The organism is Staphylococcus sp. FSL K6-3157 (assembly GCF_038005145.1).
Lineage (GTDB): Bacteria > Bacillota > Bacilli > Staphylococcales > Staphylococcaceae > Staphylococcus > Staphylococcus equorum.
In genome coordinates this window covers 1,499,460-1,614,802 of record NZ_JBBOSM010000001.1, presented here as the reverse complement: position 1 = coordinate 1,614,802, position 115,343 = coordinate 1,499,460, and the positions used below count along the sequence as shown (strand labels likewise).

Genomic DNA, 115,343 nt, shown 5'->3' with positions numbered 1-115,343 from the left:
ACAACTGGAGAATGCAGGCATATTTTACCAGGTAAAGGTTCATTATTATCTTTTAAATAGTGTGTCATAGTTAATGCTAGGGCAGCACCTGCAGATTCTCCTAAAAGATAGATGTTTTCTGGTTTGTATCCCATTTCTATAAGCCCTTTATAAACTTTAATACATTCCGTCATAGCCGTTGGATGTTGTACTTCAGGATATTGACTATATTCTATTGAAAATCCATCCATATTGGCATAATACAATGCGGTCGTGCATAAATATCTTCTAGAAGCAACTGAAGCAGTTGCAAAGCCACCACCATGAATAAATAATACGATTTTATTATTTAAGCTTTCATTTCTTTCACTCGTGAATTTATAAAATTCACCCGAAATCCCATTAATTTCATGTTCATAATACTCAATATCTTTTGGAGTTGGAATATCGCCTAACATTTCATTCGTTTTATCTCTTGCTTGTAGAATTAATTCAGGAGTTAATTCTATACCTTTAGTAGATTCTTTTGTTTGTCTATTAAATTTTATATATTTTTCCATTTCATTACTGAACATATTTAATATCCTCTCTAATTTATTGAATTTTTGAATAAAATCATACTGTAATTCACAACTAGTAATCTATTTAATTCTTTATCTATATATTATTCAAGGAAATTTATAATCAATTTAATTCTTGTAAAAAACCATTTCTTTTTTTAATGAATTGTATCGTTGCATCTGATTTAACATTAGCAATATAGCCATGTCCTTCTTTGCTCTTATTAATATCTGGAATGTATAATTCAGATTTAACATTATGTTTTTTTAGCTCATCATAATATTCTTTTGATTGAACTTTGAATGAGCCCTCATTTCCATCTGTTATAAATGTTGGAGGGAAATCTTTATTAACATACTTTATTAAGTTCATTTGATCTTCGGTAGATTGATTATATGAAATAATTGGATCGCCAATATACGCCCCCATGGCTTGACCAAATAAATAATCATTCATTTTATTTTCTTCTTTAGTACTATGTACTTTTGAAGGCTTTAAAGATGGAACTTCTAGAACTTGAGCACGAATATTTTTTACATTCATAACGGGTTTTACATTTATACTCTTTGCGTATTTTTCATTAGACTGAATTGTTACAAATTCAGCTGCTATTTGACCGCCTGCGCTTCCCCCAGAAATGACCATGTCTTTGGTATTTATGCCATATTTATACCCATTTTTTTGTAAAAATTGGATAGCATTAGATATTTGTTTTACTTGAGTAGGGTGATCATACTCTGGTGCAAAAGCATAATTGACTGCTACAACGTTATAACCATTATCTATCATTTTTTTATAATGATATGGTAGATAGCTTTCATTACTATCAGAGTTTGGATCACCACCCATTTTATCTCCAGCTACAAAACCACCACCATGAATATAAAAGAAAGTTGGTCTATTCGGATCAAGATTTCCTTTCTTAGTCATGACGTCTAAAAAGCCTCTAGGATATTCTGAATCATATTTAACATTACTGTACAATTTATACTTATCGTCGAGTATAGATGTTTTTTGTTCAGATTTAGTGTAGTTTTCAACTCCCATAACTGACTGGAGTGTTTTATTAAATGAAGTTGAGCTGATACTAAACACAAATAGAAGAACTGAGATAACGATAACCAAAACTAAAATTAACATTTTTATTATGTTAAGAATTATCGAAATAACACTGCCATGTTTCCTTGATATAATGAAAAATCCATAAACAGCTAAATTAATAAAAATAATAATTAAGGTTAGTTGAGAAATATACCAAAATATAACTTGCTCACTGAATAACCAACAAATTTCAGTAACAGAGAAGATTACTATAGAAAAAATAAATAGTTTTTTTAATTTTGATGAAAGGTCATTTTTCACTAAAAATAAAACTGCAAATAATGTGAGTATTATTGCTATCCCTATTGCTAAATGATAGTTGATTAAAACCATTTGACCCCAAGATAAAAGCATAAATACTAAGGAAGAAACTAGAAATTTAATTTTCTTTCTCATTTGAAATGATGTTCTCCTTTGTACTTTGTAAACATTTATTAATCGAGTTTAAAGAATTAAATAATTCTTTAAGTTGATTAGAAGATAGTGATTTTAATGCAGGACTTACTTCTTTAATTAGTATTTGTCTAGCTTGATTTAATTTAAGTTCGCCTTGATTAGTAAGGTTTAAATAAATAGTTCTTCTATCTTTATCACTTGTAGAGCGTGTTAGATTTCCTTTATCCACTAATTTATTAATAATTGATGTAACGGAACTTTTTTTTACATTAGTAACTTGAGCAATTTTGCTTGATGTAGAAATTTGATGATGACCTATTAAATTTAAGATATTGAATTGGTCAGGTGTTAAATCATATTGCTTTAATAAATTAAGTTGAATAGAGTATATTGCGTTACTCATCTGTTGAAATTCCTGAGAAAAGTCATCGAATATTGTCTGTTCCATAAAAAACCGCCTTTTAGTTTCTCTTTCTAATAGTTAGACTATAAAACTAAAATGCTGTATAAATATGGAATTGTCAATTAAAAAAGAGAATTTAAAATGTAATTAATTTCGTATGTTCAAAAATCCAACACTATACCTATGTTCATAAAAGGCCTTGTGTTTAAGTTATGGTACATTGAATTTGTAATATTGAAGGTTTATATTTTGAAAATAGGTTATACAAGAGTTTCAACTGGATTACAAAAATTGAATTTACAGTAAGATCAATTGAATATAGTTGTGAAAAAATATTTAGCGACCATATTAATGGATCAAAAAGTAAACCACTTGGGTTGGATAAAGTAATTGAATTTGTGAAATATGGAGATATGATTGTTGTTTGGAGACATGACATACTAGGGCGTAATTTGGAGGACTTAATCACATAAGTTAATGAACTAAATTAGAGTGTTGTAAGTTTCTATAGTTCAGTTATAGGAATTCTATAATAAAAAGACAACGTACATTTTTAAATAGTACGTTGTCTTTCTCATTTATTACGTGAAGTGAGGGCGTAAAGTCTCTGATTTTGTCGGAATTTTTTATTCGCGTTATTCATGGACGCTTCTTAAGTTCGTAGTAGTAATCTAGCGACTTTTTAGCTGTGGTCAGACAAAGTCAATACCATATAAAAGGGCTAGTATTAGAGGAATATGCATATAAAAAAACAAACCAATACCTTATAGCATTTGGTTTGTCTATGTTTTGAAGCTATAATAACTAAATTGATATCGAATGCAAACTTAATAAGATTGTGGAATATCATAGAATCTTTAAATTATAATAATGCTTCAATTTCTGATTCGATTTGATTAGGTTTTTTCTGTGGAGAAAAACGTTTTACAACTTTACCATCTTTATCTACTAGGAATTTAGTGAAGTTCCATTTGATTTTTTCATTGAAGACACCATTTTGTTCTTTAGTTAAAAATTCAAATAGTGGGTGTTGATTTTCACCTTTGACATCAACTTTTTCATGCATTGGGAAAGTAACACCGTAGTTAATTTTACAGTTTTGTGTAGCTTCTTCACCAGTGCCAGGCTCTTGACCTCCAAATTGATTACAAGGGAAACCTAATACTATAAAATCTTGATCTTTATATTTATCATATAAACTTTGAAGTCCTTCGAACTGTGGTGTAAAACCACATTCACTAGCCGTGTTAACAATTAACATGGGTTGTCCTTGGTACGTATCTAATTTGTACGATTCTCCATTTGGTTTCTGAACTTCTATGTCATATATAGTCATTTTAATTCACCTCTTATAAGTAATCTAACATAATTTGGCGCTGTAGTCTTTATATATACACTATGATAGAATAGCTAAGAAAAGAGGTGCATGTTATGACCCAACAACAAACTTATAATACAAAAAAAGAATTAGAAACAGCTATTTTAGTTGGAGTACATGCTCAAAATGATGATGAATTTGATTTTGAGTCGACAATGGAAGAATTAGCATCATTGTCAGAAACGTGTCAACTAAATGTTCAAGAACAGTTTACTCAAAACAGAACACATTTTGATAGAAAATATTATGTTGGTAAAGGGAAATTAGAAGATATTCGAGCTTATATTGAATATAATGATATCGATGTTGTTGTTGCTAATGATGAATTAACAACAGCACAATCAAAAGCGCTAAATGGAAATTTAAATGTGAAAATTATCGACAGAACGCAATTAATATTAGAGATTTTTGCATTAAGAGCAAGCAGTAAAGATGGTAAATTACAAGTTGAATTAGCGCAACTTGATTATTTAATGCCTAGATTGCAAGGACATGGACGTAGTTTGTCACGTTTAGGTGGCGGTATTGGGACAAGAGGCCCTGGTGAAACGAAACTAGAAATGGACCGTCGTCATATTAGAACGAGAATGAACGAAATTAAACACCAATTAGAAACAGTGGTTGAACATCGTGAACGTTATCGTAATAAACGTGAACAGAACCATGTTTTCCAAGTTGCACTCATAGGTTATACGAATGCAGGTAAATCATCTTGGTTTAACATGCTTGCCAATGAAACAACATATGAGAAGAACTTATTATTCGCAACACTTGATCCTAAAACACGACAAATTCAGATAAATGATGGGTTTAACTTAATTATTTCTGATACAGTTGGTTTTATTCAAAAGCTACCAACGACATTAATTGCAGCTTTTAAATCAACGCTTGAAGAAGCAAAAAATGCGGACCTATTATTACATGTTGTTGATAGTAGTCATCCTGAGTATAGAGCACAATATGATACTGTGAATGGAATTGTTGCAGATTTAGATATGGCACAAATTCCGCAAGCAATTATATTTAATAAGAAAGATTTGCATGAAGGTGCGACGCCGACAACGAATAAGCCATCAGTATTTGTTTCTAGTCGGGATGAAGCAGATATAGACAAAGTAAAACAATTACTATTTGATCAAGTCCAAAAAACACTCACATATTATGAAGAAACCATTCCAGGTGCGAATGCGGATAGATTATACTTTCTCAAACAGCATACACTTGTGTCAGAATTAATATTTAATGAAGATGATGCGACTTACGAAATTAAAGGATATAAAAAAGAATAGAAGGAAGTAATGATTAATGGAAGATATGAAACAGCTGATTGCTAATACAGAAGAAACGTTAGCACCATATTTTAGAAACATTGAGGCAACAGCATATGTTAATCAAGAAAAAGTATTAGATGCATTTCATGCGGTAAGAGCAACTGAAAATGATTTACAAGGCACTACTGGTTATGGCTATGATGATTTTGGTAGAGACCATTTAGAAGAAATTTATGCCCATGTTTTTAAAGCAGAAGATGCTATTGTCAGACCACAAATTATTTCAGGTACTCACGCAATAACGATTGCTTTACAAAGCACATTAAAGTATGGTGATGAGCTGTTATATATAACAGGAAATCCTTATGATACTTTATTAGAGGTTATTGGCATAAATGGAAATGGTATTGAAAGTTTGAAAGAATATGGCGTGAGTTATAATAAAGTTGATTTAAAAGAAGATGATATAGATATAGAAGAAGTAATGAATCAAATCAAACCACAAACTAAAGTTATTGCAATTCAACGTTCTAAAGGGTATGACCAACGACCATCTCTTAATTTAGAAGTAATTGAGAGTGCAATTCAAACAATAAAAGCACAGCATCCAGACGTGATTATTTTTGTAGATAATTGTTATGGTGAATTCGTTGAAACGCATGAACCAATAGAATGTGGTGCGGATTTAATTGCTGGATCATTAATTAAAAATCCAGGTGGTGGTTTAGCTAAAATTGGTGGTTATATTGCTGGCAAAGAATCCTTGGTTGCGAGATGTGGATACCGTTTAACTGCACCTGGTATAGGTAAAGAAGCGGGCGCTTCTCTTAACTCATTACAAGAAATGTACCAAGGCTTTTTCTTAGCACCTCATGTCGTTAGCCAAAGTTTAAAAGGTGCATTATTTACAAGTCTTTTATTAGAAAAAATGAACATGCGTACAAAACCAAGATACGATGTTCCTAGAACCGATCTTATACAAACGGTTGAATTCGATACTAAAGAGCAAATGATTCAATTTTGCCAAAGTATTCAACAAGCTTCACCAATCAATGCGCACTTTAAGCCAGAACCTGCTTCTATGCCAGGCTATGAAGATGATGTTATTATGGCTGCTGGTACATTTATCCAGGGTTCGTCTATTGAATTATCAGCTGATGGCCCCATTCGCCCCCCTTATGAAGCCTATGTACAGGGTGGCTTAACCTACGAACATGTGAAATTGGCAGTAACAAGAGCTGCAGCAAATCTTAAATCACAGCAACTGATATAAAAAGAAGTTGAAATCCATGTATTCTATCAAACACACATTTTGAAGTAATATACTTGTTAATGATGTGAATTTTGATAAAATATATGGATTTTTTTGAACAAATTAAAGGAATTTTCTAAAAATTAATATGATTTACGAGTGTTAATAAGACGTACACTAGTGATACCAAGGGTTCAAAGGATATGTAAGGAAACCTTACATATTTTTGAAATTATTGAAAAATTGTGCTAAATTTAGAACAAGTTCAAAAATAGAGGTGAAGGAATTGAAGTCAAACGATACATTAAGACGCAATATGCCTGTATTCTCTATCAGTGTTGTAACTAAATTGAGCGAATTAACCGCAAGGCAAATTCGCTACTATGAAACACATGAACTGATTAAACCACAACGTTCAGAAGGCAATAAGAGGCTCTTTTCATTAAATGATTTGGAACGACTTTTAGAAATTAAAAAACTGATTGAAAAAGGATTTAATATCAAGGGTATTAAGCAAATTCTTAATGAAGAGCAAAGTCATCTTTCTGATGATGAACAAGAAACAAGAAAACAAATGATAGTTGAAGCTACCCAGAAACCACAGCGAGAAGCAATACCGATAAATCGTGGTGACTTATCACGTTTTATCAAATAATATTAACGGGGGACATTTACAATGCCAAAACGTACATTTACTAAAGAAGACATTCATAAGTTTGCTAAAGAAGAAAACGTAAGATATTTACGCTTACAATTTACTGATATTTTAGGCGTAATTAAAAACGTAGAAGTACCAGTTAGCCAACTAGAAAAAGTATTAAATAATGAAATGATGTTTGATGGTTCTTCAATTGAAGGTTTTGTTCGAATTGAAGAGTCAGATATGTATTTATACCCAGATTTAGATACATGGGTTATCTTCCCATGGACGGCAGGACAAGGAAAAGTTGCACGACTTATCTGTGATGTTTATAAAACAGATCATACACCATTTGAAGGTGACCCACGTTCAAACTTAAAACGTGTCTTAGAAAATATGAGAGAATTAGGATTCACAGATTTGAATTTAGGGCCTGAGCCAGAATTCTTCTTATTTAAATTAGATGAAAAAGGTGAACCAACATTAGAATTAAATGATAATGGTGGATACTTTGACCTTGCACCAACAGATTTAGGTGAAAATTGTCGTCGTGATATTGTATTAGAACTTGAGGACATGGGCTTTGATATTGAAGCGAGTCACCATGAAGTAGCACCAGGTCAACACGAAATAGATTTTAAATATGCAGATGCAATTACAGCTTGTGATAACATTCAAACATTTAAACTTGTTGTAAAAACAATTGCACGTCAACATAATCTACATGCGACGTTCATGCCGAAACCTTTATTCGGTGTTAATGGTAGTGGAATGCACTTTAACATGTCATTATTCAAAGGCAAAGAGAACGCATTCTATGATCCAGATGGCGATATGCAAATGACGAAAGATGCTTATCATTTCATAGCAGGTACTTTAAAAAACGCACGTGGTTTCACAGCTGTATGTAATCCTTTAGTAAACTCATACAAACGTTTAGTTCCAGGTTATGAAGCACCATGTTATATCGCTTGGAGTGGTAAGAACCGTTCACCATTAATCCGTGTACCAACTTCTCGTGGATTATCTACACGCGTTGAAGTACGTTCAGTAGATCCAGCTGCCAATCCATATTTAGCATTAGCAGCACTTTTAGAAGCAGGTTTAGATGGTATTAAAAATAAACTAGAAGTACCAGAACCAGTTAACCAAAACATTTATGAAATGAATCGTGAAGAACGTGAAGCTGTTGGTATCGAAGATTTACCTTCAACTTTATACACTGCTGTTAAAGCAATGAAAAATAACGCACCAATTAAAGAAGCTTTAGGCAATCATATTTATAATCAATTTATTAACTCTAAATCAATTGAGTGGGATTATTATAGAACACAAGTTTCTGAATGGGAAAGAGAACAATACCTTAAAGAATACTAGGTGCTAAGCAAGAGGGATAATATTAGTAATATCAACAACTCGGGTCATTCTGAATGATTTCGAGTTGTTTTTTGGTATAAAAAAAGCGCAAAAAATCTCTATAATTTAAATATCCGACCAAATAAATTAAGGAGAGATTATGCGCCTATGAATCATTTTATATCAAAAACACTGTTAACTTTTGTTTATCTAGGGTATCGTTAAAATATATTAAGGTGAAAATTGTGTGAATAGATGAAGAGGAGACTAAAAGATGGAGTTAAGTCCTTATTTGCAATTAATGGAAATGCTAGAGAAGCGATTGAGTTTTATGAAAATACTTTTGGAGCTAAGAATTTAGGGATTATGACATATGGGGATCTTCCGGAGGACCCAGGTTTTTCACTTCCTGAAAATACAAAAGATTTAATTTCTCACTCAGCGTTGGAAATAGAGAATTCGAAAATTATGATTGTAGATACGTTCCCAGGTTATCCGTCTCAAGAGGGTAATGTAGTTATAATCTGTATTACTTTAAATAATAAAAATAAAGCAAGCCAAATTTTTGAAGCTTTAGGAAAAGAAGGTCAAATTGAAATGCCATTATCTGAAACAGGTTTTAGTCCGGCATTTGGAGTAGTTAAAGATAAATTTGGGGTAAGATTTCAAATTTATACCGAAGTGAACGAATGATTTTTGTGAATTTAAAAGAATATTCTATGCTAAATTATTTTTATTAAAAAACAGGTTCAAATCGCTCAACCTATTGAGTGATTTGAACCTGTTTGTTTGTTGAGATAATATAATTGCAATGATACGACTATATTAACCGAATATCGCGTGCACGAAAGGTAATAAATATAATGTTAATAATGTAAGACATATTCCAAAGTATATAATAAATGCACGCGCTTCTTTTGATTTGAAGAAAATAATCACCTCAATCATTATAAACTGAAACTTAATTTTAAGATAAAAAGATTATAAGAGTCAACAAAGAGCATTTAAATCCACGTTAATATTTGATGCTATTGTATTATTAATTGTATGTATGATGTATAAGTAGTAATATGTAACTAATAAATATTATTTATCTTGATAAGGGGATGGTTAGATGAACAAGATTAAACTAAGTACATTGAGAGCGGCATCATTAAAAGAATTAGAGAGTAGTATTAATGCATTTTTAGAAGATGATGAAGTTGCAGGTTATCAGTTACTAAATGCTACAGTGCGAGAAGTTGAGGAACGCACATACTCATCGAATGAAGAAGAGTTTAATGCTATATTGACATTCGTAAAAAATGATTAAAATAAAAAGTCGTGTATGAAGTTATAAAACTTTTTACACGACTTTTTTATTTAGTGAAAGCAACGTATAGAGTAATGAAACTAATTAAAAAGCTTTAAAAGGAATTCATCCAACTATAATATAATTATGTAAACTAAAGAAGACATTTCATCCTTTCTCATCCTATAGTTAATACGTATTCAAATGATACATAAAAAAACTGCCTGCATTTTGATATGCGGCAGTAAAGATTATTTCTTTTTATATTTCGTTACGATTGTTTGGATAACAAAAACAATGAACCCAATAAGGATACCTAAACAAACCGCTACGACTGCTGATACCATTAATGGTAATTGAAATTGATTTTGTAATATGAGTCCCACAATTACCGCAATAATCACTGCGATGATTGTAATCATATTCTCTTTAAATATACTCAATTTGTTCACTCCTATCTAATGTATTATAGCACGAGTTTATCAGTGATATGAAATAAAATATTATTATTCGTCATTATATTTACGTTGGATATTATAACAGAATTTTGTCATTTGAATTAAAGTAAAAAATATTGTGGACTACGCTAACTTGACGACTTAATTGATTTTCTATATGATAATTTGGACAATTCAAAAGAAGTAGGTGCAACTGTGAAATCGACTAAAAAAATGACAATATTAGTTGTTAGTATGATTGTGTTAGGTGTACTTGCGTTTCAATTTATAAATGAAACAGGGCCTTTTCAAAATAATGGATCAAAATCAGAATCTGGGTCTAAAGAAACTGAGGAAGTGCACATTGAACGTGTTGTTGATGGTGATACATTGGTTGCCAAAAATGACAATAATAAAGAACTGAAGGTTAGACTTATCGGAGTGGACACACCAGAAACAGTTAAACCTGATACACCAGTTCAAGCATATGGTAAAGAAGCTTCAGATTATACTAAAGCACAATTAACGAACAAAGACGTTTTTTTGGAATATGATGAAGAGCAAGAAGATCAATACGGAAGAACATTAGCTTATTTATGGTTAGATAAGGATACAATGTTTAATGAAGAATTAATAAAAAAAGGTTTAGCTAAAGAAAAATATTATGCACCTAATGGTAAATACAGAGATGTATTTGAAAAAGCTGAACAACAAGCAAAAAATAACAATGAGAATATTTGGAGTTAAAGTAATTAACTGAACATCGTTGTACAAGGTATGAACATAAATGCTAAAAGAAATCATGTAACTTTGTGCACAAAATAAAAGGTAGCTTCCCATTTTAGGAAGCTACCTTTTATTTTTGCTACTATTCTTTCTAGTAATATCGATTATGAAATGACATTTGTTGTAATTCGATTAATGCATATGATTCACTAATTTATTATATTGTTCTTCAGTTAATGATTCGTTAGAAGATGCTAGTGTTTCACCAATGACTTCTTTTAAAGATGATTTTGAAGAGACGGTTTCTGCGTAATTTCCTCTAATTGCTGGTCCATCTATGATATTCACACTACCATCTGTAAAATAAACAAGACCTATACTCTTGATTTGATGTTTGAGATATTCATTTATTTTATCTTCTAATACTTTGGCATTTTGCGAAGATTGTTCGTATGGATCATAATTATAAAATTCAAAAATCACTGAATTATTTTTGATACGTTCTATAAATGTATAATTTGTTTTTCGCGTTGTTTGAAATTGTGAATGGTATTGATTCGCAATGTAGCGACCGACAGTTTGATTTACTGTGTCGTCATTATTAGATAAAGTTTCTAAGTTAGAGTCAGCATTAAAATGGTAGAACGTTTTTTGTTTCCAATTTTTAACATTAATGTTGAAGAGCCCTTTATCAGTTATGACGATATAATCGAATGTTCTTGCATATTCAAATAACGGATGTTTTACCGCAATATTACTCGTAGCAATGATGTCATAAAACTTAATCTGAGCATCTGTTTTGTATTGTGATAAAATTTCATTTAAAACTTGTTTGGCTTTTCTTAATCCATGATGATATGTATCGTTATTTGCGTCAATATCTAACATCTGATTTTTTAAGTGTGTGTTTTCACTCGTAACCATACTGATTTTATTAACTAATTGATTCTTAGAATATATTTCAGTATCAAGCTTATGTTTCATAAGGTGATGATTTATAAATACAATAATAATTAATAGAACAATTATTATGAGTAAAATAGAAATTAAAAACATGTGTACCATCCTAATCTTAATTTAATTTTTAACAAGTTTTATTTTACGCCTTTCTTTAAAGTAGTACAAATTGTATTTATTAAATTGTTATAAAAAATACAATAAAATAATTATTAATAATGATTGTTACGATTAATTCTATAATAAAAGTTAACAAAACGAACGTTTGAACAATGATTTATAGTTTTATTTATGACCATAAATAGATATAATAAATTATGCGCAATATAAATAGTGTAGATGGAGGACAACAATTTGAGTGCAATTAAAAGTTATCTCGAACAAATTACTGAGAAAATCAATGAAAATGAAATTATTGCATTTGATAATCATCCTGCTGCTTATAAAATAATTGATCAATTATTTTATAATGGGATTAAAATCTCAGTGATTAGTTATTCTACGGATATTATTAAATATGTAGCTAAATATACAAACTTTAACATTATATTATCAAATGGCGTGGTAAGTAGTGAATATCATATTATAGTAGGCACAGATGTTGCTCAAACATTTTCAAAATATCGTATTAATCGGTATTTTGCTGCAATGCCTTATATGGCAGATAATTCATTGTATCAGACTATACCTGAAGTAGCTGAAATTCAAATTGCACTAAAACAAAGTGCTGAGCAGTTTTTGGTTATAAATAGACCTGAATTTCTAAATACCAGATTAGCACATGATTTTATACATATAGGAGATTTTTAAAATTAAATGTGTTTTATTTCACATTTTCATGTTTTATACATTGAAAAACGCTTCTACAAATTATATAATGAATATTATTGGAAACGCTTACTTTGAATAGGAGGTGCTCATTTGCCAGATACTAAAAATAAAAATATTAAACAAATTGTAGAGACGTTAAACGAAAATGTAGCTAGTTTATTTAAATATAATGGTGAAGTTGCTAAACAATTATTTTTGCATGATGAATTTAATTTAAATGGAAAAGTAGATATCAGTGTTGAAAGGAAATTTTTAGGGGAAGTTTTAAAATATATACCAAAAACATTTAAATCTGTGCTTTATGATGGCACATCCTCAACGTCAGATTTCACGAAAATTGATTTTCCTAAAGTGACACATGCCAATATCTTCGATAATGAAGAAATCATCATGACGATTATTGTTTATGATGTAGAAGATGAAGATTGGATGTTTAGATGGAATCATAATATCAGGATGCCTGAGAAACATATTTATTTCCATTCAATCAAATGGGATGTAGATTATGTTAAACCAGAGATTGTCTTGATGTATGAATTGTTAGATCCTATCGATTATCATCAAATTCCTAATTACAGGAGCGTTATTGATTCATTAAGTTATTATCAATTTGTTATTTTACGCTTAGTTGTAGGAGATGAACGTATTAACCAAGCATTAATTTCAGAAAAGAAAGCAATATAAAATCCTTCAAATCATAATGTCAGTCTTTTAACTTAAGAACCATTTGATTTGAAGGATTTTTATTATCTAATATTTATGAATAAAGCATGTTATATCTTTAAACATTGACCATTATAGCAGTATTCATATGTTGATTTAACCGCTTTTTCTGCATCTGATACATCTATTCCGAACATGATTGATATTTCCGAAGCACCTTGGTTCATCATTTTTAAATTTATATTAGCCTCAGCAAGCGCATGCGTTATTGTATTGGCTGTGCCGATAATTCTATGCATGCCTTCTCCTACAATCATGAGTACAGCTAAATCGTGCTCTACACTCAACTCATCAACATCACAACGTTCGCGAATATCGTTCAAGACTTGTTCTTCTCGATGTTGAATTTCTTTTGAACGCATAATGATACTGATACTGTCTATACCTGAAGGCATATGATCGAATGAAATCTCATAATCTTCAAGTACACCTAATATTTTACGTGTAAAACCTACTTGTCTATTCATTAAATACTTTTTGATGTTCAGTACTGTGAAATCTTTGTCACAACTAATACCACTGATAACATTATTAGAGTTGATTTCTCTATCATGACGAATATATGTCCCTATATCATTGGGTCTGTTCGTATTTTTAATAACGACAGGAATTCTATCTTTATGCAATGGCTGCAATGCTTCATCATGGAACACACCAAAGCCGGCGTATGAAAGTTCACGCATTTCTCTATAAGTAATTTCATCAATCACTTCAGGATCTTTTACTATAGAAGGATTGGCTCTAAAAATACCAGATACATCTGTGAAGTTTTCATATATATCTGCTCTAACGCCTCTAGCGACAATTGCTCCAGTAATATCAGATCCGCCACGAGGAAATGTAACAATGTAATTTTGTCTTGAAAGACCAAAGAAACCTGGGATGATTAATTTTTCATCATATTCTCTTAATTTATATAACGCTTCATAAGATTGATCTAAGATTTGGGCATTTTGAGGTAAATCTGTAACAGTTATGCCAGCATCTCCGGGCGAAATATAACGGGTAGGGATTCCTTGGCTGTTATTATACTCAGCGATCAATTGAGCATTAAAGTTTTCTCCACAAGATAATAACGCATCTAACAAACGAGAAGGTTTGTCTTTTAATGTAGCAATGTAAGACTCTAGAGTTTGATCAATCGTAGATAGTAATGTATCACTCATATGTAATTCATGAATAATATCGGCATAACGTTGAATGATTTCTTCTTTTTTAGAAATATAGTCTAAATGATCGATTACTTTTTCGTATAGACGAATTAATAAGTCAGTTGTTTTCACATCTTCTTTATGTCGTTTACCTGGTGCAGAAACAATAGTGATCTTTCTATCTTCATCCGAATTGATAATATTTAATACTTTTTTAATTTGTTCTGCATTGGAAACAGAACTTCCTCCAAATTTTGAAACTTTCATAGTGACATACAACCTTTCTAAAAAATCAGAAAATTTTGTTTAGTTTTTATCACGAGAGTGATAGGATAGATATACGATTTAGATTTTCAAGCTTTACAAAAATAATGAATGAATTTATACTATACCATATTCAAGTATTTTTCAACTGTACAATTGTATTTTTTAGAAGAACAATCGGAGGAATGAATTTATGAAGGAATTAAATGTAGCCCTGCTCGGTTTAGGTACTGTAGGTTCAGGTGTAGTAAAAATTATTGAAGAGAATAGAGAACAAATTAAAGAAACAATGAACAAAGATATTAATATTAGACATATCTTGGTACGCGACAAGAGTCGTTCAAGACCTATAAATGTTTCGAAGTATCATTTGACGGAAGATATTGATGAAATATTAAAGGATGATTCAATTGATATCGTCGTAGAAGTCATGGGTGGTATTGAACCAACAGTAGATTGGTTGAAAAGTGCTTTAAGCGAGAAAAAACATGTTATTACAGCAAATAAGGATTTATTGGCAGTTCACTTGAATGTATTAGAAGAATTAGCGCAAAAAAATGATGTAGCTTTAAAATATGAAGCTAGTGTTGCAGGCGGTATACCAATCGTCAATGCGATAAATAACGGTTTGAATGCAAATAATATCAGTAAATTCATGGGTATTTTAAATGGAACATCAAACTTTATTTTAAGTAAAATGACTCAAGAAGAAACATCATTTAAAGATGCTTTAGACGAAGCACAAAGATTAGGTTTTGCAGAAGCAGACCCTACTGATGATGTGGAAGGTATCGATGCAGCAAGAAAAGTAGTAATCACGTCTTATTTATCATTTAATCAAGTTATCAATTTAGCTGATGTAGATAGACATGGTATTAGTGACGTTGAACTTTCAGATATTAAAGTAGCCGATGAATTAGGCTATAAAATCAAATTAATTGGTAAAGGTACATATGAAAATAGCCAAGTACAAGCTTCTGTTGCGCCAACACTAATTAATAAAGCACATCAATTAGCTTCAGTTGAAGATGAATTCAATGCAATTTATGTTATTGGTGATGCTGTCGGTGAAACGATGTTCTATGGTAAAGGTGCGGGTAGTTTAGCTACAGGTAGTGCTGTAGTAAGTGACTTATTAAATGTCACATTAAATTTCGAAACGAATTTGCATACATTACCACCACACTTTGAATTGAAAACTGCAGAAACAAAAGAAATGATGGATGACGATGATACAATTTCTCTTAAAGATAAAGAAAGTTATTACTTAGTAGTCCAAACAGATGGTGAAGAAATAAACAAAGTTGAAACTCAAATTAAAAGTAAATTACCTTTCCATAAATCATTATCAGTATCAGAGCGCGATGCACATACTGTAGGTATAGTCATTGTGGGTATTGATGAAGCACCAGAGACCTCTATTACAGAGTCAGGTTATATTGTTAAGAAAATTTATCCAGTAGAAGGGGTTTAATATTTATGAAAAGATGGCTAGGATTAGTTGAAGAATTTAAAACATATTTACCAGTAAATGAAGAGACACCACAGTTAACATTAAACGAAGGTCATACTCCATTAATATACTGTGAGAACATGTCAGAAATGCTTGGTATTGAATTACATGTGAAGTATGAAGGTGCAAACCCAACAGGTTCGTTTAAAGATAGAGGCATGGTTATGGCTATGGCTAAAGCAAAAGAAGAAGGCAAAAAGATAGTGATTTGTGCATCTACAGGTAATACATCAGCATCAGCTGCAGCATACGCTGCACGTGCTGGTTTAAAAGCAATCGTAGTAATACCTGAAGGGAAAATTGCTTTAGGCAAATTATCTCAAGCAGTTATGTATGGTGCTGAAATTGTTTCAATAGAAGGCAATTTCGATGAAGCTTTAGAGATTGTTCAGGAAGTTGCTGAAAACGGTGAAATTGCACTTGTAAATTCAGTGAATCCATACCGTATTGAAGGTCAAAAAACAGGTGCCTTTGAAGTAATTCAACAATTAGACGGTGTTGCACCTGATATTCTATCTATACCAGTAGGTAATGCTGGAAATATTTCAGCTTATTGGAAAGGTTTTAAAGAATATCACGACAAACATGATACGCAATTACCTAACATGTATGGATTCCAAGCTGAAGGTGCTTCACCAATTGTACAAAATAAAGTAGTAAAGGATCCTGATACAGTTGCAACAGCAATTAGAATAGGAAACCCTGCAAGTTGGGATAAAGCGACAAATGCATTGAATGAATCTAATGGATTAGTCGACAGTGTGACTGATGAAGAAATCTTAGAAGCATATCAACTTATGGCACGAAAAGAAGGCGTCTTTAGTGAACCTGCAAGTAATGCTTCAATCGCGGGATTAATTAAATTACACCGTTCTGGAAAATTACCAAAAGATAAAAAAGTAGTGGCCGTATTAACAGGTAATGGCTTAAAAGATCCTGACACTGCAATTTCTTTATTAGATAACCCTATTAAACCTTTACCAAATGATAGAAAGAGTATTCTAGACTACATCAAAGGAGCACTATAGCATGAGCGATAGGTTATATTTAAAAATTCCGGCATCTACTGCAAATTTAGGTGTCGGTTTTGATTCTATAGGAATGGCTTTAAATAAATTTTTATATTTAGATGTGAAAGTAAGTGAAAGTAATGTTTGGACATTTAACCATATTGGTCCCAATGTTGAAGGATTACCAACTGATAACAGTCACTATATTTATCAAGTTGCTCAAAAGGTTGCGCGTAAATATAACGTTATGTTACCCAACCTAGAGATAGAAATGAGAAGTGAAATTCCATTGGCGAGAGGGTTAGGCTCTTCAGCGTCTGCTTTGGTAGGTGCGCTTTATATTGCTAATTATTTTGGTGATATAGAGCTGTCTAAGTATGAATTGCTACAACTTGCTACAGAATTTGAAGGACACCCTGATAACGTAGCACCGACGATATATGGTGGTTTAGTACTCGGATATTATAATCCAGATACAAAAGTTACAGATGTGTCTTATATTGATACACCTAAGGTAGATATCATTATCACAATTCCGTCGTATGAATTGAAGACAACTGACTCAAGAAATGCATTACCTGATACTTTTTCACACAAAAAGGCGGTTCAAAACAGTGCAATAAGTAATACAATGATTAGTGCACTTATACAGCACAATTATGAACTCGCTGGCAAGATGATGGAGCAAGATGGCTTCCACGAACCATATAGACAGCATTTAATACCTGAATTCCAATCGATTAAAGCGATTGCTAAACAATACCAAGCTTATGCGACAGTAATAAGTGGTGCAGGGCCTACGGTATTAAATTTAATCGCACCTGAACGAAGTGGGGAGCTAGTAAGGGAATTGAAGCATAAATTTGAAAATTGCCGATCTGAACTTGTTACAATCAACGAATCTGGTGTAGAATCTAAAGTATTGTACCAACATCTTTAATTTGGTGTAGTATAGATTGAAGATGTTGAAAGGAGATAGGCAACATGAGTAAATTTAAAGTTATAGTAATGGATATGGACGATACTTTGATGAATGCTGAAAATAAAGTCAGCCCTGAAACAGAATCTTATTTAACTGAGATACAAAAACAAGGGTATAAAGTTATTTTAGCTTCAGGTCGTCCAACTGAAGGTATGCTACCCACTGCGAAATTATTAGAGTTAGATCAACATAATAGTTATGTGATTAGTTATAATGGTGGTCAAACAATCAATGTTCGTGATGAAGCGGTTGAAGTGAGCCGTGCAATAACAAAAGAAAATTTTGATTTAATTGTAGATTTTTGTAGAAAACATGAGTTATTTGTATTAACTTATCAAGATGGTCACATCATTTATGAAGGTGAACACGAATATATGAACATTGAATCAGAACTTACTGGTTTACCAATGAAACATGTAGATGATATGAAGGCGTATATTCAAACAGATGTGCCTAAAATTATGGGTGTTGATTATGTTTCTAAGGTGTCAGCTATTAACACTGAATTAGATGGTAGTTTCAATGATGCTGTTGATGTTACAACGAGCAAACCTTATTTTTTAGAATTCATGACTAAAGACGTATCTAAAGGAAATGCAATTATTGCTCTATGTGAGAAATTGGATATAGATATAGCACAAGTTATCGCATTTGGTGATAGTTCTAACGATATATCAATGCTTGAAGTTGTAGGCTATGCAGTAGCCATGGACAATGCAAATGATGCTGTGAAAGCTGTAGCTGATGAAATTACTTTAAGTAATATTGATAATGGTATTCCACACACTTTACAAAAAATAATAAAATAGAAATAGGCTTGGATTTAAGTCCAGTTTATATTCGTGGTATTTAAAAATCACCAATTCATCGGCATATTAAGCCGTTGAATTGGTGATTTGTTTTATGAATAGAGCATTAAGTATGTTTTCGTATTTATTTTGCTGTATGTGTCCATTCATTTTTACCACGATGTCGTTTAACATGTGCGTATACTTGGTCGGCTGCATAATCTAAATTTGTGTAGACTGTAATAGAAAATGCAGATTGATTTTCTTCGAAATCTTCCTCGAGAAATAAATCTTTAAGATGGTTAAAAAGACTTTCCATTTGTGAATGGTCTAAACTACTATACTCCCTTAATGTGCGTTTTATTAAGCGGTTATGTCTATCTTCAAGTGATTGCACAACAATAACGAAGCGTTCCTCAGTTTCTAAAATATCGTCAAATAAATTCGTTTGTCCAATCATAGTTTCCACCTCTAAGTTACGTTTATTATTATAATTTATTATACTATATTTTCCCTTCAACTGAAAATATCAATGCTTTATAGATTTGAAATTGTATTGAATTAAATAAACACTATTTATTATAAAAGAAAAAGCATTGATCCAAGAAACAAATAATTGCTTCTGTGTATCAATGCTGAAACACTAACTATAATCGTGGCTCTTTAAATCCAATTCTTCAAGTTTAACAATTTTAGTTTTTTTGAAATACTTATGTGCAAAATAAATAATAGCTAAAATAATCATAGGGAAAATATTTCGGAATAATGCTCCAAAATCACCAGCCATAACAGCGCCAAATGAATTTCCCACAAATAAGAATAGTAAGGCAAGAATTACAATGATAGGTCCTAATGGATAAAATGGTGCTTTATAAGGAAGTACATCATCAGGATTTTTATTTTGTTTTTTAATTGCTGACCGTAATCTTATTTGTGATAAAATACTGGATCCCCAAATTACAATGACTAAAGAACCAATGATATTAAGTAATGTGAAAATAATGTCTGATTTAAATTGAGCGATAATAATTATTGCTAATACAATGATAAAAGTAGTGAAAAGTGCAGCCATCGGTAATTTTGTAGTTTTATTTAATTTACCTAAGAATCTTGGTGCCTGCTTATCTTCAGCCATTGAGAATAGCATACGACTCGTTGTATAGATACCAGAATTCGCTGCAGATAATAATGCAGTTAAAATTACAGCATTAATTACAGATGCTGCAAATGCAATTCCTACACGGTCAAATACAATTGTAAATGGACTTTGTGCTACTGATTCACTTTGGTTCAATAACATTGGATCAGTATAAGGAATAATTGCTGATATGACAGCTATTGATAATACATAGAATAATAAAATTCTCCAAAATACTTGTTTAATTGCTTTAGGCATTGATCGATGTGGATTGGATGATTCACCAGCTGTTACAGCAACAACTTCAGTACCACCAACAGAGAAACCTGCGACCAGTAATACGCCTAAAAAGCCTGAAAATCCACCCACAAACGGTGCTTCTCCGCTTGTGAAATTGCTTAAGCCATATGTTTTGCCGCCTAAGATACCAACAATAGTTAATACCCCGATTACGATGAATACAACAATTGTTATTACTTTGATTAGAGATAACCAAAATTCTGTTTCACCAAAAGCTTTAACTGAAAAAATGTTCAGTAAAAAGAGTAAACATAAAAAGATAATACTCCACGTCATTGGTGAAAAGAATTGAAATACATCCCAATAATAAAGTACACTTGCAGATATAATAATATCAACACTCGTTACGAGTAACCATATTGCCCAATATAACCAACCCATCGTAAAGCCTAATGAACTATCCACGAAACGGGTAGAGTATGAACTGAACGATCCCGAAACAGGATAAAACGTAGCTAATTCACCGATAGACGACATTAAGAAATATAGCATTACGCCAATAATCAAGTAAGCCAATATTGCGCCGCCTGGACCAGCTTGAGATATAACATTCCCAGTTGCTACAAATAACCCGGTACCGATGGCGCCACCAATTGCTATCATTGAAATATGTCGAGAGTTAAGACCACGATTCATATTATTTTGTGCCATAAAAAATCTCCTATAATCTATTGAATTTTATATATACAATCCATTTTAATGCTTTTAAGTGATACAAGCAATGCCTTTTGTGACTTAAAATTCATAAAATATTTAAATATTTAGAAAACTTTCACATATTTCAATGAGACTTTGTTGCTTTTAAAGTTATATTACATTAAAATAAGTGCTAGATAATAATTATTATTATTTAGAAAATCGAGGGGGAATTTTTATGAGTAATGATAAAAAATTGACAAGCCTTTTTGGTGCGCCAGTCTCGGACAGAGAAAATAGTATGACGGCAGGACCTAGAGGGCCATTATTAATGCAAGATTGGTACTTTTTAGAGCAAATGGCTCACTTTGATAGAGAAGTTATTCCTGAACGACGCATGCATGCGAAAGGTTCGGGTGCATTTGGTACGTTCACAGTTACAAATGATATTACAAAGTATACTTCTGCAAGTATTTTTTCAGAAGTTGGAAAACAAACAGAAATGTTTGCACGTTTTTCTACAGTAGCTGGGGAACGTGGGGCAGCAGACGCTGAACGTGATATCCGTGGATTTGCTTTGAAATTTTATACGGATGAAGGTAACTGGGATTTAGTAGGTAATAACACACCAGTATTCTTCTTTAGAGATCCTAAATTATTTGCGAGTCTTAATCACGCAGTAAAACGTGATCCAAGAACGAATATGCGTAGTTCACAAAACAATTGGGATTTTTGGACTTCGTTACCTGAAGCATTGCATCAAGTAACAATCTTGATGTCAGATCGAGGGATTCCAAAAGGTTTTAGAAATATGCACGGTTTTGGTTCTCATACTTATTCAATGTACAATGACAAGGGTGAACGTGTATGGGTGAAATTCCATCACAGAACTCAACAAGGCATTGAAAACTTACAACCTGAGGAAGCAGCAAGTGTTATTGCTAACGATAGAGAATCATCACAGCGTGATTTATTCGAAGCAATTGAAAATAAAGATTATCCAAAATGGAAATTATATATTCAAGTGATGACTGAAGAGCAAGCAAGAAATCATAAAGATAATCCGTTTGATTTAACTAAAGTCTGGTATAAAGGTGATTACCCACTAATTGAAGTTGGTGAATGGGAACTTAACCGCAACCCTGATAATTACTTCCAAGATGTTGAACAAGCTGCATTTGCGCCAACAAACATTGTTCCAGGATTAGATTTTTCACCGGATAAAATGTTACAAGGTCGTTTATTCTCATATGGTGATACACAAAGATATCGTTTAGGTGCTAACCATTGGCAAATTCCAGTAAACCAACCTAAAGGTGTAGGTGTTGAAAATATTTGTCCATTCAGTAGAGATGGTCAAATGAGAATTTTAGATAATAATCAAGGCGGTGGCACACACTATTATCCAAATAGTGATGGTTCTTTTGAGGATCAACCACAATTTAAAAAACCTGGATTACCAATTGAAGGCGAAGCATATGAATATGATTATAGACAAGATGATGATAACTACTTCGAACAACCAGGTCGCTTATTTAGATTACAATCTAAAGAGCAACAAGAGCGTATATTTGTAAATACTGCAAACGAAATGCAAGGTACTACATTAGAAGTTCAACATCGTCATATCCGTCATTGTTATAAAGCTGACAGTGAATATGGTAAAGGTGTGGCAAATGCATTAGGCATTGATATCAATGATGTAGACTTAGAAGTAGCAGACTAAGTTAATATGATGGGTATTAACTTTTAAGATTTTTAAAACTTTCAAGCAGAATTTATAATTAAAGGTAGCTTCCAATATAATGGAAGCTACCTTTTTATGTTATCTCGTTTTAATACCTAAAAAGTTTTGTGAGTAAAAATGAAGTTTACCACAATTATTGCACATCAGTGCAATTAATGGAGTTGCATCATTTCCTAATGAAGCTGTTAATAGGGGTGCGAAATAATGACCATTTAAAATTTCGATTTTAGGGTGTTCACAATTACAAATACTTTTGTTTTTCGTTTTTGTCGTTATTGAATTAATGATATGACTTTTCTGCTCGTCTGACATGTGGCGATTTTCCATAAAATTCTCCTCCAATAATAGATGATTCTACTATTATAAGATGTTTCACGGTTGATTAGAAGACTGTGCAAAAATTTAAAAGTGACAATTAAGTTGTAAAATGTTAATTAACACTTATTAATGAAAAATAAGATTTGAAAGTTATAAAAAGCGTAGCAAAAGGGTTTATTTATTTGTGATAATCTAATAAAATTTAAAGTTTTAAATTAAAATGAAGGCCTCTTTATTATGAAAAGCCTTATATAATAGAATAGACAAAAAGATACTCTCAATAAAAATACTTAAAAAAATAAACCAAATGCTTTTATAGCAATTGGTTTATCTAAATTCTTAGATGTCTCCATAATGGAAACATCTTTATCTCTGGAACTTAACAAATAATTTAAGTTCAGTATTACTTTTAAATATGTCGTATTCAAAAGATAAGGTCTAACATCATATTATTTTGTTTCACGATGTAACGTATATTTATTTAATCTTGGGCAGAACTTTTTAAGTTCTATACGCTCAGGATTATTACGTTTATTTTTAGTAGTAATATAGTTACGCTCGCCAGACTCAGTACAAGCCAATGTAATATTTACGCGCAAAGTTAACACCTCTTTCTTAACAGGAATGATTACGCTTTAAAATTCTACCATATAAATTATGCAATTTCAATTACTTTTCTATAAATATATATCTAATAATGAAGAAACAAATGATGTCATTCAAAAAATTGCAATAAAAATTTGAATATGGAACTTTCTGTTTGATTAATGAAAAGGATGTGTTATGATTTAAAGCGAAATGATTACGATTTAAAAGGAGAGATATATTATGGCAAAAAAATCAAAAATAGTAAAAGAACAAAAAAGAGAACGCTTAGTCGCTCAGTATTATGAATTACGTCAAGAATTAAAAGCTAAAGGAGATTATGAAGCTTTAAGAAAATTACCGAGAGATGCATCACCGACAAGATTGACACGTCGTTGTAAGGTTACTGGAAGACCCAGAGGTGTTTATAGAAAATTTGGAATGTCTAGAATTGCTTTTCGTGAATATGCGCATAAAGGACAAATTCCAGGGGTTAAAAAATCAAGTTGGTAAATACGACCCAAGTTCGTTTACATTTGTAGTAAAACAATGTATATTATCAATTGGTTAAGATAAATCAAAAAGTTATTGTTCGGAATTTGCTGTAAATATATGTATTTTCCTTGTACAATATTTGAAATCATCATGAAAATCTTACGATTATATTATTGTTTTATTAAAAATGTTAGGGGTTTGTTAAATTATGAAAATTTTTGATTATGAAGATATCCAATTGATACCAAATAAATGTATTGTTGATAGTCGCTCTGAATGTGATACAACTGTTAAATTTGGTTCAAGAAACTTTAAGTTGCCTGTAGTACCAGCAAATATGCAAACAGTTATGAATGAAGAATTAGCAGAATGGTTTGCGGAAAATAATTATTTTTATATTATGCATAGATTTGATGAAGAAGCTCGTATTCCTTTTACTAAAAAGATGCAAGATAAAGGTTGGTTCGCTTCTATTTCTGTAGGAGTAAAAGAACGTGAATTCGGTTTTGTTGAAAAATTGGCAGCAGAAAATATAATCCCTGACTATATTACAATTGATATTGCACATGGTCATTCAGATTCAGTCATTAATATGATTAAACATATAAAAGCACATATTCCAGAGACATTTGTAATTGCTGGTAATGTGGGTACACCTGAAGGCGTTCGTGAACTTGAAAATGCAGGCGCGGATGCAACGAAAGTAGGTATAGGGCCTGGTCGAGTTTGTATTACTAAAATTAAAACTGGTTTTGGTACTGGCGGCTGGCAGTTATCGGCACTCAACCATTGTAGTAAAGCAGCACGCAAACCAATCATTGCTGATGGTGGTATCAGAACGCATGGAGATATCGCTAAATCAATTCGCTTTGGGGCATCAATGGTAATGGTGGGCTCATTATTTGCAGCTCATGAAGAATCTCCTGGCGAAACTGTTGAATTAGATGGTAAAATGTATAAAGAATATTTTGGTAGTGCTTCTGAATTCCAAAAAGGCGAACACAAAAATGTTGAAGGTAAAAAAATGTTTGTTGAACACAAAGGTTCTTTACTTAATACTCTAATAGAAATGCAACAAGATTTACAAAGTTCAATTTCGTATTCAGGTGGCAAAGATTTGAAATCGTTAAGAAAAGTGGATTATGTAATCGTTAGAAACTCTATTTTTAATGGTGATAGAGATTAGTTTTATAGTGGGTGTATAAAATCAGAAAAATTTTATTATATATAGTAGTTTTTTTAATAATAGTATTAGTCGTTCCAATCCAAGAAACTACACCTCTGACATCATTACAACAACAGTTTAAATCAAAAGTGGACGGTTGGACATCAGAACAATCTACATCTGATGATGCGCTAAAAGTGCCAAGTGAACAAGAATTTGCTGTAAATAATGTTCAAATGAATATGACTAAGGATGAAGTTGACAAAAAGTTAGGAGACGCACAACGTGTGACTTCTAATGAGTATGGCACAAATTGGCATACTTACTATTCTGGTGATTATAGATCATTTGTGATGGTGAGTTACATTGATGATAAAGTAAACGCACTTTATAGTAATCAGAATGTAATCTCATCAAAATCAAAAATTAAATATGGAACACCGAAAGAAGTCGTTAGAGATAGATTAGGTGAACCTATTACTGAAAAACAAAAAGGTCATGTAAAATTTGATGTGCAAGATGATGAATTTGACAATTTTCATGATGATCAAATTTATACAACAGCTTTTTATGACAAACATGAAAACAATAACTTAACTGCACTTCTACAAGTTAGCGAAAAAATGGAAAACCGCTTACAACAACAATATGCTGCACCATCAGAAGGATTGGCGCAAAGTTTTGAATTACAAAACTTTGATTTAGTAAACGCTGAGAGAGTCCAACGTGATTTAGCATCGTTAAATTATTCGGCTAGTATTTCTGATACTGCGAGAAAACATAGTATAGATATGGCAGAGCATGACTATTTTAATCATGATAATTTATCAGGCGAATCACCGTTCGACAGATTAGAAGCAGACGGTCATGATTTTAATGCAGCAGGTGAAAATCTAGCTTATGGTCAAACAAGTAGCATTTATGCGCACCAAGGTTTAATGAATTCATTAGGACATAGAAAGAACATACTAAAAAAAGAATTCAAAACATTAGGTGTAGGTGTGGACTTTAATGAGGAAAGACAACCTTATTGGACTGAAAATTACAGTGGATAGTGTTTATTGATTGTTATAAGAGGGTATCTTACTATTTGTGAGGATGAATAAGTTATGACAACAAATAAAAAAGATAAAACAGAAGATATACTTGAAAAAGTAAAAGAAGTCTTAGATAAAAAAGACAAAAAATAAGAGGTTGAGCTCATAGCTCAACCTCTTATTTTTTGTGAGAGTGTTTTTAAAGGGTTGAATTTATAATTACATTTCTCTAAATAGTCCTACAACTTTACCTAATACAGTTACATGTTCTAAATAGATAGGGTCCATTGTACTATTCTCAGGTTGCAAGCGATAACGTGTCTTTTCTTTATAGAATCGTTTAACAGTAGCTTCATTATCTTCAGTCATAGCAACGATAATATCACCATTTTCAGCGATTGTCTGGCTTCTAACGATTACTTTATCGCCATCTAAGATACCTGCTTCGACCATACTGTCACCAACTACATTGAGAATGAAAATATCACTATTATGAGTTGAAGTGAAGTGTTCGGGTAATGGGAAATACTCCTCAACGTTTTCTACAGCAGTAATAGGTATGCCCGCTGTTACTTTACCGATTACAGGAACATGTATAGTTTCTTCCATATTTAAAGTATCACCTAATTGTTCTGATACAATTTCAATTGCCCGAGGTTTAGTAGGATCCCTTTTTATATAACCCTTTTCTTCTAACCTTGATAAATGACCGTGAACTGTAGAACTTGATGCTAGTCCAACGGCTTCACCAATCTCTCTTACACTTGGCGGATATCCTTTTGAATGAACTGTTTGTTTTATATATTCGAAAATTTCACTTTGTCGCTTTGTTAACTCTCTCATAGTAGGCACTCCCTAGATTAATTTGTTTTTATTATAGCATGCATATATAGATATTACAAACGTTTGTTCGTTTCTTGTTGACTCGGAACACGTGTTCTGGTAAGGTATAAATACAAACAAACGTTCTAGGAGTGACTATTAATGATAAAAATATATAAACACCAAATAAAAGCATATATAACAGTGTTATTTGTTACGATGTTATTAAGCGCATTATTTATTATAAGTGCGCATAACAACGCAGAATCAGAACAGACGTACGAAATGACCGATCATCAATTAACGAGTGAACCGGTACAAAGCGAACAATATAACGTGAAAACTGAAGGTAATAGCGAACACGAACACCAACCGGTTATAGCAGCAGTTAAATAACGATCTAAATAGAAGTGATTTGGGAAAGCAAGCATGTTAATAGTAAATAGGGATAAAGTGAGCGAAACGATTTAGTTTCGCTCGCTTTTTTGTTATATTTTTTCTAGATTATAAATTACGGAGGTTTACTATGGCTAACAAGGGTGGCGTAGATTTAGAACGTATTAATGAATTAGCAAAGAAGAAAAAGGAACAAGGACTTACTCAAACTGAAGCTAAAGAACAATCTAAGTTGCGCAAAGCTTATTTAGATGAATTTAGAGGCAAGTTCAAACAACAAATTGAAAGTACGAGAGTTATTGATTCAGAAGGTAACGATGTTACACCTAATAAAGTGAAAAAAATATTAGATTCTAAAGATAAAGAAGATAAAAACTAAATCAATTTTTTGTTAAATAGAAGAAAAGTAATGTATAATGATATTGAATCTTGCTAGAAGAAAGGAAGTCATATTAGATGAATATAGAAAAAGATCAATTAGCGATAGATACGATTAGAGCGTTAAGTATCGACGCTATTGAAAAAGCAAACTCAGGTCACCCTGGATTACCAATGGGCGCTGCTCCTATGGCCTATACTTTATGGACGCGTCATTTAAACTTTAACCCCCAATCAAAAGATTTCTTTGATAGAGATCGCTTTGTATTATCTGCGGGACATGGTTCTGCGTTATTATACAGTTTATTACATGTTTCAGGTAGTTTAGAATTAGAAGAACTTAAACAATTTAGACAATGGGATTCTAAAACGCCTGGTCATCCTGAATTTAGACATACGGATGGCATTGAAGTAACAACAGGTCCACTTGGACAAGGTTTCGCTATGTCAGTTGGTATGGCAATGGCAGAAAAACACTTAGCTGGCAAGTTTAATAAAGATGATGCACAAGTTGTAGATCATTATACTTATGTACTTGCTTCTGATGGTGACTTAATGGAAGGTATTTCACATGAAGCTGCTTCATTAGCAGGTCATAGTCAATTAGATAAGCTTATTGTTTTATATGATTCTAATGATATTTCTTTAGATGGTGATTTAGATAAAGCATTTTCTGAAGATGTAAAAGGTCGTTTCGAAGCATATGGTTGGAAACATATTTTAGTTGAAGACGGTAATGATATCGAAGCAATTGATAAAGCAATTGAAGAGGCGAAGTCTAATGATGTACCTACAATAATCGAAGTTAAAACAATTATTGGTTATGGTGCACCAAACAAACAAGCTTCTCATGGCGTGCACGGTGCACCATTAGGTGAAGACGAAAGAAAATTAGCTTTCGAAAATTATGGTCTAGACCCTGAAAAACGTTTCAATGTGCCTGAAGAAGTATATGAAATTTTCCAACAAAGTATGCTAAAACGTGCTAACGAAAAAGAAGAAGCATGGAATAAACTTGTTGAAGAATATAGCAGTAAGTACTCAGATTTAGCTGAGGAATTCAAACTAGCTATTAGCGGTAAATTACCAGTAAATTATAAAGATGAATTACCACACTTTGAAGCTGGTCACAGCGGTGCTTCTCGTGCTGATTCAGGTGAAGTGATACAAGCATTAAGTAAAACAGTACCTTCATTCTTTGGTGGGTCAGCTGACTTAGCTGGTTCTAACAAATCAAATGTGAAAGAGGCAGCTGATTTTGACAAAGATACACCAGAAGGCAAAAACATTTGGTTTGGTGTGCGTGAATTCGCAATGGGAGCTGCAGTAAATGGTATGGCTGCACATGGAGGATTACATCCATACGGTGCAACATTCTTCGTATTCAGTGACTATTTAAAACCAGCTCTTCGTTTATCATCAATCATGGGCTTAAATTCAACATTCATCTTTACGCATGATTCAATTGCTGTTGGTGAAGATGGTCCAACACATGAACCAATCGAACAATTAGCTGGTTTACGTGCGATTCCTAATATGAACGTGATTCGTCCTGCAGATGGTAACGAAACACGTGTGGCTTGGGAAGTAGCACTAGAATCAGAAAGTACACCGACATCATTAGTATTAACACGTCAAAACCTTACAACAATGGACTTACCAAAAGAGACAGTTGAAGAAGGCGTACGTAAAGGTGCTTATGTAGTGTTTGAATCTGATAAAGAAGCAGAATTCTTATTATTAGCAACTGGATCAGAAGTTAATCTTGCTGTAGATGCAGCAAAAGATTTAGAAGCACAAGGTAAAGGCGTTCGTGTTGTATCAATGCCTAACTGGAATGCATTCGATCAACAATCTGCCGAGTATAAAGAATCAGTACTACCATCATCAATTACAAAACGTGTAGCTATTGAAATGGCTTCACCACTTGGTTGGCATAAATATGTTGGCACGCAAGGCAAAGTCATCGCAATTGATGGATTTGGTGCAAGTGCGCCTGGTGATTTAGTAATTGAAAAATATGGTTTCACTAAAGAAAACGTATTGAATCAAATACAAACATTCTAATTAATATAATTAATTATTTAAATTGTTGGTATGAGAGCGAAAGTTCTCATACCAATTTTTATTATTAGATATAAAGCATAGCTTATATTTACAAATTGATTTTGTAATTGATATAATACATAAGGTTGAAAAAATATATTAATTGAGTTGCTCTTGAAAAGGAGCACCAATTTTAGTAAAATTCATTAGGATAGGAAAGTGGGTGAAACAATGGCAACTTGGTTAGCAATTTTATTAATCGTGTTAGCACTAATTCTAGGACTAGTCGGTGGATTTTTCCTTGCAAGAAAATATATGATGGATTATCTTAAAAAGAACCCACCAATTAACGAAGAGATGCTACGTATGATGATGATGCAAATGGGTCAAAAACCATCTCAAAAGAAAATAAATCAAATGATGACAATGATGAACAAAAATCAACAAGATCAAATGAAAAAAACAAAATAAGGTTCTATAAAAGGTTCGAGCCAATAAGTGAATTGGTTTGAACCTTTATTTTTTAGCAATAAAGTTAAAGTATTAAATACTTAGACATATTAAAAATTTTTCAAAGTGAATAATAGTATTATAAAAGGTTTTAAGTCGCGAACTCTAGAGTATTTAATGAGTAAAATGGAAATATTATATTTCAAATATTCAGAAAATATTTGATTGTGATATGATTTTTGTTATAATTGTTTATATATAAGGGAGGTATCGATAAGTGAAGGATGCTTATGACATGGAAGACAGAGAAGTATTAGATCGTCTAGCTAATATGCACATTAACTTTCCGAACGATGAAGCTTTTAAGAAATATCATAATGCAATGCAAACTCATGATATGAATTATCTTAGATATACACTAAATGATGCATTATCAGCATGTGTTAATTCGCATGTGTAATAGAGCAAAAATGATAGAATAAACCTTTACCAAGGTTCATTCACATTGTCGACAAAGTCTTAACGACTTTGTTGGCATTTTTTATGGTGTATGTTTTAGATTTTTTAGTTTCACAAAGCTTTAGTCACAGCACTTCACTTTTCCCAAGAATAAAAAAGGAACAATAGTATAAATTTATATTCTTCGCATATATGTTAGTATAAGAAATTTATTATTTATAGAAGGAAAAGATATTGATAGTTGTTATTTACTTAATTAAAAAATGCTAATATATACTATGTAATGTTAGAAACGATAAAATAGTTGAAAACGAATTAAAAATGCTGATTAATATTTTGTTAAGTGATATACTATCGAAAGTAAATATCATCTTATAGAAATTTAAAGAAGGTGTAAGTGTGTTATATTTAGTAATTTCTATAATTTTCGCTTTTATAATGGGACTAGGTGCTATCTTTGTGCGAATGAAAGCGCAAAATTTTCCAGTTAATGAAAAGAAAATTATATTACCACCATTTTTTATGGCAACAGGTGCTTTAATGTATGTTGTTCCATATTTTAGATTAACTGGTCTTGAAATTGTAGAATGTATTATTTTAGGTATAGCGTTTTCTACAATTTTAATATGGACATCTAAATTTGAAACTCAGGGCAGTGAAATATATATGAAGCGCTCTAAAGCTTTTCCTATCATTCTTATTTCACTACTGTTAATACGTACATTACTTAAAATATTTATTAGCAATAAAATAGATCCAGGAGAAATTGGTGGCATGTTTTTCTTACTTGGTTTTTCTATGATTGTTCCTTGGCGCTTAGCAATGTTATATAAATATAAAAAGCTTAAAAGCACATTAATTCAATAGTTTGGAGAGGCTGGGGCATACATACATGTCTCAGCCTCAATTGTTTTATTAGCAGTAGTTGAAGAAAAGCAAAAACGGTTTAATACCATTATGTTTATACTTGTCTTAGTGGTAAAAATATTATATTATATAAATACGAACAAACGTTCTATTAGAGGTGTAAAAATGAAAGTAATACATACAGCCGATTGGCATTTAGGCAGAATTTTAAATGGTAAATCATTATTAGAAGACCAAGCATATATTTTAAATCGTTTTATAGAAGCGATGGACAATGAACAACCGGATGTCCTAGTAATTGCGGGTGATTTATATGATACGAGTTATCCGAATAAAGATGCCATCCAATTATTAGAAAGTACAATTGATACTTTGAATCTAGAGATGGGCATTCCGATCATTATGATAAGCGGTAATCATGATAGTAAAGAACGATTGAACTATGGTTCCAAGTGGTTTGAAAAATCAAATTTATATATACGTACAAAACTTGAAGACATAAATATACCTATTTCAATTGGAAATGTAGATTTTTATACGTTACCGTTTGTAACAATTAATGAAACTCAACACTTTTTAAAAGATAATACGATAGAAACTTACCAACAAGCTTTAAGTAAATCTATTGAATATATGAGTAATAATATAAATAAGAATAATACCAATATTCTTATCGGTCACTTAACTGTACAAGGTGGTGTGCGTTCAGAATCAGAGAGACCTTTATCTATAGGGACAGTCGAATCTGTAGAAGCTGACTCGTTTCAACAGTTTGATAGAGTTATGCTGGGTCATCTACACCATCCGTTTAGCATAGATTCTGATTTTATAAGCTATAGTGGGTCAATACTTCAGTATTCTTTTTCTGAAGTGAATCAACCTAAAGGATATAGAATCATTGAAATTAAGGAAGATACAATCAAAGAGAAGTTCATACCGATTGCGCCTTTAAGACAATTAGAAGTTATAGAAGGCGATTACGAAGATGCGATACAAGAAAAATTAAAGGTAAAGGGTAAAGATAATTATTTACATTTCAAATTAAAGCATATGTCTCATGTCAGTGATCCAATGGTACATTTAAAACAAATTTATCCTAATACATTAGCACTTACAAATCAGACTTTTGATTTTAGCGCACATATTCATCAAGATAACTATGAAATTCAAAAATTAGATGATGAAACGATAATTGATAAATTCTATAAAAATATTACTGATGAAGAACTAACACAAACTCAAAGTAAAACTGTAGCTAAGGTGCTAAATGATTTACTAGAAGGAGGGTCTGAATAAATGAGACCTTTAACATTAAATTTAAATAATTTCGGACCTTTCTTAAAAGAAATGATAGATTTTAATAACGTAAAAGATAATCAACTTTTTTTAATCAGTGGTAAAACTGGATCAGGTAAGACAATGGTTTTTGACGCAATTGTGTATGCGCTTTTTGGTGAAGCGTCTACTAAAGATAGAAAAGAGAGTGATTTAAGGAGTCATTTTGCAGATAGTAAGACTCCTATGACTGTAGAATTTGAATTTAAGCTAAGAGATCATATTTTTAAAATTGTGAGACAAGGCGCATTTATTAAAGAAGGTAATAAAAATAAAACACTAGGCCAGTTAGCCATATACCAATACGAAGACGAGGAGTATAATCTCAGAGAGAGTAAAATAAATACGGGTAATCAATTTATCAGAGATTTATTAGGCGTAAACGCTGAGCAATTCAGACAACTTTTCATATTACCTCAAGGCGAATTTAAGCGATTTTTACTATCTAAAAGCTCAGAGAAGCAAGAAATTTTAAGAACACTTTTTAATAGTCAGCGTTTTGAAGAAATACAGAAACACTTGAGTAACGATGTAAAAGAAGTTAGAGAACAAATTGAAAAGAGATTCAATATATTAGAAAATAATTGGCATGACATTGAAACATTTAATGATGAAATATTAACTGAATATAAAACAATCAATGCTAGACAAACAAATCGAATTATGGAAGTATTACCTGAATTTAAAGAAAAAGCACGAAAAATACAACAGGAAATAAAAGAAAAAAAGAGTAAATATAAAGCTGAAGTGACTTCGGCAGAAAATAATTTAAATCATAATTTAAAACTTGAAGAAGCATTAACTCAGCTTGAAGAGAAACAACAGCAATATGAACAGCTACTTTTAGATGATGACAAAATCAAGAAGAAAATAAAACTATTAAATGAAATTTATGAAGTAAGACCGTTAGCCAATTTGCTAGAGTCTAAAGAAACGTTATCTTTAAAAAAAGAAAAATCAATAAAAGATATCGAAGAAAAACAAAATTCGATTAATACCCTCAAAGATAAGGCACATGAAAATAAAAAACAACTCGAAAAACATTTACAGACTTCGGATATATTAGAAGGTTTTAGAAAGTATGTAGAAAAATGTAAGTTGTTTTATGATAAAGCAAGTAAATATCGAGAGGCATATCATCAACGTGAAACAATAAATAAAGCTTACAAAACACTTGAGGAAAAGGTTAAAACACAAAAGCAACTACTGGATGATCTCGCTAAGAAGTTAAACCATCGTAAGAGTGATTATAAAAAAGTCGAATTACTTAATTCACAAATTTTCAATTTAAATAATGAAATCAAAGAGTTAAAACAGAATGAACTCAAAAAAATTGAAGTTGAAAGCTTACAAAACAGAAAAAAACAGAAATTAAAAGATATAGAAAAATTTCACATGAAGCTTCAACAATTAGATGACAAATATTCTAATATAGACAAAACGAATATAGATTTAAACAACAAAAAGGATATTATTGCAAAAGTTCAATCTGCATTAAATTCAGGTGATATATGTCCAGTTTGTGGAAATGAAGTACATTCAATTGAGCAACATTTAGACTTTGATGAACTTACGGAAAGACATCAAGCGTTAACTGCAATAGAAGAACAACATAAAAATATAAAAGAGAAAAAGATAAAATGTGAAAGTGAATTGAACTATTTGAATGAACAAATAGAAAAATTTTCTCAAGAAGAGCTTAATAATACGAATTATCATGAACTTGAAAAGTGTATTGATCATAAATATGTTGAAAAAGAGAATTTAGAAAAAGAAAATGAAGAGATTGATCAATTAAAAGAGCAATTACAAAAAAACGAACAAAGTTATCATACGCTTGAATTAGATATGAAAAATAACCAACACACTTTAAGAGAAAATGACATTGCTATAAATGACTTCGAACATAACACCGAATTTGATAATGTGGCTAAGTTTGTGAAAGTTTATGAAAGTAATTTAGAAAAGATAAAAGAATATGACGATGTTTGTTATAAATTAGAACAAAATATTCTAAATAGTAACCAACAACTGTCTATTGAAGAAAATAGTAAAGCATATTTAGAATCAAGCCTAAAAGAATTAAAAAATGAATTGGAAAATATGAATCTGAAGATAGATGAGGAAATGGATAGAATTGGCTTCACTCAATTTGAGCAGGTGAAAGCAACGATTGTTAAAGTAGCGGATAAAGATAAAATTGAAGCAGAGATTAACACTTACAATAAAGAGAAACAATCATTGGAATTAGTTATTTCGCAACTCAGTGAGGAAACTAAAAATAAAAAACTCCAAGATAGTCAACATTTAAAAGAAGTTCATCAACAAAAGCAACAAGTATTAGAAGAGATAGCTACGGAATTAAGCCAACATGAATATAAGATTGATTTTAATCAGAAGAAAATCAGTGAAATTAATACAATTATAGAAAAATTAGAAAAGGAATTGAAAGAACAGCAAGAAGTGTTTCAATTAGCGGAAATCTTGTCAGGTAAAAATGATCAAAAGTTAACTTTAGAAAACTATGTATTAATTTACTACTTGGAACGGATTCTTGCTCAAGCCAATCAACGTTTAGCATTGATGACAGGGCAACGCTATCAATTAACAAGAAGAGAACAAATATCACAGGGTTACAGTGGACTTGAAATAGACGTCTTTGATTCGCATTCGAATCAATCTCGACATATTTCATCATTATCTGGTGGAGAAACTTTCCAAGCATCATTAGCCTTAGCATTAGGACTTAGTGAAGTAGTTCAACAAGAGTCTGGAGGAATTGCTTTAGATTCAATGTTTGTAGATGAAGGTTTCGGAACATTAGATCAAGAAACATTAGAAACAGCGTTAGATACATTACTGAGTTTGAAATCTACGGGGAGAATGGTAGGTATTATTTCTCACGTAAGTGAACTTAAGCAAAGAATTCCGTTAATACTTGAAGTTAGTACAGAGCAATATCAAAGTACTACACAATTTAAAAGGCAATAATTGAACAAACCAACCGATTGATTATATAGCAATTGGTTGGTTTATTTATATCATTTTTTATTGAGATGTTTTTATAATAAAAAGCTAAACTAAGTTTACAGTTTTAAGATTATACGCAAAAATAGGCATAAAAAATACCAACGGAATCGACAGATTTTGTTGGTAGTTAAAAGCAATAAACATCAAATGCCTAAGGCTAGTTTAATTCATTTTTTTCACGTAGTAAATCGCGGATTTCTGTTAGTAATACAGTGTTTTCTTCGACTTCGTCTTCTTCAGGTTTCATTAATGTATTTGCAATTTTAACAAATATGAACAATGCAAAAGCGATGATAATGAAATCTATGATTGATTGTACGAACATACCATATTCGATACCCATAAACGTCCAACTTTTTGCAAAGTCAACAGTTCCGAAAATCAAACCAATTAGAGGCATGATAATGTATGCAACTAGTGCTGTAACAATTTTGTTGAAAGCTGCACCCATAACTACAGCTACTGCTAAATCTAAGACATTACCCTTTAATGCAAATTCTTTAAATTCCTTTAACATTATATAACACCTCTTAATTAAATATAAATTTTATTATACAATAAGTTTCAAATAAAGAGAATAGTTTTTTTAACTAAATTTGATATTAACACGGGGGTTTGTTATTCTAAGACGTGGCGAAAGATAAAAATAGAATTTATTGTAATTTTTCTATTTAGGTTTTTTAAAAATTAAATAAGATGAGAAAGGGAGTTATTATTTATGAATTCTTCTAACAACCAACCTAGCGGTAAGAAGATATCTCCAGTTTTTATCTATAGTGCGATTATCGTAGCGATTGTAGTACTTATTGGTGCATTTCTACCAGAACAGTTTGACACTGTTACGAATACAATCAAACTATGGATAACGGACAAACTTGGATGGTATTATTTAATACTTACAACGCTCATTGTTTTCTTCTGTGTTTTCCTAATATTTAGCCCTATTGGTAAACTGAAACTAGGTAAACCAAATGACAAGCCAGAATTTAATACGATTTCATGGTTTGCAATGTTATTTAGTGCTGGTATGGGGATTGGGCTTGTATTCTATGGTGCGGCTGAACCAATGGCTAACTTTGCTGCCCCACCAACTGCAGATCCAAAAACAACTGAAGCGTATACTGAAGGTTTACGCGCAACATTCTTCCACTGGGGATTCCACGCATGGGCAATTTATGGCGTAGTAGCATTAGCGCTTGCGTATGCTCAATTTAGAAAAGGTGAACCAGGACTTATTTCTAGAACTTTACGTCCTATCTTAGGCGATAAAGTAGAAGGTCCTATCGGGACAATGATTGATGTATTAGCAGTATTTGCTACTGTTGTAGGTGTGGCCGTATCACTTGGTATGGGTGCATTACAAATCAATGGTGGTTTGAATTACTTATTTGGCGTCCCAACTAATATATGGATACAAGGAATTATCATATTAGTTGTAACAATATTATTCCTTATGAGTGCTTGGTCTGGATTAAGTAAAGGTATCCAATATTTAAGTAATCTAAATATTAGTTTAGGTTTAATATTGATGGTAGCTGTACTAATTATTGGGCCAACGGTATTAATTTTAAATATGATGACAAGTTCAACAGGTAGTCTATTGAACACATTCTTATTTAATTCATTTGATACAGCAGCTTTAAACCCTCAAAAAAGTGAATGGATGTCTAGTTGGACACTTTACTATTGGGGCTGGTGGTTAAGTTGGAGTCCATTCGTAGGTATATTTATTGCACGTGTATCAAAAGGACGTTCTATCCGCGAATTTATCGCAGGCGTACTCTTAGTACCCGCATTAGTAAGTTTCGTTTGGTTCAGTGTATTTGGTGTACTAGGTATTGAAACTGGTAAGAAAAATCCTGAAATATTCGACATGACTGTAGAAACACAACTCTTTGCTGTATTTAACGAAATACCGATGGGTATTATATTATCAATTGTTGCACTGCTATTAATTGCTTCATTCTTTATTACATCAGCTGACTCAGCGACATTCGTACTAGGAATGCAAACGACATATGGTTCGTTAAATCCTTCGAATTACGTTAAAGTCACTTGGGGTGTTGCACAGTCATTAATTGCTTTCGTATTATTATTTGCTGGTGGTGGTGATGGCGCACAAGCGCTGAATGCGATTCAGAGTGCCGCCATTATAAGTGCCTTACCGTTCTCCTTTGTAGTTATAATGATGATGGTTTCATTCTACAAAGATGCGAACAAAGAGCGTAAGTTCTTAGGCTTAACATTGGCACCTAACAAACATAGATTGCAAGATTATGTACAACATCAAGAAGATGATTATGAAGATGACATTATTGAAAGACGTAAACCATTAAGAGACAATGAAAAAAACGAAAAATAATGTGAATTAACTGGGGAATCCTAATGGATCCCCAGTTTTTTTGTGCGCAAAAAGATTAAATATTGAGTATGAGCGGCTAATGTTAAAGCATTTAATATAAATAAAAAATATAAGTAAATAGAACTATGTAAAATAGTAAAAAGAAATGTATATATAATTAAATATAGCTGATAATGATTCTCAATTGATAACATTAACTTATTACACAATCATAGCGTGATAAGTTATACTTATACATACTGATTGAAAAATCAAATCTAAATTATATAGGTTTCTAGTCTTATGTAGTTGTTTTAAGTTGCATTTAATTATACAATTCAGATAACGGCATATAATCAATATAAATTTCAAGGGGGATTTTTATGGCTTCTAATATCAAACAACAAGCGAAAAAATCGTTTGAGCTTAACGGAAAATCATATACGTTTTATGATTTAAACACGTTAGAAGAACAAGGTTTAACGAAAGTATCAAAATTACCGTACTCAATAAGAGTATTACTAGAGTCTGTTTTAAGACAAGAAGATGGCTTTGTAATCACTGATGAACACATCAAAGCATTATCTGATTTTACTAAAGGCACAGAAGGCGAAGTACCATTTAAACCTTCACGTGTTATTCTACAAGATTTCACAGGGGTTCCTGCTGTTGTAGACTTAGCATCATTACGTAAAGCAATGAATGATGTAGGTGGAGATTTGGATAAAATCAATCCAGAAGTACCAGTAGATTTAGTTATTGACCACTCGGTTCAGGTTGATAGTTATGCAAATCCAGATGCATTAGAACGCAATATGAAATTAGAATTTGAAAGAAACTACGAACGTTATCAATTTTTAAATTGGGCTACTAAAGCATTTAACAACTACAGTGCAGTGCCACCAGCAACTGGTATCGTTCACCAAGTCAACTTAGAGTATCTAGCAAATGTTGTTCATGCTCGTGAAGTAGATGGTGAAACAGTAGCATTTCCTGACACATTAGTTGGTACCGACTCACATACGACAATGATTAATGGTCTTGGTGTATTAGGTTGGGGCGTAGGTGGTATCGAAGCTGAAGCCGGAATGCTTGGTCAACCTTCATACTTCCCAATTCCTGAAGTAATTGGTGTTAGATTATCTAACGCATTACCACAAGGTGCAACAGCTACAGATTTAGCTTTACGTGTGACTCAAGAGTTACGTAAACAAGGCGTAGTTGGCAAGTTTGTAGAATTCTTTGGTCCAGGTGTACAACATCTACCATTAGCAGACCGTGCAACAATTGCAAACATGGCTCCAGAGTATGGTGCGACTTGTGGTTTCTTCCCAGTCGATGAAGAAGCATTAAAATATATGCGCTTAACAGGTCGTTCTGAGGATCAAATCCAACTTGTGAAAAAATATTTACAAGAAAACAGCATGTTCTTCACCGTAGAAGAAGACGAACCAGAATATACTCAAGTTGTTGAATTAGATTTATCAACTGTTGAAGCTTCATTAGCAGGACCAAAACGTCCTCAAGATTTAATTGCCTTAAGTGATATGAAATCTGAATTCCAAAAATCAGTTACTGCACCAGCAGGTAACCAAGGTCACGGATTTGATGAAAGCGAATTTGATAAAACCGTTGATATTGAATTTAAAGACGGTTCAAGTACAACAATGAAAACTGGTGACTTAGCTATTGCTGCGATTACATCATGTACAAACACTTCTAACCCATATGTAATGTTAGGTGCTGGACTTGTTGCTAAAAAAGCAGTAGAAAAAGGTTTAGAAGTTCCAGAATACGTTAAAACTTCATTAGCGCCTGGTTCAAAAGTTGTAACAGGTTATTTAAATGATTCAGGATTAAATGATTATCTTGATAAACTTGGATTCAATCTTGTAGGTTATGGTTGTACAACTTGTATTGGTAACTCTGGCCCATTACTAGAAGAAATTGAAAAAGCTATAGCAGAAGAAGATTTATTAGTTACATCTGTATTATCAGGTAACCGTAACTTTGAAGGACGTATCCATCCTTTAGTTAAAGGTAACTACTTAGCTTCACCACAATTAGTTGTTGCTTATGCTTTAGCAGGTACAGTAAATATCGATTTACAAAATGAACCTCTAGGGAAAGGCAAAGATGGCGAAGATGTATATCTAAAAGACATTTGGCCTACAATTAAAGAAGTTTCTGATACTGTAGATAATGTCGTCACACCTGAATTGTTCAAAGAAGAATATGCAACGGTATTCAACAATAATGAAATGTGGAACGAAATCGATGTTACAGATAAACCATTATATGACTTCGATTCTGAATCTACTTACATTCAAAACCCTTCATTCTTCCAAGGCTTATCTAAAGAACCAGGAACAATTGAATCACTTAAGAACTTACGTGTTATGGGTAAATTTGGAGATTCAGTAACAACTGACCATATTTCGCCAGCAGGTGCTATTGGTAAAGACACACCAGCAGGTAAATACTTATTGGATCACGATGTTCCAATTCGTCAATTTAACTCATATGGTTCACGTCGTGGTAACCATGAAGTTATGGTTCGTGGTACTTTTGCTAATATTCGTATTAAAAACGAATTGGCTCCAGGTACAGAAGGCGGATTCACAACATATTGGCCAACAGGTGAACAAATGCCAATATACGATGCAGCAATGAAATATAAAGAAGATGGCACTGGTTTAGTAGTATTAGCAGGTAATGACTACGGCATGGGCTCTTCACGTGACTGGGCAGCTAAAGGTACAAATCTATTAGGTGTTAAAACAGTTATTGCTCAAAGTTACGAACGTATTCACCGTTCAAACTTAGTTATGATGGGTGTATTACCTTTACAATTTAAAGATGGAGAGTCTTCAGAAAGTTTAGGCATCGATGGAACTGAAGTTATTTCAGTTGATATTGATGAAAATGTTAAACCTCATGATTTAGTTAAAGTGCAAGCTAAAAAAGAAAATGGTAAAGTCATTGAATTTGAAGCAGTTGCACGTTTTGATTCCAATGTGGAAATGGATTATTACCGTCATGGTGGTATTTTACAACTTGTATTAAGAAAAAAATTAGCTAGTAATTAATAACTTAAAGATTACACAGTAACTGTCTGATATATAAATTCACTTGTTTTAAGTTCTTATTCAAGAGCTTAAGCACTTGTATTTCTTTATCTAATCAGTCTTGTGGGGGTGGGGAAATGAGATCAAACGTTGATTTCTGTCCTGCTCCCTTTTTTATGTTAATATTTAATGTGTAATAATTGACTATGTGTATTTGAAAAGAGGACGTAAAATGATTTACAGTATGACAAAAATAGAATCACGTTATCAAGAGACTGACCAAATGGGAGTGATTTATCATGGTAATTATCCTACTTGGTTCGAAGTCGCACGTACAGATTATATCTCTAAATTAGGCTTCAGTTATAAAGACATGGAAGATGCGGGGATTATCTCACCTGTAACAGATATAGACATTAAATATATTAAATCTATCACTTATCCAGAAAAGGTAACAATTAAGACTTGGGTAGATAAATATTCTAGGTTGAGATATGTCTATCGTTATGAGATTTTTAATGAAGTAGGCGAGTTAGCGACTACAGGGTCTACTACTTTAACCTGTATTAAAAAAGAAGACTTTAAGCCTATTAGACTAGACAAGTATTTCCCAGAGTGGCATACAGCTTATCTTGATATTGATCAAAGAAATAAAGCAGGCGAAACGTTAGAGCTTGTATAAGGTATTTAGTTTAATAACGTTTTGGGTTAAGTATTGATGAAATGATACATGACATGACAAATAAAAAAGGATGATTTCTATAGTATTTAATAGAAATCATCCTTTTTCTTATTTAACTTTAATGCTTTATCTCGAAACCTTGTTTAATTATACTAATAGTAAATTATTTGAATATAATAGTTTCAATACAATTGTGTAAGCAATATCATATAGAAGAAAGATAATAATCAACACTATTGTACATTAAGTTAAGTTCAAAATAATTTAACTATATATTATTTTGTAGTATATGAAATCTCGTCAACGCTATCATTTATATCGATGAATAAATTATCATCTTTGAAATACCATAAATCTTTTTCAGCGATTACAACGTCTAAACCTTCGTAATTGTTTTCGTAACCAATTTCAACTTCATCTTTTTTGTCTACGCTAAAGGCAGGGCTAAATCCTTGTTTTAACTGGAATTCTCCACCATAACGAACAAAAAATTGTAAGACTTTGTCACCTTCGGGTAATTCAAGTTCCTCTTTAAACCAAGACACTGCATTATTTGAAAGTTCTATTTCCATAATAAAAGTCTCCTTTCGGTTCACAAGTGCTTAACTTATGATAGTTAGTCACTAATCTAAAAATTAGTATTATATACATTACCCGTTTTGAGTAATACTAAAGATATTATAGCATAAATTATTAGAAAATTATTTAAAAACAATTTAGACATATGTGAAATAGCGAAAATCTATGTTAAAGCGCTACATTAGTAGTATAATAGAAGTAATGATGTTTTAAAGTGATCGAAGAAATTACTTCTTCGTATGTGGGTGTTAGGGGTCTTAAGCTAAAAATAAAAAGCTGGAGACAATGGATGTCCTCTAGCTTTTTTTAATTACTTGATTGTTTACATAGTGACTTGTGTAATAGTTACATCCATTTTATTTTAGGTTCTTCACCTTTGAATATTCTTACAATATTAGAACGGTGTCTAATGATTAGTAATACAACCACACCGATGCTGACGATAACCAAGATGACGTCTCGAATGAGTACAGCACCAATAAGACAACAGATTGACGCAATAATACTTGAAAGCGAAACATATTTTGTTAACTTCAATATTATAAAGAAAATAGCTGCTAATATAATTAATAAGATAGGATTCATACCGAGTATAACGCCAGCGCTTGTAGCAACGGCTTTACCGCCTTTGAATCCAAGGTAAACTGGATATACATGACCTAAAATTGCGAAAGCGCCAACGATTAATCCATTTGTGAAAAATGAACTAATAGGACCTTCTGCACTGACAGGTAACCATAGTGGGAAGAAGACAACAATGAAACCTTTAAATATGTCTAAAAAAGTAACTAGGAATCCTGCTGGTTTACCTAATACTCTAAAGCTATTTGTCGCGCCAGTGTTGCCACTACCAAATTGTCTGATATCTTTTTTATAAAATAATTTCCCTATTACATAGCCACTTGGAAATGCACCAATGAGGTAACTTAGTATCAACATGATTATAATCATCATCATATATAATCCACATCCTTTAATGACATTAAAATTATTTTACCATATATGACCATAATAAGACGAATAAAAATTTTCATATAGAAATGAATTATTTTTTGAAAATTGATTTGGTGCTTGCAATTTATCCAGATTTATATAAGAATAACTAATGTATAGTTTTAAAAACGAACGTATGTTTGTAGGAGGGCGAAACGATTGGCAATGAATAAACAAAATAACTATTCGGATGATTCCATTCAGGTTCTTGAGGGGTTAGAGGCCGTAAGAAAAAGACCTGGTATGTATATTGGTTCTACCGATAAACGTGGATTACATCATCTAGTGTATGAAGTTGTCGATAATTCCGTCGATGAAGTATTAAACGGTTTTGGTAGTGAAATTATAGTAACTATCAATAAAGATGAAAGTATTACTATAGAAGATAATGGACGAGGCATGCCCACAGGTATCCACACATCAGGGAAGCCTACAGTTCAAGTCATTTTCACGGTACTTCACGCAGGCGGTAAGTTTGGACAAGGGGGATATAAGACTTCAGGTGGTTTACACGGCGTAGGTGCATCAGTTGTCAATGCGCTAAGTGAATGGTTAGAGGTTGAAATCTATAGAGATGGTACGATATATACCCAAAGTTTTAAAAATGGCGGTAAACCATCATCAGGACTTGAAAAACATGGTAAAACAAAAAGAACAGGTACGAAAGTAACGTTTAAACCGGATCCTGAAATTTTCAAAGCAGCAACTTCATTTAATTACGATATGTTAAGTGAAAGATTACAAGAGTCGGCTTTTTTACTTAAAAGCCTAAAAATCACGCTTAGAGATTTAAGAGCTGGTAAAGAACGTGAAGATGTTTACCACTATGAAGATGGCATTAAAGAATTTGTGAGTTATGTTAATGAAGGCAAAGAAGTATTACACGAAGTCGCTAATTTTTCAGGTGAAGCGAATAAAATTGAAGTAGAAGTAGCATTTCAATACAACGATCAATATTCAGAAGGTATCTTGAGTTTCGTTAATAATGTACGTACTAAAGATGGCGGAACGCATGAAGTTGGTTTTAAATCAGCTATGACTCGTGTGTTTAATGACTATGCACGACGTATTAACGAATTAAAAGAGAAAGACAAGAATCTAGATGGTAATGATATAAGAGAAGGGCTTACAGCAATTATATCATTACGTATTCCGGAAGAATTACTCCAATTCGAGGGCCAAACCAAGTCTAAATTGGGTACTCCAGAAGCTAGAAGTGCAGTTGATTCTGTTGTGTCTGACAAATTGCCGTATTATTTAGAAGAAAAAGGGCAATTATCTAAATCTCTAGTGAAAAAAGCACTGAAAGCTCAACAAGCGAGAGAAGCAGCACGTAAAGCAAGAGAAGATGCACGCTCAGGAAAGAAAAACAAACGTAAAGATACATTGCTTTCAGGGAAGTTAACACCTGCACAAAGTAAAAATACTGAGAAGAAAGAAATATACCTAGTAGAGGGTGACTCAGCAGGCGGTTCTGCTAAATTAGGAAGAGATCGTAAGTATCAAGCTATATTACCGCTAAGAGGTAAAGTAATAAACACAGAGAAAGCTAAACTTGATGATATATTCAAAAATGAAGAAATCAACACAATTATCCATACAATTGGTGCAGGTGTCGGTAATGAATTTAAGATTGAAGATAGCAATTATAATAGAATCATTATCATGACAGATGCTGATACCGATGGCGCACATATCCAAGTATTATTATTAACATTCTTCTTTAAGTATATGAAACCTTTAGTAGAAGCTGGAAGAGTATTTATTGCGCTACCTCCTTTATACAAATTAGAAAAAGGTAAAGGTGCTTCGAGAAAAATTGAGTATGCTTGGACTGACGAAGAATTAGAGCAATTACAAGATAAATTAGGTAAAGGCTTTACGTTACAACGTTATAAAGGTCTGGGTGAAATGAACGCCGATCAATTGTGGGAAACAACAATGAATCCTGAAACGCGAACATTAATTAGAGTACAAATTGAAGATGAATTACGTTCTTCTAAACGTGTTACAACGTTAATGGGTGATAAAGTAGCACCACGACGTGAATGGATTGAAAAAAATGTTGAATTTGGCTTACAACAAGAACAAAGTATTTTGGATAATAATGAAATTCAAATTCTAGAACAGGAAAACCCCGATGAGGAGGAAATAAATTGAGTGAAATAATTCAAGATTTATCGCTAGAAGATGTTATTGGCGATCGATTCGGTAGGTACAGTAAATACATCATTCAAGAGCGTGCATTGCCAGACGTTCGTGATGGGCTCAAACCTGTTCAAAGACGTATTTTATATGCAATGTATTCAAGTGGAAATACGTATGATAGAAATTTCCGTAAAAGTGCTAAAACTGTCGGTGATGTCATTGGACAATATCATCCACATGGTGATTCCTCTGTATACGACGCAATGGTTCGACTGAGTCAAGAATGGAAATTACGCCATGTATTAATCGAAATGCAAGGGAACAATGGTAGTATTGATAATGATCCGGCTGCAGCTATGCGTTATACGGAAGCTAAATTAAGTCGTATCTCAGAGGAATTATTAAGAGATATTAATAAAGAGACAGTGCCATTTATGCCGAACTATGATGACACAACAATGGAGCCTATGGTATTACCAGCAAGGTTACCTCATTTATTGATTAATGGTAGTACCGGTATATCTGCAGGTTATGCAACAGATATACCACCGCATAACTTGGCAGAAGTAATACAAGCAACGCTTAAATATATTGACAATCCTGATATTACAGTGAGCCAGTTGATGAAATATATTAAAGGACCAGATTTTCCTACTGGTGGTATTATCCAAGGTATTGACGGTATCAAGAAAGCTTATGAAACAGGTAAAGGTAAAATTATTGTCCGTTCTAAAGTAGAATTAGAAGAACTAAGAAATGGCAGAAAAGAGCTTATCGTTACCGAAGTACCATATGAAGTGAATAAAAGTTCACTAGTTAAAAAAATGGATGAGTTACGTGCAGATAAAAAAGTAGACGGTATTGTTGAAGTACGTGATGAAACAGACCGAACTGGCTTACGTATAGCAATTGAATTGAAGAAAGACGTAAATAGTGAAGCGGTGGCGAACTTCTTATACAAAAATACTGATTTACAAGTTGCATATAACTTTAATATGGTTGCGATTAGTGATGGACGTCCTATACTTATGGGTATTCGTCAATTTATTGACAGCTATATCAATCACCAAATTGATGTTGTGACGAAACGTACGCGCTATGAATTAAACCATGCTGAAAGTAGAATGCATATTGTAGAAGGTTTAATGAAGGCACTTTCTATTTTGGATGAGGTCATAAAACTCATTAGAAGTTCTAAAAACAAAAAAGATGCTAAAAATAATTTAGTAGCGGAATATGATTTTAGTGATGCTCAGGCTGAAGCAATTGTGACGTTGCAATTGTATCGACTTACAAATACAGATATTGTTGAACTTCAAAATGAACATGATGAATTGAAAAAGACTATCGAAGCTTTAAGAAATATCTTAGATAATCATGATGCCTTATTAAATGTTATTAAAGAAGAGTTAACTGAAATAAGAAATCGCTATAAACAAAAACGTTTGTCTTCAATTGAAGCGGAAATTACAGAAATCAAAATTGACAAAGAAGTTATGATACCAAGTGAAACTGTAATCATGAGTGTCACAAAACATGGTTATATCAAACGTACTTCTTTACGTAGTTTTAACGCAAGTGGCGCTGAAGAAGTTGGTGTCAAAGAAGGCGACGAGTTGCTGAAATATCAAGAAGTTAATACTTTAGATACAGCACTTGTATTTACTAATAAAGGACGTTACTTGTATATTCCAGTGCATAAATTATCAGAGATCAAATGGAAAGATTTGGGTCAACATGTATCGCAAATCGTACCTATTGATGAAGGTGAACATGTTATAGATGTCTTTTGTGAACGTGACTTTAAACCTGAAGCATTTTATGTTCTTGCTACACGTGATGGCATGATTAAGAAAAGTAATGTTTCTATGTTCAAAACTTCACGCTTTAATAAACCATTAGTATCAATGAAGTTAAAAACGGATGATGAAATTATTAATGTCATGCGCATAGAAGAGCCACAACTGATTACAGTACTTACACATAAAGGTATGTCATTAACATATAGTAGTGATGAACTTTCTGATACTGGTTTAAGAGCAGCTGGCGTTAAATCTATTAACTTAAAAGATGAGGATTATGCAGTGCTTACACAATTGATTTCTGAAAAGGATTCAATTCTAATGGCTACGCAAAGAGGTTCATTAAAACGTATAGGATTTAAAGTATTGCAAACAGCAAAACGTGCACAACGTGGACTTACATTGTTGAAGGAACTTAAGAAAGCACCACATCGTATTGTAGCTGCCGAAGTTGTCCAACCAGGACAAAAGCAATATACAATCTATTCAAATAAACAACAAGAAACTGGCGATATTAAAGATATTCATTTATCAGAACAATATACAAATGGTAGTTTCATAGTAGATATTAATGACTTTGGCGAAGTAGAAAGTTTAGTTGTTAAATAATATAAATTGAAAAAACTGTTAGTAAATACAACTATATAATGATAAAATACCTTTTAGGTGCAATAAAAAATAAAACCAAGAGATTTATAGTGGAGCAAGATATGATAGTGCAAGGCTTTTAGCTTAACACTGTTAAACCTTCGCTCACTTTCATGTGCACATATGCATTTTGATTATTAATATGTACATGAAATGACTATAAATCTCTTGATTTTGCTATAAAATTCAAATTATATAGATGAGAGGGATTAAATTGAGTAATTTTGATAGTTTAATTCCAGATTGGTTCAAAACTTTTGTTCAAGTCGGGAATGATTTAATCTGGTCGCAATACCTAATTGGGCTACTAATAACAGCAGGTTTATACTTTACTATTAGTTCTAAATTTGTTCAATTAAGATGGATTCCAGAAATGTTTCGTGCCATTGGCGAAAAACCCGAAACACTAGATAGTGGTAAGAAAGGTATCTCACCATTCCAAGCTTTTGCAATAAGCGCGGGATCTCGTGTCGGTACTGGTAATATCGCAGGTGTGGCTACTGCAATTGTTTTAGGTGGACCAGGCGCTGTGTTCTGGATGTGGGTTATCGCTTTGATTGGTGCGGCAAGTGCTTTTATAGAAGCTACTTTAGCACAGGTATATAAAGTGCCTGATGAAGATGGAGGTTTCCGTGGGGGACCAGCTTATTACATAACTAAAGGTTTAAATCAAAAATGGCTAGGTATTTTATTTGCCATATTAATTACAGTGACATTTGCATTTGTGTTTAATACTGTGCAATCTAATACAATCGCTGAATCATTAAAAACACAATATAGCATAAGCCCTGTTGTAACCGGTATTATTTTAGCAGTACTAACAGGTATTATTATTTTTGGTGGTGTCCGTAGTATTGCTAAAATATCATCAGTCATCGTACCATTTATGGCAGTCATATATATTGGTCTCGTATTTGTTATTCTGATTATCAATTATGATCAAATTATTCCGATGATTACTACGATTGTTACGAGCGCCTTTGGATTTGAACAGGCGACTGGTGGTGCAGTTGGTGCAGCAATTTTACAAGGTATTAAACGTGGTTTGTTCTCCAATGAAGCAGGTATGGGTTCTGCGCCTAATGCTGCCGCAACAGCAGCGGTTCCTCACCCTGTAAAACAAGGTTTAATTCAATCGTTAGGTGTATTCTTTGATACAATGCTTGTTTGTACAGCAACTGCGATTATGATTTTATTGTATACAGGATTAGAATTTGGTGAAAATGCAGCTCAAGGCGTTGCAGTAACACAATCTGCACTTAATGAACATTTAGGTAGTGCTGGTGGTATTTTCTTAACAGTAGCAATATCATTATTTGCCTTTTCATCTGTAGTAGGAAACTATTACTATGGACAATCGAATATTGAATTTTTATCAAAAAACAAAACATTATTATTTATTTTTAGATGTTTAGTTGTTGTACTTGTATTTGTGGGTGCAGTAATTAAAACGGAAACCGTTTGGGGTACAGCTGATGTATTTATGGGCTTAATGGCGATCGTCAACTTAGTGGCAATTATAGGATTATCTAATATTGCGTTTGCAGTTATGAATGATTACCAACGTCAACGTAAAGCAGGCAAAAAACCTATCTTTAAACCAGAAGAATTAGAAATTAATTTATTTGGCATTGAAAGCTGGGGCATGAAAAAGAAATAATGATATAAAGTGAGTAACTATGTATTTTCTATAAAATGAAAATACATAGTTTTTTTATGTAATAATACTATAAAATTAATAGAAAAGCGCTTTACTACTTTCATTTTTCTATTTTTCACTATATAATGCTTATTGACATAATAAGAAGGATGAGTGACATGAGTTCTTACCTTATTACAAAGGTTTTAAATAACAATGTAATTATTTGTACTAATGAAATGCAAGAATATGTATTAATTGCAAAAGGCATTGGTTTTAATAAAAAGATTGGAATGACATTACATGAAAATCAATCCATTGAAAAATTATATATATTAGATCAAAAATCACAACAAGATCATTATAAAACATTGGTTGAATTAGCTGATGATAACTTGATACAAGCCGTGATTGACGCAGTAAATATTATTACCAATTCGGTAATGAAAATAGATAATCAAAAATTGGTTGTATCGTTAACAGATCACATTATTTTTGCTTATAAACGTATGAAACAAAACCAATTAATTAATAATCCATTCGTAATGGAAACAAAGCAATTATATGGTGAGGCATATGAAATAGCAGAAAAAGTAATTGAACGATTAAACCATGTTTTAGAAGTGAATTTTCCAGAAGATGAGATTGGTTTTATCGCATTACATATTGCTTCTAATACTGATACAGTGTCCATACGTGAGATGGAAACGATAAATGAATTAATTAATAAAAGTATCTTTATATTAGAGCATGATTTGAAACATACAATAGATAAAGAAACAGTTCAATACCAACGATTTATTAGACATATTCAATTTTTAATCAGAAGATTAAATAACGGAGAAGTATTACAAAAAACAAGTGCGTTTGAAGAATTATTAAAAACGCAGTATCCTTTGTGTTTTAATATCGCCTTGAAAATAATGAAAATGTTGCAACAAGAACTGAATGTTACTATATATGAGGCAGAGGTCATTTATTTAACATTACATGTTTATCATTTTATGGTTGATAAGCCGTCAGATCAAACATAAATTAATTAATTACGAAATCGAACAATGATATAAACTTATGTATCAAACTTATTATATGACCCAGTTAATACTGCTAATAACAGCTAGTCATTTCAAATGACTAGCTGTTATTTTTAAAACTCACAAACTAAATTAAAGAATTTTGTTACTTTAATTTATAATTTAGATAAAAAGTAATTTTACTTTTTAAAAAGGTTGAAATGTAAAGAGTGTTTAGAAAATATTAAATAACTTATAATAATGTATTAAGATTTAAAATTTCACCGCCAACACGGTTTACAGCTTATGATGAACATTATAGACTTAGTCTTCAGGTTAATTATGAGTAGGGGGCTACAGTTACGTGAAGTATTATGATGAAGTGCCTATTATAAGAGCAGTAGCGGCTATGTTAGTTGTAGCAATTCATACAGTCAATAGTATTGGTTATTCAGCTTCAACAGGCGAATTTACTTCTGACGCTTTAGGATATATCAATCAGATGGCAAGATTAGGAACGCCTATATTTGCTGTTATTAGTGCTTTTTTATTGACTATATCAGTTATTAATAGAGGATTTAGTTTAAATTACTTTATGAAATCTAGATTTAGTAAAATCTTTATCCCTTACATAATTTGGACGATTTTTTATTTGTTATATAGAGAATATTTTTTACATAACCTTGAGGACGACGGTAAGTTAATTAACTATTTCGTTTATGGTAAAGCTAATTTTCATTTATACTTTATTTTGACTGTCATTCAATTTTATTTTCTTTTTCCATTTGTGCATAAATTTAAAAAAGGTTGGCCAATCATATCGGTTTTCATTTTAGCGACCATTGTCAACGTTGTTTGGATCATCATTCAGCCAATTTCATTGGGTGGTGGAGGCGTCGAACGCTTTGTTAATGATAAACTGTTTATTTTGAATTGGATTTCATTCTTTATGCTAGGTATTGTATATGCTAAATATTATAATGAAATAAAAGAATTGATATTTAAGTATAAGACGCTGCTTTCTATAATTATTGCAATATTATTTATAGATTTACTTATCAGTATTGATTTAGAAAATCTCAATAGTTCAATTACAATTTCGAACATCATTTATATTCCTTTCTTTATCGTTTTTCTTAATTACATGTATGAGCATGTTAAGAAAAATAAAATTGTATTAAATACGTTAACTGTAATTGGTAACTATTCAATGGGGATTTACTTAGTCCATTATGTTGCCATACAGTTTGTGAAAAGATTACCAATTGTAGAGAACATAGCACCACAAAGTAAATTGGTGAGCGTCTTTATTGCAGCAGTTGCACTATCAGTATTATTAGTATACTTAATTGGCAAATTACCTTATGGCAATTATATCGTTCCGATTCCCAAAAAGAAGACTAATAAAAATAAAGTTATTACCGAAGAACCAGTTCGTGAAAATGAACCTACTTTAAATTAATAATTTAGTGTTTTCGAATTATTGTAGAATCTATTAACGTCTAGGCAAACCAAGCAAATCATCATGTTTGGTTTGTTCTTTTTTATTAAAAGATGCAGTAGTACAAAAATAATGAAAGTAATGTTCTCTTTTATTTATGTGTATAATTTCTCAAAAAGATTCTTACAATATATAATGTGGTAAAATATATGTTTGGAAGATGACGAATGTGTTAATATTAATATTAGCAAATAAATCGACAACACATTAACACATTTTATGTTCGTAGTTTTGTACTACATTTTGTATCATTTTAATGTGAAATTATAATTTAGAATCAAATTAAGGTATGGTGAGTATATGTCGAATGAAGAAAATATAAAGCAAGAAAAAAAGAGTGGAAAAGATAAATTGAAACTGAGTTTTCCAGAAACCCGCTTCATGAAGTTTTTAGGCGGTAAAGATTTACTTTTTGGTTTGTTGATTTTAATATTAGTAGGTTTCTCAATTTTTATATTTGATCAAGTTTCTTACATTTTCAAACCATTTATTATTGTATTTAATACGCTTGCAGCACCTATCATTGTTTCAATTATTCTCTATTATTTATTTAACCCAGTAGTTAATTTAATGGAACGATATAATATTCCAAGAGTTTGGGGCGTTATCATTTTATTCCTACTCATCGTTGGTGTAATATCATTGGCAATTAATCTACTTATCCCATTGATTGGGTCTCAATTCAAAAGTTTTGGTAATAATTTCCCATACTATGTCGATAAAGTAAATCAATTTATTGATAGTCTTACTAAATTTTCTGTGATATCTAATTTTTATACGCAGATTCAAGATCAACTTGATACTTTAGCCAAAAAATTACCAAGTATGGTTTCTGATTATTTTAATGGCTTTGGATCTAAAGTTAAGAATTTTGCCGAAGCATTAGTCAATGTTGGTGTAGTAATTGCAACAACACCATTTGTATTATTCTTTATGTTAAAAGATGGTTATCGTTTTAAAGATTTTTCTACAAAATTGATGCCACCAAAATTCAGAAAAGATTTTCATGATTTATTAGACAAAATGAGTGTTCAAGTAGGTTCTTATATCCAAGGACAAATTGTTGTTTCGTTCTGTATTGGAATTCTATTATTTATTGGTTATAGCATTATTGGATTAGATTATAGTTTAATTTTAGCATCTATTGCAGCTGTAACGAGTGTAGTACCATACATTGGTCCTACGATTGCAATTTCACCTGCAATTATTATTGCATTAATTACTTCACCAATTATGTTGTTGAAATTAATTATCGTGTGGACTGCTGTACAATTTATTGAAGGGCACTTTATTTCACCGAATGTAATGGGTAAAACACTGAAAATACATCCACTAACAATTATTTTTATCTTGTTAAGTGCGGGTAACTTACTCGGTGTAGTTGGGGTTATTTTAGGTATACCAGCATACGCTATCTTAAAAGTACTTATTTCACACTTATATTCTATGTATAAACGTAGATATAATAAATATTATGGTCAAGATGCAGGCGAGTATCAAACTTCATCAGAAGAAGAAATTCGTTAATATCAACGCAACTTCAATTAAATTGCATAGTAGCTGCTTGATACCTAAATGAAGTTGTTTCAAGTTCCTGTATTACTTTTTCTAGTCAATCTTATAGAGCGGGGATAGGAAATCAGTTTTTGATTTCCTATCCCCGCTCCTTTTTTATACAAAAACAAATTTTAGTATTATTTTAGTCTACTGTGTTTCGTAAAAATGATTTTGAATGAATATCACCTAACAATTATGTTATATAGATGTCATTAAAAATTTATTTATTATATTTTAGTGTTGTGCTATATTTTTTATGACACAATAGAAACACTGAAAAGAGAAGTGAAAATATGTCTAAGGAATTAAGAATTAAATTATTTTCTATATTAAAAATAGTATTTGCAGTTACATTATTTATTTTTGTTGTTTTCACATTATATAAAGAACTCTCACATATTAATCTTAAAGAAACAGTAAAATCATTTGGGGATATTAATAGAGTATGGTTAGTGGCTTTATTCTTAAGTGGTGGTTTATCTATTATTGTATTATCACTTTATGATGTCCTCTTAGTAAAAACGTTAAAGTTGAAACTCTCTTTATTGAAAACCATTCGTATTGGTTATATTGTAAATGCACTTAATGCTGTCGTAGGATTTGGAGGTTTTATTGGTGCAAGTGTACGTTTCTTATTGTACAAGAATGCAACCGATGATAAAAAGGCGTTAGTGCATACAATCTCTATTGTTTTAATATCAATGTTAACAGGACTTAGTTTATTGTCTATCCTTGTAGTGATTCAAGTATTTGACGTGACGCATATATTTAGTCCTTTTCCTTGGATTCGTTGGTTATTGTATATTGTGGCGCTATTTTTACCAATATTTATTATAATAACTTATATAAAACCAGTTAAACAATCACATAAATTACTTGGTGTTTATTGCACAGTTGTTTCTGGTGTTGAATGGATGATAGCTTCATTTGTATTATATATGGCTTTAGTCATTGTAGGCATCCACATACCATTTACGACATTTATTGGTATTTTTATTATTGCGTCATTATCAGGTTTGATTAGTTTTATCCCTGGTGGATTTGGAACATTTGATTTAGTCGTCTTATTAGGTTTGAAAAGCTTAAATGTACCGGAAGAAGAAATTGTTTTAGCATTATTACTCTATCGTTTTGCTTATTATTTATTCCCAGTGTTAATCGCATTGATTCTTTCTACATTTGAATTCAAGAGTACTGCAAAACGCTATTGGGAAGATTCAAAGCTTATGTTACCAGTGAAAGATATGACATCACTTGTAGCATCGTATCAAAAAGATATTATTGCAAGAGTACCGTCGTTTGCAATTGCGGTATTACTGATGTATACAAGCTTAATATCTTTTTTAAATAACATGACGATTATATATGATGGTTTATATGATCCTAATCATTATATTTATTACATTATCGTATCAGTGCATACATCGGCATGTTTACTTTTATTATTAAATATAATTGGTGTATATCATCTATCTAAACGTGCTATTTTATTTTCAATGATTTCGATTAGTTTAATATTTATTGTTACAGCCTATACTTATGCTTCTTTTATACTACTGAGTTGGCTTGCAGTTATGTTTGTCCTACTATTGGTATTTTATAGACGCTCGAATACAATTAAAAGACCATTTAGATATACAAGGTTATGGTTAAGTGTCGCTGTCGGTTCACTTATTTTGTATACTAATCATATTGTTATAGATGGTACATTCTATACATTAGATATTTATCATTTGGAAATGGACAGTTCAATATTAAGGTATTATTTCTGGTTTACAATTTTACTCGTTGCTATTATTGTGGGTGTAATCGTCTGGTGGTTTGAGTATCGTTATAGAGTAAAGAATAGAAGTAATAATATTGCAATGTGCGAAGCAATCATAGCACAATATGGCGGTAACTATTTAAGCCATTTAATATACAGTGGAGACAAGTATTATTTTATCAATGAAAAAGAAGATGCCTTTATTATGTATCGTTATAAATACAGTGCATATATTGTATTAGGTGACCCAGTAGGCAATCCAGAATCATTTCATGAATTATTGGAGACGTTTTACCGTGAAGCGCAATACTTAGGATACGATGTGATTTTTTATCAAGTAAGTGATAAATATATGTCACTTTACCATGATTTTGGCAATCAATTTTTCAAGTTAGGTGAAGAAGCGGTTATAGATTTAACTACATTTACTACATCAGGTAAAAAGAAACGTGGCTTACGTGCAACATTAAATAAGTTTGATGATTTTAATCTAACTTTTGAAGTGTTAGAACCATCGTTTTCACCCGAATTACTTGCGGAGTTGAAAAAGATTAGTGACGATTGGCTAGCAGAAAGAAATGAAATGCATTTTTCTGTAGGTAGCTTTAATGAGCATTATTTATCGCAAGCACCTATAGCGGTCATTAAAGATAAAAATGAAGCTATCATCGCATTTTGTACCTTTATGCCTACGTATTACAAAGCAACGCTTTCTGTAGATTTAATTCGTTGGAAGGCAGATAGTAAATTACCTTTAATGGATGGCTTATATTTGAATATGCTGTTATGGGCAAAGGCGCATAATTATGAGCACTTTAACATGGGTATGGCTACATTATCTAATGTAGGGCAAGTGCCATTCTCATTTTATGGAGAGAGAATCGCAGGTAGAGTGTTTGAACATTTTAATGGTTTGTATAGATTTCAAGGTCTCAGAAGATACAAAGAGAAATTTAATCCTATTTGGGAACCGAGATTTTTAGTTTATAGAAAACATCATTCATTATGGCTTAGTATGTTAAAAGTGATGCGTGTAATTAGAAAGCATAAATAAGAAGGAATAATATAAAAGCAACCAACACACGTTTTATGTGTTGGTTGCTTTTTTAAGGAGTTTAAAAGTGTTTAATGGTTTCTATAGTTAATATCTGGAGAAGTTATTAACTACTTTAAATAAACTAACTGGTAGAACTGTTCTAAATATCATTTGACTCTAACTATATATGAATTTCTCGTTACCCCTTTGTTAAGGTATAATCATAATATATCATCATAAGAAAACGCTTTCAATGATGAAAAGTAAGATTATTCAAATAAAAAATGACATTTTATCTACATAATTTCTTTTTAAAATTTAATTGTATTATTACTACTCGCTAAGAGTAGAACGCCCGCTAAAAATAAGATTGCATTATAATTATTTAATATAAAAAATAGATTCAATCAGTTCATCATTTGTAGTAAGATATAAAATAAATTTAAAATATTGGGGCGTATTAAAATGAAGAAAATCATAATTAGTATTATATTAGCCTTATTAGTCATTGCATTAATTGTTGCAGGCACGTTTTTATACCAATCCCTTAATTCTAATTATAAAGGGACAAATCAAGTTTCTCAGAGTAATGAGCACAATAAAGAAAAAAGTAACGGTCATCCGCCGAAAATAAATGTATTAGCACAGCAATTTAGCACAGATTTCATGAATCGTGATACAAGACATGGTTATCATAAAGTATCGAAGGGCATGCACAAAGATAAAATAGAAGCTGAATTTGGTAAAAGTGAGCAAACAATTGATATAGCCGGTGTGAAAGTTGTTAAATACGGTAACATTGGGGTCTACTACACTAATCATAAAGTGAGCCGCTTCTTTATCATACCGGAAGACGTGAATGTACAACAATTTAGACAAATACATGGTACAAGAACAATAAACTACGAAAAAAATACAATGATTTATGATGATAATCCTAATAATAAATTTTCGGTAAAAGTTTATGTAGATCAAAATGGTGAAATTAAAGGGATAGAAAGTATTGATCAAGTAACTAGTAATCGTTAAAAAGTACAATGTGGTAATTTTGTTATTTAATATAACTAGATCAATAGTCTTAGTATTGAACGACATTACATATAATTTGATAAAGGCATTGATATGTAAGAGCGGTATTCTAAAGTTAAAAGAATACCGTTTTTTATTTTAAAAAACTGCAAATATCTCTACAGAAAATTAATCTAATAAATAGAACATATGATTGTTCTATTAAATTATAAAAAGGTGTGGTAATATGAAAGCGGTTACACAAATTGAGGTGATTGCATTGGCAACTATAAAAGAAGTAGCTCAATTGGCAGGATGCTCAGTAGCAACTGTCTCTAGAGCAATCAATAATAATGGTTACGTAAAAGCACAAACAAGAGCACAAATTGAAAGTGCGATTAGCAAGCTGAATTATCAACCGAATGAAGCGGCACGTACGCTATATAAGCGAAAATCTAAAATAATAGGATTATTGCTTCCAGATATTAGTAATCCGTTTTTCACACTTATTGCTCGTGGAGTAGAAGATGTCGCTTTAGCACACGGTTACCAAGTATTGATAGGTAATAGCGATAACGATATTGATAAAGCGAAAAATTATCTTTCTACATTTGTAGCACACAATTGTACGGGTATGATTTCAACAGCACTAAATGAAAATGTAATTGAAAATACACTTCATTCATATGGTATTCCATTTGTATTTGTTGATCGTATTCATGATGGCAATAAAGGGATTTCAACAAATCATTTTGAAGGTGGTCAACTCCAAGCTCAATTAATCATTGAAGGGCAGGCACAGCATGTATTAATCGTACATTCTGATTTAAACGTATCTGCATTCCAATCACGCGTGAATGGTGTAGAAACAGTACTCAACCAACATAATGTGTCATATTGCCGTTGTGAAGAAGACCAAATAGATGACGAAGCACAATTTATTAAACAAATACGCCAAAATCATATCGATAGCATTATATGTAGTAATGATTTAATTGCGATTAAAATATTGGGTGTGATTCAACAACTTGGATTTAAAGTGCCGAGTGAGATACAACTTGTTGGCTATGATGACATACCCTTTGCAAAAATGACATTTCCTCAAATTTCAACAATAGATCAATCGGCATACCGTATAGGTGAGCTTGCTGTATCGAAACTACTCAATTTATATGAGGAGGGAGACGAGTATCACGTTGATCAAGTAGCAATTACAGTGAAGCGAAGGGAAAGTACGAGATTTTAATACGCAACATGTAACGGGTTACATAAAATTTTAGGAGTGATTGAATGTATAAGACAGGTATATTAAATAGTGAAGTTTCAAAATTGTTAAGTGATTTAGGGCATACAGATCAAATTATCATTGCAGATTGTGGACTTCCAGTTCCAGAAGGTGTGAAAAAGATTGATCTAGCATTGGAATTTGGAAAGCCTTCTTTTATAGAAGTGTTTAATCTTATAAAAAAACATATGGAAATCGAGCAAATGACATTAGCTGAAGAAATGATAACGCAAAACACGACATTATACCAGACATTATCAGCTGAAAATATTGAAATTCAAACGACATCACATGAGCAATTCAAAGTCCAAAGTAAAACAGTTAAAGCCATCATTCGCACAGGCGAAGCTAAACCATTTGCTAATGTCGTACTAACAAGCGGTGTTTTATTTTAAGGGGTGAATAAGATGATAAAGATGGAACAAATATATAAATCATTTGGGCAAAATGACGTATTAAGAGGCGTGGATTTTGAAATCCGTGATGGTGAGATACATGCCTTAATGGGAGAAAATGGTGCTGGAAAGAGTACGTTGATGAAAATACTCACTGGTGTATATAAGTCGGATAGTGGGTCTGTTGAAGAAAACGGTGAAGCGATTCAATTTAAAAATACCAAAGACGCGGAACTTAATGGTGTGTCGTTCATACAACAAGAGTTAAATATATGGCCTAATTTAACGGTATTAGAAAATTTATTTCTCGGTAAAGAGAAAACAAAGTTCTTAGGTATTGTTGATAATAAAGCGATGAAAAAACAGGCAAATGCCATTTTCAAAAAGTTAAATATTAATATCGACTTAAATAAAGAAGCGGGTGCTTTATCTGTAGGTATGCAACAGATGTTAGAAATTAGTAAAGCTTTAATGCAAGATTCAAAAGTCATTATTATGGATGAGCCTACTGCAGCATTAACAAATAACGAGATTGATATTTTATTTAAACAAATTCGAAAACTAAAAAGTGAAGGCGTGTCATTTGTCTATATATCTCATAGAATGGAAGAAATTTTCAGTATTTCAGATCGTATTACAGTAATGCGAGACGGACGTTCTATTTTAACTTCTGTAACTGCAGATACAACAAATGCGAAGATTGTTAAGGCAATGATTGGTAGAGACTTAGATAATCAATACCCAGATAGACATTACACACAAGATGAGGAAGTTGTTCTTTCTGTTAAAAACCTCAGTTCAACTGAACATAAATTGAATGATATTCACTTTAATCTACATAAAGGTGAAATTTTAGGTTTTAGTGGATTGATGGGTGCAGGGCGTTCTGAAATTATGCGTGTATTGTTCGGTTTAGATAAAGGGCATATGCAAGTAACGCTCAATGATAAACAATTACAGATAAATAATCCTAATCAATCTATCAAACAAGGCTTAGCATTTATCACAGAGAACAGAAAAGAAGAAGGTTTGGTGCTGCAAGATTCAATATTAGAAAATATCTCATTACCAGCGTTGAAAAGTTTTTCGAAATCCGGCTTTTTAACACGAAGTTCTATGGAGCAATATGCAGAACAAACGATTCAACGCTTGAATATTAAAGGTAAGAAAAATGATGCTTGTGTGGATTTATCAGGTGGTAACCAGCAAAAAGTTGTGATTGCCAAATGGATAGCGACTGCGCCACATGTTCTCATATTAGACGAGCCTACGCGTGGTATTGATGTAGGTGCGAAAAGAGAGATTTATCAATTGATGAATGAATTGACCGAACGAGGCATGTCTATCATTATGATTTCATCAGAATTACCTGAAATCATAGGTATGAGTGATAGAGTGGCCGTTGTGCATGAAGGAAATATTGCAGGCGTGTTAGAGAAAGCATCATTAACAGAAGAACGTATTATGACATTAGCTACTGGAGGGGAAGTACATGACACAGTCTAAATTATCAATTTCATATTTAGAAAAAATAATTCCATTTATTGGGTTAATCTTATTAGTTATTATCATTAGTGCATTAAACAGTGCATTTTTAGAACCATCCAACTTATTTAATTTACTGAGACAAGTATCGATTAATGGACTCATTGCATTTGGTATGACATTTGTTATTTTAACGGGCGGTATTGATTTGTCGGTCGGTTCTACATTGGCGTTATCAAGTGCAATGGTAGCAATTTTAATGGTATCAGGTGTAGATTCAATAATTGCCCTATTACTTGGATGTATCTTTGGTGCAGTTCTAGGGGCAGTTAATGGTTTGTTAATTACTTTAGGCAAGATGGCACCATTTATCGCAACGTTGGCTACTATGACCGTCTTTAGGGGCTTAACACTCGTAATTACGGATGGTAACCCGATTACAAACTTAAATGGGAGCTATGCATTCCAATTATTTGGTCGTGGTTACTTTTTAGGCATACCTGTTCCGGCAGTCACAATGTTTGTTACGTTTATCATTTTATATATTTTACTACATAAAACAGTATTTGGCAGACAAACTTATGCTATGGGAGGTAATGAGAAGGCAGCATTTATTTCTGGTATTAAAGTAAATAAATTAAAAATCATGATTTATAGTTTAGCTGGCTTAATGTCGGCAATGGCAGGTGCAATATTAACATCACGTTTAAACTCTGCTCAACCAACAGCAGGGATGTCATATGAGCTAGATGCGATTGCAGCCGTTGTACTGGGTGGTACATCACTTACGGGTGGTAAGGGACGCATACTCGGTACATTAATCGGTGTACTTATTATCGGTGTGTTAAACAATGGTTTGAACTTATTAGGAGTTTCATCATTCTATCAACAGGTTGTTAAAGGTGTAGTGATTATCATAGCTGTATTAATTGATAGAAAAAATAAATAGTGTGGGAGGTTAACAAGATGAAAAAAATATTAATCAGTGCAATTGCTATTCTATTATTTTTAACAGGATGTTCACTTGAGTCTCCTTTGGAAAATAATGATAGTGGTAAGTCAGATAAGAAAAAATCTGATATTGTCATCGGTGTAAGTATCTCCACGTTAAACAACCCATTCTTTGTGAAAATTAAAGATGGTATTGAAGACGAGGCAAAAAAACAAGGTGTTAAAGTGAAGTTTGCAGATGCGCAAGATGATGCAGCAAAACAAGCAAACGATATTGATGATTTAATACAACAAAATGTAGATTATCTTATTGTGAATCCTACAGACTCAGATGCAATTTCTGGTAGTATACAAATAGCGAATGATCAGAATATACCAGTAGTAACCTTAGATAGAGAAGTTGCTAAAGGGGGAGTCGCTTCATTTATTGCGTCAGATAACGTCAAAGGTGGGGAAATGGCTGCAAACCTCATCGTTGATAAATTTGGAAAAGGTACTAAAGTTGCAGAGTTAGAAGGTATACCTGGGGCAAGTGCTACAAGAGAACGTGGTAAAGGGTTCCATAACGTAGCAGATGACTCACTTGATGTGGTATCCAAACAAAGTGCGAAATTTAATAGAACAGAAGGATTGAACGTAACTCAAAATATTATTCAAGCACATCCAGATATTAAAGCCATCTTTGCACAAAATGATGAAATGGCATTAGGCGCAATAGAAGCGGTTGGCAGCAAAGATATTAAAGTTATTGGTTTCGATGGTAATGAAGATGCAATTAAATCAGTAGACAAAGGTAAGTTATATGCTACGGTCGCGCAACAACCTGATTTGATGGGTGAAGAAAGTTTGAAAACAGTAATAGATTTACACAATGGTAAGGAAGTAGAGAAGAAGAATAAGATTCCATTAGAAATGAAAAAACAAGAGTAGTAGCTAAAAATAGCTTGAAACGCTATAGCAGATTAATAAGTGAGTACAATCATATAGTATAAGAAAGCCGGATGCATAGAAGATATGCTCCGGCTTTTATACTTGATTTGTTATTGCTTATAATTTTGACGTTCATTTTGTTCTTCGGCATAGCGTTCTGGATTTTTTTTATAAAATTCTTGATGTTCTGCTTCAGCTTTATAAAACTTAGAAGCGGGCAAGATTTGAGTTGCAATTGCTTTGTCTCTATTAATCGTGTGTTTTAATTTTTCGATATACGTTTCAGCTACTTCCTTTTGATTGTCATTAGAATAAAAAATAGCTGTCTTATACTGTGAACCTCTATCTTGGAATTGTCCACCGTCATCAGTTGGATCTATTACAGAAAAGAAAATTTCTAATAATTTATTATATGAAAACAATGCGACATCATATTCGATTTCGACGGTTTCATAATGCCCAGTGTTGCCAGTCTTGACTTGTTCATATGACGGGTTATCAACTGTACCTCCCATATAACCAGAGGTTACTTGTTCAATACCTTCATACGTGTCAAAAGGCTTGACCATACACCAAAAGCAACCTCCGGCGAAGTATGCTTTGTTTATATTCATGCTTAACATCCTTTCTGTATTAGACCTTAGTACCATATATTAAGATATTACTTGATTTTTATACTCTTTTTATATAACTTTAATATATGTTAATTATAGTACATAGAAGTGGAATTTTGAAGATATAAGGTTGATACTAATGAATAAGGACAAAAAAAGAAGTACATCAGATGCGAACGAAGAAACAACACAAGCCCCTTTACGAAGGGTGAAAAAGAAGCGGATTAGAAAGCTTCCCTTCATTATTTTAATTATCATTATCCTATTGGCGATAGTGATTGGTTATGCAATCCATGGTTATAATTCAGGTATTGATTATGCTAAAGACCATGGTAAGACACTGAAAGAGCATAAATTTAATGGTGCTCAAAAAAATGACGGTAAGATTACAGTCATGGTGTTAGGTGCAGATAAGGAGCAAGGCGGTATCTCCAGAACAGACTCTATCATGATTGCTCAATATGATTTTGTGCATAAAAAGCTGAAAATGATGTCTGTCATGCGTGATATCTATGCGGATATTCCTGGAAATGGGCAACATAAGATTAACTCTGCATATTCTATAGGTGGTCCAGAATTAATGAGAAAAACGCTGAAGAAAAACTTAGGCGTAGATCCTGAGTATTACGCTATTTTAGACTTTACTGGTTTTGAAAAAATGATTGATGAACTAGAACCTAACGGTGTACCTATAGATGTTGAAAAAGATATGTCAAAAAATATAGGCGTATCACTGAAAGAAGGTCACCATCGATTAAATGGTAAAGAACTTTTAGGTTATGCTAGATTTAGACATGATGCTGAAGGGGACTTTGGTCGTGTCCGTAGACAACAACAAGTGATGCAAGCACTTAAAGGAGAACTTGCAAGTATCGATACACTTCCTAAATTGCCACGTGTTGCTGGTATTTTAAGAGGTTACTTGAATACGAACATGCCAGACTCTGCAATTATGCAAGCAGGTTTAAACTTTGGTATTCGAGGCGATAAAAATGTTGATTCTCTAACGTTACCTGTCGAAGGAAGTTACCAAGATATTCAAACATTTGGTGATGGTAGTGCATTAGAAATCGATAAAGCGAAAAATAAAGAAGAAGTTCAGAAGTTTTTAAACGAATAATATAAAGAAGTTACCATATGTGGTAATGACAAAAAGGTAGACAGTCATTTTTATGATTGTCTACTTTTTTTGTCATTAAAATTTTTGTTTGGGTTGTCTATAAGTGTAAATTTAGCACAGATAATTTATTGGTCGGATTTTCTAACGCCAGCAACACCATAGTGTGATGCTTTCATTTCTTCAATAACAACTTGTATTGCTTCTTTGTTAGCGCCTGTAGTTTTTTCTACAGCTTGTGTTACCTCAGAGACTAAATCTTTAAGTTGATCATCTGAACGACCTTCTAACAATTTTACATTAACGATTGGCATATGTATTTCCTCCTATAACAGTTTGAACTTATTATATCATGAAAATTCTCAAAATTCTAAAAATAATTAAAATAGAACAAGTGTTCTTATTAGTATTGAACAAGAACACTTGTTCGTATATAATAGAATTAATTGAGGGAGGTATTTGATATGTATGATTATAATCTAGTGGAAGAAAGAGATGTATTGTGTATAGACCAAAAGAGTTTTTTTGCAAGTGTATCTTGTATTCAAAAAGGATTAGATCCATTGAAGGAGAAATTAGCCGTTGTTGCCGATACGAAGAGACAAGGATCAGTTGTTTTAGCTGCTACAGGACCTTTAAAAGCACTAGGTATTAAAACTGGGTCAAGACTGTTCGAAATACCACATAGAAGTGACATATATATTATTAATCCGAGTATGAGAAAATATTTGGAAGTGTCCGTAGCAATATCAAAAATTGCATTACGTTATGTAGCGCCAGAAGATCTACATCAATATAGTATTGATGAGTTTTTTATGGATGTTACGGATAGCTATCACCGTTTTAGTACTACGATTCATTCTTTTTGTGAAAAACTGCAATGTGAGATCGAAGAAGAAACAGGAATTAACTGTTCTATTGGTGTTGGCTCAAATATGCTTTTAAGTAAAATCGCAATGGACGTAGAAGCGAAACATTCTTCTAGTTTAATTGCAGAGTGGCGTTACCAAGATGTCCCGAATAAACTTTGGCCTATTCAGCCGTTAAGTGAATTTTGGGGAATTAGTAGGAAAACAGAAGCAAAATTGAATAAACGAGGTATTTTTACTATAGGTGATTTAGCCAATTATCCTTATCAATATTTAAAGAGAGATTTAGGGATTGTAGGCGTTGATTTACATTTACATGCGAATGGCATAGACCAAAGTAGAGTAAGAGATAAATATGAAGTAATGAATCCGTCGATTTGTAAGAGTCAAATACTGATGCGCGATTATCATTATGAAGAAGCTAAGGTTGTCATGCGTGAGCTGATCGAAGATGTTGCTAGTCGTGTTAGGGCAAGAAATCAATTAGCAAAAACAATTCACTTTTCATTTGGTTATAGTGATGAAGGTAGCGTTAATAAACAATACACCTTACCGGATCCGACGAATTTGGAAGAGCAAATTTATAAAGTCGTTGAACATTTCGCAGATAAATTATGTGATCATACTATGTTATTTAGAACTGTAAGTGTTTCATTAACGAAATTTATAGATGAAAAAGATAGACAGTTAAACTTGTTTATAGATGAATATGAAAGAAAAAGAAATGAAAAATTAGCAAAAACCATTGATGCCTTACATCAGAAATTTGGTCGAGGCATCGTATCTAAAGCTGTATCTTATACTGATGCGGGTACAAAACACGGCCGTCTAGGACTCATGGCAGGTCATAAGATGTAAAAAAATGCTTAGCATATTAGATAATGAAGTGTTTAAACCTGTTGATAAAATTATTCGACGTAAAGCATTGATTTGTACGCGATCTTCTCAATCACAGCATCAGCCTATAGTCTTCGGCTCGTGATTTTTTCGCAAGATTCAGCTCAAATCACTATCATTATTAAATAATAGTTAGGAATTAATAATGTTAAATATAAAAATAAGCCAAACGTCTTTATTAGCGTTTGGCTTATTAATTAAATCAGGCTATATAAGTATCAAAATCGCTCAGTGCTTCAGCACCTTTCTTGCGATCTTCTGGGTTTTTAAAACTAATACGTAATGCACCATAAATATCTTCACGCACTTCTAAAATTCTTAGGTTGCTTATAGAAATATTATGTAAACTCAAGATATTTGTAACTTTGCTTATCATACCCGATTTATCCGGAATATCCACATATAGATCATACTCAATAGATAGCGCGCCTTGTGATTTAAGGGGAAGTTCATCACGATATATTTTAGCATCGTTATAAAAATCATATAAGTCATCAGAGCTATCACGCTCAATGAGAGCAATAACATCTTCCATTTGTGTTTTCCATTCGTTTAAAATAGTTAAGATTGTGTTTTTATTTTCAATCGTAATGTCTCGCCACATAACAGGGCTACCACTCGCAATTCTTGTGATATCCCTAAAGCCACCAGCTGCAAGTGTTTTTACAAGGCTAGATTCATCAGCATGTTTGGCATTTAAATGTACCAAGCTCGAAGCAATAATGTGGGGGACATGACTTACGACACCTGTCACGAAATCATGCTCTTTTGGAGTTATAGAAATAAACTTCGCATCTGTAGTTTTTAATAAACTTTGGATTTCTTCAAAAGCCATATCATTAGCTGATTCATCATGAACGAGTATATAAAATGCATTTTCAAATAAATGTTTTTTAGCATTTAACACACCTGACTTATGACTACCCACCATAGGGTGTCCACCAATCAGATGGATATCGTGAGATAAAAGAAGTTGTTCATATTGTTGGATGGTTGACTTTGTACTGCCAGTATCTGTAATAATCACATTCTTTTTCATATGATAGTTTGGTAATTCTTGTAAGTATTTTATCGTTTGTTGTACCGGTGTTGCGTAAATGATGATATCTGCACTTTCAACGCTCGATTTATAATCTGTCGATTGAAAATCAATAATACCTATAGATAAAGCTTTATCTAATTGAGAGGTATCTGCATCATAAGCTGTGATTTCTATATCATCATGATAATATCTTAAATTACTCGCTAGACTTCCGCCAATAAGACCTAAGCCAACGAAAAGTATTTGTTTCATTGTGCGAATCACCTCTATCAAAATTTTCAGAATAGTAACATTGTAAAGCAGCAAATGTTATTTCGCAATATGCATAAACTCTGAAAATGAAGATATAACTTACTAAGCAAGTTATAATTTAATGAATTGATATAGACTTTGTATGATGAAAAGGTATGAGATAATTCAATAAAGATTTATATATGAAAGAATAAAAACAAAATAAAAAGCATTTAAATTATATAGGAGTGGTGAAATTGAATATACAAAATATTTTGATTGCTGGTCAATATGAATCTGCTTTTCAGCAATATTTGATGCATTTAGAAAAGTATCATTTGCGTTTTCAATCGATTGATATGATTTCAGAAGGTGATATGGAGTGGGCAGATGCTTATGTAGGTTTTGCGCCTAGTAAAGCATTTCATCCTTCTAAGGTAAATTGGGTCCATGCATTTAATGCAGGCGTAAATAATTTTTTAGCAATAGATGGTTGGAAGACATCAAATACGGTATTAACTAGAACTGTGAGTGACTTTGGAGAAAAAATGAGTGAATATTGTTTGAGTTATATATTAAAAGATTTGCAACATCACAAATTATTCCAATACCAACAAAAAGATAAGCTCTGGTCATGCGAAACACCCGCTGCCTTGAAAGATCAAACGATAACGATATTCGGCACTGGTGAAACTGGAAAAGTAATAGCAAAAGTTTTATCGTCATTTGGCACAACTGTATACGGTGTTTCAAGTAGTGGCGAAAATAAAAGGTACTTTAAACAAGTAAATACGTTAGAAACATCCAAACCATTGATTGAACAATCGGATTATATTATTAGTACCTTACCGTTAACACAACAAACTGAAAAAATATTTAATGAACAAATATTTAGATATTTAAATAATGCTTATTTTATAAATGTTGGTAGAGGGCAGGGTGTTGATACAAACCAACTTATAAATGCACTAGATTCTGGAAAAGTCAGACATGCAGTATTAGATGTCTTTGAGTCAGAACCATTACCCAAATCATCAGAGTTATGGCACAGGGAAGATGTTACGATAACGCCACATATTTCAGCTTTAACAGATTTAGATGATGCTATTTCATGCTTCTGTAACACATTAGAGCATATAGAAAGAGATGAAACATTATCCAATCAAGTAGACTTCAATAGAGGTTATTAAATTGTAATAAAAATATAAGTTATTTGTGTTTTTAATCTACAAAGTATGATTTTTTAATGGATCTTGATCGCAATAACGTTTCATATTAAAAGCAAAGGGGTCTTTTATGAATCAAGACTCATTTTTTTAATATTCTTATAAAGATGATCTTTAACCAAGCTATATACAAGATAAATTATTACCCAAGTTAGGATAGCAAAGTAAGCAAATATAATTATAATATTTTCATCACTGTTTCCATTAAACCAATTTATCAAAGTTACTATGCTTCTTATAAACAAAGCCCACATAATTATATTTAAAATTAATTTTTTCAATATAATTCAGCCACCTTATTATGAGATGTAATTTGTTACAATATTTTATAATAAATTACATATGCTGTAAATCAATTTTAATTTTTTTATACTATTTGTATAAAAGTATAAAGTTTTTGCGTTTAGCATTACTGTCATCAAATAGGAATTTCTATTCAGAATCTTACCAATTTTAGAAAATAACAGTTAAACTAAAGATATACATATAAGGAGGGGATAGTATGACAGAATCCATTTTTACGACAATTCAAGCATTAACGAATATTAATAGTCCTTCAGGGCATGCAGAAAAGGCAGTTAAATACGTTAAAGATGAAGTTGAAAAGTTAGGTTATACGACTCATATTACTAACAAAGGCGCGTTGATTATTACTGTAGAAGGCGAGAATGATCAAGACCATAAATGTATTACAGCCCATGTGGATACATTAGGTGCGATGGTAAAAGAAATTAAGGAAGACGGTCGCTTAGCATTAGATTTAATTGGTGGCTTTAGTTATAACGCAATAGAAGGGGAATATTGCGAAATTGAAACTTCTGCAGGACAAACTTACACAGGGACAATATGTCTACATGAAACAAGCGTACATGTATATCGTAATAATGATAATGAGCCTAGAAACATAGACCATATGGAAGTAAGACTAGATGAAAAGGTGAATACAAAAGCAGATACAGAACAATTAGGTATCGATGTAGGAGATTTTATAAGTTTTGATCCTAGAACACAAATCACATCTTCGGGTTTTATAAAATCACGTCATTTAGATGACAAAGCAAGTGTTGCCATGATTATAGAGTTTTTAAAAGCAGTTAAAAAAGAAAATCTCAAATTACCGCATACGATTCAATTTTACATTTCTAATAATGAAGAAATAGGCTATGGTGCCAATGCTTCAATCTCATCAAATATTGTTGAATTTATTGCATTTGATATGGGTGCTTTAGGGGACGGTCAAGCTTCAGATGAATATACTGTTTCTATCTGCGCTAAAGATGCATCAGGCCCATATCATAAGGCATTACGTGAGCAACTCGTAAATCTATGTAAAACAAATAAAATCCCATACAAAGTTGATATTTATCCATATTATAGTTCTGACGCTTCAGCAGCATTAAAAGCAGGTGCAGATATAAAACATGGCTTATTCGGTGCAGGTATCGAATCATCACATGCACTAGAACGTACGCATATTGATTCATTAAAAGCGACACAAGCATTGTTACATGCTTATTGTTTAGCACCGATTCAATCATAAATATATTGAACCCTAGATTATCTATTTAATTTTGCAATGACCTATATACGATGTTATAATATAAATAACAAAGATATCTGCAGTTTATGCACCAAGCCCCTCGCTACCACTAATAGCGAGGGGCTTTTAGTGCGGTTATGCCGCCTTATTAATTATCGTTTCGCTTACGTAACCAATGTGTAAACAGCGCAACGATACAACCACTTAAAACAGTGGTTATGATATGAACAAAGATATCTGACATTTCAGCACCTCCTCTCTACGTCATATTGACGCCTGAGAGATAGACGACACTAATATTATATAATTTATAATATTGAAAAAATATTCTATTTTTGTTGATTAAGTATCGGATTTATAGATAATAAACCATTGATTTTCACATAAAATATCATAAAATAGTAATGGAAATTCAGCGGATTCCATGTACAAAGATGATAAGCTATGCTAAAAATAAGCTTGAATGTAACTTTTGTTTTTATGAAAAGGAGATACAGAATGAAAAAAACAGTAATCTTAAACCTTTTGTTTTTAATATTATTCATCATTTTTGCTTTAGCATTTTTCACTAACTTTTTTGGTAGTGGGGCGATATATGTCATTATTATTATGCCTATTTTAATGCTAGTCATTGGGGGTTATGTATTCAAAACCAACTTCAAAAAGTATAACCAAAATGATTTCAACAATAATCATCGCTTAAAGTAAAATAATAATTAATATAAATTCAAATGTTGACAAATTAAAAATATCCTTGTAGCATACTAGGTAATTACTTTTCGCAACTTAGGTTGCCATTTGAAAGATAACGTAGCATATATGACATGTAGCAAGCAGAAAGCTAATGGTTGATGGAAATTAGCACTACATATAATGTGAATTGGGCTTTTAGATGTAATTAAAAATTATAATATTTAAAGTGAACAAATAATTTGTTAACTAAGGTGGCACCACGGTAACGCGTCCTTACAGATATGCGTTAGTGTGGTGTTTTTTATATACAAAAAAATAAGAAAGCAAAATGAAGTAAGTAATGTAAAGGTAGCAAGCAGAAAGTTAGTGGTTGATGGAAACTAACACCTACATATACTGAAATTGGGTTTTGTTGGATAATAAATGAATAAATCAATGAGAGAGTAGATCAAAGCAAGTATATATCTACTAATTTAGGTGGTACCGCGCGTCAGCGTCCTTAACAATGTTTAAGGATGCTGATTTTTTTATGAGGAGGAAAATAAAATGAAAGTGCAATATCAAAGATTAAATGCAGAAGTAACACCAGAAGCGTTAGCAAGATTGAGAGAAAATAAAATCGTATTAGAGAGTTCAGAACAATCGAAACTAAAAGGGCGTTATTCTATAGTGATTTTCGATACTTACGGTTCAATCACGTTAGATAATGAAACAATGACTGTATGTACACCAGAAGAAAACAGAGTAGAATATGAGCAACCTTATAAAAAAATGAAAGATTTAATTGATCGATATAAAGCAGAAATTGAAGACGAAGCATTAGCGTTATTACCTTTTATTTCTGGATTTGTAGGGTCATGTAGTTTTGATTTAGTAAGACATGAATTCCCAGTACTAAAACAAATCAATCTTGAAGATCATCCACAACATGATGCTAAGTTTCATATGGTTGAAGATGCATATATATTTGACCATTACAAAGAGCATTTATACGTTATTGCAACAAACTTATTTTCAAAAGAAAATGACGAGCAATTAAAAGCACGCGTGGCAAAACGTGTAGAAGAATTAAAACAAATTACGATTTATCCCTCTGAGCTTGAACATATAGCTACAGAAAAAGAGATCAAATCAAATATTGCACCTGAACAATTTATTAATACAATTAGTAAAATGAAGTCACTTATTCAACAAGGTGATATGTTCCAAGTTGTACCATCTATCGTTTATAGTTACGAACATCATTTTGGTCAACAATTACAAGCCATGTCTTATCAGCTTTATCAAAATTTAAAGCGTCAAAATCCAAGTCCATATATGTATTACTTGAATATGGATCAGCCGATTGTCGTTGGTAGTTCACCGGAAAGCTTTGTAAAAGTAAAAGGACAAACCGTAGTGACTAATCCAATTGCTGGAACGATAAAACGAGGTGCAACTGAAGCAGAGGACCAAGCAAACGAAGCAAGTTTAAAAAACGATGAAAAAGAATTAAGCGAACACAGTATGCTTGTTGATTTGGGTAGAAATGATATCCATCGTGTAAGTGAAACAGGGACTTCGATAATCGGTAAATTAATGACAATTGAACGTTACGAACATGTGATGCATATCGTCAGTGAAGTTACTGGAAAGCTTAAAGACAATTATTCACCAATGACAGTGATTGCGAGTTTATTACCTACAGGTACTGTATCAGGCGCACCTAAGCTAAGAGCGATTCAACGTATCTATGAAGTACAACCACAAAAACGTGGCGTATACAGTGGCGGTATTGGTTATATCAATTGTAACCACGACTTAGATTTCGCATTAGCGATTCGTACAATGATGATTGATGACACGCACATTAATGTGGAAGCAGGTTGTGGTGTTGTGTATGATTCAATACCAGAAAAAGAACTCGAAGAAACAAAATTAAAAGCTAAAAGCTTATTGGAGGTGTCACCATGATACTTATAGTTGATAATTATGATTCATTTACTTATAACTTAGTAGATATGATTGCACAGAAAGAAGAAGTGATAGTTAAATATCCAGATGACCCATCTATCTATAATATGGACATCGACGGAGTAATCATTTCACCAGGTCCTGGCCATCCATTAGATACAGACGATTTAATGCAAATCATTGATCATTATAAAAATAAACCGATTTTAGGCGTTTGCTTAGGGTCGCAAGCTTTGACTTGTTATCATGGTGGCGATGTTATCCAATGTGATTATATAAAACATGGTAAAAAAGACCAAATGCGTATCACAAAAGAAACATTGTTATACACTGATATTCCAGAATATTCAGAAATTATGCGGTATCATTCATTGATGAGTAATCCTCAAACGCTACCTGAAACATTAACAATAACGGCACAAACAGAAGATTGCATACAGTCATTTGAACACACACAATTGTTACATTATGGGATTCAATATCACCCCGAGTCATTTGCTACGGCACATGGTAAACAAATCATTAATAACTTTTTAAACATAATGAAGGAGGTAACAGAAGATGGAGCTACAAACACAGTTAAAACAATATAAACCACTCAACCAAACACAAATGAATGAATTTATAGAGTTACTTATTTCTAAAAATCTAGAAGACAGCGTAAAAATCGAGTTACTCGAAACGTTTTCTGAAAAAGAAACTACACAAGAGGAGTTAACTTATATATCAAATAGTTTAATCCATTCTATGTATCGTGAACAACCGTACTATCCTAATGCTATGTGTGTTTGTGGCACAGGTGGAGATAAATCAAATAGTTTTAATATCTCAACAACTGTATCTTTTGTTATCGCTAGTGCAAGTGTACCCGTCATTAAGCATGGTAATAAGAGTGTCACTTCATCATCTGGAAGCACGGATTTGTTAAATGCAATGGCTATTAAGTCAAGCACTGTTGAAGATACACCAAAACAATTAGACGACAATGGATTGGTCTTTTTAAATGCTACTGAAACATATCCGATAATGAAAAATATTCAACCTATCAGAAAAGGTATCAGCAATCCAACAATATTTAATATTACTGGTCCAATCATTAATCCTTTTAAATTAGATTATCAAGTCATGGGTGTTTACGAAACATCAAAATTAGAAAAAATTGCACAAACCTTAGCAGATTTAGGACGTAAAAAAGCAATCGTTGTATACGGTGCAAATGGTATGGATGAAGCTACATTATCTGGCGACAATATTATTTATGAAGTAACAGCAAATGAAGAAATTAAACAATATACGCTGAATGCAACAGATGTAGGTTTAGATTATGCTCCAAACGAAGCACTTGTTGGAGGTACACCACAAGACAACTTAGAAATCACGAAGCATATATTAAATGGCACAGATCATAGTGCTAAGAGAGATGTTGTTATCTTGAACGCAGGCATCGCACTCTATGTAGCAGAAAAAGCTGAAACAATAGAGGCTGGTGTGAAAGCAGCACAAGCATTAATAGAAAGTGGTAAAGCTTTAGCGCAATATAATAAAATGGGAGGCAAAACGTATGACTATATTGGATGAGATTGTAACATATAAAAGAGGTTTACTAGAGCAAGGCTATTATGAAGATAAGTTATCAACACTAGAAGCAGTGGATATTTCACATAAAAAAACATTCCAATCACAATTAGACGATTCAAATCAACTTGGGGTGATTGCTGAAATTAAATCTAAAAGTCCAACACTTGATGGATTACCAGCAAGAGACTTAGCGCAACAAGTGAAAGATTATGAAGCGCATGGCGCGAATGCAGTTTCTATATTAACTGATGAACACTATTTTGGTGGTAGCTATGAACGTTTACAAGCATTGACAACAGAAACATCATTACCAGTATTGTGTAAAGATTTTGTAGTAGATCCTATTCAAATTGATGTTGCTAAAAAAGCAGGCGCTTCGATAATATTACTTATCGTTAACGTTTTGACTGACCCAGAATTAAGAGAACTATATCAATATGCTACATCGCAAAATTTAGAAGTGCTCGTAGAAGTTCATGATAAAGAAGAATTGGCACGTGCATATAAATTAGATCCGAAAATTATCGGCGTGAATAATAGAGATTTAAAGCGTTTCATTACTGATGTCTTGCATACAAATGAGATTTTAGAAGATAAAAAACCAGGTTATTACTATATTTCAGAAAGTGGTATCAAAGATGAGCAAGATGTTCAAAATATCGTTGATTCGGGTATAGATGGTTTATTAATTGGTGAATCATTAATGAAATGTGATGACTTAAGTCAATTCTTACCAGGTCTAAAATTAGACAAGGTACAACGATGAAGTTAAAGTTTTGTGGCTTCCGTACATTAGCCGATGTAAACAAAGCAAAAGACTTAAATATTGACGCGATGGGGTTTATTCATTTTCCAAAGAGTAAAAGGTATGTGGATATTCCAACCATTAAACAATTGACTGAAGTTATACCTGACGATAAAGAAAAAGTAGTCATCGTTGTTAATCCAGATTATGACATGATTACCAATTTGATAACGCAAACGCAGATTTCAACAATTCAACTCCATGGAAATGAACCGTTAGAAACTGTACATTTTATTAAGAAAAGTAATCCGAACATTAAAGTAATCAAAGCCTTACCCGCAACAGACCAACAAACATTAACGACAGCTATTGATTATTATAAAGATAATGTAGATATGTTTATTATTGATACACCATCGAAGTCTTATGGTGGTACAGGTAAAGTATATGATTGGGAAATGTTAAAAACAATCAACGATGTTAACTATTTAATCGCAGGCGGTATGAACTACGACAATATACAAGCTGTAGCATCTTTAGATTTAGCACATCAAGGCTATGATATCGCTAGTGGCATAGAAACAAATAATGAAAAAGATACGGAAAAAATGGCAGCAATTATTAAACTCGTAAAAGGAGCAAATGAATTATGAATAAAAACATACAAACAGAAGCAGATGAATTTGGTTTCTTCGGTGCTTATGGTGGTCAATACGTACCAGAAACGTTAATGCCAGCAATTCAAGAATTGAAACAAGCTTATCAAGAAGCCAAAGCAGACCCTAAATTTCAAGAAGAATTAGATGGTTACCTTAAAGACTATGTTGGTCGTGAAACACCATTGACATATGCTGATTCATATACAGAAGCCCTTGGTGGCGCCAAAATTTATTTAAAACGTGAAGATTTAAATCACACTGGTGCACATAAAATAAACAATGCATTAGGCCAAGCACTATTAGCCAAAAGAATGGGTAAAAATAAACTTGTTGCTGAAACAGGCGCGGGTCAACATGGTGTTGCGAGTGCGACGGTTGCTGCATTATTTGATATGGAACTGGTAGTATTTATGGGTGAAGAAGATATTAAAAGACAATCGTTAAACGTATTTAGAATGGAATTATTAGGTGCGAAAGTTGAATCTGTAACTGAAGGTCAAGGGACGTTGTCAGACGCTGTTAATAAAGCATTACAATACTGGGTAAGTCATGTAGATGATACGCATTATTTATTAGGTTCAGCTTTAGGACCAGATCCATTTCCAACTATTGTAAGAGATTTACAAAAAATCATTGGTACAGAAATTAAAGCGCAAATTCAAGAAAAAGAAGGGCGTTTACCAGATGCAGTTGTAGCTTGTGTTGGTGGTGGGTCTAATGCCATTGGTACATTCTACCCATTCGTTCAAGATGACGTGAAATTATATGGCGTAGAAGCTGCAGGTGAAGGTTATGATACGGATAGACATGCACTAGCGATTAACAAAGGTAAAGAAGGCGTATTACACGGTACTAAAATGTATCTCATTCAAGATGAAAATGGTCAAATTCAACAAGCACATTCCATATCTGCAGGTTTAGATTATCCTGGTGTTGGACCAGAACATTCGTATTATCACGATATAGGTAGAGTGAAGTTTGCAACTGCAAGTGATAAACAAGCGATGGATGCTTTAGTTAGATTTACAAAAGCTGAAGGTATTATTCCAGCTATAGAAAGTGCACATGCATTAAGCTATGTAGAAACGTTAGCACCAACGATGGGCAAAGATGAAATTCTTGTTGTTACAGTTTCGGGACGTGGCGATAAAGATATGGAAACGATTAGAAATTATATGAAAGAAGGCGGTGATTCTAATGCGTAAACTATTCATTCCATATATTATGGGTAATAAATCTTTTATTGAAAATCTTAAAACTGTCAGTGATGCAGGCGCTGATATTGTTGAAGTAGGTGTGCCATTTTCAGACCCAGTGGCTGATGGACCAGTCATTATGGACGCTGGTAGCAAAGCTATAGAAGAAGGCGTCAATATTCAGTATATTTTAGATCAACTTACTGAACATCGTGACTCAATATCAAGTGAATATGTATTAATGACTTATTATAATATTATAAATTTTTATGGAGAAGATGCATTTTTTAAAGCTTGTGAAAAAGCAGGTGTCTACGGTTTAATCATTCCTGATTTGCCACATGAACTTGTGCAACAATTAAAAGAACGTCATCCTGACAGAAAAGTGAATATTATTTCACTCATTGCTATGACGACATCTGAAGAACGTAGTAATCAAATCGCTCAAGATGCGGAAGGATTTATTTATACAGTAACAATGAATGCGACAACAGGAGAAAATGGTAAGTTCCATCCTGAACTTAAAGATAGAATTAAACATATAAAATCAATTTCCAATGTGCCTGTCGTTGCAGGATTTGGTATTCGTACACCAGAACATGTATCAGATATCATAGAAGCTTCTGATGGTGTGGTTATAGGGAGTGAAATTGTTAAACGATTAGCACGAGATCCAAAAGCAGACACAGTCAGCTATTTTAATTCTATTAGAAGTGCGCTCGATAGAAAAAGTGAATAAAGCATTGTGTGTGTAATACGTTGGAATTATGGGTACGTTATTAAGAGAGAATACATTTTTGAAGTGTGTAGCATGTAATTTAAAGTGATGCAATTTCATAGAATTAAATATAGCTATTCTCTTATTTTTAAAAAGAGGTGACATAATTTGAGTAAAAAAGTCTTGTTTATCATAACAAGTGTAAACCAATTTGAAGATGGTACACCAACAGGATTATGGTTAGAAGAAGCAAGTGAACCTTATAATATATTAACAGCAGCAAACATTAATGTAGATATCGCTACAATAAATGGCGGAGAAGTCCCATTAGATCCTAATTCCACACAGAATGGTGAGCTTAATAAATATAAAGCATTTGTTGAGCAAACGAAATCAGCATCAAGTATAGAAGATATAGATGTGAGTCAATATAACGCTGTATATTTACCAGGAGGTCACGGCACTGTATTTGATTTTGCGCATAATCAGAAGTTAGCTTCAGTACTTGCTGACTTTAAAGCAGATGATAAAATCATTGCATCTGTATGTCACGGACCGAGTGCTTTTGTCGGTGCTAAAGATAAGAAAGGTAACTTTCTAGTGAAGGGTGTGACGTTAACTGCATTTACAGATGAAGAGGAACGTGCAATGGGCTTTGAGGACAAAGTGCCTTTTTTAACTCAGACAGAATTAGAAAACCAAGGCGCTCAATTTGTAACTCAAGACAACTTCACTGAACACGTAGAAACAGATAATCAATTTATTACTGGTCAAAATCCACAATCAAGCGTAGCAATAGGTGAAACATTACGAGACGCTTTAAATTAGAACATAGTATGATAGGGAGTGGGACAGATATACATGTTCCACTCCTAACTATAAAGAAAACTGGAAAACTTATTAAGTTTTCCAGTTTTTGTTGTTATAACTATGGGCAAATGTGTTTAATTGCTTATTCTTTGTTAAAATAAAAGTAGTGATATAATAAGTCATACATAAAGTTCATGTATAATGAATTTATATATGCTATTGATTTAGTTTTATAAGTGGTTATTGTATAATAATCAAGATTGAAGTTTAAACTCAAATAAAAAAGAATTATAAACAAATAGGAGTATACAAAATGAAATTTACGAATTTAACTGCTAAAGAGTTCGGTACATTTACAGATAATATGCCAAATAGTCATTTCACACAAATGGTAGGAAACTACGAATTGAAAATTGCAGAAAGTACAGAAACGCACTTAGTTGGTATTAAAAACAATGAAAACGAAGTCATTGCAGCATGTTTACTTACTGCAGTACCAGTAATGAAGTTTTATAAATATTTTTATACAAACAGAGGACCTGTTATAGATTTTGAAAATAAAGAACTTGTTCATTACTTCTTTAATGAATTAACTAAATATGTTAAAAAACATAAAGGTTTACATTTAAGAGTTGATCCTTATTTAGCTTATCAATATCGTAACCATGACGGAGAAGTGTTAGAAAATGCTGGTCATGACTGGTTTTTCGGCAAAATGAAACAATTAGGATACAAACACCAAGGATTTTTAACTGGCTTTGATCCAATTCTTCAAATTAGATACCATTCAGTATTAGATTTAGCAGGTAAAACAGCTAAAGATGTACTTAACGGTATGGATAGTCTACGTAAACGTAATACAAAAAAAGTTCAGAAGAATGGTGTTAAAGTAAGATTCTTAGAAGAAGACGAATTACCAATCTTCCGTTCGTTTATGGAAGATACATCTGAATCAAAAGAATTTGATGATAGGGAAGATAGCTTTTATTATAATAGATTGAGATATTATAAGAATCGTATCTTGGTTCCATTAGCTTATATGGACTTCGATGAGTATATCGAAGAATTAAAAGCAGAACGTGATGTCTTAAGTAAAGATATTAACAAAGCGATTAAAGATATAGAAAAGCGACCTGAAAATAAAAAGGCTTATAATAAGCGAGATAATTTAGAACAACAGCTTATTGCAAATCAACAAAAAATAGAAGAAGCGCAATCGTTACAGGCTGAACACGGTAATGAATTACCAATTTCTGCAGCTTACTTTATTATTAATCCCTATGAAGTGGTTTATTATGCAGGTGGTACTTCAAATGAATTTAGACACTTTGCTGGTAGTTATGCGATACAGTGGAAGATGATTAATTACGCTATTGACAATAATATAGATAGATATAACTTCTACGGTATCAGTGGTAATTTCACAGAAGATGCGGAAGATGCAGGCGTAGTGAAATTCAAAAAAGGATTTAATGCTGAAGTCGTAGAATACGTTGGAGATTTTGTAAAACCTATTAATAAGCCAATGTACAAAATTTATACGACATTAAAAAAACTAAAAGATATTAAGAAGTAGATATAAATTATAGAAGGGAACTAAGCTAGAATGAAATTTACAGAGTTAACCGTCAAAGAGTATGACAATTTTGTACAAAACCCGGCATTAGAGAGTCATTACTTTCAAGTAAAAGAAAATATTGCAACAAGAGAAGAAGATGGATTTCAAGTTGTACTATTAGGCTTAAAAGATGACGACAATCAGGTTATTGCTGCTAGTCTTTTCTCTAAAATTCCTACAATGGGAAGCTATGTTTATTATTCTAATCGTGGTCCAGTTATGGATTACAATGATTTAGGTTTAGTAGATTTCTATTTACGTGAATTAGATCATTATCTTCAACACCATAATTGTTTATATGTCAAAATGGACCCGTACTGGATCTATAAAATATACGATAAAGATATCAATCCATTGCCAGAACCAGATAAGAATGACGCATTAGTCAACTTATTTAAATCTCATGGATATACACATCATGGCTTTACGACTGAATATGATACATCTAGTCAAGTAAGATGGATGGGTGTATTGAACTTAGATGGACAAACACCAGCTTCTCTAAAAAAACAATTTGATAGCCAAAGAAAACGTAATATCAATAAAGCAATCAATTTTGGTGTTAAAGTTAGGTTGTTAAATAGAGATGAATTCGGTCTTTTCTTAGATCTTTATCGAGAAACTGAAAAACGTGCTGGCTTCGTATCTAAAACAGATGAATATTTCTATAATTTTATTGATAACTATGGTGATAAAGCTTTAATACCTTTAGCATATATAGACTTAAATGAATATATTGAAAATACACAAGAGAGTATTAATGATAAAGAATCACGTAGAGATCAAATCATGCAGAATGAAAATAAAACAGATAAACAGTTGAAGAAAATTACAGAACTGGATAAACAAATAGAGCATGATAAAAAAGAGTTAATGCATGCAAGTGAATTAAGATTAACAGATGGGGCTATATTAAATTTAGCTGCTGGTGTTTATTTTGCAAATGCATATGAAGTAAATTACTTCTCTGGTGGTTCATCAGAAAAATATAATCAATATATGGGACCTTATATGATGCATTGGTACATGTTGAACTATTGTTTTGACAATGGTTATGGTCGCTACAATTTCTATGGTTTATCAGGCGATTTCACTGAAAATAGTGAAGATTACGGCGTATATCGTTTTAAACGTGGATTTAATGTGCAAATTGAAGAATTAATCGGCGATTTTTATAAACCAATTAAGAAAACAAAATATTGGTTATTTAATACGTTGAATAATGTTAGAAAAAAAGTTAAAAAATAGCATAAAAAAAGAAAGCATTCTGGTATGTAAGCCCTAATCAGTATGCTTTCTTTCGTTCTGAAGTTAGTTATATTAGGATGGCAATTCCAATATAACAATGAACTAAATGTGGATTAGTCTGTGATGTTAATTCTTGTTGTTCTCCACAATTTTTAGTATAGCATAGGATTTCAGCAATGCAATAACCTTACATTATAATAATTTTATAGTAAAATTTATTTTTATAACATATTTAAAGTAATATATATAATTGTTATGAAAATGTGAGAAGCGCACTACAAGACGACTTGTAGTGCGCTTTCTAGCGTGATTTTTCAAAATACGCCCTATTTAATTATTTATAAGTTACGGATCATTAAGATAATGCTTTAATGATATAAGTTATACCAATAATAAAGAATACCGCACTCATGAAGATAGCAACTAAAATTGCTGCCATAAGTGGATTAAACAGTAAAATAATACCGAAAACAACCGTAATTATGTTCAAAATAACCGATACAATATGAAAACCTTTATTTGATTTTTCAAGTGGCGTTACCGTAAACATATTAAATAACGCATTAATAATAAACCAAATAGCAAATAAATAAACAATAAATGTCGTACTTGTAACGATATTAAATAAAATCAATAACCCTAAAATAATATTAATTACACCAAGTACAAGTACTATGATTGAGGCATTTTTATCTGTTTTTTTCATTACACGACGAACGAAAATTTCTAAAAAACCGTTAATAATAAATAGTAGACCTATGAGCCATGTAATAGCAAATAAGTTTTCTTCAGGAAAACTTAAAATAAACACGCCAATAATTAGAAAAATGACGCCAATCACTAAACTCGACCATTTGATTCGGGAACGTTCCTGCATAAATTTCACTCCTAAATGATTATCTAAATAGTATATACCCAAATGACAAAAAAGAACACGTTTTTTATAGGTGTCTATATTTATGTTATGTAAACCTATAAGTGTTTGGTTTAAATAAAAAACCTTTTTTCTAAGGATTGCTATAAAAATCAAGGATAAGCCAAAATAATAGCAAAATTAAAGCATAACGTATTATTTAATCTTAAAATTTTAAAGTCATTAAAAATAAGGCGCTGAGAAGTCGATTTCTGAGCATTTAAATATGAGTTTGTTGGTCTATATCCATCTGAATACACGTAACATTGTGAGCTTGATCATTATATAAGCATAGCAATAACCAAAATAAGTTTCTAATATCCACACAGCCAAAGCTAAATATGTTTAGATATATCTATGTAACGAATGATATTACCATATAATTGATTGTAGATAGTTTAAGAGTTAGTATATGACAATTATAACAAGACATTAAATGAGATACGTAAATGTTTAATGATATAACGTAGTATATGTATGTAAAAGCTAAACTAGGATTAATAAGCATAAATGCTAAATACATAATAACTTAGTAAAAATAACTATATAGATATGTAATTTTTAAAATTTACTTTTTAGTTTACATAATATATATTATAGGAAGTTACTATAATTTGATAAGAATACCCTAATTGTTAATTCACTACCTATTATGTTATATATGCTTGTTAACGCAATCATTCTTTCAAGTACTTTGGTATAATTTCTTCTTGTCATCATAGATGTATTACATTATATGTTTATAGCTTTGATTAGCTTGTTACTATTATACTTTATTGATGTTATCTAATTATCGACTTTACTATATTGGTTTAAACCTCATATATGGTATATGCTGTGGTTTAAATTTTGATATAACATTTTACTAAATCACATTTTAAAACTTAGCTTGAATTACTTAAACACGCTATTAAATCATCAGTTTAAATTTAAAGATGTAATTAAAAAATGAACTGTAACTTAAATATAGCTACAGTTCATTTTTTATTTTTGTTTATAATCTTCTAATTCATCTTTTGGAATACCACCGCGTTTACGTATTTCTTTTCTAGCTTTCTTTTCGCGGCGTTTACGTCTCCAGTTACGTGTCATGTACCATATTACAAAGCTTAGGATTAAACTTAATATCGTCATAAACGCAGCAAAACCTAATAAAGGTTCATATGTAATATCTTGGAAATTTGGTATTAAAAATGCAGCTATTGCTAATACTACTAACGTTAAGATTGGTGCAGTAAACCATTTATTTAAGACAAGATTGCAAAATACTGTTACTAATATGACAGCAACTATAGTAATCCATAAAAAATTAGGCATATCAAAAATAGTCATTTATTCCACTCCTTTTTATTTAATATTTATACTTTGCTTACATTATATATATCATACTATATTTTCTATATAAATACATTCAGTCTTGAGCAGTATAATTTTATATTAAATTAATATAAAATACGTGTCAATCCAGTTTGGTTTACTGTTCCCCACTTTTAATATAGATAAACTTTCGGTTATCATTTATGCGGGTCATTCATGTATAATTAATTGTGAATACAATATAAATGTAGAGGAGTAGATTATATGGCTGAAACACTACCATTTAGAAATAATGTTCCAATTGAAGAAACGTGGGACGTAACTGACTTATTTAGTTCTGATGATGCATTTTATAACACACTGAATGATACATTGGAACAAGCTAAGGCATTTAATCAACAATATGCAGAGCAATTAATTGAAGTGAATATTGTTGAAGATGCACTGGATGCATATTCTGAACTATTAATTCAATTAGATAGAATGGCCAATTATGCTGAGTTAAGATTGAGTGTTGATACAGCTAATGAACATGCACAGACATTAAGCGCAAAATTGTCTACATCTTATGGAAAAATCGCTAGTGAACTTTCATTTGTAGTTTCAGAAATATTAGAGCTATCTGATCAAACACTTGAACAACTTATTCAAACATCGAAGTATCCCCATTTTTTAACGAAATTAAAAGCGAATAAGGCACATCAATTAACTCCAGAAGTTGAAAAAGTATTAGCAAGTTTGTCCCCTACTTTTGAGAGCGCTTTTGAACTTTATGGAACTACAAAAATGTTGGATATTGAATTTGAACCATTTGAATATAATCAACAAACATATCCTTTAGATTATGCTACTTTTGAGAATGAATATGAAGATAACCCAAATGAAGCATTTAGAAGAATAAGCTTCAAACATTTTAGTAATGCATTAAGTAAGTATCAGCATACGACAGCAGCGACATATAATATGCAAGTGCAACAAGAGAAAATCGAAGCAGATTTAAGAGGATATGATTCTGTTATTGATTATTTACTACAAGAGCAAGAAGTGACGCGAGACATGTTTAACAGACAAATTGATGTGATTATGAGTGATTTAGCACCTATTATCCAAAAATATGCGAAATTAGTTAAACGTGTCCATGGCTTAGATGTAATGCATTTTGAAGATTTAAAAGTTTCTATTGATCCAAACTACGAACCAGAAATTTCAATTGAAGATTCTAAACAATATATCTATGGAGCTTTAAATGTACTTGGTGAAGATTATTTAGAAATGGTTGAAGCTGCTTATAATGAGAGATGGATAGATTTTGCACAAAACAAAGGTAAAGAAACAGGTGCTTATTGTGCGAGTCCCTATGCTTCACACTCCTATGTTTTTATATCATGGACTGGTAAAATGACTGAAACTTTCGTGTTAGCACATGAATTAGGTCATGCGGGCCATTTTACATTAGCACAAGCGCATCAAAATTATTTAGAATCAGAAGCTTCGATGTATTTTGTAGAAGCACCTTCTACTATGAATGAAATGCTTATGGCGAACTACTTATTTAAAAATAGTAATGATGCTAAATTTAAACGTTGGGTAACAGGTTCTATTATTTCAAGAACATATTACCATAATATGGTTACACATTTACTTGAAGCTGCTTTCCAACGTGAAGTTTACAATAAAGTCGATCAAGGAGAATCATTGACTGCACCAGTACTTAATGACATTATGCTTGATGTCTATAGTCAATTCTTTGGAGACAGCGTGAAACTTACGGAAGGTACAGAGCTAACTTGGATGAGACAACCACACTATTATATGGGATTATACTCTTACACGTATTCAGCTGGCTTAACGATTGGTACAGTGATGTCTCAACGTATTCAAAATGAAGGACAACCAGCTGTTGATGCTTGGTTAGATACCTTAAAAGCTGGAGGTAGTAAATCACCAGTAGATTTAGCTGAAATTGCAGGTATTGATATCCGAACTGAACAACCATTAAAATCAACAATTGGCTATATTGGCAAACTTGTTGATGAATTAGAAACACTAACTGAGGAAATTGAAAATAAATAGCATTTTATAAAATTAAAAAGCACAATGGCAATTTTGAAGATCATCTACTTTCATTTATTTGAAAGCGAGTTATCTTTGTAAAGCCATTGTGCTTTTATTATATGGAACATTTTTATTTATTATAGGATTCATAACGTTCACCTGTAATAAAGAAATAAATGTTTTCTGCTATATTGCAAATGTGATCTCCAATACGTTCTAAATGTCTTGCAGCTAAATGTGCTTGACCTGCAACGAAAGGATCGTTATCTATTAAATAAGTTGTGTTTACAATATTTTTATAGATATCATCAATATCTTTATCGCGATCAATGATTTCTTTTATTAAGGTAATATCATTATCATTAACTGCATCATCTAAGTCTTTTAACATTAAGAGCGCAAGTTTACCCATAGTGTTGAGTCTCGTCAGTACATATTCGTCAATAATTTTTGCACGTAATCTAATTTTCGCTATACTTGCTGCATTGTCGCCTATACGTTCAAAATCAGTAGCAATTTTTAAAGCTGCCATCATTAAACGTAAATCTGTAGCAATCGGCTGTTGCTTAGTGATAAGCAGGATTACTTTTTCATTAATTGCAGTTTCTTGCTCATTGATTTCTTTATCCTTAGCTATTGTTTGTCTAGCATAATTACGATCTTCTTCACTTAACGACGTCAGCCCAAATTCTATATTACGATATACATAAAGACCAAGTCGACGTAAATCTTTAATAAGTCCGTCTAGTTGGCCTTCATATTTATGTCTAATTGTTGCCATAGATTAACCGAAGCGACCTGAGATATAATCTTCAGTTTGCTTATCTGCAGGATTGGAGAAGATCTTATCAGTGTCGTCGTATTCATTAACATAGCCGTTAAGGAAGAAAGCAGTTTTATCAGAAACACGAGCAGCTTGTTGCATATTATGTGTAACAATGATGATTGAATATTGTTCTTTAAGCTCTTGAACAAGTTCTTCAATTTTTAATGTTGATATTGGATCTAAAGCTGACGTTGGCTCATCCATCAATATAACATCTGGTTCAATAGCTAACGTACGAGCAATACAAACACGTTGTTGTTGTCCACCAGATAAACTATAAGCATTTTTGTCTAAGTCATCTTTTAATTCATCCCAAATTGCAGCGCCACGTAGAGATTTTTCAACAATTTCATCTAAGACTTTTTTGTTTTTTATACCATGGATTTTAGGACCATAAGTGATATTATCATAAATTGATTTAGGAAATGGATTTGGTTGTTGGAATACCATACCTACATTTGTTCTCAATTTTTCAACTGAATATTTATTTTCGAAAATATTTTTATCACGGTACATGATTTTACCAGCAGTTTTAACAGATGGCACAAGTTCAACCATACGATTTAATGCTTTAATGTATGTTGATTTACCGCAACCTGATGGTCCAATAATTGCTGTTACATTATTTTCTAAAATATCTAAATTAATATTTTTTAAAGCATGGTTTTCTCCATACCATAAATCAAGATTTTTAGTTGAATAGACAATTTTCTTTTGACTATCTGGAATTTTATTCTCTGAGTGATTTGGCTCAATAGTTGCTATTGGTGAGTCATTACGGTCGGTATGTGATTTTAATGTATCGTTCGTATCGTTATTATCTATAATTTGTTTATTCATAATTAAAACTCCTTTTTATAGGCTAGATGCTAAGATTTTACTGAAATCCTAGCATATTCCCATTTACTAGCCTTATTTAAATAATATTTCTTGTATCTTAAATTTAGTATTTTTTACTATATTTATTTCTTAAGAATATCGCTATTGCATTCATTAATAGTAATATAACGAGTAATACGATAATTCCTGCCGATGCAACGTTTTGGAATTCTTCCTGTGGTAATTTTGTCCAGCTATAAATTGACATTGGTAACGCTTGGAATTGATCGAATATTGTAGATGGTAGCTGTAATAAAATCGTTGGTATACCAATTAAAATTAATGGTGCTGTCTCACCTAATGCACGAGATAGTGCTAAGATGAAACCTGTCAAAATACCAGGAATCGCCGCTGGTAACACAACACGGCGTATTGTTTGCCATTTGTTGGCACCTAGTCCGTATGAAGCTTCCTTTACAGAACTAGGTACAGATCTGATTGCTTCTTGGCTAGCTACAATGATTACCGGTAAGATAAGTAACGACATTGTTAATGCAGCCGCTAAAACAGAGTTGCCGAGTGCAATTGAATCGATACCCATACCTCTTACGAAAATTGTAAGACCAAGTAAACCAAATACGACTGAGGGTACGCCAGCTAAGTTTGAGATACTCACTTTAATAAAGTTTGTAAGAGCATTTTCTTTAGCATATTCTTCTAAATATATTGCAGTACCAACACCTAAAGTAATTGTTATCGGGATAATAGTAACCATTAACCATATAGTACCGATAAAGGCACCTTTAATTCCTGCCATAGAAGGCGTTGATGATGAGAAATTAGTAAAAAATGATGGAGTTAAGTGTCCAGCACCTTTTATAAGTGTATCAATGAGTAATGCCGCTAATACAAGCAAACCAACCATTGTACAGGCAAAGAAAGCCCATTTATTAACTTTATTTGTCGTTAACCTTCCAGAGAGTTTCTTTTCAACTGTTTGTTGGTCTACGAGCACATTTTTGTTTGTTTCAGTCATATTAATACTCCTCTCTGAAACGTTTCGTAATCCATTGAGAAATCAAATTCATTGCTAATGTGAATAAGAATAAAGTGAATCCTACTGCATATATACTATAGTAAGTATCAGTACCAAATGTTGCATCACCAGTAGCTACTTGAACGATATAACCAGTCATTGTTTGAATGGACCCTGTTATATCAAGTGATGCACTCGGTGTACTACCTGCAGCAAGAGATACGATCATAGTTTCGCCAATTGCACGTGAAATTGCTAATACAATTGAGGCCATAATACCTGAAGTGGCAGCTGGTAAAATAACTTTAGTTGCTACTTCAAATTTTGTAGCACCTAAACCTAGTGCACCTTCACGCATTTTGTTTGGTACAGATGACATTGCATCTTCACTCATACTTGATATTAATGGGATAATCATTACACCAACTACAAGACCTGGACTAATAGAGTTGAAACTGCCTATGTCTGGAAAGATTCCACGTATTAACGGTGTAACAAATGTTAGAGCAAAGAAACCGAATACGATTGTTGGAATACCAGATAATATTTCTAATATTGGTTTGATAATACTTTTAGCACGTGGCGAAGCATATTCACTTAAGTAAATTGCTGCACCCAGACCTAATGGCACTGCTACGATTGTAGCTATTACAGTTATCTTCAACGTACCTAATATTAATGGCCAAATTCCAAATTTAGGATCAGATGAGAATGGTGTCCATTCCATCGAAAATAGAAATTCTGTAATAGGAATACGTGTGAAAAACGTAATGGTTTCTGTTAATAATGTGACTACAATACCGATTGTCGCTAATATAGAAAAAATTGCTATTGTACCTAAAATAATTGGAACAATTTTATCGCTTGCACCTTTTTTATTGGCATTGTTTTTTTCTATCATTTCGCTTACGGAGCGGTTTTTATTCGCCATGTAAATTTCCTTCCTTCATATAGACTCCGAAATTATTAAAAAAAGGTTGGGATGTTTAGAAATAGAGAAACAAAGTGGACGTTATTCCCATCGCCACTTTGTTTTCTAATACAGAATCCCGACCTTTAAGATTTACAGCTATGTGTTATTTATCTTCTTCTTTATCTTTGCTTTCTTTACCAGTAATCTCTTTTAATTCATCTAGTTGTTTTTGGTAATCTTTTTCTGGTAGAGCTACAAATCCTGCTTCTTCAGCTGATTTACCTTTGTCTTCAAAGATAAATTTCATGAAATCTTGGAATCCTTCATTTTCTTTTAGTTTTTTCTCGTTTGTATAAATGAACAGTGGTCTACTTAAAGCATATGAGCCATCTTGAATTGATTCTTTAGTTGGTTTAGTAACTTCACCACTATCATCTTTGATTTCAACGGCTTTTAATTTATCTTTATTTTCTTCAAAGAAATTATAACCGAAGTAACCAATACCTTGTTCATTTTTTTGAACTGATTGAACGATTACGTTTGTATCAGCGTTTTTCTCTGCTTTGATATCTCCGTCATCCATAACTTCTTCAGTGAAGAAGTCATATGTACCATGTGATTGGTCTGGAGAAAATGATTTAATTTCTTTATCTGGCCATTCAGGATTAACATCTTTCCATGATTTTGCTTCGCCAGAATAAATATCTTTCAATTGATCTTTAGTTAATTCGTTTACAAAATCGTTTTCTTTATTAACTGCAATTGTTACGCCATCTTTTGCAACTTCAAATTCATTATATTTAATACCTTTATCTTCTAATTTTTTCTTCTCTTCATCTTTTATTGGTCTAGATGCGTTTGAAAAATCAGTATTCCCTGAAATGAATTTTTCGAATCCGCCACCAGTACCAGATGTACCAGATGAAACTGTAACATCGGAATTTTCTTTAGCAAATTTTTCGTTTAATTTTTCAATGATTGGACCTACTGTTGATGAACCGTCGCCTTTAACTTCGCCTTCGCCGCCACCAGAACCAGCATTTCCGCCGCCACAAGCGCCTAATAAAAGTGAAGAGCCAATTACTGTAGTTCCAAATACTTGCCATTTTTTCATTGAAACATCCTCCTAATAAATAAATAACCCTTAAAAGTTATATGTATTTCTTACAGTACCTATATTACACACAATTTATTAATTACAAATATAGATAATGTAAATGTTTCGTTAAGATAAAACGGCTTCTTTTTACAAAATTTATAATAGCTATGAATTTATAAAATAATGACTTATAAACGTTGATAATATAAGGTTTTTCTAGAAAAAAATATTACAAACAAGCCTGAAATTGTAATATAAATAAAGAAAAAATCCTGAAATCACTCTATAAAAATAGTGATTTCAGGATTGGTTTGTTGAGAATTGTATTTTGAAGTCCAATTCATTTTATAAATTATTATTATTATTGTTATAAAACAGGTTAGATAAAAACATCACTTTATGATAGAAGGAATTACTTTTCTATTCTTTCCCAACCTTTTTTAGTTAAAGCGATTTTACCAGAGTCTATCGTGATAATTTTGTTTTTATATAAGTGCCCGATTGCTCTTTTGAACGAACCTTTACTCATATTAAAAATTTCTTTAATAGCTTCGGGACTCGATTTGTCTGAGAAAGGTAATTCCCCATCGTACTCTACGAGTAAGTCAAAAATATTTTGACCATCATCATCAAGTCTTTCGTGTGCAAGTGGTAAAAATGAACCGTTCAATTCACCTTTATCGTTTTGACCAATGATACGGACTTTTACATTTTCACCGAGACGTGGTTCCTCTTTGCGTTCTGTTTCATGAACGAATATTTTATAACCCTCTTTTGATAGTAAGAAACTACCTATGCGTAATAAACGATATGGTCTTGCTTCGATGATTTTATTTTTCAATTCATTATCGAAAACAGACTTATATGTTTGTTCTACTATTGTTTCTGTTGCTAAACGTGCGAACATATTATTATCTCTATCAATACGTAACGTAACGAATAACTCATCACCCTGTACTGGCCAAACTGATTTAACTTTTGGTAAATCTTCCCAAGGTATTAATACTTCTCTTGGTAAACCTACATCGACATGTGCACCATCGCGATCAACTTTTAATACTTTTACAAAGTCGTATTTATCAGTCGTTACGTCAGGCATATTTTGTGTAGCAAATAATGCACCTGATCTATTTGGGTAAATAAAGAAACTATATTCTTCCCCTATATTTAATTCATCTTCATCTTTTACTTCGGATTGATTGAGTTTAACTTCTTCTCCGTTTGGTCCTTTTAACTTATATGTTGAACCTTCTAATCCAACAACTTCAAGAAATTCTATAGAACCTACAATATCTTTTTCATCTTGGGCCATACTTTTCTCCTTCGTACATACAGATTTATTCTTACTTATTATAACATGCTATGAAGAAACTAGCATCACTACATCGAGAATGGTCGAAACAAGTTGATAAGTGTGTTATAATTTGTCCGGTAGATTAACGAAAAGGATAACGAAAAGGAGTAAATGCATGTTACAAGTTACTGATGTAAGTTTACGATTTGGTGATCGTAAGCTATTTGAAGATGTAAATATTAAATTTACAGATGGCAATTGTTATGGATTAATAGGAGCTAATGGCGCAGGTAAATCAACGTTCTTAAAGATTTTATCGGGTGAATTAGACGCTCAAACTGGTCATGTTTCTATGGGGAAAGACGAACGTTTAGCAGTTTTAAAACAGGATCACTTTGCATTTGAAGATGAACGTGTAATTGATGTTGTTGTTAAAGGACACGAACGTTTATATGAAGTAATGAAAGAAAAAGATGAAATCTATATGAAACCAGACTTCAGTGATGAAGATGGTATTAGAGCTGCAGAACTAGAAGGCGAATTTGCTGAAATGGACGGCTGGAATGCTGAAGCAGATGCGGGTACCCTACTTTCTGGACTAGGTATCAAAGCAGACCTACAAGATAAAACAATGTCTGAATTAGAAAACAATCAAAAAGTTAAAGTGTTATTAGCACAAAGTCTTTTTGGTAAACCTGACGTATTATTACTAGATGAGCCTACCAATGGTTTAGATATCCCTGCAATAAGTTGGTTAGAAGATTTCTTAATTAATTTTGAAAACACAGTTATTGTTGTGTCTCATGATAGACACTTTTTAAATAATGTTTGTACGCATATTGCTGACTTAGATTATGGCAAAATTAAATTATTTGTTGGTAACTATGATTTCTGGTACCAATCAAGTCAACTTGCTATGAAAATGGCTCAAGATCAAAACAAGAAAAAAGAAGAGAAAGTTAAAGAATTACAAGATTTCGTGGCACGTTTCTCTGCAAACGCCTCTAAATCAAAACAAGCAACAAGTCGTAAGAAACAATTAGAAAAAATCGAGATTGATGATATTCAACCTTCTTCTCGTCGTTATCCTTTTGTGAAATTCACACCTGAACGTGAAATTGGTAATGATTTATTACATGTCGACAATGTTTCTAAAACAATCGACGGCGTAAAGATATTAGATAATATTTCATTCTCTATGGATCCTAACGATAAAGCTGTATTAGTTGGTGATAGTGAATTTGCTAAATCAACATTACTTAAAATCTTAGCTGGTGAAATGGAACCAGATGAAGGTACAGTAAGATGGGGCGTAACAACTTCTCAAAGTTTCTTACCTAAAGATAACTCATTCTACTTCGATGGTGTAGATACAAACTTAGTTGACTGGTTACGTCAATACGCACCTGAAGACGAACAAACAGAGACATTTTTACGTGGCTTCCTAGGACGTATGCTATTTAGCGGTGAAGAAGTTAAGAAAAAAGCGAGTGTCTTATCTGGTGGAGAGAAAGTACGTTGTATGCTAAGTAAAATGATGTTATCAAGTTCTAACGTGTTACTACTGGATGAACCTACAAACCATTTAGACTTAGAAAGTATTACTGCAGTCAATGATGGCTTGAAATCATTCAAAGGTTCTATTATCTTTACATCTTATGACTTTGAATTCATCAATACAATTGCAAACCGTGTCATTGATTTAAATCCAACTGGTGGTCTTTCTAAAGAAACGACTTATAGAGCCTATTTAGAAGAAACTGGTGTATTAAAATAATAACGCAATAAATAAGCGGAGGCTGAGACGACGTAATCTTGTTAGAACAATTAGATTCCTGTCTTACTCCCCTCTTAAAATATAGGTACCCCAATACTATAAAGGTATTAGGGGTGCCTTTTTCATGTTCTTTTATCTTTATATGAGTTAAATCTATGAAATTGGTTGGCTGAATCATTTTATTGTTATTTAAAATTGTAGTGATTTGAGCTAACTACTTACAAATTAATAAAGCACTAGACGAAGACCTTAAGTTAAGGATGTCCCCACTTTGTTCATCTTATTTAGGATGAAACGCCCCATTGTTTGGGCTAATTACTTTCAAAATGAATTTTTGAATTATATAATCATAATTAATTCAAATGAACGGAGGAGTTATTTCAATGGAAAATTTAAATATGATTGATGGACAACTTTTACCACAAATCGGTTTCGGTACATATAAATTAAATGGTGCGCAAGGCGTACATGCAATCGTTAATGCGTTAAATCAAGGATACAGAATATTAGATACAGCCTATAACTATGAAAATGAAGGTACAGTGGGTAAAGCAATTGAACGAAGTCATGTTTCAAGAGATCAAATCATTGTCACTTCGAAATTACCAGGTCGTTATCAAGACTATGATGCAGCATTAACAGCTATACAAGAATCTATTTATCGATTAAATGTCGATTATATTGATTTATATTTAATTCATTGGCCAAATCCAAGACACAATAAGTATGTTGAAGCTTGGCAAGCGATGATTGATGCTCAAAAAGCGGGACTTATTAAATCTATTGGTGTTTGTAATTTCTTACCAGAACACATTGAAAAATTAGAAAAAGAAACTGGTGTCTTACCTACAGTGAATCAGATTGAATTACATCCGTACTTTAATCAACAAGATATGATTGAGTATCATAATAAAAAAGGAATTATTACAGAAGCATGGAGTCCATTAGGTCGTGCATCTGAAGTAATAAAAGATAAAGATATCGCTATAATTGCCGAAAAATATAATAAAACAATACCTCAAATTATATTAAGATGGCACGTTCAATTAGGTGTAGTACCAATTCCAAAATCTACTTCTATAACGAGACAAATTCAGAATCTAAATGTTTTTGATTTTAACTTAGAAGTTGAAGACGTAGAAAAGATAAATAACTTAACTCAAAAAGATGGTAGATTAAAAGGTCAAGACCCTGCAACATATGAAGAATTTTAAAAATTGAAAATATCGAAAATGATTGTCACTAAACAATTTTAATTATATTTACACTTATAACGTAAAATGTATAAATATAATGTTTTATTTTTCAGTAAATTTAAAAAACTTCATAAAAGCGGTTTACAGTACATATAAGCATATGTATAATATGAATCATAAACAAACAAAAGTTAAATATGGTTTTGATGAGGCGCATCAATCATTAGTAAATATTAGAAGAACCTGCCTGCTAGCAGCTAATTTTGAAAGGGTGAGATGCCGAAATAGTTATAATAGCAGCTTATAACACGTTGGACTTTATGGTTAAGAGCTAAGAGTCTGTCATTATTGTAAGATAATGGAGTGCATCACTTGTATATAAATTATAGAACAAGTTCGCATCCCGAACTTGTTCTTTTTTTAATACTGTGATTCTCCCCTATTAAATGAGGAGGATATAGAATTGAGCAGAAGTGTTTTGAAATTTGGAGGTTCTTCAGTAAGTGATTTTACAAAAATAAAAAATATAGCGGAAATGTTGAAAATGAGAGTTGATCAAGGTGAACAGCTTATTGTTGTTGTTAGTGCCATGGGCAAGACAACAGATGAGCTTATGGCTAATGTTTCTGCATTAACTACCAACCCTAAAGATCAAGAACTTGCACTATTATTAACGACAGGTGAACAACAGACAGTTTCTTACTTATCTATGGTTTTAAATGATATCGGTGTAAACGCCAAAGCGATGACCGGATATCAAGCGGGTATTAAGACAATTGGACATCATTTAAAAAGTCGGATAGCAGAAATTAATCCTGATACATTCGAAATCGCATTTACAGAAAATGATGTTTTGGTAGTTGCTGGTTTCCAAGGCATAAATGAATCACTTGAAGTGACGACGTTAGGTCGAGGTGGTTCAGATACTACTGCTGTTGCTTTAGCAGCAAGTAATGACACGGCATGTGAGATTTATACCGATGTCGATGGTGTCTATGCTACTGACCCAAGATTATATAAAGAAGCAAAACGACTTGAATACGTTTCTTATGAAGAAATGATGGAGATGAGCGCATTAGGTGCAGGCGTGTTAGAAACAAGAAGCGTCGAATTAGCAAACAACTATAATATTCCGCTTTATTTAGGAAGAACTTTATCAAATGTGAAAGGAACATGGATTATGTCACAAGCAGAATTATTAGAAAAGAAAGCAGTCACAGGTGTGGCGTTAGATACACATATGATGCACGTTACAATTAGTTATCCCTTACCAGATAATAGATTACTTACTGAGCTTTTTACTCAATTGGAAGAAGGTTCAGTAAATGTTGATATGATTTCTCAGATTATTAACTTGGAAGGATTACAAATGTCCTTTACTATTAAAGATACAGATGCTTTTCAGATTTCAACCATATTAGAAACTTTAAAAGAACAATTTAATGCATTAGACTTCAAGATTAATGAAGAATACGTTAAAATCTCTTTAATTGGCTCTGGTATGCGTGATATTTCTGGTGTAGCATCAAAAGCATTCATTACTTTAATTGAAAACGATATTTCTTTTTATCAAACTACAACATCAGAAATAAGCATTTCATGTGTAATAGATGCTAAGAATGGCGAACGAGCTGTTCGAGCCCTTTATCAAGCTTTTGATATCTGAATTTTCGGAATATAATTAATATTTATTAAAATAATAAAAATGGAGTGTATGGTATATGACAAAATTAGCATTGGCAGGCGCAACAGGATTAGTAGGAAGAAAAATGTTAGAAACAATAGATCGCAAAGGCGTTGAATTTGATGAGTTAGTGTTGTTCTCATCGGCTCGCTCAGCAGGTGAAAACATTGAATTTCAAGGTAAAAACTACACTGTTAGAGAATTGACGGAAGACGCAGCTAAGGAATCATTTGATTATGTATTAATGAGTGCTGGCGGTAGCACAAGTGAACACTTCTCCCCTATTTTTGAACAAGCGGGTGCAATTGTCATTGATAATTCAAGTCAATGGAGAATGACTGAAGGTGTAGACTTAATCGTTCCAGAGGTCAACGAGCCTGTATTAGATAGAAAAATTATTGCAAATCCAAATTGCTCAACAATACAATCAGTCGTACCACTTAAACCATTACAAGAACAATTTGGCTTGAAACGTGTTGCATATACGACATACCAGGCGGTTTCAGGTTCTGGGGTAAAAGGTAAACAAGATTTAGCAGAAGGAGCAAATGGTAAAGCACCTGAAGCATATCCACATCCTATTTATAATAATGTGTTACCGCATATAGATACTTTCCTTGAAGATGGGTATACAAAAGAAGAACAAAAAATGATAGACGAGACACGTAAAATCTTAAAAGATGATGAATTAAAAGTTACAGCTACTTGTGTACGTGTGCCAGTCCAAGACAGTCACAGTGTTCACATGAGTGTAACGTTAGAAAAAGAAGCTACAGTGAGTGCAATCCAAGAATTATTTGAAAATGATGACCGTGTGGTACTTGAAGATGATCCACAAAATAATGTATATCCATTAGCGATTAATTCTACTGACAGAGATGAAATTTTTGTAGGACGTATTCGCCGTGATGAAACATTAGATAATACATTCCACGTATGGTGTACTTCTGACAACTTATTGAAAGGTGCGGCATTGAATGCAGTGCAAATACTTGAACAAGTTATGAGCCTGAAAGGAGTAAAATAATATGGGACATATTTTTGAAGGCGTAGGTGTCGCTTTAACAACACCTTTTACACACAATGAAGTAGATTATGATGCACTTAGAAGACATTTGAAATATTTAATTGAAAATGATGTAAAATCGATTGTTGTAAATGGTACTACAGCTGAAAATCCAGTATTAACTGATGGTGAAAAAGATCAAATACTAGAAGCAGTCGTAAATTATGTAGATGGACGCATTCCTGTAATTGCTGGAACAGGTACGAATAATACACAAAAATCAATTCAAGTTTCAGTTCGTGCTAAAGAAATGGGTGCAGATGCAATTATGCTGATCACTCCCTACTACAATAAGACGAATCAACGTGGTTTAATTGCTCATTTTACGAAAATAGCAGATGCAATTAAATTACCAGTCGTGTTATACAATGTGCCTTCTCGTACAAATATGACTATAGAACCAGATACAGTTGAAACATTAAGCAAGAATGAATATATTATTGCATTAAAAGATGCGACCAACGATTTTGAATATTTAGAAGAAGTAAAAAAACGTATCAACTTAAATGACTTTGCGCTTTATAGTGGTAATGATGACAATGTAGTTGACTATTTTAATAAAGATGGACATGGCGTTATCTCAGTAGTTGCTAACGTGATCCCAAAATCTTTTCAAGCGTTATACGATGCAAAACAAAATGGAGAAGATATTGAAAAACAATTCCAACCGATTCAAACATTGTTAGATGCATTAGCAGTGGATGTAAACCCTATTCCAGTGAAGGCACTCACAGCGGTAGAAGGTTTCGGAAATTATGAGGTGCGTTTACCACTTGTACCTTTAGAAGATGAAGACCGTAAAACGTTAGAAAATGCGTACGAACAATTTAAAGCAGGTGACAAGGCATGAAGATAGTATTAATAGGCTATGGTGCGATGAATCAACGTGTCGCAAGATTAGCTGAATCAAAAGGACATGAAATAATTGGTGTTATTGTACGAGATACTACCAAGGATTACCCGTACCCTACATTTGAACGTATTGCAGATGCTAAAGAAGCAGATGTTGCAATAGATTTCTCTAACCCAGAACTGTTATTACCATTATTGGATGAAGACTTTAATTTACCATTAGTAATAGCAACGACTGGTGAAAAAGAAGAAATAATCAATAAACTTCAAGCGTTAAGTAATCAAATGCCAGTCTTTTTCAGTGCGAATATGAGTTATGGTGTACATGCTTTAACAAAAATTTTAGAAGCAGCAGTGCCCCTATTACAAGATTTCGACATTGAACTTACGGAAGCGCATCATAATAAAAAAGTGGATGCGCCAAGTGGTACGTTAGTAAAATTATATGATGTGATTGATGACTTGCGAGAAAAATCTACACCAGTCTATGATAGACATGAGCATACTGAAAAACGCACACAAGATGAAATCGGTATCCATTCCATTCGTGGTGGCACGATTGTAGGAGAACATGACGTGCTATTTGCTGGTACTGATGAGACAATAGAGATTACGCATCGAGCACAGTCAAAAGATATTTTTGCAAATGGTGCAATTGGTGCAGCAGAAAAATTAATCAATAAGGCAAATGACTATTATACATTTGATAACCTATAAAAACTAAGGAGCGTATTAAATTATGGTACAACATTTAACGGCAGAAGAAATTATTAAATATATTAGTGATGCAAAGAAATCTACACCCCTAAAGGTTTATATTAATGGGAATTTTGAAAATGTAACCTTCCCTGATAGTTTCAAAGTGTTTGGTTCACCTGATTCAAAAGTTGTTTTCTGTGAAGCGGATGAATGGAAAACATTCTACGAAGCGAATCAATCTAGCATTGAAACAATAGAAGTTGAAATGGATCGTCGTAATTCGGCTATTCCATTAAAAGATTTAACTAACACAAATGCACGTATTGAACCAGGCGCTTTCATTCGTGAACAAGCTATTATTGAAGATGGTGCAGTGATTATGATGGGCGCAACGATTAATATTGGTGCTGTAGTTGGTGAAGGTACAATGGTAGATATGAATGCAACACTTGGCGGCCGTGCAACTACTGGTAAAAATGTACATGTTGGTGCAGGCTCAGTATTAGCTGGTGTCATTGAACCACCTAGTGCTTCTCCAGTAGTAATCGAAGATGATGTGCTTATTGGTGCGAATGCAGTTATTCTTGAAGGTGTTCGTGTTGGTAAAGGCTCTATTGTGGCTGCAGGTGCAATTGTAACACAAGACGTGCCAGCTGGATCAGTTGTTGCAGGTACACCTGCTAAAGTAATTAAACAGACAAGTGAAGTTGAAGATTCAAAACGTGAAATCGTTTCAGCTTTAAGAAAATTGAATGATTAAAGCTTAATTTTATGCAATTTCCACTTTTACTAAGTTAGTTATTGTTCCAGATAAATGAGGACTATACTTCTTAGTATGAACATCTATAAATATTAATGTAGGAGGTTTAAGACGAGACAAGATGTAATTAATGATGGCGTTTATAACTTTTAAAAAGTTGCTATCCATTATACATTGATAAATCCGTCTTACCTCCTCATTTTTTTAATATTATATTTTTCGCTTTTTTATACATATAAACAAAGGACTTTAAAATAAAGTCTGAAGTTAATTAATAAAACTAAAAGGATTTGATTTTAAGTGAATGAATTAGAATTCGTAACAACACATAGACGTCATTTGCATCAAAACCCAGAGTTAAGTCTACATGAATATGAGACTACTACCTATATTGCTGCTTTCTTAGATGAATTAGGAATCAGTTATGAACGCCCTCTTGATACAGGATTAGTTGCTTATCTACCTGGGAACGGTGAGCATACGATAGCTTATCGTGCAGATATTGATGCATTACCTATTTTTGAAGAAAACGATGTAGCTTACAAAAGTTTAACAGATAATGTGATGCATGCTTGCGGACATGATGGGCACACTACTGCGTTAATGCTGTTTGTTAAACGATGTAAAGCGATGGCTGACCAAGGAACGTTACCGCAAAGTATTGTTTTTATATTTCAACCTGCTGAAGAAACAGGTGGTGGTGCCAATCGATTAATTCGTGCTGGTGCCTTTAAAAATTATGATATTGAAGCCGTGTTTGGTATTCATGTTATGCCCTTTGAAAATGAAGGCAAAGTTGTTATTCGAGATGAAGAAATAACGGCAAGTGCTACGGAATATAGATTTTATTTAAATGGCCTTTCAAGTCATGTTGCAGATAAAGAACAAGGACATTCTTGTGGAGAAGCATTACAGCATGTATTAAGCCAAGTGGGACAAATTCAACAATATCATTTGAACGGTTTAAAACGAAATATTGTCCATATGGGTCATTTTGAAGCTGGAGAAGCGATTAATACTGTCCCTAGTCATGGTTATTTAGAAGGTACAATCAGAACATATGATATTAATGACTTAGAAATCGTAAAACAACAAATGGCCAAAATTGCTGAAAGTGTAAGCTTATTATTTAATGTAGAATGTGAAGTGAAGTTTGAAGAAGGTTACCCGCCTACTTATAATGATCCATTACTACGCAAACATGTTGAACATGGATTAGATAATGCAGATTTTGAAATTATAGATAAACCTACGCCTTATTTATTTGGTGAAGATTTCAGTTTCTATAGTCAACTTGCACCGAGTTATTTTGTATTTGTCGGTGTACGTGATGAAGCGAAGGGTTATGTGACTGGCTTACATACTGCTCATTTAAATTTTAATGAATATATGCTCATACGTATTGCAGATTATTATGAACAACTTCTAAAATCCTACAGCGAGGTGCGTGTACAATGACAGCCATTTGGTCAGTAGACACAGAGAAATTTTATGAAAATGCAGTAAATGTAGCGCAAGGCAACCAGCTCATGGCAGTAGTTAAAAATAATGCTTATCATTACGGTTTAGAATTTGCTGTTCAACAATTCAAAAAAGTTGGTATTCAAACTTTTAGTACAACTTCTTTAAGAGAAGCAATTCGAATTCGTAAACTTGCGCCCGATGCTACGATTTTTTTAATGAATGCAGTTTATGATTTTGATAAATTACGTGCTTATCATATTCAGATGACTTTACCTTCTCTAGATTTCTATTATGAACATGTAGAAGATTTATATGATATTCAAGTTCATTTAGAATATGAAAATTTATTACATCGTTCAGGACTAAAATCAATTGCAGAAATGAGAGAAGTCCTTATACATCATGCGCAAAATAAAAATGAACAGCGTATGATAATAACTGGCCTATGGACACACTTTGGATATGCAGACGAATTTGATGTTCCGGATTATGAAATTGAGCGAAAAGCATGGTTAGATCTTGTAGATACGTTATTAACTGACGGTTATCAGTTTGAACTAATTCATGCGCAAAATAGTGCGAGTTACTATCGAGAAGATGGTGTTTTCCCCCATCATACACATGCGCGTGTTGGCATTGCATTGTACGGTTCAAGACCCTATAGTGATGTAGAGAAAACAGAAATTAAACAATCATTAACTGTGAAAGGTAATGTCATTCAAGTACGTGAAGTTAATCAGGGAGATTACTGTGGGTATAGTTTTGCTTATGAAGCTACACAAGATGAAACAAGATTAGCAGTCGTAGATGTCGGTTATGGCGATGGTATACTTAAATCAAGAGCACAACATGAAGCATTGATTAACGGTAAACGCTATCCTATACGTGCGTTAATGATGAGTCATATGTTTGTGGAAGTAGATAGCAATGTTCGTGCACAAGATGAAGTGATACTATATAATAACGATATACGCGTAGATGAGTTCACATTTAAGGGTGTGGCCGCAAATTCTGAACAATTAAGCGCGATGAATCATGACTCACTAATAAAGGAGTATAGATAAATTATGGTAGTAGAATACAATGATAAAGGAGAGCTTACAATTGGAGGTACAAGCCTCAAAACGATAGCACAAAGTTTTGGGACGCCTACAATTGTTTATGATGAAACGCAAATTAGAACGCAAATGAGACGTTTTCACGAAGCTTTTCAAAAGAGCGAATTAAACTATAATATTTCATATGCTTCTAAAGCATTTACTTGTTTACAAATGGTTAAATTAGTAGAAGAAGAAGGACTCGAATTAGATGTAGTATCTGAAGGTGAATTATATACAGCATTAGCTGCTGGTTTTGATGCGCAACACATACATTTTCATGGTAATAATAAGACAAAACGTGAAATCCAATATGCCTTAGAAAGTAAAGTGGGTTATATCGTTATTGACTCTTTAGAAGAAATTGATCTTATTAACCGTTATGCAAGTGAAGAAGTGAATGTAGTGTTAAGATTAAATCCTGGAGTTGAAGCACATACACATGAGTTTATTCAAACTGGACAAGAAGATAGTAAATTTGGCTTGTCTATCAAACATGGTTTGGCGATTGAAGGTGTCAAAAAAGTTAAAGATGCTAAGCGCTTAAATCTTAAAGGTGTTCACTTTCATGTAGGTTCCCAAATTGAAGGTACTGAAGCTATGATTGAAACTACTAAATTAGTTGTTCAATGGCTGAAAGAAAATGATATTCAAATAGAATTAATCAATTTAGGTGGCGGCTTTAGTATTAAGTATGTTGAAGGCGATGTGAGCTTCCCTATCGAAGATGGTATTGCTGAAATAACTGAAGCAATTAAAACGATAGCACAAGAAGCTGATTACCCTATTCCAGAAATTGGTATTGAACCTGGACGTTCAATTGTTGGTGAAGCAGGTATTACTTTATATGAAGTAGGTACAATTAAAGACATCCCTAATGTAAATAAATATGTGTCTATCGATGGTGGCATGAGTGATCATATTCGTACCTCTCTCTATGATGCGAAGTATGAAGCTTTACTGGTCAATCGAAATGATCCAAAGGATGAAACTGTAACGCTGGCAGGTAAATTATGTGAATCTGGAGATATTATTATCAAAGATGCGCAATTGCCAAGTACAGTTAAACGTGGCGATTATTTAGCTATTTTATCAACTGGTGCTTATCATTATTCAATGGCATCAAATTATAACCAAATGCAGAAACCGTCCGTATTTTTCTTAAAAGATGGTAAGGCAAGAGAAGTTATTAAACGTCAATCATTACGTCAATTAATCATTAATGATACAAAATAAATGATTATATAAGAAAAAAGGTTGTTAGCTATTCCCTACTGGGCATGTTAACAACCTTTTTTTATGTTTTTTAAATGGTGTTTTAAGCGTTTTAAACAAACAATATAAAGTTCAGGATTATTTGGTCATGATTATAATTGAAAGCTCTTTAAATGCCTGTATTGAATGAATGTATATTGAAGATATTAAGAACCTCTAACCTTAAAAGTAATCTTGGAAAATATTAGAAGTTTACATGTTAAGCTCATGCATAAAGAAAGCCTAACTCGATTTCATCGACAGAAATAAAAGTTTACATGCTTCTCGCATGCATTAAGGCACCCTAACATATTGAAAATGTAATCTTAAAAGCATTAGCGGATTACATGCCTTGCGCATGCATTAAGAAAGACTAACTCGATTTCATCGACAGAAATAAAGGTTTACATGCTTCTCGCATGCATTAAGGCGCCCTAACATATTGAAAATGTAAAGGCGCCTATATAAAAAAAAGAACCTTTGACAAGGTTCTTTTTTACATAAAGTCAATATAGCAATCTATATTATAGTTTAGCAACGTTTGCAGCTTGAGGACCGCGGTCGCCTTCAACTACTTCAAATTCAACTGATTGACCTTCTTCTAATGATTTGTATCCTTCTTGGTTAATTGCTGAGAAGTGTACGAACACGTCGTTTTCTCCTTCAACTTCGATAAAACCAAAACCTTTTTCGGCGTTAAACCATTTTACTGTACCTTGTTTCATAACTGTGAAACCTCCAAGACTAATATTCATTCAATATGCGTTATTCGCATATTACAAAAAATACAATTTCACAGTTTAAGTCTGTTAGTACAATATTCTTTGCAATATGGAATAAAACTATTGCTTGACTAACAGTATAAAGCAATTTAAATAAAATTGCAATACAAATCTGAATAAACTGTTTATTCAACAATAGGTAATTTATAATATACTTCATTATTATTTAAAACAATAAAACTATAGAATATTTGTAAATCTTCATCGCAATCTTCACAAAATCCTAAATCGCAATTATTATAAAACGCATGAATATTATATTTACCAACTAAATAATTATCATAATCTTTTTTACATTTTAAAATGATTGATTGGTATTGGCTTAACATCTCGTTATATGTCTCAAAATTATGTTGTTCTACGATATGATCAGTCCAGTCACTAAATAACCACCAGCCTTCATAATCAGCCCGAATTTTTGCAACTGTCCACATTTTCTTTCACCCTTTCATAGTCAGCTCAAAAATATTTTCAAAACATTTAAATACCGTGTTCAAAATTTTAAGCTTAATAGAACAAGTTGATTATACTTATGTATGGTCTTCATACATTCACTCTAAATAAAATCCCCCATGTTTATAAATAGATATGAATAAAACTAGTTATATACTTTATATAATTTAATTAGAGTCGCACAATTTGTCTATGAGTAATATTTTAACTAGATAATATACAAAATCAAGTTATCTGACTCATACTTTTGGCCTATATACATCAGTTGCTCAAACGTAAATATTAGTTTTGTGGCCTAAAATTTCGTATAATGCTAATAAGAGGTGATAATATGCAGTGCAAACATGTTAAAGTATTTGGGATGGTGCAAGGTGTAGGTTTCCGATACTATACACAGAAGATAGCTAGAAAGTATAATATTGTGGGCACAGTTGAAAATATTGATAATTATGTTGATATTTATGCGCAAGGAAATGAAAAAGCATTAACTTCATTTTTAAATGCAGTTATAGACGGTGCGTCACCTGCCTCGCATGTTGAAGATTATACTATAGAAGAATTAAATATTGATGAAACATTAAAGGATTTTAAAACTATATAAAGGAAGATGAAGTTTGAGATATACTATTTCACGTATTTTTGGGACAATTATAGCTTTTCCAGTAGCAGTTATCGCATGGTTTACCAGTGTTTTTGCTCTAGATATTTATGTTATATTTGATTTTCTTATTTCTGCGGTAACGTTTTTGGCAATTTACTTCCCTACTCAACGTTTAACTTCTAGAAAATATTTAAATGAAATTGGTCTGTCACGTCGTGATTATCATTTTGTAAATAGCCAGTTAAACAATGCACAAGATAAGATTAGAAGAATTTTGAAAACATTTGTAAATGTGAGATCTATTAAAGATTTTAAACAAGTGAATGAAATATACCGAATTTCTCGTGCAATTTATTTTGCAGTGAAACAACAACCGGGTTCATTTTTCAAAGTAGAAGGTTTCTTCTATTCACATATTGATAATGCATTGAATTTAATTGAAGCATATACAAGATTGTCTAAGTCACCTAAAAAAACTAAAGAAGAAAAACAAAAATTAGAACAAACAAGAATTACTTTAGACGAAGTAAAAAGAACTTTAGTTGCTGACTTGAAGAGAATTAATAACGAAGACTATAGCCAGTTAGATATAGAGATGGAATTAAACAAAATGGAACAGAAAAGAAATAAATAACATAGAATTAAGAATGGAGAGAAATTGAATGGCTAAAGAACAAGATTTTTTAAGTTCACATCCATTGGACAAATATATTGATGAACAGTCAGCTAATCAAAATGAAATAATCAATAATAAAACACAATATACTCAAGAGGAACAACAAAAAATCGATAAGTTGAGTGAACAAATAAAGCCAATGGATAATGATGGTTTACTGAATTATGGTACACAAGCACAATCAAATATGTCGCAGTTCTCACACCGTATTTTAAATGAAGTTAACACTACAGATGTTGGGCCTGTCGGTGAATCTCTGAATGGTTTAATGAGTAAATTAAAATCAGTTAATCCTGAAGAACTTAATCCAGAAAATCAATCTAAGTTGAAACGCATATTTAAACGCACGAAAGCATCTGTTAATGAAATATTTTCGAAAATGCAGTCTGTAGGTTCACAGATTGATCGTATTTCTATTGAGTTAGATAAGCATAAAAATAACTTAAAAAAAGATATAGACATGTTAGATGAATTATACAATATGAATAAAGATTATTTTGAAGAATTGTCTTTATATATTGAAGCAGCTAAAAAGAAACAGCATGCCCTACAACAGACTGAAGTGCCTAAACTTAGAACACAAGCAAAAGCGACAGGTAATCAAATGGATGTGCAAGCCGCATCTGATATGGAACAATTTATAGATCGTTTAGATAAACGTATTTACGATTTGCAGTTATCAAGACAAATTGCAATTCAAACAGCGCCGCAAATACGTATGATTCAAAATGTTAACCAAGCGCTTGCTGAAAAAATTCAAAGTTCAATTTTAACGAGTATACCGTTATGGAAAAACCAAATGTCCATTGCGTTAACATTGATGAGACAACGTAATGCTGTATCTGCTCAAAAGGCCGTTACAGATACTACGAATGACTTATTATTAAAAAACTCTGAATTATTAAAACAAAATGCATTAGAAACAGCTACTGAAAATGAACGTGGTGTCGTTGATATCGAGACACTAAAAACAACACAAAATGATATTATCGAAACAATTGAACAGACACTTCAAATACAAGAACAAGGCCGTACTAAACGTAAGCAAGCAGAAACAGAATTAAATCAACTTGAATCAGAATTACAAAATCAATTGTTAGATATGAAAGATAATAAATAAGATTTTTATTAACAAAAAAGTAGATGGAATTGGGCCGGAAAATCAAAATTAGATTTCTTACCCATGCCCATCTACTTTTTCTATATGCATTAAAAAATACCATTCTATTAGTTTAAACCAATAGAATGGTATTTTAATTTCGAGATTAGAGATTTTATTTTAATCTCCCTATTTAATGCTTAGTATCTTCTGTATGTTGAGTTGTTGATTTTTTAATTAAATTATCTGTATCGTCAACTGTGTTTGTAGATTGAGTTGTTACTATATTTTGTTCAACAGCAAGTTTGTGAGCAATTTTCGGTGCTGTCCAAACGACAGGGAGCATTATAATCGATATAGGTACTGCTGTTACGATTATAAAGGACTGTATTGCGCTAATACTACCCTCGCCAATATTAATAAGAATAATTGAGATTACACCCATAATGGCAACCCAGAATAATCTGATGATTTTAGGTGGATCTCCCTCGCCAGTAACTGACATAGAAATTGAATATGACATTGTATCGGCAGTTGTTATCACAAATATAAGCGTCAAAATGAGTAAAGCTATAACTAGTACATTGCCTAAAGGTAATTGTGTAGCAATTGAGATAACTGCAGCAGGTAAACCATTTTCAGATAAAGGATCGCTAATCGAACCGTTATTTTTAGATTCATAAAACAATCCACTTCCACCTAAAATAGAAAACCAAAAATGAGAAACCACAGCTGCTACAACTGAAACAAGTATGAAGATTTCTCTAATTGTACGCCCTTTTGATACACGGGCAACTAACATAGCCATCAAAGGACCATAGCCTATGAACCAACCAAAGAAGAAAAGCATCCATGCGCCAGCCCATTGATTATCACCTCTAAAGGTACTGATTTCTAAGAAATTAGTAATGTATGTTCCATAAGAAGAAATAAATGTATCAATAATAAAGCCACCAGGGCCTATTAATAATATAAAGACGGCAAGCGCTATTGCTAACCATATATTTAGTTTGCTAAGAAACTGTATCCCTTTATCTATCCCTGTAGTTGCAGATATAGATACAATGACCATAAGTCCTGCAACAGATAAGACTTGAGTAATAATGTTATCTGGAATACCAAAAATACTATGTAACCAGTAACTAAATTGAAAACCGAAAAATCCAATTGTTCCAATTGTTCCAGCTACTGCGCCTAAAATACAAAAGACATCTATCATTGATCCTGTCTTTGTATGTTCAATATTTTTACCAAATATTGGGAATAAAATTGTTCTCGGACGCATTTTCATGCCTTTATTATAATGTGCATACATAATTATAATGCCACTTACAGCACCGTAAACCGCCCATGCTGTAAAGCCCCATGATGTGAAACTTTGGGCCATAGCTGCGGGTATAGCTGCTGTACTACTATCTTTGATACTTGGATCCATAGTTGGTGGCACATCAATAAAATAATACATAGGTTCAGCAGCAGCCCAAAATATAGCGCCTGCGCCTAATCCTGATGTAATCACAATTGCTGCCCATCTGAAGTAACTCATTTCAGGTTTAGAAGCATTTCCGAGTCTCACACGACCATACTTTGAAAAAGCTAAAACAGCACCTACTGCAAATGTTGCTAGCAATAAAACTTGCCAAAATGCACCAAAATATGAAATTGAAAGTTCAAATCCTTTTTGCACGAAATCTGAAGTTGCTGTAGTAAATAGTGATGACATAATTACAAATAATACAAGTACGCCACCGCTAATAAGAAACACTGGCCAATCTAGTTTATCTTTCCAATAAGAAAATTTAATGTTATTCTACTCCTCTTTTTAGGTTCTCTCAATTTTTTTATATTAAGTCTTTTATAATAAATAGTTAGCTTTTTCAATACTTATTGAAATGCTTACGAATATCATTGAATATTGTTTTAGAATTCAAGATTATAAGTATGAAAATGTAATCTTACGCTATAGCAAATGGTGTTTTTGTGAATATGAATACGTGTACTTACCATCTTTAATAAAAATATGTAAGTCTATTTATGATAGTGACAAGAGACTTACTATCGTCACTGACGAAACACTTGAAGTTAAGATTATAGCCCACTTCTTCTTAGTAATCAATTGGACTTTGCAAAATTGTTATAATTTTTAAGATTAAATAATTATATATTAATCATGCACTTGGAAAATTCTCCATCTTAAAAAATAATTTTTTGATTTAAATGAAGGTTCCCAACACCAAAATAAAAGTTTTACACATAAAAAACCCCTTCAAAGTAGTCACTTGAAAAGTGATTGCTTTGAAGGGATTGATCATTACAAAAATGTTGCATTTAAATATTGAGCAGTATCTACTTAAATGAACTTTTTAATCTTTTTCGTAAACGATAGGCTTTTGATTTTTAACCATGGTAGCTACAATATAACCTATAATTGTAGTTACTATAGCAATTGGGAACCATTCCAACGAATAGTCTTTTAAAGGTAAGCTATCAATAAAGCTCATTTTTATCCAGCCTTGTGTGTGTACTACACTTAATATTGAAACAATAGAAACAATCGCAACTGGAATTTGTTGTGCAATTGGCTTAGTTGGTACAAAACGTGCAATCAATATCAGCAATACTGAAGTAATGGCTACTGGATATACAATGCTAAGTACTGGTACAGACATTGAAATTACTGAATTTAGACCTTGGTTTGCTAATATAAAACTAATTAGAGTAAAACCAATTACATACACTTTATAAGAAATTTTCGGTAAAATTCTATGGAAATACTCTGACACTGAAACGATTAAACCACATGCAGTAGTTAAACACGCAAGTGCAACAATAATGCCTAATAAATATTTACCAAAAGTTCCAAAACCTACATCTGCCATTGTAGTTAATAAGTATGTGCCTATGTTTTGATCTTTTGCTGTTAAACTAGCAATTTTTTCTTGTGATACATCCATGTGATTCCCTATAAAACCTAGAGAAATATAGATGAACATTAAGGCAATTGCAGCGATTAGACCAGCTAGCAATGTTTGCTTGAATATCTTATTCGCGTTTGTAACGCCTGTCGCTTTTACAGCATTAACTACAATCATTGAAAAGGCAATTGCTGCAATTGCGTCCATCGTCAAGTAACCATTCGTAAAACCTTGTGAAAATCCAGCAAAGCCAGAAGTAAACGCTTCGGCAGATTGACTTGGAGCATTACCACCAAAATCTACAAATCCTTTAATGATCATTGCTAAAATAGTAACAAGTAGTAATGGTGTTAACAATGAGCCGATACGATTAATCATTTTACTAGGGTTGATACATAAATATAATACAATTAAGAAATAAATAACTGTAAATATAAATAATGCTAAACTACTATTTGTTTGTGCAATCGGTGTAACAGTCATCTCAAATGATGTTGATGCTGTACGTGGAATTGCAAATAACGGACCTATTGTTAAGTATATAATTACTAAGAATACTACTGAAAACTTCGGTGAAATTTTATTTAATGAACCGATGTAGCCTTGTTTATCTAACGCTCCCACGACAACGCCTAACAACGGTAATCCGATTCCAGTTAATGCAAATGCTAAAATGGATGGCCAGAAATATTCCCCACTATCTAAACCTAAATTAGGTGGGAATATAAGGTTGCCAGCGCCAAAGAACATTGCAAACAATGTGAAACCTATAATCCATGTATTTTTATTCATATGACGTTCTCCTTTTAATCCAATAAAATAATATTACCTATTCTATCATGTTTAATTAGATGCCGTCTATATAAATTTCAGAATATTTAAATATATAGCGATTTATTTATAAAAATTAGTCTAGCTAAAATGATTTTAATAAAAGTTTTTTCAATAATGGTGACAAATGACTTGGCAAATTTTCTACGCCTTCTACAAAGATTGCATACTGACCATAAATATTATGAATCGTTTGTTCAATGTCTTCTGTAATAGGTTCCTGACTTAAAAATACATTGAATACTTCAATCCCCATTTTTCTAGCGGTTTCAACAGCTTCATAAGTGTCTAAAATACCATCTTGACTATAATTATATGCTGAAGGTTCACCATCTGAAAATACAATTAGAAAGCGTTGGTTATGCGAACGACGCATTAATCGTTCACTTCCTATTCTAATTGCTACGCCATCTCTATTATCATCTTGAGGCTCTAATGCCATAATTCTAGGTCTATCTTTTTCTAAAGTTGAGCGGTCGTATGAAATGATTTCGTCAATAATATTGGGTTGATTTGCATCATCAGCATCGAACGCGTCTTCGTTAAATGCAAGTATCTCATGTTTAACATTTAATGATTTTAAAGTTTCATGGAATAGAACAACACCCTTGATGGTTTCTTCCATCTTATCTTGCATACTTGCAGATGCATCAACTAACAATGTAAAAGTAGCATCAAAGGATTGGCTTAAATCTTGTTTCTTATAAAATAACTTATATTGATCATCAATAAACCAATTAAGTAGATTTTTCTGTAATCTTCCTTTAGTTAAATTACGACGTTCATCTTGATATTCTCTATCAATTGTTTTCTTAATAATTTGAATTAAATCTTTTGTTTCAAACTGAACCTCAGATTCAACGTTATGATAATCATTGATATATTGTGGTTCAATGTCTGGGATATTCCATTTAATCTCTACATTTTGATTGATACCTTTGAGTGCGAATGCTTGATTATGACCGACAGAACCACCTTCGTCATCTTCAACATTATCAGTAGATCCTTTGCCCTTTTTTGTTTGCATATCAGTCATATCATCGCTCGCATCGCCTTCACGTGCGGTGTCATTATCTCCCATGACATCACTATTTTCACCTTCATGCAATTCCATTTCTAAATAAGCGCCACCTTCAGACGCACTATCTTGATTATTAGATTCCATTTCTTCACTTACAACTTCTTCATCGTTTTGTTCATCAGACTGTCCATCTGAGTTACTTGCATCAGTTCTCGTTAAATCCTCAAAATTAAGTTCTTGTATTGCTTCATAAACTTTTTTCGGTAAATGATAATATTCATTCAACATATCTTCTTTTAAAATACCATCAATTTGATACATGATACGTTCTGCTAAATACATGTTATCTTCAGACGTTTCATTATAGAAGAAATTAGGTAAATATTGATACATATGATTTAAAACATCATCAATTTGAGGGTGTATTTGTGGTACATCATAAAAGTTTTCTGTTAAAAAAGATGCTTCTAAATATAAAAAAAGTAAGTCTGTAAAGGTTGTTTTCGTTTTATAAACTTTGATTTGTGTCTGAGTATAGTTCAATCTGACTTCATTACGCATTTGAATTATAGGTTTTGTAGATGGACGTAATTGTACTATGGTATTTAATACACGTTTATCTTCTAATAATTTGAAAAGTTGTTGGAAGAATTTAGGATGTTGAAACTCACGATTATGAATGACTTCATTAACAATCTTTTCATCCATCATTTGATAGCCATAAGTAGCAAGTAATACATCTGATTTTAATCCAGTGGATTCTATTTCTTTGCTTCTATGTGACCAAAATGAACTTGTAATTAGCGTGTGGTTGATAGGATCATAATATGGAAATTTTTGAATCTTAACATGTGCTTGTTCATTTTTCAGTAAAAGACGAGCTAAATCTTGTAGCATCATGACTTGCTTTGCATCAAGCTGTTCGTCATTAAATTTTATAAAACGATCACTCATGGTTATCCCTCACTAAAAGTTTAATTCTACTGCGTTTTTAATTGCTTGTTGTTCACGTTCATCTTCTAATTTATCTATAATCGTACGCTGTATCGCACGTTCTATTGGCATGATGGTTGCTAAATCACTCAAATCGATTAGTGCTCGAATACTTGCTGCTTCTTCAGAAATTTGACCTTGTTTTGTCATTGTTCTCAAATCTTCATTGAATTTTATAATGCTTTGGATAACAGCATCGTCTTTTAACTGACTTTGATTTTTAATAACGTCACTTAAAATATCACCATCAATATAATCTACTTCAATAACAACGAAACGGTTTTTTAATGCTTCATTCATAGGTAATGTACCAATGTATCCTACGTTTATTGCTGCAATAACATTAAAACCTGGTGCCGCACTTACAACTTCTCCGGTAAATGGATTTGTTAATTTTCTACGATAGTCTAATACACCATTTAGTATTGGAAGCGTTTCTGGTTTCGCCATATTAATCTCATCGATATAAAGAATATTTCCTTCTTTCATAGCTTGTATGACAGGTCCGTCTATAAAGACAATTTCCTGTGATCCATTGTCATTCGTTTGTATTGTTTTAAATCCTAATAAACTTTCTGCATCTAAATCGACTGAACAGTTAATTTGGTGCATCGGTCTATTTAAAGTTTCACTTAATGTTTCAGCGAGTTTCGTTTTACCAGAACCTGTTGGTCCTTTTAACAGTATATTTTTATTTAATTGCATTAATGATTTGGCATCATTAAAAACAGTTTCATCTCTATTAATATATTGTGCATTTGTCATTTTTAAATGTCTCCTTTGGCATTTACATGTTTGTTTGATAATTGTTAAAAATCATTAAAAATAGACTGAGGCAAGAATACATCATCATATTTTGCCCTAGTCTATTTTTAATAAGAAAATATATAAAATCACAATCTATTGTGAGAAATTGCTCGTTGCTTTCATGGTTCAATACGATATATTCAGAATATTATACTTCTTTAAAATACTCTTTATAATATCCGCCAACTAGACCAGAGTTATCGATGATTTGGTAATATTCTTCGGTTTCATTAATAACGTCATATTGCTTTCCTACTGTTAGCATATCAGATACCGTGAATTTTTTCGCTTCCGCATGTTCAACTTCTACTTTTTTAATAGGTGTATTTGTTTTCCAAGTTTCATGTAACATAATTATAAAAACCTCTCTTTATTGTTTTATTTCTAAAGTAAAAATAAATGTGATGCCGCTTTTTTCACTAATTCTTAAAGAACGTTCGCCATCTTGATCTAATGTTTGATAAGGAATCCCAATGACTTCAAGTTGTTGTAATGCATTTTGAAAATGTGCTTTTGATTCAGTAGCAAATTCAATTTGTTCAACTATGCCATGTTCAGGCATTTTAACTTCATCTTTTGCAGCATAGATATGTAGCTCGCCACCTAGCCCACCGTCTCCAATACGAAATACTTGTACTTTATAATCGGCATCGTCTGTTGGTACGTATTCAGCAAAATGTATGAGTCCAAAAACTTTAGTTAAAATAGATTGCGTTAATATGAGTTCATTAACTTTCAATATGACAGGTCCTAAACCTTGGATTTGGTGTAACGGATTTACAGTACTTTCAAATGATGGCATACCTAATGGTGCTCCAGTATTATGTTCGTTTGAGTAAATATTAAAAGTTTGATCATTTTGGTCTTTAAAATCAAAATATTTATGACCATTTAAATCGGTAATTCCACCATGGTTAATGTGATGATTATCTAATACTGATTTATACTCATCCAGACCATCATCACTTGGTACGCGCAAACCAATATTATCTATATGATTATTATTGTTAATATAGTTAGGTATTTCTACGAAATGTATACGTGTACCAGAATTAAGTTCAGCATCTCCAAAACGTAGCGCTTGCCCTTTGTTTGTCACATTGAGTCCGAGTATATCTTTAAATAAAGTTTTAGTTTTTTCTAAATCATTTGTCCCTGTAGTAACACTTCTAAGACCATTCATTATATTAACCCCTCTATTCATATCTTTTCAACTAATTATAACTTACTTTAAGTATTATTTGTATGAT

The 115,343-nt window shown here is 32.2% G+C and carries 105 protein-coding genes, 1 pseudogene and 1 riboswitch (1 of these 107 only partly in view); of the genes and pseudogenes, 71 read left to right on the top strand and 35 right to left on the bottom strand.

What is annotated here, in order from left to right:
* The 3 genes from MHB47_RS07805 to MHB47_RS07795 form a co-directional block, all read right to left on the bottom strand.
* Nucleotides 1-554 carry the 5' portion of an alpha/beta hydrolase fold domain-containing protein gene (locus tag MHB47_RS07805; RefSeq protein WP_340756012.1) on the bottom strand. It extends 346 nt beyond the left edge of the window, so the window shows 554 of its 900 coding nt (coding positions 1-554); the start codon lies at nt 552-554; its stop codon lies off the left edge, out of view.
* A 109-nt stretch (nt 555-663) separates the two neighbouring features.
* A complete protein-coding gene (locus tag MHB47_RS07800) occupies nt 664-2,037 on the bottom strand; it encodes an alpha/beta hydrolase fold domain-containing protein (protein ID WP_340756010.1) in 1,374 nt (457 codons plus the stop codon).
* Nucleotides 2,021-2,485, bottom strand: coding sequence for a MarR family winged helix-turn-helix transcriptional regulator (locus MHB47_RS07795; protein ID WP_340756008.1), 465 nt, complete (start codon nt 2,483-2,485; stop codon nt 2,021-2,023). The genes MHB47_RS07800 and MHB47_RS07795 overlap by 17 nt, the downstream gene beginning before the upstream one ends.
* Before the next feature lie 204 nt (nt 2,486-2,689).
* On the opposite strand from MHB47_RS07795, the pseudogene MHB47_RS07790 reads away from it, so the two are divergent.
* A pseudogene (locus tag MHB47_RS07790) lies at nt 2,690-2,910 on the top strand (recombinase family protein); the annotation flags it as partial.
* Nucleotides 2,911-3,302: 392 nt separating this feature from the next.
* Here MHB47_RS07790 and MHB47_RS07785 read toward each other — a convergent pair.
* A complete protein-coding gene (locus MHB47_RS07785) occupies nt 3,303-3,776 on the bottom strand; it encodes a glutathione peroxidase (RefSeq protein ID WP_065337888.1) in 474 nt (157 codons plus the stop codon).
* Nucleotides 3,777-3,871: 95 nt separating this feature from the next.
* On the opposite strand from MHB47_RS07785, the gene hflX reads away from it, so the two are divergent.
* The 6 genes from hflX (at nt 3,872) to MHB47_RS07755 (ending at nt 9,649) form a co-directional block, all read left to right on the top strand.
* On the top strand, nt 3,872-5,107 hold the full coding sequence (gene hflX, locus MHB47_RS07780) for a GTPase HflX (protein WP_340756004.1): 1,236 nt from the start codon (nt 3,872-3,874) through the stop codon (nt 5,105-5,107).
* A gap of 16 nt (nt 5,108-5,123) precedes the next feature.
* Complete coding sequence (locus MHB47_RS07775; RefSeq protein ID WP_340756002.1) at nt 5,124-6,362, top strand: methionine gamma-lyase family protein; 1,239 nt, start codon at nt 5,124-5,126, stop codon at nt 6,360-6,362.
* A gap of 265 nt (nt 6,363-6,627) precedes the next feature.
* Nucleotides 6,628-6,996: a MerR family transcriptional regulator gene (locus MHB47_RS07770; protein ID WP_002507792.1), complete on the top strand. Its 369-nt coding sequence runs from the start codon at nt 6,628-6,630 to the stop codon at nt 6,994-6,996.
* Nucleotides 6,997-7,017: 21 nt separating this feature from the next.
* A complete protein-coding gene (glnA, locus tag MHB47_RS07765; protein ID WP_340756000.1) occupies nt 7,018-8,358 on the top strand; it encodes a type I glutamate--ammonia ligase in 1,341 nt (446 codons plus the stop codon).
* Nucleotides 8,359-8,592: 234 nt separating this feature from the next.
* Nucleotides 8,593-9,030 carry a VOC family protein gene (locus tag MHB47_RS07760; RefSeq protein WP_340755998.1) on the top strand — a complete coding sequence of 146 codons (438 nt, stop codon included), beginning with the start codon at nt 8,593-8,595 and terminating at the stop codon, nt 9,028-9,030.
* Between the two features lie 421 nt (nt 9,031-9,451).
* Nucleotides 9,452-9,649 carry a hypothetical protein gene (locus tag MHB47_RS07755; protein WP_021338779.1) on the top strand — a complete coding sequence of 66 codons (198 nt, stop codon included), beginning with the start codon at nt 9,452-9,454 and terminating at the stop codon, nt 9,647-9,649.
* 230 nt (nt 9,650-9,879) lie between these two features.
* On the opposite strand, the gene MHB47_RS07750 is transcribed toward MHB47_RS07755, so the two are convergent.
* Complete coding sequence (locus MHB47_RS07750; protein ID WP_002507787.1) at nt 9,880-10,071, bottom strand: hypothetical protein; 192 nt, start codon at nt 10,069-10,071, stop codon at nt 9,880-9,882.
* A gap of 210 nt (nt 10,072-10,281) precedes the next feature.
* On the opposite strand from MHB47_RS07750, the gene nucI reads away from it, so the two are divergent.
* On the top strand, nt 10,282-10,812 hold the full coding sequence (nucI, locus tag MHB47_RS07745; protein ID WP_340757295.1) for a thermonuclease NucI: 531 nt from the start codon (nt 10,282-10,284) through the stop codon (nt 10,810-10,812).
* Between the two features lie 171 nt (nt 10,813-10,983).
* Here the strand turns inward: nucI and MHB47_RS07740 are convergent, their stop codons facing one another.
* Nucleotides 10,984-11,847 carry a hypothetical protein gene (locus MHB47_RS07740; protein WP_340755996.1) on the bottom strand — a complete coding sequence of 288 codons (864 nt, stop codon included), beginning with the start codon at nt 11,845-11,847 and terminating at the stop codon, nt 10,984-10,986.
* A 255-nt stretch (nt 11,848-12,102) separates the two neighbouring features.
* On the opposite strand from MHB47_RS07740, the gene MHB47_RS07735 reads away from it, so the two are divergent.
* Together MHB47_RS07735 and MHB47_RS07730 are read left to right on the top strand one after the other, a co-directional pair.
* Complete coding sequence (locus MHB47_RS07735) at nt 12,103-12,558, top strand: hypothetical protein (protein ID WP_340755994.1); 456 nt, start codon at nt 12,103-12,105, stop codon at nt 12,556-12,558.
* A 111-nt stretch (nt 12,559-12,669) separates the two neighbouring features.
* Nucleotides 12,670-13,263, top strand: coding sequence for a hypothetical protein (locus tag MHB47_RS07730; protein WP_002507783.1), 594 nt, complete (start codon nt 12,670-12,672; stop codon nt 13,261-13,263).
* Nucleotides 13,264-13,352: 89 nt separating this feature from the next.
* On the opposite strand, the gene MHB47_RS07725 is transcribed toward MHB47_RS07730, so the two are convergent.
* The gene (locus tag MHB47_RS07725) at nt 13,353-14,720 is read right to left on the bottom strand and encodes an aspartate kinase (RefSeq protein WP_021338784.1); all 1,368 of its coding nucleotides are present in this window, start codon (nt 14,718-14,720) and stop codon (nt 13,353-13,355) included.
* Nucleotides 14,721-14,910: 190 nt separating this feature from the next.
* Between MHB47_RS07725 and MHB47_RS07720 the strand changes: the two genes are divergently transcribed.
* Genes MHB47_RS07720 through MHB47_RS07705 form a run of 4 tightly spaced genes read left to right on the top strand, consistent with a single transcriptional unit; the run spans nt 14,911 to nt 19,031 of the window.
* On the top strand, nt 14,911-16,191 hold the full coding sequence (locus MHB47_RS07720) for a homoserine dehydrogenase (protein WP_002512325.1): 1,281 nt from the start codon (nt 14,911-14,913) through the stop codon (nt 16,189-16,191).
* Between the two features lie 5 nt (nt 16,192-16,196).
* A complete protein-coding gene (gene thrC, locus MHB47_RS07715) occupies nt 16,197-17,258 on the top strand; it encodes a threonine synthase (protein ID WP_340755992.1) in 1,062 nt (353 codons plus the stop codon).
* 1 nt (nt 17,259) lies between these two features.
* A complete protein-coding gene (gene thrB / locus MHB47_RS07710; RefSeq protein ID WP_340755990.1) occupies nt 17,260-18,180 on the top strand; it encodes a homoserine kinase in 921 nt (306 codons plus the stop codon).
* Between the two features lie 44 nt (nt 18,181-18,224).
* On the top strand, nt 18,225-19,031 hold the full coding sequence (locus tag MHB47_RS07705) for a Cof-type HAD-IIB family hydrolase (protein ID WP_107518644.1): 807 nt from the start codon (nt 18,225-18,227) through the stop codon (nt 19,029-19,031).
* Nucleotides 19,032-19,155: 124 nt separating this feature from the next.
* On the opposite strand, the gene MHB47_RS07700 is transcribed toward MHB47_RS07705, so the two are convergent.
* On the bottom strand, nt 19,156-19,470 hold the full coding sequence (locus MHB47_RS07700; RefSeq protein WP_002507777.1) for a hypothetical protein: 315 nt from the start codon (nt 19,468-19,470) through the stop codon (nt 19,156-19,158).
* Nucleotides 19,471-19,653: 183 nt separating this feature from the next.
* The gene (locus MHB47_RS07695; protein WP_107518772.1) at nt 19,654-21,099 is read right to left on the bottom strand and encodes an amino acid permease; all 1,446 of its coding nucleotides are present in this window, start codon (nt 21,097-21,099) and stop codon (nt 19,654-19,656) included.
* A gap of 223 nt (nt 21,100-21,322) precedes the next feature.
* On the opposite strand from MHB47_RS07695, the gene MHB47_RS07690 reads away from it, so the two are divergent.
* Complete coding sequence (locus tag MHB47_RS07690) at nt 21,323-22,810, top strand: catalase (RefSeq protein WP_002512326.1); 1,488 nt, start codon at nt 21,323-21,325, stop codon at nt 22,808-22,810.
* Between the two features lie 99 nt (nt 22,811-22,909).
* On the opposite strand, the gene MHB47_RS07685 is transcribed toward MHB47_RS07690, so the two are convergent.
* Together MHB47_RS07685 and rpmG are read right to left on the bottom strand one after the other, a co-directional pair.
* A complete protein-coding gene (locus tag MHB47_RS07685; protein ID WP_002507774.1) occupies nt 22,910-23,158 on the bottom strand; it encodes a hypothetical protein in 249 nt (82 codons plus the stop codon).
* A 440-nt stretch (nt 23,159-23,598) separates the two neighbouring features.
* Nucleotides 23,599-23,748: a 50S ribosomal protein L33 gene (rpmG, locus tag MHB47_RS07680; protein ID WP_002507773.1), complete on the bottom strand. Its 150-nt coding sequence runs from the start codon at nt 23,746-23,748 to the stop codon at nt 23,599-23,601.
* A gap of 229 nt (nt 23,749-23,977) precedes the next feature.
* On the opposite strand from rpmG, the gene rpsN reads away from it, so the two are divergent.
* The 3 genes from rpsN (at nt 23,978) to MHB47_RS07665 (ending at nt 26,449) form a co-directional block, all read left to right on the top strand.
* Complete coding sequence (rpsN, locus tag MHB47_RS07675; protein WP_107518652.1) at nt 23,978-24,247, top strand: 30S ribosomal protein S14; 270 nt, start codon at nt 23,978-23,980, stop codon at nt 24,245-24,247.
* Between the two features lie 190 nt (nt 24,248-24,437).
* Nucleotides 24,438-25,415, top strand: a complete 978-nt coding sequence (gene guaC / locus MHB47_RS07670; RefSeq protein WP_002507771.1) for a GMP reductase — start codon at nt 24,438-24,440, stop codon at nt 25,413-25,415.
* A gap of 11 nt (nt 25,416-25,426) precedes the next feature.
* On the top strand, nt 25,427-26,449 hold the full coding sequence (locus tag MHB47_RS07665) for a CAP domain-containing protein (protein WP_340755983.1): 1,023 nt from the start codon (nt 25,427-25,429) through the stop codon (nt 26,447-26,449).
* A gap of 201 nt (nt 26,450-26,650) precedes the next feature.
* Here the strand turns inward: MHB47_RS07665 and lexA are convergent, their stop codons facing one another.
* A complete protein-coding gene (lexA, locus tag MHB47_RS07660; protein ID WP_002507769.1) occupies nt 26,651-27,274 on the bottom strand; it encodes a transcriptional repressor LexA in 624 nt (207 codons plus the stop codon).
* 141 nt (nt 27,275-27,415) lie between these two features.
* On the opposite strand from lexA, the gene sosA reads away from it, so the two are divergent.
* The 8 genes from sosA (at nt 27,416) to sbcC (ending at nt 36,175) form a co-directional block, all read left to right on the top strand.
* Entirely contained in the window at nt 27,416-27,649 is a 234-nt protein-coding gene (gene sosA, locus MHB47_RS07655; RefSeq protein ID WP_002507768.1) for a DNA damage-induced cell division inhibitor SosA, read from the top strand.
* A gap of 130 nt (nt 27,650-27,779) precedes the next feature.
* Nucleotides 27,780-28,028, top strand: coding sequence for a DUF896 domain-containing protein (locus MHB47_RS07650; RefSeq protein ID WP_065337908.1), 249 nt, complete (start codon nt 27,780-27,782; stop codon nt 28,026-28,028).
* Between the two features lie 77 nt (nt 28,029-28,105).
* Entirely contained in the window at nt 28,106-30,094 is a 1,989-nt protein-coding gene (gene tkt, locus MHB47_RS07645) for a transketolase (RefSeq protein ID WP_340755978.1), read from the top strand.
* A gap of 210 nt (nt 30,095-30,304) precedes the next feature.
* Nucleotides 30,305-30,544 (top strand): YneF family protein, encoded by a 240-nt coding sequence (locus tag MHB47_RS07640; protein WP_021338794.1) that lies wholly within the window; start codon nt 30,305-30,307, stop codon nt 30,542-30,544.
* Between the two features lie 256 nt (nt 30,545-30,800).
* Nucleotides 30,801-30,983 (top strand): hypothetical protein, encoded by a 183-nt coding sequence (locus tag MHB47_RS07635; RefSeq protein ID WP_002507700.1) that lies wholly within the window; start codon nt 30,801-30,803, stop codon nt 30,981-30,983.
* Nucleotides 30,984-31,381: 398 nt separating this feature from the next.
* A complete protein-coding gene (locus MHB47_RS07630; protein ID WP_002507699.1) occupies nt 31,382-31,849 on the top strand; it encodes a CcdC family protein in 468 nt (155 codons plus the stop codon).
* Between the two features lie 165 nt (nt 31,850-32,014).
* Nucleotides 32,015-33,145 carry an exonuclease subunit SbcD gene (sbcD, locus tag MHB47_RS07625; protein WP_340755976.1) on the top strand — a complete coding sequence of 377 codons (1,131 nt, stop codon included), beginning with the start codon at nt 32,015-32,017 and terminating at the stop codon, nt 33,143-33,145.
* On the top strand, nt 33,146-36,175 hold the full coding sequence (gene sbcC / locus MHB47_RS07620; RefSeq protein WP_340755974.1) for an exonuclease subunit SbcC: 3,030 nt from the start codon (nt 33,146-33,148) through the stop codon (nt 36,173-36,175).
* A 196-nt stretch (nt 36,176-36,371) separates the two neighbouring features.
* Here sbcC and mscL read toward each other — a convergent pair whose 3' ends face one another.
* Entirely contained in the window at nt 36,372-36,731 is a 360-nt protein-coding gene (mscL, locus tag MHB47_RS07615) for a large conductance mechanosensitive channel protein MscL (RefSeq protein ID WP_340755972.1), read from the bottom strand.
* Between the two features lie 201 nt (nt 36,732-36,932).
* Here mscL and MHB47_RS07610 point away from each other — a divergent pair, with 201 nt between their 5' ends.
* The 3 genes from MHB47_RS07610 to menI all read left to right on the top strand — a co-directional run bounded on the left by MHB47_RS07610 (nt 36,933) and on the right by menI (nt 42,305).
* Nucleotides 36,933-38,576, top strand: coding sequence for a glycine betaine uptake BCCT transporter (locus MHB47_RS07610; RefSeq protein WP_071664886.1), 1,644 nt, complete (start codon nt 36,933-36,935; stop codon nt 38,574-38,576).
* 362 nt (nt 38,577-38,938) lie between these two features.
* Nucleotides 38,939-41,644 carry an aconitate hydratase AcnA gene (acnA, locus tag MHB47_RS07605; RefSeq protein ID WP_071562845.1) on the top strand — a complete coding sequence of 902 codons (2,706 nt, stop codon included), beginning with the start codon at nt 38,939-38,941 and terminating at the stop codon, nt 41,642-41,644.
* A gap of 211 nt (nt 41,645-41,855) precedes the next feature.
* Entirely contained in the window at nt 41,856-42,305 is a 450-nt protein-coding gene (gene menI / locus MHB47_RS07600) for a 1,4-dihydroxy-2-naphthoyl-CoA hydrolase MenI (protein ID WP_002507693.1), read from the top strand.
* 275 nt (nt 42,306-42,580) lie between these two features.
* On the opposite strand, the gene MHB47_RS07595 is transcribed toward menI, so the two are convergent.
* Both MHB47_RS07595 and plsY read right to left on the bottom strand, forming a co-directional pair.
* Nucleotides 42,581-42,877: a HesB/YadR/YfhF family protein gene (locus MHB47_RS07595; protein ID WP_002507692.1), complete on the bottom strand. Its 297-nt coding sequence runs from the start codon at nt 42,875-42,877 to the stop codon at nt 42,581-42,583.
* Nucleotides 42,878-43,229: 352 nt separating this feature from the next.
* The gene (gene plsY / locus MHB47_RS07590) at nt 43,230-43,838 is read right to left on the bottom strand and encodes a glycerol-3-phosphate 1-O-acyltransferase PlsY (protein ID WP_340757294.1); all 609 of its coding nucleotides are present in this window, start codon (nt 43,836-43,838) and stop codon (nt 43,230-43,232) included.
* A gap of 204 nt (nt 43,839-44,042) precedes the next feature.
* On the opposite strand from plsY, the gene parE reads away from it, so the two are divergent.
* From parE to MHB47_RS07525, 13 genes are all read left to right on the top strand, one after another.
* Entirely contained in the window at nt 44,043-46,037 is a 1,995-nt protein-coding gene (parE, locus tag MHB47_RS07585) for a DNA topoisomerase IV subunit B (protein WP_031265907.1), read from the top strand.
* Nucleotides 46,034-48,436 carry a DNA topoisomerase IV subunit A gene (gene parC, locus MHB47_RS07580; RefSeq protein WP_021338799.1) on the top strand — a complete coding sequence of 801 codons (2,403 nt, stop codon included), beginning with the start codon at nt 46,034-46,036 and terminating at the stop codon, nt 48,434-48,436. Before parE ends, parC begins: the two co-directional genes overlap by 4 nt.
* A 253-nt stretch (nt 48,437-48,689) precedes the next feature.
* On the top strand, nt 48,690-50,135 hold the full coding sequence (locus MHB47_RS07575; RefSeq protein WP_002507688.1) for an alanine/glycine:cation symporter family protein: 1,446 nt from the start codon (nt 48,690-48,692) through the stop codon (nt 50,133-50,135).
* Nucleotides 50,136-50,293: 158 nt separating this feature from the next.
* Nucleotides 50,294-51,148 carry a glucose PTS transporter transcription antiterminator GlcT gene (glcT, locus tag MHB47_RS07570; protein ID WP_340755969.1) on the top strand — a complete coding sequence of 285 codons (855 nt, stop codon included), beginning with the start codon at nt 50,294-50,296 and terminating at the stop codon, nt 51,146-51,148.
* A gap of 343 nt (nt 51,149-51,491) precedes the next feature.
* Nucleotides 51,492-52,589 carry an acyltransferase family protein gene (locus MHB47_RS07565; protein ID WP_277595448.1) on the top strand — a complete coding sequence of 366 codons (1,098 nt, stop codon included), beginning with the start codon at nt 51,492-51,494 and terminating at the stop codon, nt 52,587-52,589.
* A gap of 339 nt (nt 52,590-52,928) precedes the next feature.
* Nucleotides 52,929-54,155, top strand: a complete 1,227-nt coding sequence (locus MHB47_RS07560; RefSeq protein ID WP_340755967.1) for an AI-2E family transporter — start codon at nt 52,929-52,931, stop codon at nt 54,153-54,155.
* A gap of 323 nt (nt 54,156-54,478) precedes the next feature.
* A complete protein-coding gene (gene mprF / locus MHB47_RS07555) occupies nt 54,479-57,004 on the top strand; it encodes a bifunctional lysylphosphatidylglycerol flippase/synthetase MprF (RefSeq protein WP_340755964.1) in 2,526 nt (841 codons plus the stop codon).
* A 447-nt stretch (nt 57,005-57,451) separates the two neighbouring features.
* On the top strand, nt 57,452-58,015 hold the full coding sequence (locus MHB47_RS07550) for a hypothetical protein (protein ID WP_340755963.1): 564 nt from the start codon (nt 57,452-57,454) through the stop codon (nt 58,013-58,015).
* A gap of 226 nt (nt 58,016-58,241) precedes the next feature.
* Entirely contained in the window at nt 58,242-59,240 is a 999-nt protein-coding gene (locus MHB47_RS07545) for a LacI family DNA-binding transcriptional regulator (RefSeq protein WP_340755961.1), read from the top strand.
* A 44-nt stretch (nt 59,241-59,284) separates the two neighbouring features.
* On the top strand, nt 59,285-59,674 hold the full coding sequence (gene rbsD / locus MHB47_RS07540) for a D-ribose pyranase (RefSeq protein WP_340755958.1): 390 nt from the start codon (nt 59,285-59,287) through the stop codon (nt 59,672-59,674).
* Between the two features lie 12 nt (nt 59,675-59,686).
* Nucleotides 59,687-61,180 (top strand): sugar ABC transporter ATP-binding protein, encoded by a 1,494-nt coding sequence (locus MHB47_RS07535; protein WP_340755956.1) that lies wholly within the window; start codon nt 59,687-59,689, stop codon nt 61,178-61,180.
* The gene (locus tag MHB47_RS07530; RefSeq protein ID WP_002507678.1) at nt 61,167-62,108 is read left to right on the top strand and encodes an ABC transporter permease; all 942 of its coding nucleotides are present in this window, start codon (nt 61,167-61,169) and stop codon (nt 62,106-62,108) included. The genes MHB47_RS07535 and MHB47_RS07530 overlap by 14 nt, the downstream gene beginning before the upstream one ends.
* 17 nt (nt 62,109-62,125) lie before the next feature.
* Nucleotides 62,126-63,040, top strand: coding sequence for a D-ribose ABC transporter substrate-binding protein (locus tag MHB47_RS07525; protein ID WP_340755954.1), 915 nt, complete (start codon nt 62,126-62,128; stop codon nt 63,038-63,040).
* A gap of 110 nt (nt 63,041-63,150) precedes the next feature.
* Here MHB47_RS07525 and msrA read toward each other — a convergent pair whose 3' ends face one another.
* On the bottom strand, nt 63,151-63,654 hold the full coding sequence (gene msrA, locus MHB47_RS07520; RefSeq protein WP_002512388.1) for a peptide-methionine (S)-S-oxide reductase MsrA: 504 nt from the start codon (nt 63,652-63,654) through the stop codon (nt 63,151-63,153).
* Between the two features lie 139 nt (nt 63,655-63,793).
* Here msrA and MHB47_RS07515 point away from each other — a divergent pair, with 139 nt between their 5' ends.
* Entirely contained in the window at nt 63,794-64,774 is a 981-nt protein-coding gene (locus MHB47_RS07515) for an LCP family protein (RefSeq protein WP_002507675.1), read from the top strand.
* Between the two features lie 125 nt (nt 64,775-64,899).
* Here the strand turns inward: MHB47_RS07515 and MHB47_RS07510 are convergent, their stop codons facing one another.
* A complete protein-coding gene (locus MHB47_RS07510) occupies nt 64,900-65,085 on the bottom strand; it encodes a 2-hydroxymuconate tautomerase (protein WP_002507674.1) in 186 nt (61 codons plus the stop codon).
* A 150-nt stretch (nt 65,086-65,235) separates the two neighbouring features.
* Here MHB47_RS07510 and MHB47_RS07505 point away from each other — a divergent pair, with 150 nt between their 5' ends.
* A complete protein-coding gene (locus MHB47_RS07505) occupies nt 65,236-66,498 on the top strand; it encodes a Y-family DNA polymerase (protein WP_021338809.1) in 1,263 nt (420 codons plus the stop codon).
* 241 nt (nt 66,499-66,739) lie between these two features.
* Here MHB47_RS07505 and MHB47_RS07500 read toward each other — a convergent pair whose 3' ends face one another.
* Nucleotides 66,740-67,831, bottom strand: coding sequence for a prephenate dehydrogenase (locus MHB47_RS07500; RefSeq protein WP_021338810.1), 1,092 nt, complete (start codon nt 67,829-67,831; stop codon nt 66,740-66,742).
* Nucleotides 67,832-68,067: 236 nt separating this feature from the next.
* Between MHB47_RS07500 and MHB47_RS07495 the strand changes: the two genes are divergently transcribed.
* Nucleotides 68,068-69,000 carry a D-2-hydroxyacid dehydrogenase gene (locus MHB47_RS07495; protein WP_340755951.1) on the top strand — a complete coding sequence of 311 codons (933 nt, stop codon included), beginning with the start codon at nt 68,068-68,070 and terminating at the stop codon, nt 68,998-69,000.
* A gap of 538 nt (nt 69,001-69,538) precedes the next feature.
* A complete protein-coding gene (locus MHB47_RS07490) occupies nt 69,539-70,576 on the top strand; it encodes a M42 family metallopeptidase (RefSeq protein ID WP_340755949.1) in 1,038 nt (345 codons plus the stop codon).
* Nucleotides 70,577-70,724: 148 nt separating this feature from the next.
* Here the strand turns inward: MHB47_RS07490 and MHB47_RS07485 are convergent, their stop codons facing one another.
* Nucleotides 70,725-70,820, bottom strand: a complete 96-nt coding sequence (locus MHB47_RS07485; RefSeq protein WP_340755947.1) for a type I toxin-antitoxin system Fst family toxin — start codon at nt 70,818-70,820, stop codon at nt 70,725-70,727.
* A gap of 254 nt (nt 70,821-71,074) precedes the next feature.
* Here MHB47_RS07485 and MHB47_RS07480 point away from each other — a divergent pair, with 254 nt between their 5' ends.
* The 11 genes from MHB47_RS07480 to MHB47_RS07430 all read left to right on the top strand — a co-directional run bounded on the left by MHB47_RS07480 (nt 71,075) and on the right by MHB47_RS07430 (nt 81,794).
* Nucleotides 71,075-71,284: a hypothetical protein gene (locus MHB47_RS07480; RefSeq protein WP_002507669.1), complete on the top strand. Its 210-nt coding sequence runs from the start codon at nt 71,075-71,077 to the stop codon at nt 71,282-71,284.
* 531 nt (nt 71,285-71,815) lie between these two features.
* Nucleotides 71,816-73,222: an anthranilate synthase component I gene (locus tag MHB47_RS07475; protein WP_340755945.1), complete on the top strand. Its 1,407-nt coding sequence runs from the start codon at nt 71,816-71,818 to the stop codon at nt 73,220-73,222.
* Entirely contained in the window at nt 73,219-73,815 is a 597-nt protein-coding gene (locus tag MHB47_RS07470) for an anthranilate synthase component II (protein WP_340755943.1), read from the top strand. The genes MHB47_RS07475 and MHB47_RS07470 overlap by 4 nt, the downstream gene beginning before the upstream one ends.
* Entirely contained in the window at nt 73,784-74,800 is a 1,017-nt protein-coding gene (trpD, locus tag MHB47_RS07465; RefSeq protein ID WP_002507666.1) for an anthranilate phosphoribosyltransferase, read from the top strand. The genes MHB47_RS07470 and trpD overlap by 32 nt, the downstream gene beginning before the upstream one ends.
* Complete coding sequence (trpC, locus tag MHB47_RS07460) at nt 74,784-75,566, top strand: indole-3-glycerol phosphate synthase TrpC (RefSeq protein WP_340755941.1); 783 nt, start codon at nt 74,784-74,786, stop codon at nt 75,564-75,566. The genes trpD and trpC overlap by 17 nt, the downstream gene beginning before the upstream one ends.
* Nucleotides 75,563-76,198: a phosphoribosylanthranilate isomerase gene (locus MHB47_RS07455; protein WP_277595437.1), complete on the top strand. Its 636-nt coding sequence runs from the start codon at nt 75,563-75,565 to the stop codon at nt 76,196-76,198. The genes trpC and MHB47_RS07455 overlap by 4 nt, the downstream gene beginning before the upstream one ends.
* Nucleotides 76,195-77,409, top strand: a complete 1,215-nt coding sequence (gene trpB, locus MHB47_RS07450; protein ID WP_107515315.1) for a tryptophan synthase subunit beta — start codon at nt 76,195-76,197, stop codon at nt 77,407-77,409. Before MHB47_RS07455 ends, trpB begins: the two co-directional genes overlap by 4 nt.
* A complete protein-coding gene (gene trpA, locus MHB47_RS07445) occupies nt 77,402-78,139 on the top strand; it encodes a tryptophan synthase subunit alpha (protein WP_340755937.1) in 738 nt (245 codons plus the stop codon). Before trpB ends, trpA begins: the two co-directional genes overlap by 8 nt.
* Nucleotides 78,140-78,286: 147 nt before the next feature.
* Nucleotides 78,287-78,946 (top strand): type 1 glutamine amidotransferase domain-containing protein, encoded by a 660-nt coding sequence (locus MHB47_RS07440; RefSeq protein WP_340755935.1) that lies wholly within the window; start codon nt 78,287-78,289, stop codon nt 78,944-78,946.
* A 295-nt stretch (nt 78,947-79,241) separates the two neighbouring features.
* Nucleotides 79,242-80,504 carry an aminoacyltransferase gene (locus MHB47_RS07435; RefSeq protein WP_340755933.1) on the top strand — a complete coding sequence of 421 codons (1,263 nt, stop codon included), beginning with the start codon at nt 79,242-79,244 and terminating at the stop codon, nt 80,502-80,504.
* A 30-nt stretch (nt 80,505-80,534) separates the two neighbouring features.
* The gene (locus MHB47_RS07430) at nt 80,535-81,794 is read left to right on the top strand and encodes an aminoacyltransferase (protein WP_002507659.1); all 1,260 of its coding nucleotides are present in this window, start codon (nt 80,535-80,537) and stop codon (nt 81,792-81,794) included.
* Between the two features lie 355 nt (nt 81,795-82,149).
* Here the strand turns inward: MHB47_RS07430 and MHB47_RS07425 are convergent, their stop codons facing one another.
* On the bottom strand, nt 82,150-82,671 hold the full coding sequence (locus MHB47_RS07425; RefSeq protein ID WP_340755931.1) for an HdeD family acid-resistance protein: 522 nt from the start codon (nt 82,669-82,671) through the stop codon (nt 82,150-82,152).
* 1,020 nt (nt 82,672-83,691) lie between these two features.
* The gene (locus tag MHB47_RS07420; RefSeq protein WP_021339148.1) at nt 83,692-84,039 is read right to left on the bottom strand and encodes a hypothetical protein; all 348 of its coding nucleotides are present in this window, start codon (nt 84,037-84,039) and stop codon (nt 83,692-83,694) included.
* A 249-nt stretch (nt 84,040-84,288) separates the two neighbouring features.
* Here MHB47_RS07420 and pepF point away from each other — a divergent pair, with 249 nt between their 5' ends.
* Nucleotides 84,289-86,097, top strand: a complete 1,809-nt coding sequence (pepF, locus tag MHB47_RS07415) for an oligoendopeptidase F (protein ID WP_340755929.1) — start codon at nt 84,289-84,291, stop codon at nt 86,095-86,097.
* Between the two features lie 112 nt (nt 86,098-86,209).
* Here the strand turns inward: pepF and phoU are convergent, their stop codons facing one another.
* From phoU to cvfB, 6 genes are all read right to left on the bottom strand, one after another.
* Nucleotides 86,210-86,860, bottom strand: a complete 651-nt coding sequence (gene phoU / locus MHB47_RS07410) for a phosphate signaling complex protein PhoU (RefSeq protein WP_340755927.1) — start codon at nt 86,858-86,860, stop codon at nt 86,210-86,212.
* Nucleotides 86,861-86,863: 3 nt separating this feature from the next.
* The gene (pstB, locus tag MHB47_RS07405; protein WP_340755925.1) at nt 86,864-87,745 is read right to left on the bottom strand and encodes a phosphate ABC transporter ATP-binding protein PstB; all 882 of its coding nucleotides are present in this window, start codon (nt 87,743-87,745) and stop codon (nt 86,864-86,866) included.
* 103 nt (nt 87,746-87,848) lie between these two features.
* On the bottom strand, nt 87,849-88,760 hold the full coding sequence (pstA, locus tag MHB47_RS07400; protein WP_002507653.1) for a phosphate ABC transporter permease PstA: 912 nt from the start codon (nt 88,758-88,760) through the stop codon (nt 87,849-87,851).
* A 1-nt stretch (nt 88,761) separates the two neighbouring features.
* Nucleotides 88,762-89,691 carry a phosphate ABC transporter permease subunit PstC gene (gene pstC, locus MHB47_RS07395; protein WP_107515307.1) on the bottom strand — a complete coding sequence of 310 codons (930 nt, stop codon included), beginning with the start codon at nt 89,689-89,691 and terminating at the stop codon, nt 88,762-88,764.
* 145 nt (nt 89,692-89,836) lie between these two features.
* Nucleotides 89,837-90,787, bottom strand: coding sequence for a PstS family phosphate ABC transporter substrate-binding protein (locus MHB47_RS07390; protein WP_002512395.1), 951 nt, complete (start codon nt 90,785-90,787; stop codon nt 89,837-89,839).
* 397 nt (nt 90,788-91,184) lie between these two features.
* Nucleotides 91,185-92,084: an RNA-binding virulence regulatory protein CvfB gene (cvfB, locus tag MHB47_RS07385; RefSeq protein WP_021339152.1), complete on the bottom strand. Its 900-nt coding sequence runs from the start codon at nt 92,082-92,084 to the stop codon at nt 91,185-91,187.
* A 157-nt stretch (nt 92,085-92,241) separates the two neighbouring features.
* On the opposite strand from cvfB, the gene MHB47_RS07380 reads away from it, so the two are divergent.
* The 10 genes from MHB47_RS07380 to lysA all read left to right on the top strand — a co-directional run bounded on the left by MHB47_RS07380 (nt 92,242) and on the right by lysA (nt 103,897).
* Entirely contained in the window at nt 92,242-93,843 is a 1,602-nt protein-coding gene (locus MHB47_RS07380) for an ABC-F family ATP-binding cassette domain-containing protein (RefSeq protein WP_002507649.1), read from the top strand.
* 383 nt (nt 93,844-94,226) lie between these two features.
* Nucleotides 94,227-95,057, top strand: a complete 831-nt coding sequence (locus MHB47_RS07375; protein WP_340755923.1) for an aldo/keto reductase — start codon at nt 94,227-94,229, stop codon at nt 95,055-95,057.
* Between the two features lie 180 nt (nt 95,058-95,237).
* Nucleotides 95,238-95,416: riboswitch (Lysine riboswitch) on the top strand.
* Between the two features lie 86 nt (nt 95,417-95,502).
* Nucleotides 95,503-96,705, top strand: a complete 1,203-nt coding sequence (locus MHB47_RS07370; protein ID WP_340755921.1) for an aspartate kinase — start codon at nt 95,503-95,505, stop codon at nt 96,703-96,705.
* Between the two features lie 55 nt (nt 96,706-96,760).
* Entirely contained in the window at nt 96,761-97,750 is a 990-nt protein-coding gene (locus MHB47_RS07365) for an aspartate-semialdehyde dehydrogenase (RefSeq protein WP_021339156.1), read from the top strand.
* Between the two features lies 1 nt (nt 97,751).
* Nucleotides 97,752-98,639, top strand: coding sequence for a 4-hydroxy-tetrahydrodipicolinate synthase (gene dapA / locus MHB47_RS07360; RefSeq protein ID WP_340755919.1), 888 nt, complete (start codon nt 97,752-97,754; stop codon nt 98,637-98,639).
* Entirely contained in the window at nt 98,636-99,358 is a 723-nt protein-coding gene (gene dapB / locus MHB47_RS07355; protein WP_340755917.1) for a 4-hydroxy-tetrahydrodipicolinate reductase, read from the top strand. The genes dapA and dapB overlap by 4 nt, the downstream gene beginning before the upstream one ends.
* Before the next feature lie 22 nt (nt 99,359-99,380).
* The gene (gene dapD, locus MHB47_RS07350; RefSeq protein WP_002507643.1) at nt 99,381-100,100 is read left to right on the top strand and encodes a 2,3,4,5-tetrahydropyridine-2,6-dicarboxylate N-acetyltransferase; all 720 of its coding nucleotides are present in this window, start codon (nt 99,381-99,383) and stop codon (nt 100,098-100,100) included.
* A gap of 300 nt (nt 100,101-100,400) precedes the next feature.
* The gene (locus tag MHB47_RS07345; protein WP_340755914.1) at nt 100,401-101,558 is read left to right on the top strand and encodes an amidohydrolase; all 1,158 of its coding nucleotides are present in this window, start codon (nt 100,401-100,403) and stop codon (nt 101,556-101,558) included.
* On the top strand, nt 101,555-102,628 hold the full coding sequence (locus MHB47_RS07340) for an alanine racemase (RefSeq protein ID WP_340755912.1): 1,074 nt from the start codon (nt 101,555-101,557) through the stop codon (nt 102,626-102,628). Before MHB47_RS07345 ends, MHB47_RS07340 begins: the two co-directional genes overlap by 4 nt.
* 3 nt (nt 102,629-102,631) lie before the next feature.
* Entirely contained in the window at nt 102,632-103,897 is a 1,266-nt protein-coding gene (lysA, locus tag MHB47_RS07335; RefSeq protein WP_002512396.1) for a diaminopimelate decarboxylase, read from the top strand.
* 542 nt (nt 103,898-104,439) lie between these two features.
* Here the strand turns inward: lysA and cspA are convergent.
* Both cspA and msaA read right to left on the bottom strand, forming a co-directional pair.
* A complete protein-coding gene (gene cspA, locus MHB47_RS07330; RefSeq protein ID WP_002507639.1) occupies nt 104,440-104,640 on the bottom strand; it encodes a cold shock protein CspA in 201 nt (66 codons plus the stop codon).
* A 182-nt stretch (nt 104,641-104,822) separates the two neighbouring features.
* Nucleotides 104,823-105,131, bottom strand: coding sequence for a regulatory protein MsaA (gene msaA / locus MHB47_RS07325; protein ID WP_002507638.1), 309 nt, complete (start codon nt 105,129-105,131; stop codon nt 104,823-104,825).
* Between the two features lie 350 nt (nt 105,132-105,481).
* On the opposite strand from msaA, the gene MHB47_RS07320 reads away from it, so the two are divergent.
* From MHB47_RS07320 to MHB47_RS07310, 3 genes are read left to right on the top strand one after another with little or no spacing between them, the layout of a single operon-like run.
* Complete coding sequence (locus MHB47_RS07320) at nt 105,482-105,751, top strand: acylphosphatase (protein WP_021339163.1); 270 nt, start codon at nt 105,482-105,484, stop codon at nt 105,749-105,751.
* 13 nt (nt 105,752-105,764) lie between these two features.
* Complete coding sequence (locus MHB47_RS07315; protein WP_340755908.1) at nt 105,765-106,385, top strand: 5-bromo-4-chloroindolyl phosphate hydrolysis family protein; 621 nt, start codon at nt 105,765-105,767, stop codon at nt 106,383-106,385.
* 28 nt (nt 106,386-106,413) lie between these two features.
* The gene (locus MHB47_RS07310) at nt 106,414-107,547 is read left to right on the top strand and encodes a toxic anion resistance protein (RefSeq protein ID WP_064782939.1); all 1,134 of its coding nucleotides are present in this window, start codon (nt 106,414-106,416) and stop codon (nt 107,545-107,547) included.
* A gap of 172 nt (nt 107,548-107,719) precedes the next feature.
* Here the strand turns inward: MHB47_RS07310 and MHB47_RS07305 are convergent, their stop codons facing one another.
* The 6 genes from MHB47_RS07305 to MHB47_RS07280 all read right to left on the bottom strand — a co-directional run bounded on the left by MHB47_RS07305 (nt 107,720) and on the right by MHB47_RS07280 (nt 115,276).
* Nucleotides 107,720-109,249 (bottom strand): BCCT family transporter, encoded by a 1,530-nt coding sequence (locus MHB47_RS07305; RefSeq protein WP_445684162.1) that lies wholly within the window; start codon nt 109,247-109,249, stop codon nt 107,720-107,722.
* A 640-nt stretch (nt 109,250-109,889) separates the two neighbouring features.
* A complete protein-coding gene (brnQ3, locus tag MHB47_RS07300; RefSeq protein WP_107516813.1) occupies nt 109,890-111,233 on the bottom strand; it encodes a branched-chain amino acid-like transporter carrier protein BrnQ3 in 1,344 nt (447 codons plus the stop codon).
* A 124-nt stretch (nt 111,234-111,357) separates the two neighbouring features.
* Nucleotides 111,358-113,247, bottom strand: a complete 1,890-nt coding sequence (locus tag MHB47_RS07295; protein WP_340755905.1) for a vWA domain-containing protein — start codon at nt 113,245-113,247, stop codon at nt 111,358-111,360.
* Between the two features lie 12 nt (nt 113,248-113,259).
* Nucleotides 113,260-114,051 carry an ATP-binding protein gene (locus MHB47_RS07290; protein ID WP_065338032.1) on the bottom strand — a complete coding sequence of 264 codons (792 nt, stop codon included), beginning with the start codon at nt 114,049-114,051 and terminating at the stop codon, nt 113,260-113,262.
* Between the two features lie 190 nt (nt 114,052-114,241).
* Entirely contained in the window at nt 114,242-114,445 is a 204-nt protein-coding gene (locus tag MHB47_RS07285; protein WP_002507630.1) for a DUF6501 family protein, read from the bottom strand.
* Between the two features lie 18 nt (nt 114,446-114,463).
* Nucleotides 114,464-115,276, bottom strand: a complete 813-nt coding sequence (locus MHB47_RS07280) for a VOC family protein (RefSeq protein WP_340755902.1) — start codon at nt 115,274-115,276, stop codon at nt 114,464-114,466.
* Between the last annotated feature and the right edge of the window lie 67 nt (nt 115,277-115,343).

What these genes read in the sequence shown, in the direction of transcription:
- acnA (WP_071562845.1), top strand. Translation starts at nt 38,939, where the DNA reads ATGGCTTCTAATATCAAACAACAAGCGAAAAAATCGTTTGAGCTTAAC.
- plsY (WP_340757294.1), bottom strand. Translation starts at nt 43,838, where the DNA reads ATGATGATTATAATCATGTTGATACTAAGTTACCTCATTGGTGCATTT.
- MHB47_RS07545 (WP_340755961.1), top strand. Translation starts at nt 58,242, where the DNA reads ATGAAAGCGGTTACACAAATTGAGGTGATTGCATTGGCAACTATAAAA.
- glnA (WP_340756000.1), top strand. Translation starts at nt 7,018, where the DNA reads ATGCCAAAACGTACATTTACTAAAGAAGACATTCATAAGTTTGCTAAA.
- MHB47_RS07490 (WP_340755949.1), top strand. Translation starts at nt 69,539, where the DNA reads ATGACAGAATCCATTTTTACGACAATTCAAGCATTAACGAATATTAAT.
- hflX (WP_340756004.1), top strand. Translation starts at nt 3,872, where the DNA reads ATGACCCAACAACAAACTTATAATACAAAAAAAGAATTAGAAACAGCT.
- msrA (WP_002512388.1), bottom strand. Translation starts at nt 63,654, where the DNA reads ATGAATATAAACAAAGCATACTTCGCCGGAGGTTGCTTTTGGTGTATG.
- lexA (WP_002507769.1), bottom strand. Translation starts at nt 27,274, where the DNA reads ATGAGAGAGTTAACAAAGCGACAAAGTGAAATTTTCGAATATATAAAA.
- pstC (WP_107515307.1), bottom strand. Translation starts at nt 89,691, where the DNA reads ATGGCGAATAAAAACCGCTCCGTAAGCGAAATGATAGAAAAAAACAAT.
- MHB47_RS07525 (WP_340755954.1), top strand. Translation starts at nt 62,126, where the DNA reads ATGAAAAAAATATTAATCAGTGCAATTGCTATTCTATTATTTTTAACA.
- MHB47_RS07435 (WP_340755933.1), top strand. Translation starts at nt 79,242, where the DNA reads ATGAAATTTACGAATTTAACTGCTAAAGAGTTCGGTACATTTACAGAT.
- MHB47_RS07650 (WP_065337908.1), top strand. Translation starts at nt 27,780, where the DNA reads ATGGCTAACAAGGGTGGCGTAGATTTAGAACGTATTAATGAATTAGCA.
- MHB47_RS07705 (WP_107518644.1), top strand. Translation starts at nt 18,225, where the DNA reads ATGAGTAAATTTAAAGTTATAGTAATGGATATGGACGATACTTTGATG.
- MHB47_RS07595 (WP_002507692.1), bottom strand. Translation starts at nt 42,877, where the DNA reads ATGGAAATAGAACTTTCAAATAATGCAGTGTCTTGGTTTAAAGAGGAA.
- MHB47_RS07740 (WP_340755996.1), bottom strand. Translation starts at nt 11,847, where the DNA reads ATGTTTTTAATTTCTATTTTACTCATAATAATTGTTCTATTAATTATT.
- thrC (WP_340755992.1), top strand. Translation starts at nt 16,197, where the DNA reads ATGAAAAGATGGCTAGGATTAGTTGAAGAATTTAAAACATATTTACCA.
- MHB47_RS07530 (WP_002507678.1), top strand. Translation starts at nt 61,167, where the DNA reads ATGACACAGTCTAAATTATCAATTTCATATTTAGAAAAAATAATTCCA.
- MHB47_RS07310 (WP_064782939.1), top strand. Translation starts at nt 106,414, where the DNA reads ATGGCTAAAGAACAAGATTTTTTAAGTTCACATCCATTGGACAAATAT.
- trpD (WP_002507666.1), top strand. Translation starts at nt 73,784, where the DNA reads ATGGAGCTACAAACACAGTTAAAACAATATAAACCACTCAACCAAACA.
- MHB47_RS07800 (WP_340756010.1), bottom strand. Translation starts at nt 2,037, where the DNA reads ATGAGAAAGAAAATTAAATTTCTAGTTTCTTCCTTAGTATTTATGCTT.
- MHB47_RS07510 (WP_002507674.1), bottom strand. Translation starts at nt 65,085, where the DNA reads ATGCCAATCGTTAATGTAAAATTGTTAGAAGGTCGTTCAGATGATCAA.
- MHB47_RS07505 (WP_021338809.1), top strand. Translation starts at nt 65,236, where the DNA reads ATGTATGATTATAATCTAGTGGAAGAAAGAGATGTATTGTGTATAGAC.
- sbcC (WP_340755974.1), top strand. Translation starts at nt 33,146, where the DNA reads ATGAGACCTTTAACATTAAATTTAAATAATTTCGGACCTTTCTTAAAA.
- pstA (WP_002507653.1), bottom strand. Translation starts at nt 88,760, where the DNA reads ATGACTGAAACAAACAAAAATGTGCTCGTAGACCAACAAACAGTTGAA.
- pstB (WP_340755925.1), bottom strand. Translation starts at nt 87,745, where the DNA reads ATGAATAAACAAATTATAGATAATAACGATACGAACGATACATTAAAA.
- dapD (WP_002507643.1), top strand. Translation starts at nt 99,381, where the DNA reads ATGGTACAACATTTAACGGCAGAAGAAATTATTAAATATATTAGTGAT.
- menI (WP_002507693.1), top strand. Translation starts at nt 41,856, where the DNA reads ATGATTTACAGTATGACAAAAATAGAATCACGTTATCAAGAGACTGAC.
- trpC (WP_340755941.1), top strand. Translation starts at nt 74,784, where the DNA reads ATGACTATATTGGATGAGATTGTAACATATAAAAGAGGTTTACTAGAG.
- MHB47_RS07390 (WP_002512395.1), bottom strand. Translation starts at nt 90,787, where the DNA reads ATGAAAAAATGGCAAGTATTTGGAACTACAGTAATTGGCTCTTCACTT.
- tkt (WP_340755978.1), top strand. Translation starts at nt 28,106, where the DNA reads ATGAATATAGAAAAAGATCAATTAGCGATAGATACGATTAGAGCGTTA.
- MHB47_RS07775 (WP_340756002.1), top strand. Translation starts at nt 5,124, where the DNA reads ATGGAAGATATGAAACAGCTGATTGCTAATACAGAAGAAACGTTAGCA.
- MHB47_RS07720 (WP_002512325.1), top strand. Translation starts at nt 14,911, where the DNA reads ATGAAGGAATTAAATGTAGCCCTGCTCGGTTTAGGTACTGTAGGTTCA.
- MHB47_RS07280 (WP_340755902.1), bottom strand. Translation starts at nt 115,276, where the DNA reads ATGAATGGTCTTAGAAGTGTTACTACAGGGACAAATGATTTAGAAAAA.
- mscL (WP_340755972.1), bottom strand. Translation starts at nt 36,731, where the DNA reads ATGTTAAAGGAATTTAAAGAATTTGCATTAAAGGGTAATGTCTTAGAT.
- MHB47_RS07285 (WP_002507630.1), bottom strand. Translation starts at nt 114,445, where the DNA reads ATGTTACATGAAACTTGGAAAACAAATACACCTATTAAAAAAGTAGAA.
- glcT (WP_340755969.1), top strand. Translation starts at nt 50,294, where the DNA reads ATGAGTTCTTACCTTATTACAAAGGTTTTAAATAACAATGTAATTATT.
- MHB47_RS07560 (WP_340755967.1), top strand. Translation starts at nt 52,929, where the DNA reads ATGTCGAATGAAGAAAATATAAAGCAAGAAAAAAAGAGTGGAAAAGAT.
- dapA (WP_340755919.1), top strand. Translation starts at nt 97,752, where the DNA reads ATGGGACATATTTTTGAAGGCGTAGGTGTCGCTTTAACAACACCTTTT.
- MHB47_RS07725 (WP_021338784.1), bottom strand. Translation starts at nt 14,720, where the DNA reads ATGAAAGTTTCAAAATTTGGAGGAAGTTCTGTTTCCAATGCAGAACAA.
- MHB47_RS07420 (WP_021339148.1), bottom strand. Translation starts at nt 84,039, where the DNA reads ATGACTATTTTTGATATGCCTAATTTTTTATGGATTACTATAGTTGCT.
- MHB47_RS07455 (WP_277595437.1), top strand. Translation starts at nt 75,563, where the DNA reads ATGAAGTTAAAGTTTTGTGGCTTCCGTACATTAGCCGATGTAAACAAA.
- MHB47_RS07295 (WP_340755905.1), bottom strand. Translation starts at nt 113,247, where the DNA reads ATGAGTGATCGTTTTATAAAATTTAATGACGAACAGCTTGATGCAAAG.
- MHB47_RS07320 (WP_021339163.1), top strand. Translation starts at nt 105,482, where the DNA reads ATGCAGTGCAAACATGTTAAAGTATTTGGGATGGTGCAAGGTGTAGGT.
- MHB47_RS07685 (WP_002507774.1), bottom strand. Translation starts at nt 23,158, where the DNA reads ATGGAAAATCGCCACATGTCAGACGAGCAGAAAAGTCATATCATTAAT.
- MHB47_RS07305 (WP_445684162.1), bottom strand. Translation starts at nt 109,249, where the DNA reads ATGTCATCACTATTTACTACAGCAACTTCAGATTTCGTGCAAAAAGGA.
- MHB47_RS07535 (WP_340755956.1), top strand. Translation starts at nt 59,687, where the DNA reads ATGATAAAGATGGAACAAATATATAAATCATTTGGGCAAAATGACGTA.
- MHB47_RS07785 (WP_065337888.1), bottom strand. Translation starts at nt 3,776, where the DNA reads ATGACTATATATGACATAGAAGTTCAGAAACCAAATGGAGAATCGTAC.
- MHB47_RS07550 (WP_340755963.1), top strand. Translation starts at nt 57,452, where the DNA reads ATGAAGAAAATCATAATTAGTATTATATTAGCCTTATTAGTCATTGCA.
- sbcD (WP_340755976.1), top strand. Translation starts at nt 32,015, where the DNA reads ATGAAAGTAATACATACAGCCGATTGGCATTTAGGCAGAATTTTAAAT.
- MHB47_RS07760 (WP_340755998.1), top strand. Translation starts at nt 8,593, where the DNA reads ATGAAGAGGAGACTAAAAGATGGAGTTAAGTCCTTATTTGCAATTAAT.
- guaC (WP_002507771.1), top strand. Translation starts at nt 24,438, where the DNA reads ATGAAAATTTTTGATTATGAAGATATCCAATTGATACCAAATAAATGT.
- MHB47_RS07500 (WP_021338810.1), bottom strand. Translation starts at nt 67,831, where the DNA reads ATGAAACAAATACTTTTCGTTGGCTTAGGTCTTATTGGCGGAAGTCTA.
- MHB47_RS07700 (WP_002507777.1), bottom strand. Translation starts at nt 19,470, where the DNA reads ATGATTGGACAAACGAATTTATTTGACGATATTTTAGAAACTGAGGAA.
- MHB47_RS07755 (WP_021338779.1), top strand. Translation starts at nt 9,452, where the DNA reads ATGAACAAGATTAAACTAAGTACATTGAGAGCGGCATCATTAAAAGAA.
- dapB (WP_340755917.1), top strand. Translation starts at nt 98,636, where the DNA reads ATGAAGATAGTATTAATAGGCTATGGTGCGATGAATCAACGTGTCGCA.
- MHB47_RS07375 (WP_340755923.1), top strand. Translation starts at nt 94,227, where the DNA reads ATGGAAAATTTAAATATGATTGATGGACAACTTTTACCACAAATCGGT.
- msaA (WP_002507638.1), bottom strand. Translation starts at nt 105,131, where the DNA reads ATGTGGACAGTTGCAAAAATTCGGGCTGATTATGAAGGCTGGTGGTTA.
- MHB47_RS07695 (WP_107518772.1), bottom strand. Translation starts at nt 21,099, where the DNA reads ATGGCACAAAATAATATGAATCGTGGTCTTAACTCTCGACATATTTCA.
- MHB47_RS07795 (WP_340756008.1), bottom strand. Translation starts at nt 2,485, where the DNA reads ATGGAACAGACAATATTCGATGACTTTTCTCAGGAATTTCAACAGATG.
- sosA (WP_002507768.1), top strand. Translation starts at nt 27,416, where the DNA reads ATGATAAAAATATATAAACACCAAATAAAAGCATATATAACAGTGTTA.
- brnQ3 (WP_107516813.1), bottom strand. Translation starts at nt 111,233, where the DNA reads ATGAATAAAAATACATGGATTATAGGTTTCACATTGTTTGCAATGTTC.
- cvfB (WP_021339152.1), bottom strand. Translation starts at nt 92,084, where the DNA reads ATGGCCCAAGATGAAAAAGATATTGTAGGTTCTATAGAATTTCTTGAA.
- trpA (WP_340755937.1), top strand. Translation starts at nt 77,402, where the DNA reads ATGCGTAAACTATTCATTCCATATATTATGGGTAATAAATCTTTTATT.
- MHB47_RS07485 (WP_340755947.1), bottom strand. Translation starts at nt 70,820, where the DNA reads ATGTCAGATATCTTTGTTCATATCATAACCACTGTTTTAAGTGGTTGT.
- pepF (WP_340755929.1), top strand. Translation starts at nt 84,289, where the DNA reads ATGGCTGAAACACTACCATTTAGAAATAATGTTCCAATTGAAGAAACG.
- MHB47_RS07290 (WP_065338032.1), bottom strand. Translation starts at nt 114,051, where the DNA reads ATGACAAATGCACAATATATTAATAGAGATGAAACTGTTTTTAATGAT.
- MHB47_RS07640 (WP_021338794.1), top strand. Translation starts at nt 30,305, where the DNA reads ATGGCAACTTGGTTAGCAATTTTATTAATCGTGTTAGCACTAATTCTA.
- lysA (WP_002512396.1), top strand. Translation starts at nt 102,632, where the DNA reads ATGGTAGTAGAATACAATGATAAAGGAGAGCTTACAATTGGAGGTACA.
- MHB47_RS07365 (WP_021339156.1), top strand. Translation starts at nt 96,761, where the DNA reads ATGACAAAATTAGCATTGGCAGGCGCAACAGGATTAGTAGGAAGAAAA.
- rbsD (WP_340755958.1), top strand. Translation starts at nt 59,285, where the DNA reads ATGTATAAGACAGGTATATTAAATAGTGAAGTTTCAAAATTGTTAAGT.
- MHB47_RS07480 (WP_002507669.1), top strand. Translation starts at nt 71,075, where the DNA reads ATGAAAAAAACAGTAATCTTAAACCTTTTGTTTTTAATATTATTCATC.
- MHB47_RS07610 (WP_071664886.1), top strand. Translation starts at nt 36,933, where the DNA reads ATGAATTCTTCTAACAACCAACCTAGCGGTAAGAAGATATCTCCAGTT.
- MHB47_RS07690 (WP_002512326.1), top strand. Translation starts at nt 21,323, where the DNA reads ATGAGTAATGATAAAAAATTGACAAGCCTTTTTGGTGCGCCAGTCTCG.
- thrB (WP_340755990.1), top strand. Translation starts at nt 17,260, where the DNA reads ATGAGCGATAGGTTATATTTAAAAATTCCGGCATCTACTGCAAATTTA.
- MHB47_RS07470 (WP_340755943.1), top strand. Translation starts at nt 73,219, where the DNA reads ATGATACTTATAGTTGATAATTATGATTCATTTACTTATAACTTAGTA.
- MHB47_RS07340 (WP_340755912.1), top strand. Translation starts at nt 101,555, where the DNA reads ATGACAGCCATTTGGTCAGTAGACACAGAGAAATTTTATGAAAATGCA.
- cspA (WP_002507639.1), bottom strand. Translation starts at nt 104,640, where the DNA reads ATGAAACAAGGTACAGTAAAATGGTTTAACGCCGAAAAAGGTTTTGGT.
- MHB47_RS07380 (WP_002507649.1), top strand. Translation starts at nt 92,242, where the DNA reads ATGTTACAAGTTACTGATGTAAGTTTACGATTTGGTGATCGTAAGCTA.
- MHB47_RS07475 (WP_340755945.1), top strand. Translation starts at nt 71,816, where the DNA reads ATGAAAGTGCAATATCAAAGATTAAATGCAGAAGTAACACCAGAAGCG.
- MHB47_RS07425 (WP_340755931.1), bottom strand. Translation starts at nt 82,671, where the DNA reads ATGCAGGAACGTTCCCGAATCAAATGGTCGAGTTTAGTGATTGGCGTC.
- mprF (WP_340755964.1), top strand. Translation starts at nt 54,479, where the DNA reads ATGTCTAAGGAATTAAGAATTAAATTATTTTCTATATTAAAAATAGTA.
- phoU (WP_340755927.1), bottom strand. Translation starts at nt 86,860, where the DNA reads ATGGCAACAATTAGACATAAATATGAAGGCCAACTAGACGGACTTATT.
- parE (WP_031265907.1), top strand. Translation starts at nt 44,043, where the DNA reads ATGAATAAACAAAATAACTATTCGGATGATTCCATTCAGGTTCTTGAG.
- rpsN (WP_107518652.1), top strand. Translation starts at nt 23,978, where the DNA reads ATGGCAAAAAAATCAAAAATAGTAAAAGAACAAAAAAGAGAACGCTTA.
- MHB47_RS07515 (WP_002507675.1), top strand. Translation starts at nt 63,794, where the DNA reads ATGAATAAGGACAAAAAAAGAAGTACATCAGATGCGAACGAAGAAACA.
- trpB (WP_107515315.1), top strand. Translation starts at nt 76,195, where the DNA reads ATGAATAAAAACATACAAACAGAAGCAGATGAATTTGGTTTCTTCGGT.
- MHB47_RS07430 (WP_002507659.1), top strand. Translation starts at nt 80,535, where the DNA reads ATGAAATTTACAGAGTTAACCGTCAAAGAGTATGACAATTTTGTACAA.